At 58.8% G+C, this 85,944-nt stretch carries 71 protein-coding genes and 14 pseudogenes; 27 read left to right on the top strand and 58 right to left on the bottom strand.

What is annotated here, in order from left to right:
- From OHD62_RS34060 to OHD62_RS34045, 4 genes and pseudogenes are all read left to right on the top strand, one after another.
- Nucleotides 1-201: pseudogene (locus OHD62_RS34060) on the top strand (IS6 family transposase); the annotation flags it as partial.
- A gap of 234 nt (nt 202-435) precedes the next feature.
- Complete coding sequence (locus OHD62_RS34055) at nt 436-975, top strand: IS110 family transposase (protein WP_263791926.1); 540 nt, start codon at nt 436-438, stop codon at nt 973-975.
- A gap of 244 nt (nt 976-1,219) precedes the next feature.
- On the top strand, nt 1,220-1,642 hold the full coding sequence (locus OHD62_RS34050) for a helix-turn-helix domain-containing protein (RefSeq protein ID WP_263791924.1): 423 nt from the start codon (nt 1,220-1,222) through the stop codon (nt 1,640-1,642).
- Nucleotides 1,639-2,313 (top strand): IS3 family transposase, encoded by a 675-nt coding sequence (locus tag OHD62_RS34045; RefSeq protein WP_263791921.1) that lies wholly within the window; start codon nt 1,639-1,641, stop codon nt 2,311-2,313. The genes OHD62_RS34050 and OHD62_RS34045 overlap by 4 nt, the downstream gene beginning before the upstream one ends.
- A 37-nt stretch (nt 2,314-2,350) precedes the next feature.
- Here the strand turns inward: OHD62_RS34045 and OHD62_RS34040 are convergent.
- The 11 genes and pseudogenes from OHD62_RS34040 to OHD62_RS33990 form a co-directional block, all read right to left on the bottom strand.
- Nucleotides 2,351-2,767 (bottom strand): annotated as a pseudogene (locus OHD62_RS34040) (NAD(P)/FAD-dependent oxidoreductase); the annotation flags it as partial.
- A 52-nt stretch (nt 2,768-2,819) separates the two neighbouring features.
- A complete protein-coding gene (gene istB / locus OHD62_RS34035) occupies nt 2,820-3,701 on the bottom strand; it encodes an IS21-like element helper ATPase IstB (RefSeq protein ID WP_263791919.1) in 882 nt (293 codons plus the stop codon).
- Nucleotides 3,698-4,960 carry an IS21 family transposase gene (gene istA, locus OHD62_RS34030; RefSeq protein WP_263791939.1) on the bottom strand — a complete coding sequence of 421 codons (1,263 nt, stop codon included), beginning with the start codon at nt 4,958-4,960 and terminating at the stop codon, nt 3,698-3,700. The genes istB and istA overlap by 4 nt, the downstream gene beginning before the upstream one ends.
- A 146-nt stretch (nt 4,961-5,106) precedes the next feature.
- Nucleotides 5,107-5,953: pseudogene (locus tag OHD62_RS34025) on the bottom strand (NAD(P)/FAD-dependent oxidoreductase); the annotation flags it as partial.
- Between the two features lie 368 nt (nt 5,954-6,321).
- Entirely contained in the window at nt 6,322-6,552 is a 231-nt protein-coding gene (locus tag OHD62_RS34020) for a helix-turn-helix domain-containing protein (protein WP_318528681.1), read from the bottom strand.
- Between the two features lie 12 nt (nt 6,553-6,564).
- The gene (locus OHD62_RS34015; RefSeq protein WP_263791916.1) at nt 6,565-7,392 is read right to left on the bottom strand and encodes a GlxA family transcriptional regulator; all 828 of its coding nucleotides are present in this window, start codon (nt 7,390-7,392) and stop codon (nt 6,565-6,567) included.
- A 231-nt stretch (nt 7,393-7,623) separates the two neighbouring features.
- Nucleotides 7,624-9,030: an aspartate aminotransferase family protein gene (locus tag OHD62_RS34010; protein WP_263791914.1), complete on the bottom strand. Its 1,407-nt coding sequence runs from the start codon at nt 9,028-9,030 to the stop codon at nt 7,624-7,626.
- Nucleotides 9,031-9,042: 12 nt separating this feature from the next.
- Entirely contained in the window at nt 9,043-10,521 is a 1,479-nt protein-coding gene (locus OHD62_RS34005) for an NAD-dependent succinate-semialdehyde dehydrogenase (protein WP_263791935.1), read from the bottom strand.
- 685 nt (nt 10,522-11,206) lie between these two features.
- Complete coding sequence (locus tag OHD62_RS34000) at nt 11,207-13,681, bottom strand: GcvT family protein (protein WP_263791912.1); 2,475 nt, start codon at nt 13,679-13,681, stop codon at nt 11,207-11,209.
- 271 nt (nt 13,682-13,952) lie between these two features.
- A complete protein-coding gene (locus OHD62_RS33995) occupies nt 13,953-14,423 on the bottom strand; it encodes an Lrp/AsnC family transcriptional regulator (protein WP_263791910.1) in 471 nt (156 codons plus the stop codon).
- A 35-nt stretch (nt 14,424-14,458) separates the two neighbouring features.
- Nucleotides 14,459-15,670, bottom strand: coding sequence for a M20 family metallopeptidase (locus OHD62_RS33990; protein ID WP_263791908.1), 1,212 nt, complete (start codon nt 15,668-15,670; stop codon nt 14,459-14,461).
- 479 nt (nt 15,671-16,149) lie between these two features.
- Here OHD62_RS33990 and OHD62_RS33985 point away from each other — a divergent pair, with 479 nt between their 5' ends.
- The 4 genes from OHD62_RS33985 to OHD62_RS33970 all read left to right on the top strand — a co-directional run bounded on the left by OHD62_RS33985 (nt 16,150) and on the right by OHD62_RS33970 (nt 19,078).
- Nucleotides 16,150-16,497, top strand: coding sequence for a hypothetical protein (locus OHD62_RS33985; protein WP_263791907.1), 348 nt, complete (start codon nt 16,150-16,152; stop codon nt 16,495-16,497).
- 187 nt (nt 16,498-16,684) lie between these two features.
- Nucleotides 16,685-18,037: a CapA family protein gene (locus OHD62_RS33980; protein WP_263791905.1), complete on the top strand. Its 1,353-nt coding sequence runs from the start codon at nt 16,685-16,687 to the stop codon at nt 18,035-18,037.
- 584 nt (nt 18,038-18,621) lie between these two features.
- Nucleotides 18,622-18,918, top strand: a complete 297-nt coding sequence (locus OHD62_RS33975; RefSeq protein ID WP_263791904.1) for a DUF2604 domain-containing protein — start codon at nt 18,622-18,624, stop codon at nt 18,916-18,918.
- A complete protein-coding gene (locus tag OHD62_RS33970; RefSeq protein ID WP_318528733.1) occupies nt 18,911-19,078 on the top strand; it encodes a putative metal-binding protein in 168 nt (55 codons plus the stop codon). Before OHD62_RS33975 ends, OHD62_RS33970 begins: the two co-directional genes overlap by 8 nt.
- A 243-nt stretch (nt 19,079-19,321) precedes the next feature.
- On the opposite strand, the gene OHD62_RS33965 is transcribed toward OHD62_RS33970, so the two are convergent.
- Nucleotides 19,322-19,657, bottom strand: coding sequence for a hypothetical protein (locus OHD62_RS33965; protein ID WP_412177460.1), 336 nt, complete (start codon nt 19,655-19,657; stop codon nt 19,322-19,324).
- 931 nt (nt 19,658-20,588) lie between these two features.
- Here OHD62_RS33965 and OHD62_RS33955 point away from each other — a divergent pair.
- A pseudogene (locus OHD62_RS33955) lies at nt 20,589-20,808 on the top strand (ATP-binding protein); the annotation flags it as partial.
- Between the two features lie 563 nt (nt 20,809-21,371).
- On the opposite strand, the pseudogene OHD62_RS33950 reads toward OHD62_RS33955, so the two are convergent.
- Nucleotides 21,372-21,623 (bottom strand): annotated as a pseudogene (locus OHD62_RS33950) (transposase); the annotation flags it as partial.
- A gap of 489 nt (nt 21,624-22,112) precedes the next feature.
- Between OHD62_RS33950 and ectB the strand changes: the two are divergent.
- The 3 genes from ectB (at nt 22,113) to OHD62_RS33940 (ending at nt 25,589) form a co-directional block, all read left to right on the top strand.
- Nucleotides 22,113-23,420, top strand: a complete 1,308-nt coding sequence (gene ectB / locus OHD62_RS33945) for a diaminobutyrate--2-oxoglutarate transaminase (protein ID WP_263791902.1) — start codon at nt 22,113-22,115, stop codon at nt 23,418-23,420.
- A gap of 145 nt (nt 23,421-23,565) precedes the next feature.
- Nucleotides 23,566-23,658 carry an ectoine synthase gene (locus OHD62_RS35895; RefSeq protein WP_263807399.1) on the top strand — a complete coding sequence of 31 codons (93 nt, stop codon included), beginning with the start codon at nt 23,566-23,568 and terminating at the stop codon, nt 23,656-23,658.
- A gap of 455 nt (nt 23,659-24,113) precedes the next feature.
- Complete coding sequence (locus OHD62_RS33940; RefSeq protein ID WP_263791901.1) at nt 24,114-25,589, top strand: aspartate kinase; 1,476 nt, start codon at nt 24,114-24,116, stop codon at nt 25,587-25,589.
- On the opposite strand, the gene OHD62_RS35655 is transcribed toward OHD62_RS33940, so the two are convergent.
- Nucleotides 25,586-25,834 (bottom strand): hypothetical protein, encoded by a 249-nt coding sequence (locus tag OHD62_RS35655; RefSeq protein WP_318528680.1) that lies wholly within the window; start codon nt 25,832-25,834, stop codon nt 25,586-25,588. The genes OHD62_RS33940 and OHD62_RS35655 overlap by 4 nt on opposite strands.
- A gap of 469 nt (nt 25,835-26,303) precedes the next feature.
- Nucleotides 26,304-27,344, bottom strand: a pseudogene (locus OHD62_RS33930) (IS110 family transposase).
- Nucleotides 27,345-27,521: 177 nt separating this feature from the next.
- On the opposite strand from OHD62_RS33930, the pseudogene OHD62_RS33925 reads away from it, so the two are divergent.
- A pseudogene (locus OHD62_RS33925) lies at nt 27,522-27,782 on the top strand (transposase); the annotation flags it as partial.
- Nucleotides 27,783-28,013: 231 nt separating this feature from the next.
- Here OHD62_RS33925 and OHD62_RS33920 read toward each other — a convergent pair.
- The 5 genes and pseudogenes from OHD62_RS33920 to OHD62_RS35880 all read right to left on the bottom strand — a co-directional run.
- Nucleotides 28,014-28,446 (bottom strand): annotated as a pseudogene (locus tag OHD62_RS33920) (transposase); the annotation flags it as partial.
- A gap of 161 nt (nt 28,447-28,607) precedes the next feature.
- On the bottom strand, nt 28,608-29,492 hold the full coding sequence (locus OHD62_RS33915) for a DMT family transporter (RefSeq protein ID WP_263791899.1): 885 nt from the start codon (nt 29,490-29,492) through the stop codon (nt 28,608-28,610).
- 435 nt (nt 29,493-29,927) lie between these two features.
- Nucleotides 29,928-30,539, bottom strand: a complete 612-nt coding sequence (locus tag OHD62_RS35890; protein ID WP_412177459.1) for a hypothetical protein — start codon at nt 30,537-30,539, stop codon at nt 29,928-29,930.
- A 473-nt stretch (nt 30,540-31,012) separates the two neighbouring features.
- Complete coding sequence (locus tag OHD62_RS35885) at nt 31,013-31,225, bottom strand: tyrosine-type recombinase/integrase (protein WP_412177462.1); 213 nt, start codon at nt 31,223-31,225, stop codon at nt 31,013-31,015.
- Nucleotides 31,153-31,512: a tyrosine-type recombinase/integrase gene (locus OHD62_RS35880; RefSeq protein ID WP_412177458.1), complete on the bottom strand. Its 360-nt coding sequence runs from the start codon at nt 31,510-31,512 to the stop codon at nt 31,153-31,155. Before OHD62_RS35880 ends, OHD62_RS35885 begins: the two co-directional genes overlap by 73 nt.
- 759 nt (nt 31,513-32,271) lie before the next feature.
- Between OHD62_RS35880 and OHD62_RS33905 the strand changes: the two are divergent.
- Nucleotides 32,272-32,478: pseudogene (locus tag OHD62_RS33905) on the top strand (IS3 family transposase); the annotation flags it as partial.
- A gap of 66 nt (nt 32,479-32,544) precedes the next feature.
- On the opposite strand, the gene OHD62_RS33900 reads toward OHD62_RS33905, so the two are convergent.
- The 3 genes and pseudogenes from OHD62_RS33900 to OHD62_RS33885 form a co-directional block, all read right to left on the bottom strand.
- Nucleotides 32,545-33,243, bottom strand: a complete 699-nt coding sequence (locus OHD62_RS33900) for a hypothetical protein (protein WP_263791897.1) — start codon at nt 33,241-33,243, stop codon at nt 32,545-32,547.
- 50 nt (nt 33,244-33,293) lie between these two features.
- Nucleotides 33,294-33,713, bottom strand: coding sequence for an SET domain-containing protein-lysine N-methyltransferase (locus OHD62_RS33895; protein ID WP_263791894.1), 420 nt, complete (start codon nt 33,711-33,713; stop codon nt 33,294-33,296).
- Between the two features lie 989 nt (nt 33,714-34,702).
- Nucleotides 34,703-35,059 (bottom strand): annotated as a pseudogene (locus OHD62_RS33885) (integrase core domain-containing protein); the annotation flags it as partial.
- A gap of 148 nt (nt 35,060-35,207) precedes the next feature.
- On the opposite strand from OHD62_RS33885, the pseudogene OHD62_RS33880 reads away from it, so the two are divergent.
- Nucleotides 35,208-36,495: pseudogene (locus OHD62_RS33880) on the top strand (IS110 family transposase).
- A gap of 226 nt (nt 36,496-36,721) precedes the next feature.
- Here OHD62_RS33880 and OHD62_RS33875 read toward each other — a convergent pair.
- Nucleotides 36,722-37,282, bottom strand: a pseudogene (locus tag OHD62_RS33875) (IS481 family transposase); the annotation flags it as partial.
- Nucleotides 37,283-37,488: 206 nt separating this feature from the next.
- Nucleotides 37,489-38,514, bottom strand: coding sequence for an IS110 family transposase (locus tag OHD62_RS33870; protein WP_263791890.1), 1,026 nt, complete (start codon nt 38,512-38,514; stop codon nt 37,489-37,491).
- Nucleotides 38,515-38,727: 213 nt separating this feature from the next.
- On the opposite strand from OHD62_RS33870, the gene OHD62_RS33865 reads away from it, so the two are divergent.
- The 3 genes and pseudogenes from OHD62_RS33865 to OHD62_RS33850 all read left to right on the top strand — a co-directional run bounded on the left by OHD62_RS33865 (nt 38,728) and on the right by OHD62_RS33850 (nt 42,463).
- Complete coding sequence (locus OHD62_RS33865) at nt 38,728-39,768, top strand: IS110 family transposase (protein ID WP_263791888.1); 1,041 nt, start codon at nt 38,728-38,730, stop codon at nt 39,766-39,768.
- Nucleotides 39,769-40,485: 717 nt separating this feature from the next.
- Nucleotides 40,486-41,620: pseudogene (tnpC, locus tag OHD62_RS33855) on the top strand (IS66 family transposase); the annotation flags it as partial.
- 165 nt (nt 41,621-41,785) lie between these two features.
- Nucleotides 41,786-42,463, top strand: coding sequence for a hypothetical protein (locus tag OHD62_RS33850; RefSeq protein WP_263791887.1), 678 nt, complete (start codon nt 41,786-41,788; stop codon nt 42,461-42,463).
- Between the two features lie 126 nt (nt 42,464-42,589).
- On the opposite strand, the gene OHD62_RS33845 is transcribed toward OHD62_RS33850, so the two are convergent.
- The 6 genes from OHD62_RS33845 to OHD62_RS33820 all read right to left on the bottom strand — a co-directional run bounded on the left by OHD62_RS33845 (nt 42,590) and on the right by OHD62_RS33820 (nt 46,805).
- Nucleotides 42,590-43,603, bottom strand: a complete 1,014-nt coding sequence (locus OHD62_RS33845; protein ID WP_263791885.1) for a 1-aminocyclopropane-1-carboxylate deaminase — start codon at nt 43,601-43,603, stop codon at nt 42,590-42,592.
- A 340-nt stretch (nt 43,604-43,943) separates the two neighbouring features.
- Nucleotides 43,944-44,174, bottom strand: a complete 231-nt coding sequence (locus OHD62_RS33840) for an exopolysaccharide production repressor protein (RefSeq protein WP_412177461.1) — start codon at nt 44,172-44,174, stop codon at nt 43,944-43,946.
- Between the two features lie 120 nt (nt 44,175-44,294).
- Nucleotides 44,295-44,615, bottom strand: a complete 321-nt coding sequence (gene fdxB / locus OHD62_RS33835) for a ferredoxin III, nif-specific (protein WP_263791881.1) — start codon at nt 44,613-44,615, stop codon at nt 44,295-44,297.
- The gene (locus tag OHD62_RS33830) at nt 44,612-44,815 is read right to left on the bottom strand and encodes a CCE_0567 family metalloprotein (RefSeq protein WP_263791932.1); all 204 of its coding nucleotides are present in this window, start codon (nt 44,813-44,815) and stop codon (nt 44,612-44,614) included. Before OHD62_RS33830 ends, fdxB (OHD62_RS33835) begins: the two co-directional genes overlap by 4 nt.
- Before the next feature lie 54 nt (nt 44,816-44,869).
- Nucleotides 44,870-45,118, bottom strand: a complete 249-nt coding sequence (locus OHD62_RS33825) for a DUF269 domain-containing protein (RefSeq protein ID WP_263791879.1) — start codon at nt 45,116-45,118, stop codon at nt 44,870-44,872.
- Between the two features lie 526 nt (nt 45,119-45,644).
- Nucleotides 45,645-46,805 (bottom strand): TlpA disulfide reductase family protein, encoded by a 1,161-nt coding sequence (locus tag OHD62_RS33820; RefSeq protein ID WP_263791877.1) that lies wholly within the window; start codon nt 46,803-46,805, stop codon nt 45,645-45,647.
- Between the two features lie 883 nt (nt 46,806-47,688).
- Here OHD62_RS33820 and OHD62_RS33815 point away from each other — a divergent pair.
- On the top strand, nt 47,689-48,018 hold the full coding sequence (locus OHD62_RS33815; protein WP_263791874.1) for a hypothetical protein: 330 nt from the start codon (nt 47,689-47,691) through the stop codon (nt 48,016-48,018).
- A gap of 34 nt (nt 48,019-48,052) precedes the next feature.
- Here the strand turns inward: OHD62_RS33815 and OHD62_RS33810 are convergent, their stop codons facing one another.
- From OHD62_RS33810 to nifH, 9 genes are all read right to left on the bottom strand, one after another.
- Nucleotides 48,053-48,940 carry a universal stress protein gene (locus OHD62_RS33810; RefSeq protein WP_263791873.1) on the bottom strand — a complete coding sequence of 296 codons (888 nt, stop codon included), beginning with the start codon at nt 48,938-48,940 and terminating at the stop codon, nt 48,053-48,055.
- Nucleotides 48,941-49,046: 106 nt separating this feature from the next.
- A complete protein-coding gene (locus OHD62_RS33805) occupies nt 49,047-49,784 on the bottom strand; it encodes a response regulator transcription factor (RefSeq protein ID WP_412177457.1) in 738 nt (245 codons plus the stop codon).
- A gap of 75 nt (nt 49,785-49,859) precedes the next feature.
- Nucleotides 49,860-50,336, bottom strand: a complete 477-nt coding sequence (locus OHD62_RS33800) for a NifX-associated nitrogen fixation protein (RefSeq protein WP_263791869.1) — start codon at nt 50,334-50,336, stop codon at nt 49,860-49,862.
- A gap of 17 nt (nt 50,337-50,353) precedes the next feature.
- A complete protein-coding gene (nifX, locus tag OHD62_RS33795; RefSeq protein WP_263791868.1) occupies nt 50,354-50,851 on the bottom strand; it encodes a nitrogen fixation protein NifX in 498 nt (165 codons plus the stop codon).
- Nucleotides 50,817-52,199 (bottom strand): nitrogenase iron-molybdenum cofactor biosynthesis protein NifN, encoded by a 1,383-nt coding sequence (gene nifN, locus OHD62_RS33790; protein WP_263791866.1) that lies wholly within the window; start codon nt 52,197-52,199, stop codon nt 50,817-50,819. The genes nifX and nifN overlap by 35 nt, the downstream gene beginning before the upstream one ends.
- A gap of 9 nt (nt 52,200-52,208) precedes the next feature.
- On the bottom strand, nt 52,209-53,699 hold the full coding sequence (gene nifE / locus OHD62_RS33785) for a nitrogenase iron-molybdenum cofactor biosynthesis protein NifE (protein WP_263791865.1): 1,491 nt from the start codon (nt 53,697-53,699) through the stop codon (nt 52,209-52,211).
- Nucleotides 53,700-53,762: 63 nt separating this feature from the next.
- The gene (gene nifK, locus OHD62_RS33780; RefSeq protein WP_263791863.1) at nt 53,763-55,304 is read right to left on the bottom strand and encodes a nitrogenase molybdenum-iron protein subunit beta; all 1,542 of its coding nucleotides are present in this window, start codon (nt 55,302-55,304) and stop codon (nt 53,763-53,765) included.
- A gap of 126 nt (nt 55,305-55,430) precedes the next feature.
- A complete protein-coding gene (gene nifD / locus OHD62_RS33775; RefSeq protein ID WP_263791861.1) occupies nt 55,431-56,933 on the bottom strand; it encodes a nitrogenase molybdenum-iron protein alpha chain in 1,503 nt (500 codons plus the stop codon).
- A 101-nt stretch (nt 56,934-57,034) separates the two neighbouring features.
- On the bottom strand, nt 57,035-57,928 hold the full coding sequence (gene nifH, locus OHD62_RS33770) for a nitrogenase iron protein (RefSeq protein WP_263791859.1): 894 nt from the start codon (nt 57,926-57,928) through the stop codon (nt 57,035-57,037).
- 853 nt (nt 57,929-58,781) lie between these two features.
- Here nifH and OHD62_RS33765 point away from each other — a divergent pair.
- The 7 genes from OHD62_RS33765 to rpoN all read left to right on the top strand — a co-directional run bounded on the left by OHD62_RS33765 (nt 58,782) and on the right by rpoN (nt 66,592).
- Entirely contained in the window at nt 58,782-59,708 is a 927-nt protein-coding gene (locus tag OHD62_RS33765) for an AbiJ-NTD4 domain-containing protein (protein WP_263791857.1), read from the top strand.
- Nucleotides 59,709-59,718: 10 nt separating this feature from the next.
- Nucleotides 59,719-59,979: a hypothetical protein gene (locus OHD62_RS33760; protein WP_263791856.1), complete on the top strand. Its 261-nt coding sequence runs from the start codon at nt 59,719-59,721 to the stop codon at nt 59,977-59,979.
- Nucleotides 59,979-60,944: a DUF4238 domain-containing protein gene (locus OHD62_RS33755; RefSeq protein WP_006199562.1), complete on the top strand. Its 966-nt coding sequence runs from the start codon at nt 59,979-59,981 to the stop codon at nt 60,942-60,944. The genes OHD62_RS33760 and OHD62_RS33755 overlap by 1 nt, the downstream gene beginning before the upstream one ends.
- Nucleotides 60,945-61,490: 546 nt before the next feature.
- Nucleotides 61,491-62,606 carry a Fic family protein gene (locus tag OHD62_RS33750; RefSeq protein ID WP_263791853.1) on the top strand — a complete coding sequence of 372 codons (1,116 nt, stop codon included), beginning with the start codon at nt 61,491-61,493 and terminating at the stop codon, nt 62,604-62,606.
- Between the two features lie 1,283 nt (nt 62,607-63,889).
- Nucleotides 63,890-64,501, top strand: a complete 612-nt coding sequence (locus tag OHD62_RS33745) for a hypothetical protein (protein ID WP_263791851.1) — start codon at nt 63,890-63,892, stop codon at nt 64,499-64,501.
- Between the two features lie 2 nt (nt 64,502-64,503).
- Nucleotides 64,504-65,037, top strand: coding sequence for a peroxiredoxin (locus tag OHD62_RS33740; protein ID WP_006199568.1), 534 nt, complete (start codon nt 64,504-64,506; stop codon nt 65,035-65,037).
- A gap of 70 nt (nt 65,038-65,107) precedes the next feature.
- A complete protein-coding gene (rpoN, locus tag OHD62_RS33735) occupies nt 65,108-66,592 on the top strand; it encodes an RNA polymerase factor sigma-54 (RefSeq protein WP_263791848.1) in 1,485 nt (494 codons plus the stop codon).
- Here the strand turns inward: rpoN and OHD62_RS33730 are convergent.
- The 8 genes and pseudogenes from OHD62_RS33730 to OHD62_RS33695 all read right to left on the bottom strand — a co-directional run bounded on the left by OHD62_RS33730 (nt 66,589) and on the right by OHD62_RS33695 (nt 73,935).
- Nucleotides 66,589-67,209 (bottom strand): nitrogen fixation protein NifQ, encoded by a 621-nt coding sequence (locus OHD62_RS33730; RefSeq protein ID WP_263791847.1) that lies wholly within the window; start codon nt 67,207-67,209, stop codon nt 66,589-66,591. The genes rpoN and OHD62_RS33730 overlap by 4 nt on opposite strands.
- 33 nt (nt 67,210-67,242) lie before the next feature.
- Nucleotides 67,243-67,556 (bottom strand): annotated as a pseudogene (fdxB, locus tag OHD62_RS33725) (ferredoxin III, nif-specific).
- A gap of 293 nt (nt 67,557-67,849) precedes the next feature.
- Nucleotides 67,850-68,902 carry an LLM class flavin-dependent oxidoreductase gene (locus OHD62_RS33720; RefSeq protein WP_263791930.1) on the bottom strand — a complete coding sequence of 351 codons (1,053 nt, stop codon included), beginning with the start codon at nt 68,900-68,902 and terminating at the stop codon, nt 67,850-67,852.
- Between the two features lie 308 nt (nt 68,903-69,210).
- Nucleotides 69,211-70,812: an SDR family oxidoreductase gene (locus tag OHD62_RS33715; RefSeq protein ID WP_263791845.1), complete on the bottom strand. Its 1,602-nt coding sequence runs from the start codon at nt 70,810-70,812 to the stop codon at nt 69,211-69,213.
- A gap of 318 nt (nt 70,813-71,130) precedes the next feature.
- Nucleotides 71,131-71,766, bottom strand: a complete 636-nt coding sequence (locus tag OHD62_RS33710) for a nuclear transport factor 2 family protein (RefSeq protein ID WP_263791843.1) — start codon at nt 71,764-71,766, stop codon at nt 71,131-71,133.
- A gap of 180 nt (nt 71,767-71,946) precedes the next feature.
- Nucleotides 71,947-72,192: a ferredoxin gene (locus tag OHD62_RS33705; RefSeq protein ID WP_263791841.1), complete on the bottom strand. Its 246-nt coding sequence runs from the start codon at nt 72,190-72,192 to the stop codon at nt 71,947-71,949.
- A 46-nt stretch (nt 72,193-72,238) separates the two neighbouring features.
- Nucleotides 72,239-73,456 carry a cytochrome P450 gene (locus OHD62_RS33700; protein ID WP_263791839.1) on the bottom strand — a complete coding sequence of 406 codons (1,218 nt, stop codon included), beginning with the start codon at nt 73,454-73,456 and terminating at the stop codon, nt 72,239-72,241.
- 17 nt (nt 73,457-73,473) lie between these two features.
- Entirely contained in the window at nt 73,474-73,935 is a 462-nt protein-coding gene (locus tag OHD62_RS33695; RefSeq protein WP_263791837.1) for a hypothetical protein, read from the bottom strand.
- Nucleotides 73,936-74,615: 680 nt separating this feature from the next.
- Here OHD62_RS33695 and OHD62_RS33690 point away from each other — a divergent pair.
- The gene (locus tag OHD62_RS33690; protein WP_263791836.1) at nt 74,616-75,053 is read left to right on the top strand and encodes a DMT family transporter; all 438 of its coding nucleotides are present in this window, start codon (nt 74,616-74,618) and stop codon (nt 75,051-75,053) included.
- Nucleotides 75,054-75,145: 92 nt separating this feature from the next.
- On the opposite strand, the gene OHD62_RS33685 is transcribed toward OHD62_RS33690, so the two are convergent.
- The 10 genes from OHD62_RS33685 to OHD62_RS33640 all read right to left on the bottom strand — a co-directional run.
- Complete coding sequence (locus tag OHD62_RS33685; protein ID WP_263791834.1) at nt 75,146-76,054, bottom strand: MurR/RpiR family transcriptional regulator; 909 nt, start codon at nt 76,052-76,054, stop codon at nt 75,146-75,148.
- Between the two features lie 273 nt (nt 76,055-76,327).
- The gene (locus OHD62_RS33680) at nt 76,328-76,876 is read right to left on the bottom strand and encodes a tetratricopeptide repeat protein (protein WP_263791832.1); all 549 of its coding nucleotides are present in this window, start codon (nt 76,874-76,876) and stop codon (nt 76,328-76,330) included.
- A gap of 35 nt (nt 76,877-76,911) precedes the next feature.
- Complete coding sequence (gene sctV, locus OHD62_RS33675) at nt 76,912-79,008, bottom strand: type III secretion system export apparatus subunit SctV (protein ID WP_040581788.1); 2,097 nt, start codon at nt 79,006-79,008, stop codon at nt 76,912-76,914.
- Nucleotides 79,009-79,019: 11 nt separating this feature from the next.
- On the bottom strand, nt 79,020-79,430 hold the full coding sequence (locus OHD62_RS33670; RefSeq protein WP_263791831.1) for a tetratricopeptide repeat protein: 411 nt from the start codon (nt 79,428-79,430) through the stop codon (nt 79,020-79,022).
- Between the two features lie 2 nt (nt 79,431-79,432).
- Nucleotides 79,433-79,966, bottom strand: a complete 534-nt coding sequence (locus OHD62_RS33665) for a hypothetical protein (protein WP_263791829.1) — start codon at nt 79,964-79,966, stop codon at nt 79,433-79,435.
- A 50-nt stretch (nt 79,967-80,016) separates the two neighbouring features.
- Nucleotides 80,017-80,913, bottom strand: coding sequence for an FHA domain-containing protein (locus OHD62_RS33660; protein ID WP_263791828.1), 897 nt, complete (start codon nt 80,911-80,913; stop codon nt 80,017-80,019).
- A 111-nt stretch (nt 80,914-81,024) separates the two neighbouring features.
- Entirely contained in the window at nt 81,025-81,234 is a 210-nt protein-coding gene (locus tag OHD62_RS33655) for a hypothetical protein (protein ID WP_006199585.1), read from the bottom strand.
- Between the two features lie 71 nt (nt 81,235-81,305).
- Complete coding sequence (locus OHD62_RS33650; RefSeq protein ID WP_263791826.1) at nt 81,306-81,608, bottom strand: nodulation protein NopC; 303 nt, start codon at nt 81,606-81,608, stop codon at nt 81,306-81,308.
- Between the two features lie 1,367 nt (nt 81,609-82,975).
- Nucleotides 82,976-83,869, bottom strand: coding sequence for an Effector protein NopP (locus OHD62_RS33645; RefSeq protein ID WP_263791823.1), 894 nt, complete (start codon nt 83,867-83,869; stop codon nt 82,976-82,978).
- A 599-nt stretch (nt 83,870-84,468) separates the two neighbouring features.
- Nucleotides 84,469-85,944, bottom strand: a 1,476-nt coding sequence (locus OHD62_RS33640; RefSeq protein WP_263791822.1) for a shikimate kinase, incomplete at its 5' end; no start/stop codon positions are given.

Below are 85,944 nucleotides of genomic sequence, written 5' to 3'. Positions count from 1 at the left end.
TTATGGCCGACCGGATCGCGTCGTCATCGAAGGGAGCCAGACCAACCACGAGGCGATCGTTTCCTGCGGCACCACAAATCGTTTGCAGGATCGCGCCCGGCGGCCGGCTGAAGCTGATCAGCATCCGCCGAAGCCAGTATTTGACAGCGCAAGCGACAGGCGAGGTACGCCTTCAATCCGAATTCGTCCCTGGCCGAGTAGTTCGAAATTCTTGCCGCCTGATTTACCTCGCGTCAGGCCTCTCTGCGCCCCTATTCAGCCGTTGCAACAAAACCCGGCAGACTGGCAAATCAGCCACCTGATCATTGCCCCTTCAGGGACAGTCGATTATGGGATCAATTTTGCACATGATGACGTAATTGCTGCCATCGCTCCTTTGAACGAAGACTCGATGGACGGCAAAAGCCGCCGACCATTGAGATCAAGGAGGCCGCAGTGAAGCAATATGTCGGATTGGATGTGTCGCAGCGGGAGACGAGCGTTTGCGTCGTCGATGAGGGTGGAAGGTCTGTCTTCCAAGGGAAAGTGAAGTCCGATCCGGGAGCACTGACCGAGTTGCTCCGCAAACGCGCACCGCACGCCGAGCGCATCGGATTCGAAACTGCCGCCATGTCCAGCTGGCTCTGGCTTGAGCTTAAACGGGCCGGCTTGCCGGTCGTCTGTGTTGATGCTCGGCATGCGAAGGCGGCACTTTCAGTTCGAATGAACAAAAGTGATGAGAGCGATGCCCGCGGCCTGGCCGAGCTGGTTCGCGTTGGCTGGTATCGGGAGGTCAAGGTTAAAAGCACAGAGAGCCAGGCCACCCGATCCCTCCTGGTGGCGCGATCGACTTGTCGCCGTCCGCCGCGATCTCGAGAACCAAGTCCGGTCAATGCTGAAAGAGTACGGGTGCGCAGTTTCGGCGAAGGTCGTGGCGTTGGTTGTCGACGGGCATCAGCTACGATCCATGATCGAGCCGCTTCTGACCGTCCATGAACAGGCCTGCACGGAACAGGAAATGCTGGACCGGCAGGTACGACGCCTTGCTCGTGATGCGTATTCCGGTGATGCCGGATGGCTATTCCAATCTGAAGCCGGACAGGTGGAGTGCACCCCCTGCGGATTCCAGGGAATGACCGGACGGGATTCCGATCAAAATCCGGACGGCATTGGAGTGCACCCCTAGACTGAGGCACAGAAAATCGCGGACAGTTTCCCTGCAAGGAGAGGAAACTGGGGCATGGCCGGACGGCAAAGGGTCATTGATGAAGATCAAAAACTGGAGCTTCTCCAGCGCATGGAGGCGGGCGAAACTGTCAGCAAGTTGGCGGATGAGGTTGGAATCAGTCGCCAACGACTTTACGAGTGGCGTGATCATCTCAGACTCCGCGGTAATCTGAAGTCACGCCGGCGCGGCCGGCCGGCCAGATGGAAAGCAGGAGCTGACGGGATCGCGCAGTTGCAGAGCGCAGTTGATGTGCCGGCGGCTCAGGAAAAGGCACTGACCAAGGCAAGGCGCCGGATCAGGGAATTGGAGCAGAAAGTCGGGCAACAGCAACTCGATCTCGATTTTTTTCGAGAAGCCTTGCGGCCCTTCGAGGGAGATCATCGTCGGAGCAACGCTTCTGGCGAAACGGGATCTTCAAGGTCATCGAAAAGATGACGACCGCCCTGTCGCAAGGCGAATTCAACATCGATAGAATGTGCTGGCTCGCTGGCGTGAGCCGCGCGAGCTATTACCGTCACTGGCTGGATTCGGCCCCGCGTCGGGCGGAGACAGGTTTGCGCGATCTCATTCAGAAGCTGGCTCTCGGCAACGCGCACTACCGCCGGATCGCAGCCCTGCTGCGGCGGGAGGGGTGGCAGGTCAATCACAAATACGTTCTACGGATCATGCGTGAAGACAATCTGCTGTGCCTGCGCGCAAGCCCCTTTGTGCCTGTGACGACCAACTCCCAGCATGGTTGGCAAGTCGTGCCGAACCTCGCGAGGGTAATGATCCTCAATGGCGTAAACCAGCTATGGGTTGCCGATATCACCTTCCTGCATCTGGCCGAGGAGTTTGCCTTCCTTGCCGTTGTCCTTGACGCCTATAGCCGCAAGGTGGTCGGATGGGCGCTGGATACGCATCTTAGAGCAAGCCTTGCCATCGAGGCTCTCGAGATGGCGATCGCTGATCGTCAGCCCGTACCCGGGAGCATCATCCATCATTCCGACCGCGGGGTTCAATACGCGTGCGGAGCGTACTCCGAACTTCTGCACCGCCGCGGCATTCAGGCGAGCATGAGCCGTGTCGGCAATCCTTACGACAGGATCGGCCCGGAAGGTGGCTAAAGATTGCTACCGCGCGCAAGGCCACAACCGTGTCGTCTCAGAACCGCGCGTCGACGAAGTGTGCCAATTGGGCACCCACCTCATAGTAGTTTTCCTTGAGCGTGCGGAAAGCCGGGGTTTCCGGGGTAGTGACAGGAAGTGGCAGATCCGCGTCTCCGACATTCCCGAGAATATGGTCGGCCAGAACACGCCCAAAGACCGTCGCTGGCGAAATTCCACGGCCATTATAGCCGCAGATGCTGACTACATTTGGTGCGAAGCGGTGAAAACGAGGCAGGTGGTTGCTAGTTGTTCCAATCGCTCCATACCACTCGAACTCCAGTTCGAGGTCCAAAATTTGCGGGAAAAGCTTGTGAATGGCGCGCTTAGCCCATGATCGGTGAATCCTGGAACCCGTACCCCCGAGCGCGCCGATACTGCCGAAAATTAACCGTCCGTCGCGATCCAGCCGAAACTGTCAATACCGGGTGAACTTTCCTCAAAAGTGCCGAAGTAAAATTCCCCAATTATGCCGCCCCGGACGACACGGAGAATTGGGTATTTTTCGGCGGTCGCCCTCGGGGGCGTGAGGGTGGGGCGAAGGACGGTGGGCTGATCAATGCTTTCGAACGGACGTGTTCAGGCATCAATTCGGCATGTTGGCGCAACCTGTAACTTGATCCTTCGATCTGAACGACGACGGCATGATGCAGAAGCCTGTCGAGAAGCGCGGTGGCGACCACGGCGTCTCCAAAAACATCGCCCCACTCTGCAAAGCCGCGATTGGACGTCAGGATCATTGCCCCTTTCTCGTAGCGGGCGTTGACGAGCTGGAAGAACAGGTTGCCGCCGCCGGCGATGACCGGGAGATAACCGATCTCGTCGACGATCAGCAGACCTGGCCTGCAGAAGAAGCGGATGCGTTCTTGCAGCCGTCCCTCGCGCTCGGCCCTGGACAGCGCTGCAATGAGGTCGGCAAGCGTACAGAAGTAGACGCTCTTGCCTGCTTTGACAGCCTCGACGCCGAGCGCCACAGCGAGATGGCTTTTGCCGGTTCCCGGCGGCCCGAGGAAATGGACGGCCTCGTGCCTTTCGACGAAACCCAGTTGCGCGAGCGTGAAGATCCGATCGCGATCGAGGGAGGGCTGGAAAGTGAAATCGAAGCCGGCGAGCGTTTTGATGGTTGCCAGCCGACCCATCCGCAACGCCGTCTTTATGCGACTGTTCTCGCGCAGGGTCAGCTCTTCGGAAAGGAGAATATCGATCGCTTCGAGTGCCGACAGCTCGCCATGCTCGAGGCGGCGGACAATATGGTCGAGTGCTTCAAGGGCACGTGGCATCCTCAGGCCGACAAGGTCATGGCGAATGCGGTCGATCATCGACGGCACGGCATCGAGCGCGGCGTTCATGGGCGGTTCTCCTGTGCCATGGCTCTGGCGACGGCGTCGTAGAAGGCGAGCGGCCGCTGTGTGACCCGGTCTCCGGATCCATGAAGAATGATCTCGTCATTGTTGACGCGCGATCGCGATCGCTGCGGTGAGCGAAGGGTTCTGTGTCCTGGTTCGACGCGGCGCTGATGGCGACCTTCCAATACCGGATGCACAGCAATCAGCGCGCCGTCTTCGAAGATTCGAACCTCATTGGCCAAGGTGTGAACTTCGACGAGCCGCCTTCTGGTGGCGTCGGGCACGCTGTAGGCGTTTCCACCAACGCTCACCATGCCCTCTCGGGATATCCTGCGCTCAAGCCGCAGAACCGATCGGAACGGAGCCAGCGGCAAGGGACGCAGATGAAGGCGCTCTTCCGCGAAGGCCTCGACGACGACGCGCTGCGTTGTGGCGTGCACGCGCGGATTGGCAACGGCATCCAGCCATTGCCGCAGTTGGGTGTTAAGATCATCAAGGTTGCGAAACGAGCGCGCCAGGAAGAAGTCTTCACGAATATAGCGAAATGGTCGCTCGACCTTTCCCTTCGTCTTGGCGCGATATGGTTTGCAGGCCTTTGGATGAAAGCCGAAATGGCGGGCGAGATCGAGCAGAGCGCGGTTATAAACAATGCCGCCCGTTTCGCCTTCGCCGATGACCGCTGTCTTCATCCGGTCGTAAAGGATCTCGCGCGGGACGCCTCCGATCGCATCGAACGCCGCCGCGTGGCATCGCAGCACTGTCGGCAGATCCTGATGCATAGCAAAGCGCGCCCAGATGAGACGGCTATAGCCCAGCACCATAGAAAACAGCCAGACGATCCTGGGGGTTGCCGGCTCGTCGGTGAAGACGACATGGAATTGGGCGAAATCCACCTGTGCCTGTTCGCCGGGAGCTGTTTCGAACCGAACTTCAAAGCCGGCTTCTGAGGTCGGACGAACTTCTCTGAGGAAGTCCGTGACGGTAGTGTAGCCGCCGGCGTACCCACGATCCTTCAGTTCTCGCAAGAGCCGCCGACCGCTAAGGCCGGGATAGGCAGCAACCCGTTCACGCAGATAGGTGATGAATGGATCAATCACCGTCGCCCGCGGCTCCCTTGGTCCGTAGGCAGGGGCCTCAAGGCCACGCTCAATGTATTTGCGGATTGTCTTTCGATCGACGCCGGTCTGCCTGGCGATCGCTGACACCGACAGCCCCTGCCGGTGCATATCCAAGATCATGACTATCTCCCCGAGTTTGATCACCGCCATTCCCCTCTCGACCATCGAGAGCAGTATCGGTGATGACGTGCCGCCGGTCCTCCGGGGCGCGCCCCGGAGGACCGGCGGCAACACTAGACTGAGGAAGATTCAAACGGCACTTGTGGGGAGTATTGATCCGGTATCGACAGAAACGAACTTAAGATTTTCTTAGTGTCCCAGCAACCCTCGCGGTTGGGGAGAATGGACTTCTGTAGTTTGTCCGGAAGCGGCCGGGTTGCGACATTGAAATAAGGAATATGTATCTGCTCATGCCTGAGCTCTTGCCAGGGAGATTTCGATAAGCATCCGTTGCAACTACGACCCAGTCGGCCTCTACCGAGCCTCCTGCTGTGTGTACTGCCCACTTGCTGTTTGATCGCTCGATTCCGGCAACCCTCCTGCGGAGATAGCCGCGCGAGCAAGTCCTCGCGCATAACCGAGTGGTCGGATAGTTCCGGCGCGCAAATCAAGAAGCGATCCTGAATAGGCGCCCGTACCAATGCGTGTCGCGGTCTCCTGTACGTTGAGGAGATTCACGGGGGCGCCCCGTTCCTGCCACTGCCGCTCGCGTTCCCGGAGTTCATCTAGTCCTGTTTCGCCGACCGCGCAATGAAGCGTCCCGTTCCTCACAGGCTGGCAGTCGATGGCGTGCTTGTCGATCAGAGACCACACCTCGGCAGGCCCGTCGCTGAGAAGCTGCAAGACCTTTTCACCAAAACGTGCGCCTAAACTTGATTTCACATCCTCGGGCTTCATCCATAAGCCGGCATTAACCAAGCCAGCGTTGCGCCCCGAGGCTCCAAAGCCAATTTCCATCGCCTCAAGGACGCTGACCTTTACACCGGCTTGCGCCAAGTGCAGTGCCGTCGAGAGACCCGTGTATCCGCCGCCAACCACGGCCACATCTCGTTTATGGGCATATCTGAGGATGCTCGTCTGCGGGGCGTCTGGTGCACTCCGCTCCCAAAGCCCATGGGAAAGACTGTTGTTCAGCATTTTCGTCCTTTCAAGCCCTCGCCCATAAGGGTGGCCTTTAGCAGCAAAAGGAAATTGAGTTCGTCTTCGACGTAATTCATGGAGTTTCAGAGAGACGGGTTCCAGCGTTGTCGAACACCAGGTGAGCAGCATCAAGAAAACTGGGCAGGAACATAGGTCGGCAACCCCGATCGACAGCGCCTGCTCGTCGACCCGAAATCCTGGGTGAGAGCTCCGGCGCGGATTACGGACAGCTTGCTGCGGTATTCGCGGAGCACAAAGGGCTGTCGGATCATATCGAAATCATCCCATCCATCGCGTCCGAGGGGCTTCAGCTGTCGCCAGTGCTAGCAAGTGGGGCGGACTTCATAGAATGACGAGGCGCTCTGCTAGTGGCAGTTAGGAATTGCTGCGTTACCGGGCCTCCGGTCGATTTGCCGGGTTCTATTTCCCTCCGGCCGCGTCGACCGCATTTTCTTTCGGCTGTACACTGGCAATCGTGATTCATGCGGCGCGCATCTATAGACCTCCCGGTACGCTTTTGAGAAATGCGATGCGGAAACAAAGCCGCAAGCCATCGCGATCTCAACGACCGGAAGGCGTGAACTGATCAGCAGCAGGTGCGCACGTTCCTAACGAAGATCCAAATAATAGCGGCTCGGAGAACATCCAAGTTCCCGCCTAAACAGCTGCTCGATTTGTCGGCGGGAAAGGCCGGCCGATCCTACTAAGTCGTCCAGTAGCAACGGCTCCGTGAGATTTGCCTCCATCTGTTCAATTACCTTGATGACCGCCTGATGGTTGAGTTGCACTCGAGAATGAAGGGGCAGACGTTGGCGGTCACCCGCTGCACGGGTCCTGCACGCGATAGCCTTTTCGCAAATACGGTTGACGGCTGTCGTCCCATGATGCTGATCAACCATGCCGAGAAACATGTCGAAGGGGGCGTCGCCCCCGGCGCAAGTGTGTAATTGCCCGTCCCGCTCGAAAGCGGTTTGAGCGGCTAGCACACTCGGGTACCGTTCAGAGAACATAGGAAATTGCTCCCAGTGAACCGCGCAACGCCGCCCTTCTGCAAGTCCCGCCCGAGCAAGCACAATCGTACCGCTACCTATCCCTACGAGGCTGCCGCGACGGTTCCAACACTCTCGTAGCCAGGCATCAAGCTGTTTGTGCGGACTAGGAGCATTGCGGTCGCCGACAACAACAGCCGGTGGTGAGATCGATCGACGAGCTTTTTCACGTTCGAATAATAACGAAGAATCGGCGCAAACCATTAACCCACAACTCGAGGCCGCAGGTTGCCCGTCATCTGAAATGACCTGCCAGCTATACACGTCCCGCCCCAACACCTCATTGGCGAGCCTCAGCGCTTCTACTGCCGACGAGAAGGCCTGGAGCGAAAAGGCCGGCAGGAGGTAAAAGCAAAAATTTCGGCATGTGGACTGTATGTCTAGCATCCCGGCTGGTTCCTTTCCCGTATTCGACAGCATTCTAGTGAAAGAGTGCCAAGCCCGAGGCGATCGGCTCGGGTTCCGAGCTAGGCTCTGCTCTCATGTCTTGGGCGCTTTCGGCGCCGCCCCCTTGCGGAGGGGCCGATGTCACGGTGAAGCGCTACGTAGAGGGCCAAGCTGCGCCTATCGGGCAGACATTCAGGGCATCTCGCCACCACAAGTTCGGCTGCCGGCCGTCTAGATGTTCAGCCCGTCTCGTGTAAGCTCATCCATAACGAAGCGCACTGCGCTTTCGGCGATTGCAACGATCTCTTCCGCCTCAGCCTTGGTAGTAATGAGCGGTGGGGCAAAGCCGAGGATATCGCCGTGTGGCATGGCGCGGGCGATCAGACCGCGTTCACGCGCTGCCTTGGAAATTCGTGCACCAACCTTGAGAGAGGGATCAAAACGCGTTTTCTTGTCGCGATCGGTCACGAACTCGATTGCGCCCATGAGGCCTACGCCGCGCACTTCACCGACGATCGGCAGCTGCGCGAATTTCGCCCTCAGCTGCGCCTGAAAGAATGCACCGACCTCGCGAGCGTTCGCCGGAAGATCTTCTTTCTCGACAATGTCAAGCACCGCGTTGGCCGCGGCAGCTCCAATCGGATGACCCGAATAGGTGTAACCGTGCGAGAAGGCGCCGACCCTGTCAGCCCCGTCTTCCAGCACCTTGTAGACCTTTTCACCAACGATTGCCGCCGAAAGTGGGAAATAGGCCGAAGTCAGACCTTTGGCGATGGTAATGAGGTCTGGTTCGATCCCGTAGTGCTGCGAGCCGAACATTGAGCCGGTCCGACCAAAGCCAGTTATCACTTCATCTGCAATGAGGAGCACATCGTGCTTCTTGAGCACGGGCTGGATTGCTTGCCAGTAACCTTCCGGCGGAGGCGTGATGCCGCCGGTGCCGAGCACCGGCTCGCCGATGAAGCTGCCCACATTGTCCGGGCCTAGGCGTTCGATCAACTGGTCAAGTTCGTTGGCACGCCGCGCTGAAAACTCGCGTTCGGACTCGCCTGGGTTCGCGCCCCAGTAGTGATGTTGTGGAATACCTGTGTGAACGATCTGCGGAAGCGGCAGGTCCATGTGTTCGTGATAGAAGCTCATGCCCGTCATTGAGCCGGACACGGCACTGCAGCCGTGATAGCCGCGTTCACGCGAGATGATCTTCTTCTTGTTCGGCTTGCCACGCAGATTGTTATAGTACCAAACAAGCTTGGCCTTGGTCTCGTTGGCGTCCGAGCCGGACATACCGTAGAACACTTTGCTCATCTTGCCAGGTGCCATCTTCACGAGGCGATCGGAGAGAATCGCGAGCTCGTCCGTCGTGTGCGCCGCATACGAGTGGTAATAAGCGAGCCGATAGGCCTGACGCGAGATCGCTTCTGCTACTTCGGTGCGGCCATAGCCGACATTGACGCAGTAGAGACCGGCAAAACCATCAATAAACTTGTTTCCATGCGCGTCTTGAATGCGGATTCCCTTCCCGGTCTCGACGATCGTTGGCTCGCCTAGCTTGCCGGTGGCAACGTCCTTGAGTTGCGTGAAAGGGTGTAGGACAGCGTTTCTGTCCTTCTCGCTGATATCCTTGATGTTGATAGTCAAGGCGCTTTCCTTTCAGGCTGCGATGTTGCCAATGCACACATATTTGGGTTCGAGATATTCGACGAGTCCATGTCTCGATCCCTCGCGGCCGAGGCCGGATTGCTTCCATCCGCCGAAGGGTATGGGAGCCCCGGTGAATTTTGGGATGTTGACTGCGACCATACCATACTCAAGTTGATCGGTCAGCCGCAGGGCGCGGTTGAGGTCCCGCGTATAGACATATGCCGCAAGGCCCATTTCCGAGTTGTTGGCCCGGGCGAGCACCTCTGCCTCGTCATCAAAAACAAGGATTGCCGCCACCGGACCGAAAGTTTCTTCCTTGGCAACCAGCATGTCGTCTGTGACGTCCGCGAGCACAGTCGGGGTGACGAAATTGCCCGCGAGTGGGCTGTCCTGTCCGCCAACAACGACGCGGGCTCCAGCACAAAGAGCTTCGGAAACCTGTCGCCTGCACTTTTCGGCGACAGATGGTTTGGTCATTGGGCCAATGTCGACACCAGGCTCGAATCCGTGCCCGACTTTCAGTTTACTGGTGGCCTTCGCGAATTCTTCCACAAAGCGCAAATAGCTTCCCCGCTGGACATAGATCCGATTGGCTGCCAGGCAGTCCTGGCCGGATGTGGCGAATTTGGCTGCCATGCATCCAGCCACGGCAGTCTCCAACGGTGCGTCATCGAAAATGATAAAAGGAGCATTGCCGCCAAGTTCAAGTGAAGCCTTCTTGAGGGTTTTTGCCGATTGCTCGAGCAGCATACGACCGACTTCGGTCGAGCCCGTGAAGGAGAATGCCCGCACATCGCTATGATCCAACAGCTGCTTTGAAAGCGGGGGAGCCTCTCCCGTGATCACTTGAAACACGCCGGTTGGCACTCCTGCCTCCTCGGCAAGACGGGCCAGCGCCAGAGCTGACAAGGGCGTTTCCGGGGCGGGCTTGACGATCATGGTGCAGCCTGCAGCCAGCGCGGCCCCAGCTTTTCTGGTGATCATTGCCGACGGGAAATTCCATGGCGTGATTGCGACGGTCACTCCAATCGGCTGCATCCGCACGGCCAACTGACTTCCGGCAAGATGGCTCGGAATGGTCTCGCCGTATGCTCGCTCGCCCTCCGCTGCAAACCAGTCAAGAAAGCTAGCGGCATATGAAATTTCACCCCGGGCCTCGGCCAAGGGTTTGCCTTGCTCGGCGGTCATGATTGCGGCAAGGTCTTCAGCATTCTCACGCATCCCGGCGGCCCATTTCCGCAGGTGTGTGCCCCGTTCCGCAGGAAGTACATCGCGCCATCGCAGAAATGCGGTTTTCGCAAAGTTGACTGCGTTGTCCACGTCAGACGTGTCACAGGCAGCCACCTGAGCGAGTTCCTCGTCAGTAGCCGGGTCCAGCACCGAGAGTGTCTCAGCCCTGGAGAGCCAAGCGCCCCCCACATAGGCGCATTTTTGCAGCAGGTCCTGCCGTTTGAGCCCCCTTAGTGCGGCGATTGCTGAACCTTTCATGTGTAACTCCGTCAGTTTTCGATTTTCCATCAAACTAACCGCGCGAGCGGTTCGGTTGGCGGCGCAATTCCAGGCCATCTAGGCGTTTTCCTGCGAACACCGGGCATTTTCTGCGGATTTCTCCATCTTATCTTTGTCTGTCGTGCAATGACCGCCAAGGAAGGCTTCCAGCAACCCTGACGTGTCTCCGTCGATCTCATAAGCAGATTGAACCGCTGCGGACACTTGGAATGTTCCCAGTGCACTGCGCATCTTCGTCCAGTCGACAGACCTGTCTGCGCGATGCTGAAGACGCCACTCGCGATTCCGACCAGATACAGTTTTCTAGCCCGGCATTCCCGCAACCAGCCATGCACGGCTCGATTTACAGGAAGGGGGTAGCTACCCCCGCAAATTACAGCGACCGAGGGGGAAAAGCCCCTTTGCCAAGAAGTCCACGTTCCTCCTTGAGCGACGTATCGACGGAGATCGTAAGCCCGCAACGCGATCTCACAGGGTGTCCGTCGTCGGAGACAATTCGCCAAGCGTAACTTTCTGATTCAAGCACTTCGTTGGCGAGCCTTAAGGCCTCAACTGCGGAAGAGAAAGCCTGTAGGGAGAACCCAGGGCCGAGATAAAGACTGAACAGACGCCTGGTTACCTTCATCTTCAGCATCTCTACGACTGTCTGGGAGCCTCGAACCCGTCAGACCTTGGTTCTGAGGCCCTTAGGGTCGAAAAAGGCCTGAAGCGAAGCGTCCGCGTCGTACAGCTTGCCAGCAATTTCGATCTGCCAGCTTCCGGAGTCGATCCACCCCCGACTGACGCCATCAGCGTGGTTGACGTAGCCCAGCCCTATCGATGACCCCAAGGTAAAGCTCCGGACCCCAGAGGAGATGTAGCCGACAATGCCACCATTGTAGCGGATCAGCTCTTCGCGAAAGAGCAGGGGCTTTGGATCCCTCAGCTTGAATGAGAGGAGCCGTTTTCGCGGCGTGCCGGCCGCCTTCTGGGCCTCCGTGGCATCCTTGCCTTGAAAACCACAGGGCTTGGACCAGTCAATCGTAAAGCCGAGTCCGGCCTCAAGCAGTGTGTCAACCGGGGTGAGGTCAAGCTCATACTCTCGGTATGCTCGTTCGGAGCGGAGATGCTCCAGCGCGTGGTAGCCGGCCGGTCTTAGCCCATGCTCGCTTCCGGCCTCCCACAAGATGTCAAAAACGTGCTGTGCCATCTCTGTGGGGATATGGAGCTCCCAGCCCAGTTCTCCGACATAAGTGAGCCGGTTCGCGATAACTCGCGCGTAACCGACGTCGATCTCCTGACTGGTGGCGAATGGAAATGCTTCATTTGAAAGGTCAGTGTCGGTGACTTTGGAGAGGATCTCGCGGGATTTTGGTCCCTGCAGCGACAGCACCGCGTAGCCCGAGGTAACGTCCGTCAGCGTCACGTTCCAGTCGCTGGTGATATGCTTGCGAATCCAGGCGGTGTCTCGTGGGTGGACAGTGGCCGACGATATGATGAGGTATTCGGTTTCCGAAAGTCGATTGACGGTTACGTCGGTTTCGATGCCACCCTTCTTGTTGAGCATGTGCGTATAGACGAGCTTGCCGACTGGTACGTCGACATTGCCGGCGCAGAGCCATTGGAGAAAGCGGCAGGCGTCTTGGCCCTGGACAAGGTGCTTGCCGAAAGAACTCTGGTCCAATAGCACTGCATCGGTACGCGCGGCACGGCATTCTTCAGCGGTGTACTTGAACCAATTGGGTTCCTCATACGAATAGACATTCTCCGTGGGCTGGCCTTCTCCGGCAAACCACATTGGACGCTCCCAGCCCATGCCCTCCCCGAAACTTGCCCCAAGTTTCGCCCAACGATCATGGAGGGCGCTTTTGCGGACCCCGCGCGAGCTTTCCCGCTGATAATTTGGCCAATGCATCTTATAGTGAAGGCCGAGCACCTCGGCTGTGCGATCGTGCAGGTAGCGTTTGTTGATCTGGAACGGATGGAACCTGGCCACATCGACGAAGCTGATGTCCATCTGCGGTGACTTGGCAACGATCCATTCGGCCAGAGCCCTCCCGGCTCCCGCTCCAAACTCGATACCCTCGGAATTGTAGCCGGCCGACACGTAAAGGTTTTTCAGTCCCGGAACCTCGCCGATCATGAAGAGCAGGTCTGGCGTAAAGCTCTCAGGGCCATTGAAAAACTTCGCGATTCCGGCGTTGGCGAGCCCAGGCACGATTTCGATGGCCTTGGTCATAGGCAGCTCGAAATGATCCCAATCCTCCCAGAGTTCGATAAAGGCAGTATCCTTGGGCAGGCGTTCCATCGCGACAGGCTTGCCCCAAGGCTCGAAAGCGCCGATCAGGAGCTTGCCTGCGTCTTCCTTTAGGTACACGTGACCATCGGTATCGCGCAGCACTGGAAGCGTCGGCGGGATGAAGTCCATAGGTTCGGTGACCACGTAGAAATGCTCGGCCGCATACAGGGGCACGCGTGCGCCCAACCGCGCTGCCAGGTCCCGTGTCCAGAGCCCGCAGGCCAAAACCAAGGTTTCCGCCTCGATGACCCCATAGTCGGTCTGAAGCTGGTAGAGACCTTCCGGCGTCCGCCAAAGGTCCTTTACCTCTTGGTTCTCAAAGATGCGGGCCCCATTCTGCTTCGCTCCCGCTGCCAGCGCCATGCACGTGTCGATCGGGTTTGTCTGCCCGTCCCGGGGGATGAACACCGCGCCCTCGATGATTGAAGCGTCGATTGCCGGGTAAAGCGCCTTGGCCTCCGCCGGGGAGATCATATGGGCTTCAAGTCCAAAGCTCTTGGCGACCGACGCGTTGCGGGCGGTCTCGTGAAGACGATCCTTGGTCCGGGCGACGCCGAGTGTGCCGTTGCGCTTCAGCCCGGTAGCCTGGCCTGTTTCAGCTTCAAGGGCGTCATAAAGCTCAGCATTGTATTTCGCAATTTCGGTCAGCGAATGTGTGCCACGTGTCTGCATGATCAGACCAGCCGCATGCCAAGTGGAGCCTGAAGTCAGCGTGTTCCGCTCCAAGATCGCAACATCTTTCTTGCCCAGCTTCGCGAGATGATACGCAACGCTCGCGCCAACTATGCCGCCTCCCAGAATAACGATCTCATGGTGACGGGCTGCTGTAGCGCGGGGGCGCAAGAATGGGAAATGTGTCATGGAACCCTGTGATTGAATAAAGGGCCGTACGCGCCCTCCTGTATAAACCGTGACGAAATTTAGCCGGCCTTCCACGCGGATATTCCGCGTATTTCTCGCGGAGTTAAAGTGTTGGCCGCGACGAAAGGGCAGGTTTTGCGGCTATCAGGCGCCGTCCTCGCCGAAAGCTCGTGGACTTGGCCTACGGCTTGCGCCTGGCGGGCAGACGCCGTTTCTGGGGATGGTTTCGCGTCAACCTTGTCGCTGCAAAAAAGCGTGGGCGGCCTTCCGGTCAGTCTGTGGGGATTACACTTCCGCGTTTGTAGAGCTGCAGACAGACACTTGTGTTGATGCGTTTGATATTCGGGTTCATCTCAACCATCATCTGGGTGATGTGGTCGTACTCCTCGACATCTTTCGCTGTGATAACCACGGTCAAGTCGGATGCTCCTGTGGTGTAGAATGCCTGCTGGACATAGCTCTCCCCCAGCAGCCATTTCTTAAGCTGGCCGAGCAAGTCCTTGCGTTCTCGTTCAACCTCGATGGCAGCCAGAAACACTAGCGGACGGCCGACTTTCTTGCCGTCGACTACCGCAACCGTTGCGACTATTACCCCCAAGTCCTTCAAGCGCTTGATGCGACGCTGGACCGCCGAGGCGGACAGGTTCACCTCTTCGGCGATCGTCGACGCTGGAAGCTCGGCGTCCAGCTGGATGATCGCGAGGATTTTTCTGTCGTAATCGTCGATGTCTTCAGTACTCAAAAATGCCTCCGAGAGCGGGCAAGTACCTCGCGCTTCTAACCGATGGCCGGAACATCTGCCAGTAAATCCAGACAAAGACGCACCACCGCGTCTGTGGTCGGAGCAAGAAGATCGTCCGATGCGCCGAAGGTCGGTGTGTGCAGAAACGACTCGTTGCCGGGCTCGCGGCTGCCGAACCAGAAGTAAATCGAAGGCACCGTCTCCGAATAATAGCCGAAATCATCGCTGCCCTCTTCCTGCGGGTCAGTCGACAGTGCGGTCTGGCCCTCTGCTTTGACAACGATTTTTTGAAAACGCGCGACGAGCCCAGGATCGTTGACTACGGCAGGCTCTCCACGGATCTGGTCGACGCGGGCTCGGCCATGGTGAAGTGCAGCCAGCCCGTGTGCCAGCTCTGCCACTCTCTTGTTGATCATTTGCCTTCGATCGCGCGTCCGCGTCCGGATCGTGCCTTCTACAGTCACCTCGGGACAAATGATGTTCGCCGCTTCTCCGCCCTTTATCTTGCCGATCGTGATGACCGTTGCGTCCCGGGCTGGGAACTCGCGTGACACGACCTTCTGAACCTCACAGATAAACGCGGCGGCAATGGCGATGGCATCGACCCCCTTGTGCGGCATGGCCCCGTGCGCCATCTGGCCGATGAATGTGATTGAGAACTGGTCCGCTGATTTGCTCACAGCACCGGGCAGGGCGTTGAAGACGCCGACCGGGAGGTTAGGGTTTATATGGATCCCAATAGCGTGGTCGAAACCACCAAGCAGGTTTTCGCTCGTGACCGAGCGCCCTCCGACCGGCTCCGCTTCCTCGGCGGGGTGGAAGAAGACTCGGACCTTGCCGGAAAAACGGTTCCGCTGGCGGTGCAAAGCCAACGCTGTTCCTAGCGCCACCGAGGCGTGGATGTCATGGCCGCATGCGTGCATGACGCCTGGAACTTGTGAACGGAAAGGGACGTCGTCGCGCGTCTCGTGGATAGGTAAGGCGTCAATGTCGCCTCGAACGGCGATTGACCGCGACAAGCCGTTCGCCTGGCCTAGGATATCCACGTAAAGGCCGGTATTGTGGAAAGGGACGGAACCGCTCAGTCCGTGGCGGTCAAGGATCTCTCGGATTCGAGCTTGCGTTTTCCACTCACAGTTGGAGAGTTCCGGCTCCCGATGCATCGCCTGGCGAAGCTCGATGATGGCGTCCCGCTCGGCGCTGTCGAGCGCCGAGCCGAGCCGTTCTGTTGTCAGCTGAGAAACCATCCAAGTCTCATGTTTGGAGAAGGTGCCGCACCGCGGTGAATATGCACGACAGTGCGGCCATCGCCTCTAGTTTTGGGAGTAAAGGCGATGCTGAGCGTACCATCAGCGAATTTGCTATAGTCGACATTTGTTCCCTGAATGCTCGAATGGGTATCACCATATTGAGAGCACGTGCGTTTATTCCGCGTATTTCATCGTAGTAGCGCGGCGCCCCCGCGCCATTTCCAGGGTATTGGGCGAATTATGTCGCATTTTGCCACAGAGTGGCTTTGCCAAACGGTTTCGTGGACCCTTGGTAGAATTGGCAACCGACCGAAAGGTTCGGATGCTGTCTCGGCCATCTTTTTTGCCTGAGGCCGCGTTTGCCTCTGAAGTCGCGGCACCGCGTCTAGCAATGGGTAGGCATACTGTCGTATTGCCTTGAGGACGGCTTCGTCGCCGTTGTGGTATGCGAATGTGATCTTGATCGAGCCGTCGTCGTGCAATTCGGCGGAACCATCGCCGGTGACTTCATCCATCTCGTCGAAGCCGGCCGCCACGCAAACATCGAACTTTTTGGGGTCAGTTTACAAATATGGGACAATATCTATATGGCCAAGCCTTTGCGCGATCTCAGTTTCCGCTGCGCGCCGATTCGCGAAACTCGTCGCACTGACATCGATGATGGCTACCCGATCCTGCAAAACCGCTCCGCATCGCGCCGGTTCTCAGGAGCGATCCGGAACAGCTTCACGCTCTGTCCCCCAACACCCCGCGCGGGGGTGCGTGTGCGAAAATCTCTCACATCACGACGAACGATAGGTAATTTCCGCGCGATGGTCGCTTAGAATGCGGAATTGCGGCGATCGGTTGGGGTTTAATTGAGCGTGCCGACGTTTCAAGCATCTTTGGAAGAGGCTGAACAACCATCAGCCGGAAGCGGGTCGCTTGTACGGCAAAACGCCGTTTTCTCTATAAGCAAACGCGAGCGCAGGTTGCGTCCGTTCTGACACTCTTTCTCTCAAAGGATCTATCATGACGACACAGGCTGAAGAACATTTAGACAGTTATGACCTGGTCGGGTCTTTGGAAACGAGCGTGGATGACGGTTTCACGATGGTCGCCGTCGGCGACCTCATCGTTACAAGACCGCTGACGAAAGGCGGACACCCAGGATTTGATAAGGTCATTGAAATTCTGCGCAATGCAGACGCAACGTTGGGAAACATGGAGACGAATATCTTCGATATTCGATCCTTCAGGGGCAGTCCACAGGCGGAATTTGGTGGCGCTTATCACGCAAGCCTGCCAACGCTCGGTCCCGACCTAAAGGAGATGGGGTTCAACGTCGTCAGCTATGCGAACAATCATACCTTCGATTGGGGGGTCGAGGGCATGCGAGAAACCATAGAGACCCTCGAAAAGAACGGCATAGTCCACGCGGGCGCTGGCGAGAATCTGTCACAAGCGGCCGCCGCACGCTTCCTTGAAACACCCCGTGGTCGAGTCGGCCTTGTGTCATGCGCTGCAACATTTACGCCTCAGTCGAGGGCAGCCGATCCGGCAGCGGAGGCTCCGGGAAGGCCAGGCATAAACCCCCTGCGTCTCACCAGAAATGTGGTCGTACCTCAAACGATGTTGGAGGATTTGAGGCGGGTACGGGACGCTCTGCCAGGCTACAAGCTATCCCAGCAGCACCTCGACAAAGTCATTTTGGCCGAGACGACATATATTGCCGGCAGCACTCCGGGCTTTAGCTACGCGCCGAACCCGAAGGATGTCGAGACCATTCTGCGGAATGTTCGCCGTGGTAAGCAATACTCCGATTTCTGCATTCTCGCGAACCACGGGCATGAGCCAGGCAATTGGAGCCAGCAGCCTGCAGACTATGAACAGGCATTCGCACGCTCTGCGATTGATGCCGGCGCCGACGCCTATGTAGCTCATGGACCTCATCAACTTCGCGGCATTGAAGTCTATAACGGCCGGCCCATTTTCTACAGCCTCGCCAACTTCATGATCGATGACCTTCGAACTCCAATAGGTATCGACATGTTTGAGACTTATGGGAAGGATCCACGGCTTCATACTGACGCCGAGGTGACGGTCGCCGAGATGACAAGTGGATACGACACAGCTCCAGGTTTTACGGATCCGGTCTTCTACGAGAGCATTATCACGGTCACGAGGTTTGAACGCAACCAGCTCAAGGAACTCCGGCTGTACCCTGTGGAGCTGGGACATTCCAAACGATTGGCAAAACGCGGAATACCGAGCCTTGCAAGTTCTCAGCAATCGAAGTCCATTCTCGAACGGCTGCAAAGTCTTTCAAAGCCTTTCGGAACGAAAATCACAATCGTCGGTGATATCGGTCTCATCGCAGTTTGAGTCGATTACTCCGTGTTATCTTCAACGGTGCTTCAAGGATAAACTGGCCGATAAATCGAAACTTGTCTTCGCAGAGGGGATGGGTGGGGAGCGCGAGGCCGGTTCAGGGGGACCCTCGCCCGGAGTTGGCTATTGCCCTAAAAATGCAAGATTGAGGCAGAACCCCTTTAAATACAGTGCGACAAGGACCTCGTCGAACGATGGCGGTTTTTCATCGAACATCTTCGACGCCATGCTGCGTTCGCCCCACGCAGATCGCGCAGCCACTTCTCAGATGGAAGCTGGAGCGTCCCAGGCCTTGTCGTATCCAGCTAGAGCGGAAAAAGACCGCCTTCTGGCACATCAATATCGCCAATATTTTTGCATTGCTCTAGTCATTATTGTTGTGAAGAGATATTCTGGCCTATTTACTTGCTGCTCAAGTCACGCATAAAAAGAAATTAGCACCAATTCGGTAGCTTAACCCTGTCTTCCCGTACTCGCGGTCCGTGGCGCCGAGTAGACGATCAAAGACCGCCAGTCCGCTCACCAATAGGTCGGCACTAGCGTCTTAGGGCCTGTTGGGAAGCCACAGGAGTAGGACAATGTCCACGGGTTCGGGTAAGGGCGATAATCATGGCAGCGGCCCAGGAAATATCGAGATCACCGTTGTGGTGAACGGCCAACCCACGCGGGTCGAAGCCAATCCCCACCAGCCGCTTCACGTCGTTCGCACCAAAGCCCTTGAGAACACCCAGAACGTGGCCCAACCGGCCGAGAATTGGGAATTCAAGGATGAGGCCGGCAACTTGCTCGACGTCGACAAGAAGGTTGGCGAATTCGGTTTCCCCAACACTTTGACCCTGTTCCTCAGTCTAAAGGTGGGCATCGTAGGTGCCTGAACCTCAAACTGTGGATCCGAAGGTCTCCCGAGCGAAGTTTGACCGGGAGATCGGCCGGTTCAGGCCATATGCTGATGCCTATCGGGCTCAGGGCTGCTTCTTGATCGAGGCGAGCTTCCCGAGCGCTTTCTTCATTTTCGCAAGCCCGAAGCTCACATGAGGAGTGATGCGTCAAGGCAATTTGCCTTGGCCCGGCATTCCTCGGTGCAACGCGCCCGATACAGCCGTCGCGTTCGGTGGCTTCACCCCTGCCGACATAATGGCACTTCCCGTCAGCCGTGGGATGTCGCGGGCAATGACCACTCCATGCTCGGAAAGGAGGCCACGAATCTGATTGACGAGTCTGACCCGGTCGGCGACCAGACGCCGACGAATGCGATGAACGGCCTAGATTGCCAGCTGATCAGTCGACTTCGGCGGCACAAAGCGCATTGATGGCCGGCCGACCGCCTCGCAGATAGCTTCCGCATCGTTCCGGTCGTTCTTGTTCGACTTGATCTATGGTGTCACGAACTGAGGGCAGCCGAACCTCATGGCCGAGATCGGAAAGCACTCTTGCCCAATAATGCGCTCCGTTCGAGGCTTCCATCCCGACCAGACATCGTGGCAGGTTGGCGAAGAAGCTGGCTACCGCATGGCGGCGTAGCGTTTTGCGTACGACAACTTTCCCGTGGCAGTCGACACCGTGAACCTCGAAGACGTATTTCGCTAGATCCACACCTATTCGAACGATCTGCAAGACATCCTCCTTCGTTGCAGTTGGCGTTCGAGATTTCACCGCGCCTGGAAGGCGGGGTCCATACCATTGGCTCCTGCCGCGCAAGAGAGACTCTGGCTTTTCCACCTCCCGATCGGGTGCGGTCATGTGCCCGGCCTGTTGATGCGGCATTGATTACGGCTGGCCCTGATGGAAGTGCGCGGATCGGGTCTCAATCCCTATTACGCGGTATTGATAATCCGCATGGCTATCGGCGAGTTTTCCCGATCCCGGTTCGACCGGTTGGCATCACGTCTTATTCACCCTTACGATCTCTGGTAGGCCTGTAGCTCTCCCCTATCTCAACTAATCCGTGATCCTCCTGCTACACCGCTGTCGCGGGTACTCTGAAGGTTTCCTGCCTCGTTATGATCGCCCATGCGGATTCCGACGTGGAGGCGGCCGCCATTCCGATTTGAAGCCGGCCACCATTCCAATCAAAAGTCGCCAATTTTCGGCACTGAACATTACCCCCTGGGTCAGCAACTTTGGCATCAAATGCCCCGCGATGAACGGGGAGATTTTGATGCCGGCAAAGAGAAGGCTGACCATGAGACAGTTACGACAAATGCTGCGGCTTGCCGGAAGCGGGACGAGCTCCCGCGAGATTGCCGTCGTGTTGGGAATAGCGCGCAGTACGGTGTAGGATAATCTGCAGCGCGCAGCGGCGGTTGGATTGAGCTGGGCCTTGCCGGGCGAACTTAGCGACGATGCGCTCGAGAACAAACTCTTCACTCGCAACGGCGTCATCAGCCGCGCCAGTTTCTACGATTTCCAGATCAACCGCAGCTACGGCATGATGGCATCCCACTATGGTGTCGATGTCCTGCCGGCACGGCCGAGACGGCCGAAGGACAAATCCAAAGTCGAGAACGGCGTCCGCTTCGCCCAATCATGCATTCTGGGGCGGATGCGTGATGTGCTTGAGATCATTGAAGACCGCTACGAACGCCGATCGACAATCGTCACCAGTCAGCTGCCTCTGGATCGCTGGTACGAGATCATTGCAAACCCCAACTCTGGCCGATGCCATTCTGGACCGCCTCGTTCACAACGCCTATCGCATCGATCTCACCGGTGAAAGCATGCGAAAACAGCGCTCGCCAAGAGCGTCTGAAACAGCCCAAGCTTGACCTGAAACGAAACCCAATCCAAACATCAACGAGACCCAGGATCAGTCCGAAAAAATGGCCGGCTTCAAATCGGAATCGATGGCCGGCTTCGTCGGAATACGCACGCCCATGCGATCCGAGCCATCTTGTTGGCCATAGCGACCGTAACCAGACGCGGCGGGCGACGCTCAAGCAGACCATTGTGCGCCAGGCGCGCTTTTTGCTCGCGCGTAGCGAAGCATGCCAGTCGCGCCAATCACCAGCATGCGCCGGATGTAGCGGTGCTTTGATATCCGGCCCAGCGGGAACCGTCGCCGCAATAGCGGATGCGGTCAGCACACCTATCCCGGGGATCGTCGCCAGTCGCCGGCTCATTTCGATCTGCGTGTGCCAGGCCTTGATCGCTTTCCGTTTGTGCGCAATTGCGCGACGAGCGGTCTCAAGGCTGCCTTTGCCAAAGTCGGCAGGCTATCGTCGTCGTCAGCCTCGACTGCGGCGATGATGTCTTCAACCTTTCCGCGTCCCTGCGCGGCGACGAGGCCAAGTTCGGCGGCGTGCTGGATTTCGGTCTTGACCGGCAAACCGGGAAAATAGGAGCCCTTCCTGAGCTTGAGGATGCGCAGCTCGACGGTGCCGGCCTGCGGCTCCCAGTCTGTCGCGGTAGCCGTTGCGCTGAGCCATGCGCAGCGGGTTCTTCTCGCATAGCCGGCGCCGGTGGCGGCGCCCACCTCCGGCTCCATCAGCCGCTCGCCGGCAAAGCCGATCATCTCGCGCAAGATATCGGCGTCGGGGGTCTTCTCCACGAGCGTGAGCAGGTTCATCATGTCGTCGGTCATCGATGGTTCCTTCGAATCAGGTTGGTGTCAGCAACCCGACCCTATCGGGAACATCGATGACCGCCGCTACGCCGCTCGCTCGCTTCAGCGCTGTTGAGGGCGCGCTAGCGAGCGGCTTCGTCACCGCCGAGTTACACCACTCAGCGGGGCACGACCCGCCATGCCTGAGAAAACGCCGGGCAAACGACCCCTACTGTCGCGTTTGTCGAATCCGCGACACGTTTCGGCCTAGTTGCCTGATGGACTCCGGGCCAAGTCATTGAACAAAAATCAGAAAAATATTTCTAAGGCTCCGTCGGCGCAATTGGCATGACTTTTGAGAAGTCCTCTTCGTGAAACGCGAGGTCAGGCGGCACCGGTGTTCGTCCAAGTTGAGCTGTGGCTCGGACCTGGGTGCGCCAATCCGACAAGCTCCTTGGTTCGACCACGAACCCCATTGCAGGCATTCCCGCCGGTCTGCCTACCTAGTATCCAAATAGAGAGGCAACGATGACTGACCAAAGTGCACCGGATCGCGAGGAGGAATTCGCGATCTTCAACCATCTTGAGTCTGAAGTTCGCAGCTACGCCCGCAGCTTTCCCGTCGTTTTCGCGAGGGCTCGAGGGGCTCAGCTGTTTGCGCGAGATGGGACGGCCTATCTCGACTTTCTCATGGGCTGCTCAAGTTTAAACTATGGGCACAACCCCCCTGAGCTGAAGGCCGCGCTCGCAGACTACATTGCGGGCGACGGCATAACGCATGGCCTTGATTTATACAACGAAGCTAAGGAGTCTTTTCTGCGAGAATTCCACGAGACGATCCTTAGGCCGCGACAACTAGACTACGTCGTGCAGTTTCCCGGTCCGACCGGCGCCAACGCGGTCGAGGCTGCCCTCAAGTTAGCTCGCAAGATCACTGGTCGGCCCAACATCATAGCCTTCACCAACGGCTTTCATGGCGTGAGCCTTGGCGCTCTCTCCTGCACCGGCAACCGATATCACCGCGCAGCCGCTGGCCAGCTTCTTGGCGGCGTGACGCGGCTACCCTATGACGGCTATCTTGGGTCCAGTGTGGACACCGCTGACTACCTTGACCGCCTGCTCTCGGATCCCTCCAGTGGCGTGGACGCCCCAGCGGCGGTTATTGTCGAGACAGTTCAGGGCGAAGGCGGCCTCAATGTCGGCGGGACGGAGTGGCTGCGCAAGGTGGCGGCAATTGCGCGCAAACACGGAGCTCTGCTGATCGTAGACGACATTCAGGCGGGTGTTGGCCGGACCGATGCGTTCTTCAGCTTCGAGGCGGCCGGTCTCCGACCGGACATCGTCACAATGGCCAAATCGATATCGGGTTATGGCCTGCCTATGGCCCTCGTCCTAATTGATCGACAACTCGACAAGTGGGAACCGGGAGAGCACAACGGGACGTTCCGCGGCAATTGTCATGCTTTCGTCACCGCCCGGGCAGCCGTAGAGCACTTCTGGCGAACGGACAGCTTGGCAGCGTCCGTCAGGGGTAAAGGCAATTTGCTGAAAAGTCGCCTTGAGCAGATTGCGCAGAAGTATGATCCAGAGCGAGTGTCAGTTAAAGGTCGTGGCATGATGCGGGGCATCGATCTGAAGTCTGGCGAGGTTGCGGGGCAGGTCATCAGCAACGCCTTTCAGATGGGCCTCATTGTCGAGACCGCTGGTCCCAAAGATGAGGTCGTGAAATGCCTGCCGCCCCTCGTCATTGGGGAGGCTCAACTTAGCCGAGGTCTCGACATCCTCGAGGACGCTATCGATAGCGTGATGGGCAGCGCAGTGAACACGGCAGCTTGAGAGGTGATGATGATCGTCAGGGATCTCATGAGGAGAAACTGACAGCCCGGCGGGTCGAGACGACGAGTTGGGAAAGCGTGCGGTTGCTCCTCAAGAACGATGGGATGAGCATATCACTAGGATTAATTCGGACGCCCGGCTCAGGATGCATTATGGGAACCACCTTGAGGCGATCTACTGCATCTCGGGAACGGGCTCTATCGAGGGTTCCCAAGCGGATGAGGTCCATGTCGTGTGACCGAACATCATTTACGCGTTCGATAAGCACCTACCTCTTCGTCCCTCCGTTGGCCGGCAGCGAGGTGTACGATGAGACCGGCGCGTATCCTCTCGACTCTGAGGCGATCTGATGTCGCTACAGAAAAGGTTAATGAGCGTCGACATGGAGAGTATTCGGCTCCTCCGCCTCTCCGCAGTCGCTCGTCATGCCAGAGGTCGTGGCTTCCCCTGCGCTAGCACATCCGCAGACCAGGAAAGTACGACGACGCGTGGATTCGATCTACCGCCCATCGCTGGCGTTTCGGAGAACCTTCGCAGGGCATGGCAGCGCTGCGAGCGACGTCAGAAGGAAAAGAGTGTGTGGGCGTCAGCGCGCATGCATGACGTCTTGCCGCGAAATAGCGGCTATGGGCGCCTTGCTGGTGCTGCAGGTTGTCAACTGACCAACCCACCTCGCCGAAAAGGATTTTTGAGGTGAATCTCCTGCCTAACCGCGAGCCTAGCGCCCACTCTGTCGAGAAGATTGGAGGCACGTCGATCTCCAACACCGCTGCCGTATTCGAGAACGTCCTAGTCGGAGGACGAAAGGGGAGCGGACTCTACAACCGGATATTCGTCGTATCCGCTTATAGCGGAATGACCGATCTGCTCCTCGAGCACAAGAAAACTGGCAAGCCCGGCGCCTATGCGCGTTTTGCGGGCGACAGATCAAGATCGGCTTTGGTCGAAGCGATCGCAGAGGTCCATCGTGAGATGAGGAGGATCAATGCGGAAGTCTTCGGCCGCTCGCCGGAAAGGCGCGTCGCCGATGATTTTGTTCGCGACCGCATTGAAGGAGTGCGTAGCTGCCTGTTGGATCTGCAGCGGCTTTGTTCATATGGCCCCTTCAGGCTCGAAGAGCACTTGGATACGGTGCGCGAAGTTCTCGCCGCGCAGGGCGAAGCCCACAGTTCCCACAACACGGCACTGCTCCTCAGGACACTTGGCGTGGAGGCAATCTTCGTGGACATCACGGGCTGGCTTGACGAAACTGAAATGAGCCTTGACGCGCGAATCGAGACGGCGCTATCCGCGATCGACCTCGGCAAGCAGTTGCCGATCATCACGGGCTACAGCCGATGCCCAGGTGGCCTGGTGCAGATTTATGGCCGTGGCTACACCGAGCTTACATTCGCCCGGATCGCCGTACTCACAGGCGCCAGGGAGGCAATAATCCACAAGGAGTACCATCTTTCGACAGCTGACCCCAAGATTGTCGGCATTGAACGGGTCCGCACCATCGGCCACACCAACTATGATGTCGCCGATCACCTCTCTAACCTCGAAGTGGAGGCGATACATCCGGCTGCAGCCAAGGAGCTGCGCCATGCGAATATACCTCTTCGTTTCAAGAATACCTTCGAACCTGGGGACGAAGGAACCGTCATTACGCGCGACTACGTCTCTGACACACCGCAGGCAGAGATTATCACCGGCCTCAGAGGAGTGTACGCCCTAGAGTTTTTCGAGCAGGATATGGTGGGTGTGAACGAATATGAGGCGGAGATTCTGAAGAAGTTGAAAGGCTATGACGTCCGCGTCGTCACTAAGGCATCAAACGCAAATACCATCACGCATTATCTCTCCGCGGCACCCGAGGTAATCGCGCCCGCTGTCCAGGCTCTAGAGGAAAGCTTTCCGACGGCTGATATTGTCACAAAGAAGGTGAGCATTGTCTCGGCCATCGGAAGCGACCTAAATCTCCAAAGCCTAACGTTCATTGCTGTGCAAGCGCTAGCGGATGCTTGCATAGAGGTCCTGGGCATCCATCAGCTCATGCGCAGCGTAGATATAATCTTCATAGTTGATGAATCCCGCTTCGACGATGCTGTTAGGGCGCTTCACGGCGCTCTGATCGAAGATTCACGGCTGCCTCTTGCAGCGCAGCCGTCGTCCGGCGTGGAGCGCTAAGGCTGAGTTACGTGCATCTGGCCGATGATTGATTTGCACAGCGTCACCACCGGCATCGTGGAATCTCGAACACGTCGCAGACTTCGGTTGCGCGAAAATCGCCGTAACGGGTGGGAACATCGGCCCTTATCGATCGCGGGATCGTCGTTTGCTACAAGACCATCTGGAGCGGTCTTCATGCGGCTGTGCTCGCGCAGCGGCAGTTCTTCCGACAGCAGGATGTCGATCGCCTCCAGTGCCGACAATTCCCCATGCTCGATGCGTCGCTCGACATGGTCGAGTGCCTAGAGCGCGCAGACATCTTCGGTCCGAGAGATCGTGGCGGATCCGAATTTTTCAAATGGCCGATACGCCTCGTGCAGCGCCCCCGTTTTCGGAGGATTTCAAGAAATGGATCGAAAGAACCTGGCTTGGCCTGCGTGCCTTGAGCGACTGCTAGCAGGCTTCTCTGATTGGGGTCGTTGAGGTCAAGCTCCTCCCAATAATTTTCCGGACCATGTCGCCCCGCGGGTCACTCGCTTTTCTTCGCGGTCGACGTTAGGCCGCCGCATGATGGGGTCAGTAGAGCGAGGCGTCTCAATCTGTTGAACGACCTTAGGAGAGTTCGTCCTAGGATCGTGCCTGCTAACGAGATCGCCTTGCCCATCGTCCCCACGGGAACCGGCCCACGCCCTTTCGGGCGGAATCAACTCCTCCTTCGTTGGTCCGTTGTGCCTATTTCGTGGCCGATACGGAGCCGGGTGCCTTGCCAAAGCGGAATTCTGTCGCATCGCTCCACATGCGATGCAGGATGACAGCGAGCTTGCGGGCAACAGCAACTCGGGCTCGGGCCATACCGCCGCTTGGCGACGGTCATACCCCACGCTCTGAGGCTCGACCATTTCTTGCTGAGCAACAAGCAGCGAATGAGCCGCCTCATAGAGGGCCTCGCGGGCGAGCTCGTCACCGCATCGGCTTACCTTGCCCTGAATGTCCGTCTCGCCAGATTGATAGCGTGCCGGGGTCAGACCCAAATGCGCTCCGACATCCCTCGATCGGCGAAAGCGGTCCGGCTGATCGACCGTGGCACGAAAGGCGAGCGCGGTGGTGGGTCCCACACCGGGCACGGACATGAGGCGCCGGCAGACTTGCTCCTTGCGGGCGATATTGAGGACCTGTTTTGTCAGTCGCCCGCACTCGCGCAACATCGTTGCCACGATCGCCAGAAGCGGCTCGACAAGCGCCATGATGACCGTATCTGCGCCATTCAGTTCGCGCACGCGATGAGCGAAGGCTGCGCGGCCTGGAGTGCCAAGCTTGATGCCGGCCTCCCGCAGAATTGCCCTGACGACGTTCTCGATGGTCCGCATTTCCTTGAGGACCGTGCGTCGTGCGACGAGGAGGGATCGCCAGAGCCGACACTGCTGGCTCTTCATATGCACCTGCCGATACCAGCCGGTGCGCATGATCTGCGCCAAGGCGCGGGCGTCGTTGCGATCCGTTTTGTTCGGCATCGTTTTCATCGCCGCGTTCGCCTGCCGGGTCTCGATGCAGATCGCCGGCAATCCTTCGGCGCGAATACCGTCATAAAGCCAGGCTCAGCGAGCAAGCTTCGAGCCCGATGCGCTCCAGCGGCAGATCGATTTTCCGCAAGGCTTCATAAAGCGCCCTCGGCTCACTCGCCGCCCGCCCTTCCTTCGCGATCCGGCCACTCTCGTCGACGACACAGATCGCGGTCTCTTCCAAAGACACGCCAAGTCCGGCAAAATACTTCATGGCTGCTCCTCCTGATGTTTGTGGCCATCTACATCGACCACGTTCTCACATCTCGATAGGAGCAGCCGCCCTCAATTTGGCTCGGGCGAGACCCCAATCACCCCATCTGTTGAAAAAGGGCTCGCGACAGCCCCGGGTTCGTGATTCACTCTGACCACCAAGAGGTGGGAGTTTATCGTGCGCGGTGGAGGCGAGCGGTCAGGGGTTGTTCAGCTATGTGGACCTTGAAGCGCGGGTGCGACGCGATCATCCGCTGTGCCGCATTCGGGCGATCGTGAATGAGGCGCTGTCGGCGCTGGAGCGCGAGTTCGCTGCACTGTATTCGCCGATCGGTCGACCATCGATCCCACCGGAAAAGCTGCTCAAGGCGATGCTGCTGCAGGCCTTCTATTCCGCTCGGAACGGCTCTTGATGGAGCGTCTGGAATACGACCTCCTGTTAGCTTAGGATCCGCAATGATCGAAATGCGCCTGCTCGTTTCCTCTATCGGAACAGCCGGTTGAAAGTTCGTGCGTTCCCCTACAGCTACGAGATCATCGTCGACTATCGACTTCTTCTAATTAGCTGCGGGCGTGCGCTCCCCGCCGCCCAATGTCGTCTGGATCACTAATACAGCCCATACATGAGGTTGCTGCTCCCCTCGGCGGATGAGACCGAGCTCGATCGGCCGCTCAGGAAGGCCTTCACCTTGCCGTCGATCTCCTCGCAGAGCCGGCTCACCTGGCTTTTGGAGACGCCGCACGGGCCATCGCCTTGACCAGGTCGTCGACCGAGATGCCCTGCACGTAGGCCTCCTGGATGACCGCGGTGAGCGTCTTCTCGGCCATGCGTCGCGGCTCCAGGAAGCTGGGGAAGTAGGAGCCCTTCCTCAGCTTTGGGATGCGCAGCTCGACCGTGCCGGCCCGCGTCTCCCAGTCCCGGTCGCGATAGCCGTTGCGCTGGACAAGCCGCAGCGGGTTCTTCTCGCCATAGGCGGCGCCGGTGGCCGCGCCAACCTCCATTTCCATGAGCCACTCAGCGGCAAAGCCGATCATCTCCCGCAGCAGAGCGCATCCGGGGTCTTCTCCACGAGCGTGCGCCGGTTCATCATGTCGTCGGTCATCGGTGGTCCTTCCGAAATGTGTTGGCGTCAACAACCAACCCTACCGGAAAGCGCCGATGACCACCGACACGCCGCTCACTCGCTACGGCGCTACTAACGGCGCGCTCGCGGGCGGCTTCGTAACCGCCGAGCTACACCAATCGGCCGGGTACGACCGGCTTTTATCTCTCCCGGTGCAGGATATAAAGGCCACTGCCAATGACCACGAGCGACCCGACTAAGGCCCACAGATCTGGTATATCACCCCAGATAAAAAAACTTAGCGCAACACCCCATATCATGCCCGTATACTCGAACGGCACAACAATTGATGGTGTCGCCATGCGATAGGCTTGGGCCAACATAAGAGTGCCGACGCCACTAAGGAGCCCGACCAGGACAAGAAGACCGCCGCCCGACCACCCCGGCGTGATCCAGACGAAAGGCATTTGAACGCCAGTTGCGGCTATGACGACAATGTTGGCGTAAAAGATCATCGCTACGTTGCTCTCGGTGCGACTGTAAAGGCGGACCAGCACCATCGACAGGGCGTACGCAACGGTAGCAACAAACGCTATGCCCTCCCCGCCGAAAGCGCCATTCATGCCGGGTCGGATCATGATAAGGACGCCAGCAAAGCCCACAAGCACTGCCAGCCAGCGTCCTAAGCCCACACTTTCGTTCAGAATTGGGACCGACAAGGCAGTAATAAATATCGGCGCGGCAAAGCCGATAGCGTATGTGGCGCCCAACGGCATCACCGCCAGGGCCCAGCAAAAGCCGAACGTGCCCACTAGGCTGACAAGACCGCGCAGCAGATGCGCTCCAACCCTACGGGTTTTCAGCGACAAAAGTCCGGGCGGCCTCAATAGTATCGCCAACGTTGGAACAAGTCCTATCAGGGCGCGGAAAAACATGATCTGAGCGATCGAATAGTCGGTCGACAACCATTTGATCATAGCGTCCACGACGCAGAAGATGAACACACCGCCGGCATACAAAGCGATGCCTTGCGCTGGCGACTGCGTTGAGGGTACCAATCTGGGCACACCGTCCAGCGCCCTCATGGCTCAGGCAACCCGCTTGATTGCCGTCGGCCGATCCGACGGCTTCTAGGCCACCGAAACTCTCCTGGACCCCGGCGCCCGACATTTGCCGACAACGGTTTTACGTTGGCAGCCGGTCTTCTCGGATCGCGACAAGGATCGTAGCCTAGGGCGTCGTTTGTCGATGATAGATTGGCCTCAAAAGGGCATCTTTGAAACTGGCGGCGAGTCTGCGCACAGCGCGACCGCTGACGACTTTTGCATCCAAGGATGATCGGGGAGTTTCGTGCCAGCGAAGTATATTTCGTCACCATTGTATATCCTGGTTAAGATTCACAGAACGGTCCCGGGTGAGCTGACCTTCTCTGAACTCCTGTCGTCTTGGTACGCAATAAAATGCTTTCGACAGGCATTACCGACTGGCATCTTGGAGAGACGAACCAGCAACAAAAACGACTAGGAAGTGGAGAGACGGAGTTCGCTCTGCCGCTTACTCACAATCAGCCGGCGAGCCGAAAGCAATCGGACCAATCTCGTTGTAATATATGTCTCTCCAATATTTTCCAACATCAACAGCGATTCCGTTGCGAATTGCATCAATGCTCGGCGACGATCGCGCACTGGAGCGCCGGCCTCCGTGCGGAGCTGACGTTGGATGAATTTGTCGCAACAAATTGATGCAGGGTTTGGTAGATCGAAATACGGGCAGAGAGCCCCAACTGTCGCATAGACCGATTCCTTGGCGCACGTAATTCCGGCAATCTCAGGGGTTGTAGGCAGCCGGAAACATCTACCGATCAAAGTCATCGAGATTGGTTGTATCGAGTGGATTGCCTCAATAACGCTCTTCTTGCCATTGGCTGCCGATCCCGATTGCATGCCGTCCCTCAGTCCGAAGCGTAAATCGACGTTCAGCCTTTTGACTCGCCCTAATCTCCGATCTTGTCGTGAAGCTATCATCGTCGGCGATTTGCGGTTGTGAAGTTGCGTGAATTTACTGTAAACGGCGGTTAATGCGCTTGGTGGATCTTGGGTGAAAGCGGTGGCGATGAAGAAAGCGCCGCTCACTTGATTTCGGCAGGTCTATCCATTCTACGACCTGTCCGGACAAGGACGCCCCAGTTCCGAGCCAGGAGGGCGCCATCGTGAATAGAATATCAGGCTAACGCACGTATACATCTTGGCGATGACATCTCGGCGTTGTGGCCTCTGTCAGCGAGGAGAAGGTCTGCCGTCGCAGCCGCCCCAGGATGTCCGCCTAGGTCGTGGTCGAGTAGGTCAGCCATTCGGCTTTCGCCCTCACAGATCCGGGCGGGCGGATTTCCCGCACCAAATGTGCTCGAACACATTTGGTGCGTAATGTGGCTTCGGTAGAGATGTGGCGTCGGCCGCCGCGGGCCAGAGGTGGCAGGCCGGTGAGAACGCCGAGCGCCACACAACAAAGCGGGCACAGGGACCGAAGCAAGTCCATCAGCGCAGGTTGATCACGCCATCGTTTTGAGATCTTGCCGAGACTCGGCGCTTCGCATTTTTCGAGCGCCTTAGCCTTGGTCTCGAAGTCGACCTCTGCATAGACGTTCGTGGTCCAGCGAGACGTGCCCGAGCCATCCGCGGACTGTGTTGATGTCGACGCCTGCGCGCAGGAGATGGGTCGCCGTGGTTTGGCGGATGGAGTGAGGGCTTACGCGCTTTCTCGCCAACGACGGCATTTTGCCGACGACCTTGAGGCCATAACGCTCGACGGCGGTATGGATCCCGAAGCGAGTGATGGGTTGGCCGCAGCGATTGAGGAAGACGGATCGAGAAGGGGCTCCGTCAGGCGACGAGTGTCCGTAACTCGACGACGGTGGCGGTCCACAATGGGGCAGTATCGCCGCTTGCCGCCCTTGCCATGGATTTTGACGCTGGGGGCGTTCAGGTCCGGGTCCGCCACCTTGACGCCGAACGCCTCTGACGCTCTTGCACCAGTGTTGTAAAGGAACAGCAGCAGGGCGTAGTCGCGCCGACCCTGCTCCGTCCGCCGATCTGGAGCGGCGAGCAAGGCGTCGATCTCCGCCTTTTCGAGGTAAGGAACGACCGCCTGATCGGTCTTCTTGAACGGGATCGAACGGATCTGGCCCGACCATTCGATGTGGACGGGGCTAGCTCACCGACAAAGCCAGCGAACGCCCGAACGGCGGCAAGACGTTGATTGCGGGTGGCGATCGAACAGCGACGCGTCACTTCGATATCGGTTAAGAAGGCGCGGATTAGCTCGGCCGATAGATCGACGACATTCAGGCGATCAATAGACTTGCCGACCCGCTGCACAACGAACGGAGAAGCTGACATAATCCGTCGCGGTAACCCTGCTGGGTGTTGCGGGCGAGATTGCGTTCGGCAACCACGTGTTCGAGTAGGAACCTCCGGATCCAGGAGCCAAGGAGCGTCGCGTCGCGCATTGGGCATCTCCATGGCGTAATGCTCGAAGCGCGCGCTGGCCTCACACAGGTCCCGGGGCTAGGGTTAGGTATCGCTGCGTGCCCGAGATGTTGACCAAGTTAGGTGGAGAGCTTGGGCAGAAGCCGTTGGACGTCGGCGCCTTGGCGATAACCAGGAGAGGAGGCGGTGAACTGCAAAACTGTGCCTTCGCGGTCCACCGCCTCACGATGTGGGCAGAGGAAGGCGTCGATATACACGCCAAGTTGCCCATGCTGTCAGCCTATCTGGGCCATCAGAACCTCCTTGGCACCGAGGTCTACCTGAAGGCGACACCACAACTGCTGGAGTTGGCCAGTACCCGGTTCGAACAGCATCTGCGATGCGCGCGCCAACCCCGATGAGCTATTACCGTCACTGGCTGGATTTGGCCCCTCGTCGAGCCGAGACGGGTTTGCGCGATCTCATTCAGAAGCTGGCTCTCGGCAACACACACTACGGCTACCGCCGGATTGGAGCCCTGCTTCGGCGCGAGGGGTGGCAAGTCAATCACAAATGCGTTCTGCGGGTCATGCGTGAAGACAATCTGTTGTGCCTGCTAGATGTAGCGTGGCCGACAATGGCACTCGTGTTTCCGAAGGATCAGAGACGGTTCTCAGGGCGTCCGCAATGCGAAAGTACCGGAAAGTGTCTTCAACAGTTCGTCTCGAGTGAGCCAAACTAGCCAGTCATCATGGCTTATCCCTAGGGCAGGCAAGCGCAGGATGGACCCGTACTCTCGATGCTGATATCCGTAGCGATCCACTACACCTTTTTCGATGTTCCAGCCGGCAACTAGCGCGTAAATCAAATCTGGGGACCATCTAGCCCATGCGAGCCCCAATGCGAGGCGACCAACAAAGCTCGTGAGGTTGCGGCCTCGAAAGTCCTCCCGCAACCACACGTCGCCATGATATGCTATCAGCCCCTTTATGGCCTCAGCCGTCGGCGCGGTGCAACTGCACGAGGAACTGGGCCCGGCTTTGAGGTCAGGGTCGTCAAAACAGCCTTTGAGCGATCTAAGATGCTCAGCAAGGCTGGTGTCGGATATATCGTCTAAACGCATCGCTTGCACATGCGCTATACTTCCTTCCCGATCCCGACCGACGATCCAAAATGCCTTTCCAGGTGAGAGAGCAGAACAGTCCGGACGGAAGTGTGGAGTGGTCGGCGGCTTTCCGGGCAGTCCGTTGGTGATTCGAACATACTCGTCAAAATTGTCGCCGGTCGTAATTCGAAGGCCGGACTTGCGCGCCAAGTCGTCTAGTGCCCAGATGCAATTTGACAGTTCCAGTATCGTGATTTTATCGTTCATATCCGATACCCCCTCCGCTCAGAGGAGTTAAGTAACATAAAAAATCTGGCTTATTCGACGAAAGCAATGGTATCTGGATAATCGCTTATATTAGCATATCTGTGCGTTATCTCTTCACCAACTTCTATGTCCTTCAGTGCTATGATGATTGCCCATGTGCCCGTATCTTCGTCGATCCATACTATTTGTGAATTAGGGTTATATGAATGATTTACTAAAGAAATTAGCCCGAAAACAACATAACCGGAGAATCTATTCTTTATAGAATTAGGAGTTTGCCGAACGAAATAGTACTCGAATATCCCTGTGCGCTCCAATAGCTTTTCATCTGATCTGTTAAATACCCATGTCGGGGCTCTTTCAATTACATCGCCGACTTTGAAGGGGATATTGGCAAATACGCCGCGGCCCTTTTGAGGAACATTCCTTACGTATATGCGGTTTCGCCGGTCACCGATTGCTAAGGTCATCGCGGTCTTCCTTCTCTGTACTGCTCATTATGGGCCTAACAGGCACTAAGGTCCCGCGGTGCTTCCTCGCTAATGCGCTCGGCGAGTCCACATCGGCCAATCTAGGGTATCGGCAACACCGCTCTGCCTACCCGGTAACTGGACACCTCCCGCCGAGACCAATAGATAACCGGATGGGCAGTGCGCATTTCGGACCACTCCAGGCCTTCGTTTCAAGAAGTCATTTCTTTGCAGCGAAACTGGCTTCCCACGTGCGAGGCTTCAGCCGCTTGATTTCATAGCGACCCCGAGCCTGGTCCGCCTGCGGGAAGCGCATGGATCCCGATTAAAGAAAAGTCATTAAAGAATAACTTCTGATCTTTTAGAAAAGACTCGTTCATGTTTCATCATTAGCAATGTAGTTATCCGCCGCCGCCGCGAGTTTCCTTCAGGGTTTCCTTGTGCGGCCATCTTCGGGAGTCTCAGCGCCGCCAAAGCTATCACATCTCCTCGGTGCATCATGTTATGTTAAGTGAAGTTCAGGTTACGTCATTTCTCGAAAACGTAATGCTGTAAACATAATTTGGAGGTTCAGCAGATGGACTGAGCTTTGGTGAGTAAACTCCGCACGTCGGTGAGCGGGGACGGCAAACGTCGCGCTCGATCGCGAATTGTTGACCTCGCGCGCGGATTGCCGCGCTACAAGGCGCCCGTCATCCGTGCCTGTTAGCCGATGGCGACGACAAGGCTGGAATCCTTGGTCAGGTCGAGATGGCTGGAGGTCGTCAGCGGCGTGATGACGCGCAGCGCTCGCGGCAGCACGATGAGCACATGACCTGACCACTGTGCAGACCGAGCGCCTTCGACGCCCCCCATTGGCTGCGGTCTACCGACTAGATGCCGGCCCGCACGATCTCCGCAATGGCCGTCGAGAATTTCACCAGCAGACCGGTCAACAGGCGGCGAATTTCAGTGTCAGTAGATTGCAGCCGCCGCGGAGTTGAAACCAGCTAGTTCTTTAGTCCCGGCATTTGATGGACTGGATCGAAGGAACCGTTTGGGCTCTTTTGCCCATGTTCTGCAAATGAACTCATAGGGTGTGAGGCCTTTGAGGGTCTTGAGCCTGCACGCGAAATTGTAGGCTGAGATGAAGTCTGCGAGGTGTCGGCGCAGCTGATCGTGATGTCATAATGGAAGCGCTTGACGGTCGCGTCCTTGATGGTTCTGTTCATCCGTTCGACCTGGCCGCTGGTCCAGGGATGGTTGATCTTTGTCAGCCTGTGCTCGATGCGATGTTGGTCGCAGATGCCGTCGAAGATGTGCTGGGGCGCGTGCTGGTCGCAGGTCCGGTTGGTGAACTGGATGCCGTAGCACCTACGGAAGGAATGAGCGGAGGCAGCCGAGACAGCGGTGCGCGCAGCTTTTCGCTGCAAGCGCGCACCGCTGAAGGCGGCCATGGCCAGTCAAGGTTTCTCTAGAATGTGAGTGTTCACAACCCATTCGGAGAGACCGACCATGACCAGCGTACATATTATACCCGCCGATGCGGTGTTGGTAGCCATCGACATTGCCAAGGTTCGCAATGAAGTTCTGATCGAAGACCCAAGCCATAAACGTCGCCGCCGGCTGCAGGTCCTCAACAGCCGTGCAGAGCATGACCGTCTGATCGAGATCCTTCAGGCCTATGGCAGACCCGTGATCTGCGCCTTCGAGGCGACCGGGAACTATCACCGGCCCATTGCATGGCGCTTGGCTGAAGCCAGTTTCGAGGTGCGGCTGGTGTCGTCGCTGGCACTCGCCCGAACCCGTGAGGCTTTGCACAACAGCTGGGACAAGAACGATCCCAAGGATGCGCAGGTGATGCTGCACATGCTCAAGATCCAGGCGACCCAGCGCTACCATGATCCACTGCGCGCCGGCATCAACGATGTGCAGGAGCTGTCGAAGACCCATGAAGCGATCGCAAGGGCCAAGACCGAGATACAGCACCGCATCCTGACGCATTATCTGCCGCTATATTTCCCCGAGATCGATCGCTTCCGGGGAAACAGTCGCAGCGATTGGTTCTTCGCTTTCCTCGATGCCTTTCCGACACCGGCAGGTATCACGACGCTGACGAAGGAAGAGTTTGTGACAGCCGCGTGGGATGTCGTCGGCCGCAAGGTCAGCAAGACGCAGATTCTGATGGATATTTACGAGACGGCACGCACATCGATCGGATTGCCGTTGCCGCTTGATGCCCCTGCCATTTGTATGTTCCGGATGGTCATTGCCGAAGCACGCAGCCTGATCCGGCAACGCAATGAGATCGAAACGCAGGCCGACGAACTGCTGCGGCACAGCCAGGATTACCAGCTCCTGCGACAGATCCCGGGCATCGGGCCGATCAACGCGTTGACGATCATTGCCGAAGCCGGCGATTTGCGCCGCTTCCATCATCACCGCCAGTTTCTCAAATTCTGCGGGCTAGATCTCTCAACCCAGCAGTCAGGCCAATATCGCGGCCAGACCCGCCTTTCCAAATTCGGCAATGCTCGGCTGCGCCGAACCCTATGGATCGCCGGGCAAGTCGCCATCCGTCAGCGTGAGAATGGCTTTCGACACAAGTTCGAACGCTACATCGCGAGGGATCGCGACAATCCCGATCTGCGCCGCAAGGCGATGACCGCAATTACTGCCAAGATGGCCCGCGTCGTGCACGCTGTCGTCAAAGGCGGTTCAGACTACCGGCCCTTCGTCGAAGGGCGGGTGCCAGGTGGAAGGACCTCTGTCAGCTAGGGCCGTGAGGGCATCGCTTCGATGACCCTGTAGATAATGTTCGGGTCTTCCACCTGGATCAGAAGCTCGTGTTGAGGACGGTGAGGGCCGCCTTCGTGCGGACCCTGTGTTTGCTATGGACGAGACCTTTTCCCTCATAAGTGGAAGCCGCTTGGTTCGATCACCCAACTTGACGAGCGTCACGCGGCGAGAGCATGCTGGCGAACAGAGAGACTTTGACTGTCTGCCCCATTTCCTTCCGCGCTTAGGACGTTGTCGGTCAGAATGGTATGGATGGCATAGGGCACGGCCGCAATCAGGTTGCGAAGGAACTGGCCCATCAGCATCTTGCCCGCCGCCTCGTGCAGCTCCGCATAGGCGAACTTGGACGTCCGGTCGATAGCAACGAAGAGGTGCAGCTTGCCTTCGGCGGTCTGCACCTCGGCGATATCGATGTGGAAATAACCGATCGGATAGGCCTTGAACTTCTTCTTCGCCGGCTTGTCGCCCTCTACGTCCGGCAAGCGACCGATGCCGTGGCACTGCAGACAACGATGCAGTGACGAACGCGTCAGGTGCGGGATCGTGGGTTGTAAGGCATAGAGGCAGTCATCGAGTGGCAACAGAGTGTAGCGCCGGAAGGCGACGATGACGGCCTCCTCCTCAAGCGAGAGCACTGTCGATCTCGGCTCCCTCGGACCGGTCGGCAGATCGGCCACCGAGGTCCGCTCCCGCCATTTGGCGACGGTCTTCTGGTTGATCCCGTAGCGTTTGGCCAGCGCCCTCAGGCTCTCTTGATGGGGTTGTCTAATCGCAGCTTGGGCGTCAAGCATCTATCGCGTTGATACGGCGCTTGCCGGGTGCATGGTTGTCTTCGCGGTCGACATCGGCCGCCGCATGATGGAGCTTTCGCGGGACGAGCCTTCAATGTGGACGACGCACTTTGCTGAGACAGCGGTGCAACCCCATCAGCGGAATGGCTCGGCTCACGTCCCGGCAGGGACGCCTCAGGCGCTCAGATTCTGAACGCTATCTGGATTTACGCCGCGGCTCCTGCACTCGGATTGAAGAGCTCGCCAGTCTTGAGCATCGTGTGCATGATCACCGCCAATTTGCGCGCCACGGCCACGGCGGCTCGTTTGAGGCCGATCCTCTCCCGGAGCTTTAGACCCCATGTACGTAGGCTGCTTTCGGTCGAACAGCGTGTCAGGATGACCGCGGCGGCTTCGTAGAGAAGCCCTCGCAGATGTCGATCCCCGCGCCGGGATATATGGCCGTCATAATCGACTTCTCCCGATTGGTATCGGCGGGTTGTCAGGCCGATCCAAGCAGCGACAGAGCGGGACTTCTTGAAGTTGTTTGGATCCTCAATGGCGGTGACGAAAGAGGTCGCGGTGATCACGCCGATGCCGGGGATCGACATGAGGGTGCGGCAGGCTTGGCTTTGACGAGCATCCGTAACCAGTTGGCGCCCGAGCTCGGCGGCGCGAATGCGAATGCCGCGCCAGGCCTCCAACATTGGTATCACGATCGGAGCAAGTTCGCTCTGATCGATAAGAAGGCTCCGGACATTCTTTTCGAATGTAGTTCCCTTACCTGCTGGGACGAGCAGGCCGAACGTTTTCATGATCCCGCGGATCTGGTTGGAAAGCTCGACGGTGATCCGGACCAATCGGGTGCGTGCTGCCACGAGCGTGCGGGTCAACATACTGTCGAAGCCTTTCACGCGCACCTCGCGAAAGAACCCCGCTTCAGCAAGATGCGCCAAACCATCGGCGTCATTCGCATCCGTCTTGTTCGCCGCCATATCGAGAGCGGCTTTGGCATGGCGCGCATCGATGCAGATGGCTGGCAATCCTTCGGCGCGCAACGCATGATAGAACCACACCGACAGCGGGCCGGTTTCGAACACGACACGCTTTGCGGCCGGCGCCCGCTTGCGGACAAGCTCGGCAATGATGTTGGGATCAGATGCGCACTTTCCGCGCCAGATCCGTTCGCCTCCACGGCGGATCGACACCGCCGTCTCTTTCATCGACACGTCGAGACCGATATATTCTGTCATGGCTGTTCTCCGTTGCTGCTGGGCCCGGCATCCAGTCGTGAGCCCGTTTTCCATCTTATCGGGGAACAGCCACCCTCCAACGCTATGATCGGCTCCAGGGCACGTCGCTCCCGCGATTACCCCATGTGGACGGCGCCCGCAACGGCATCATCCTCGTGAGAGGCCGTGCCAAGATGGCTGCTGTCGAGCACTCATCTGAAAGGAGCACCGTCCATGGGCAATATTACCACCGATCTCAGCGCTGTTGCTACTATTGGCCTCGATCTAGCCAAGCATGTCTTCCAGGTTCACGCGATCGATGCTGCAGGCCGCGTCGTCACGACCCGAGCGCTGCGGCGGAAGGATGTTCTGGCATTCTTTGAATCTTTGCCATGCTGCCTCATTGGCTTGGAAGCGTGTGGCTCGGCCCATCACTGGGCTCGCGAACTCATGAAGTTCGGCCATGACGTGCGGCTGATGCCGCCAGCCTATGTGAAGGCTTACGTGCGTCGCCAGAAGAACGATGCCGCTGATGCAGCAGCCATCTGCGAGGCGGTGACGCGCCCGTCGATGCGTTTTGTGCCGGTGCGATCGGTCGGGAACCAGGCGGCGCTCATGCATCACAAGGTGCGCGACCTTCTGGTGGCCCAACGCACCCAACTGCTCAATGCCCTTCGCAGCCATCTGGCCGAAATCGGGATCATCGCCGCCCAGGGACCGAACAACGCACGCGCCTTGGCTACCCTCATCATCGAGGGTAACGACATGATCCCGGCAGCTGTGCGTTCCGCACTGTTGCCTTTGGTGCGCCAATTGGCCGAGCTCGATGATGAGATCAGGCAGAGCGATCAGGCAATTATCGCCTTCGCCAAAGCTGATGAAACGGCACGCCGTCTGATGACCGTTCCGGGCATCGGCCCCGTTACTGCCTCCGCGCTTGCGGTGAGCGTCCAGGATATCTCCGCCTTCTCAGGTCCACGCGAGTTAGCTGCCTTTTTAGGGCTCACGCCACGGCAGAACTCCTCCGGCGGAAAGGCACGGCTGGGACGCGTCTCCAAGATGGGGAATCGATATTTGCGCAAGCTGCTCGTGGTCGGCGCTCAAGCCGTTCTGTTCCATCGCAAGCGTTCCGGCGATGCGTTGAGAAACTGGGCGGATCGCCTGATGGAAACCAAGCCATTCAAGCTTGTCGCCGTGGCGACCGCAAACAAACTCGCCCGTATCGCCTTCGCAGTCATGCGCGACGCAACACATTATGCCGGCACGCCGGCGTAACAGCAGCATCGGCTGAGGCCGTGAGCCGGAATCGAGGGTGACAATGACGTGATGGGAACAGACGAGGACAAATCCTGAAAGCCTGCAGCATAGTCGGAGCTTCGAGCTCGCTCTCTTGATCAGGCCAAAGGATCAGCGGATACCATCAGGGCCAGCGGTCACAAGACCGCAGCAACAGGCCGGAGACATGACCGCACCCGCGACCATCCCATCGCTGAAAACAAATCCTTGATCAGCGGGCGCCGTCCAGAAATGACTATTCTGCATTGCTCGACGGATTGCCTCTGTCGTCGTGGCGCGGCCGTGTAGAACCTGTCGCATAGCGCATCCTTCCATTCGGAAGAAAACATCGCGCCATTAAAGTGCGGGATCAAACAGCTAGTCTCTCGTGTTCCCTGTCAAGGCTGAAGGCGAGAGGGAACAACTGGTTGGCGCGAGTGTGCAAAGCAGTCGGATTGCTGGAACTGCACGGGGTCGGCAATGGAGCTCAGAGACGACGGTTGATCAGACTCTCATCCGCGGGTTCGATACCGCCTTCCGTGTCTTCGTCTCGGGGCTTTTCTCGGGTCAAAAGGGCGGGCGTCGGGCGGATGCTTTTGCGGCTGGCCGACCGGCTTGCGGCTCCGATCCACGATCCGCGTCACCCCGCAGCGGGGGGGCACGCCATGGCCGACATCCTGCGCGCCCGCATCTTTGCGATCGCCTGCGGCTACGAGGCCCGAACATCTGCCGCGTGAGCGCGTGGTGATAGCCGCGCCGGCGAACTGCCCGTGTTGCGGTTCGGGCAGGCTGGCCAAGCTTGGCGAGGATGTTACCGAGACGCTGGAGGTGATCCCGCGCCAGTGGAAGGTGATCCAGACCGTGCGCGAGAAGTTCTCTTGCCGCGAATGCGAGAAGATCTCGCAGCCGCCGGCGCCCTTCCATGTGACGCCGCGCGGCTTTGCCGGGCCGAACCTTTTGGCGATGATCCTGTTCGAGAAGTTCGCCCAGCACCAGCCGCTGAACCGGCAGAGCGAGCTATGCCCGCGAAGGCATCGACCTCAGCCTTTCCACACTGGCCGACCAGGTTGGCCCTGTGCCGCGGCGCGGATTCTGGCGAAAGGCAAGACCTATACTGGGCGCATCTGGACCTACGTCAGGGATGACTGGTCGTTCGGCGGGACATCGCCGCCGGCGGCACTCTACTATGCCTCGGCGGCAGGAACATCCCGAGCGTCATTTGCGGAGCTTCACCGGCATTCTGCAGGCCGATGCCTATGCCGGTTACAATCCGCTGTTCAAGATGGACCGTGACCTCGGCCCGCTGACCCAGGCGCTGTGCTGGGCGCATGCGCGCCGCAAATTCTTCTTGCTTGCCGACATCGCCACGAATGCCAAGCGTGGAAAGAACGCCGCGCCGATCTCGCCGATCGCGCTTGAGGCGGTCAAACGCATCGACGCCTTGTTCGATATCGTGCGCGAGATCAACGGGCTTTCCGCAGGCGAACGTCTGGAACGCCGGCAGGAAAGCCGTCTTCTCGCCACCGAACTTGAGGCCTGGATGCGGGCAGAGCGGGCAAGACTGTCGCGCAGCTCTCCGGTCGCTGAGCCAATCGACTATATGCTGAAGCGCTGGGAAGGGTTCACGACCTTCCTCGGCGGTGGCCGGATTTGCCTGACCAACAACGCGGCCGAACGCGCGCTGCGTGGTTTTGCTCTCGGCAGAAAAGCTTGGTTGTTCGCGAGCTCCGATCGCGGTGACGAATCGCAAAAAACGGATCCTTCGAAGATATCTTCGCATTCGTCACGCAGAAGATTGCCCAATACGTGGCGCCGTTCAAAATCCATGCAGCAGAGCGCGCCGGCGCGCTGACATGCGTTGAGGAACAGCAGTATCGCAATGTGCTTCTCCCAAACGGTGACGTCACGCGACTGGCTGCCGTGGTTCGATGATGTTAGGATCGACGCTTCCACCCCTGCTACTCAGAGGTCGCACGCGAATGAGCGCTTCGGCGGGGATTAACTCGATGATATCGGGATGGACCTCGCCCAAGACTACGAACCGAATCGCGGCAATGTCTGCGTCGACCAGTTGACGAACCAAATCGAGATGCTTGTCTCCTACGAGGCGGCTATTCATGTGTGTGCCATCATCGAGAACATGGACCACGAATACCCTCGAGCGAAGCGCTTGCAAGCGTTGCAGATCTCGCCTCTTCATGCCTACAAGCGTCGTGAAAATCCGGATGCCATGGCCTCTGGCGTAAGCGTGCTCCACCATTTCGGTGCAATCCGGATTGATCCAAGGCTCGGAGTAGCCGGCAAAACTAATGTCGACGGAAGTCGGTACGCGGGCCAGACATCGCCTGAAATCTTCAAGACGAAGATGCTTCAGAGGAGAGACTGCTCTTTGCCGGCGGGGCGAACTTGTCCTGCGGACAATATGAACATCCGACGATGCAACCTGTCGTCCTCGTTATTTCCAAAACCGTGCCGCCGGGGATGGCAGAACCCAATTCCTTTAAAATCACAGGATATGACTCCACTTTTCTGGGGCTCTTTAATTGGCCACTCCAGAATAATCACCGAAACCCAGCCCAAAATTATAACTCTCCCGATATCCGTCTACGAAAGATTATACTATTTTCATAATAAAACTGACAGCGATTTTCTGACTTCCTTAGAGAATCTTGGTCGAATAGAACCTTCCGAATGAACTCTATCAACTTCGCGTTGGGCGGCAATCGACCGCCTCCTCCCTCGGTTTTCCGGTTGGCCGCCGAACGACCTTTGGGCGCATCGACGGCACGGGCAGGACTGCGCAATCGCAATCTGTCGAGCGTCAGCCGTTGCGGAAGGTATAGCTGTAGCCGTTGATCGCCGGCGCGCCGCCAAGATGTGCGTAAAGGATCCTCGACCCCCCTGGAAAGAAGCCTTTCTGGACGAGGTCGATCATCGCTTGCATCGATTTGCCCTCATAGACGGGATCAGTAATTATGCCCTCGAGCCGCGCGCACAGACGGATGGCATCCTTGGTTTCCTCGGACGGAACGCCATAACACGGGTACGCATACTCCTCGAATAGCACCACGTCGTCTTCGACAATTTCCGTTTCGAGATCGACGAGCTTCGCTGTTTGTTGGGCAATGTTTAGCACCTGCGCCTTGGTTTGGGCGGGGGTGGCAGAGGCATCGATGCCGATCACGTTGCTCTGTCGACCGTCCTCGGCGAACCCGACAAGCATGCCGGCATGCGTTGACCCTGTGACCGTGCAAACGATGATGTAGTCGAAGGCAAACCCAAGCTGTTTCTCCTGAGCGCGCACCTCCTGCGCAAACCCCACATAGCCGAGGCCGCCCTTTTCGTGAACAGACGCCCCGGCTGGTATCGCATAGGGTGTGCCGCCCCTTGCCTTGACCTCATAGAGCGCTTTTTCCCAACTGCGGCGGATGCCGATGTCAAAGCCCTCGTCGACCAGGCGCACCTCTGCCCCCATGATGCGGCTCAAGAGAATGTTGCCGACCCGGTCGTAGACGGCATCGTCATGTGGCACCCAGCTTTCCTGAACCAGGAGACATTTCATGCCGATCTTGGCGGCGACCGCGGCGACCATCCGCGTGTGGTTGGACTGCACGCCGCCGATGGAGACCAGCGTATCGGCGTTTGACGCGATGGCTTCGGGTATGATGTATTCGAGCTTGCGCAGCTTGTTTCCGCCAAATGCGAGACCGGAGTTGCAGTCCTCGCGTTTGGCGTAGATTTCCACCTTTCCCCCTAGATGCTTGCCAAGGCGGTCGAGCTTCTCGATGGGCGTTGGTCCAAAGGTGAGCGGATAGCGTTCGAATTTTTCCAGCATGTTCTCTCCGGCAACACGTGATTGAGCTGACATTAGCTTCCACGGGTCATTCTAAAAGGCATGATTGATTTGAGGTTTAGCTGCCATCCTCCGACGTTCCAGAAGAGGCCCATCATTAGAGTTCCAGCGCCCCATTTCGTCATCGAGACCAAGCACCCGCATGGCTGCGTGCTGCGACAAGCTACTATGCCTATGGCACCGAACGGCTGCATTTCCTGAATTAAATAGAATGACCGAATTGTGGCCGCCCTCGACGTATCAAGCCCCGTATTCCTTGCAAGATCCGCTCAGTATTCATGGGTCATCCAAAGTATCCTCAGTACAGACCTTGTCATGGCGCTCAAGGAATCAGCAGCGATATGGCTAGCATTTGATCGAGCTGGCGTAAGTCTGCAGATTCGTTCGTCACCTCATTATGGTTCGGCGGCTGGTATCCACCTTCCTTGCAACTGCCGACATGCTCAGCCATTTGGCCAGCCCTGCTAGCGCAGCCAGACCGCCAGATCAGAAAGAGCACGCTTGCGAAGTAGGCTATTTGGAGGAGCAGCCAACAAGCCAGCGTCGTGACCACGACTGCGCGGATGGAATGAGAAGCGAAGTAGACAGTCAGAGCGTTGCTGCACAGGACCAGCCACAGGACGCGATAAAAGATTCTAAGGGGCAACGCCGTTCTCCTGGTTTGTGCGCCACATCATGCAGCGACCTTGTCGGCCGCGACATGCGTCTGGCAGTTCTTGGGGCAGACGCGGGCGCAAGCTCCGCAGCCGACGCAGCGACCTGGATGGTCGACGACCATGATCATGCGATTGAGCTCGCCGTCGAAGTCGTCGTCGTCCTCGCCGTCACAGGCGCCGAGGACTTCACCCGCGTCGTCGACGCCGTAGAGGTGCATGGCCTCGCGCGAGCAGACCTTGAAGCAGCGGCCGCAGCCGATGCAGGTCGTGCCATCGATAGCGGTGAGATACTCCGGCATCCATTTGGAGCCATCGCGGGTGACGAAAGCGCTGCTCATCGCGCATTCTCCAGTGCAGCGAGGTCCTTCTTGGCTGCGTCCCACTCGGCAAACACGGCGAACGTTTTGTCAGCAACTGCCTTGATCTCAGTCCAGTTGACCGGGAGGTCCTCGGCAAGGTCGTGCAATTCCATCTTCGCGGTGCCCGCACGCGACTGCAGCTTGCGAACTTTCTTCTGCAACGCCTCAAGGTCTGACATTGATCTTTCCTCGAAAATCGGTTTCATCACACCCGCACCACGTCGGGATGGGATTCAATGCAGTCGCATCGTCGACTGGTTTTGTACCGGCCCCAGTTCTAGGAACGTCTCGAAGCCGAACCTGTGGACGTTTTGGCAGAACGACCAACCGCCCGCCCCTGAATAGCACGCGCCCGAAGCCCTCATGGTTTTCATCTCCACGATTAGCGATGTCACCGGGCGCAAACGCTCCGCGATCGCAAGCTCGACGGCGGTGTAAAAGGTATCGAGCCTCCACAGCACGTCCGGATCGGGATAGCCCATGCCATGGATCGCAGGGCGCTTTTTCTGGTGACGATGAAGTCGGCCAGCAGCGTGGCGTCCGATCTACCTTCCCATGAGCCGTAGGATCCCTTGGCACGGGTCAGGCGCACGAGGCATTTGACGAACGGAGTGGCAAGCACAGCCTCATCCTCGTCGACAGCGGGGCTACTCGCAGCATCAGACATTTCATATTCTCCTCAATTTCTGTCCTCTTCCGCGAAGAACTCTTTCTTTTTTCGAAGACGGCTGCCTCGGGCACACTTGCGCAGCCGACGCCCGGCTCGGGGCGGCCAGTTCCAGGCAATTGATGCCTCGGTGGCCGAGCTTGGTCGTGTCTTCGACTGCAAGGCCTTCCACGCGGATCCGCGTCGAGCATCCCTTCCACCGTGATGCGGCCACAGGTCACCGCAAGATTCAAGCCTTGACCCTGTTGCAAACAATCCATCCTGTGCTGCACGGGGCCTGCTTGCGGCCACGCCAGGGAAATGGAGGAATTGGCCACTAAACATTCCGACCATCCCCCTATTTAAGTATTCTTCTCGCCCGGCCGCGCTTTGGCATCTCCGGGAAACTTTTTTTGCGGAGCCGCACAGAGAGCGCCGTAACAAACCTTCCCACCCCTGTAGTCGGCCAGGGCCTGCAGCAAATCCGGCAAAAGATGCTCTTTCAGTTCGTCCGGGATAGGCTCCGGACCGTCCAGCGACGTCAGTGCCAGTTCGACCAACTCGATCGCGCAATCGTTGTTGCCGTTCTCGTGATAGTACCGGGCGACCGCCGGATAGGACCGGAACTTGGGGCTGTCGCCTTGCGGGGGATTCAGTGCCAGGATGTGTTCGGACAGCTCCTTGCCCATCGCGAAGCGTTCAGCAGGGGGAAGGCGCGAATGATCATTGGCCGGATGGAAAAGTTGGTCCAGCGCCGAAACCATCCAATCCTCGGAGTTTTTGTCGATCGCGTCGCGAACCAATTGGCGCATCACGGGCAAGCCGGTCCACATGTCTTGTATTTTGTGAAGCAACAGATGCGCGTGAGCCAGGCGGAAATTGATGTCGTCCGGCATCAGGGCGATGCCCTCTTCGATTGCCCAGAGCGCCGTCCTCCAATCTTCCAACTTCACCGCCGACCAGAATCTGTCATCGATAGGCTTTTTCAACGCTTGCTCGCGCGCCATGGGTTCGCTTGTGGCGATCCGCTCCATATCGGCGGCTTTCGCTTTATCGCTGGCGCGCCAACTGCCGTTCAGCACTTCCGGCAAAACCTCATCGAGTTGGCTTGGATGACCGATAAAGGCGACGCGGCCGTCACGGTCGACCACGAACGAGGTCGGAATCCCGACGGAAAAGCTGGGTTCCCTCCAAAGCTTGTTCATTTCGCCTGTGAAGTCGAACCCGATCCGATAGTTCAGATTCGAGCACTTTTCGGTCAACCACGCTTCCAACTTGGTTCGGGCCTCAACTTCCGTTGGAGCGTCTTCATCCGCCGCTATCCCGACGACCTCAAGTCCGCTATCCTTGTATATTTCCTGGAACAGCATCAGTTGGAGCATCTCCGTCGAACATAGTCCGCACCAAGTAGCCCAAAATTCGACGACATACACTTTGCCGGACTGGAAGTTCGCAAGGGGCTCACCACGCAGCCAGCTCTCCACTTTGATCGAAGGAGCCGGTGACTCCATCCGCAATACCATCTTGCTCTCCAGAACTATTGCCACAGGTTGCGCGACTTTATGCGCGGGCTTGTTTCCCTCTTAGAGAGGGGCACAAGGGTTCAAAGAAAGGAGAGCGATCGTCTCGCGCATATGCATGCAGTCAGCCTTCACTCAGTGTTGCCACATCACAATCAGCAACGGTCAATCAGCAAAGGCCGTGCCAGCGCGCACAGCGCGCGTTAAGCGCATGATTTCGCATTGAAAAACCTTCACAGCGTCCAAGATGGCCGGTTTGTAGCGAACCTGACATTTTGACTGTCGCTGTCCGGTTGTGGACAAGCACCCCCGCGTCGCGGTCAGAAAAGTGTGGCTGCGGACGACTAAACATATATTTGAGCTTAGGGACAAGCAGAGGCCATCATGACTGTCTTGGCAACCATCAGGATCGTCATCATCGTCCACTAACGCCACCTCGCTTGAGCTCCTTGCCGTTCCGGTCCGGAGGCGGTAGCGGACCTCGCCATTTGCAAGGGGCCGCTTCATCCGTGCCCCTCCTGCGCCCCCTCCCCGCTTGCGATTGAATTCCTGGCTGGAGGAGTTCTTTACGACGAAGCCGGTTCAGCTGCGGCTCGTGAATACCGAATACCGAATCGTCAGATCTGACGACGATGATCGGGGCGAAAAGGTCAGGATGAGCGCCGGCATGTGCCGGCCGGTGAACTCTGCGGGAATCCTGCTTTGTGTTTATCTTCTGTGTTCCCGGTCCTCAGGTGCAACGGGAACTCATGGTGGGAATGTAAGCGTTGGCGGAATTGACAACCCAAAGACCGCTCAGTCGCCAGGCGGGGTCGGGCCGGACCAACGGGAAACGCTGAAGATGCCGCCGTCCGCACTAACCCGGGCTACCATCCCAGGCGATGACATGGGTGATGAGGGAAATCGTGATAACGCCAATACGAGCGGCTACGGTCCGAACGCGGCCTGCCGCGCTGAAGCGTCTCTCTTTCTCGACCTGACGCCGACCCGCGAAGCGGTGGTTTTGAGCGCATTGAGGACGCCTGGACTTTTGCCCGGCCGTTGGTCTGCGCGTAACGAATTGTCTCGGGCGGGCAGAAACCCCAAGAGCACGCTGGAGACGTGCGGCGATGTTCTTAGCGACGCGCTTGCAAAATGGCGCGAGGAACTTCGCGAAACCCGCGTTCGCCGCGACCTTTCTGCGACTTGGCATCAGGATAGCGATGCAGAGGGGTAGAGCTTCGAACGACATGCTGCACCTTGGGAACCCGTCAGCGGGCCAAAAACAGCGGCAATGGCGGCTTGCGAACTATCCATCTCGTCACGCCACCGAAGAGTCGCTCGCGCAGCCGACGGCTGCCATAAGCGCCCATGACAATCATGTCGGCAGACGTCTCGATTGCGTGCTGCGCGAGCACCGTGGCCACCGGTTTGCCGGCACTCGCTAGCCGGTCAACCGACACCCGAGCACCGTGCCGAGTGAGATAGGCAGCAATGTCGGCTCCCGGCTCGTCGCCGCTACCTGTACAGGTCGCCTCCGGATCGACGAGGGCCACACGAACTTCCTCTGCACCGGATAGCAGATCCAGCGCTTCCCGAACCGCACGGGACGCCTCGGCTCGCGCATCCCATCCGACCAGCACGCGCCGTGGCGACAGAGTAGCCTCAGAGCCGTTCGGCACGACAAGCACCGGCCTTCCCGTGTCAAACAAGCTGCCGTCGATAACTAAAGGTCCGAGACTAATGTCGTTGAGAAGTGCGGGGCCAACGATTGTCAGGTCGGTACAGAGCGCGCGCTGTCGCACCGCCTCACCGACGCTGGCCCGATCGCAGTTGGCAATATCGACATCATAGCACCGCCACGTGGCTCTCAGCAGTTTATGAATTTCCCTGGATGTTTTTTCCAGACTGGCCATGTCCTGGGAAAATGTCTCGATTTGCCTGTAGCGTTTTTCCAGTCTGGCAATGGCCTTTGCGTGTTGTTCAGGCCATTCGGGGATGCCATCGCCTGGCGGCGGAGGCGACATAACGAGCCGAGGAGGCGACATAATCAGGACGGACAGATATGCGCCGACCTCGGCGCACAAGCCGGCAGCTGTTCTGACATCCCGATCGGAGTGGTCAGCTCCCATTACACTGAGTAGGCTTTTGAAGGCCATCTGACTGCCTCTCCCTGAGTTTGTCGTGCCCGCAGGCGCGTTTCGAAGCCGCAAGACTTACCCTGGCCAGGACGCAGACGGGGAGTGGCACCCACCCCTGCCCTGTTTAGTCGTCCGGCTTCTCGAGCGAGTAGCCGGCCGACCTGACGGTGCGAATGATGCTGCCTGGCGAAGCCGCCTTCAGCGCCTTTCTGATCCGGCTTATATGGACGTCGACGGTGCGCGCACCGATATGGATATTGTCCGGCCAGGCCGCGTCGATCAGCTCGTCTCGGCTGAAGACCTTGCCTGGAGTCTCAAGAAACTGCCGCAGCAGGTTGAACTCGAGAGGTCCGAGATGGATGTCGTGGCCATTGCCGCGAACCCGGTAGGCATCGAGCTTCATCTCGAGGCCGCCGCAGCGGAGCCAACTGCCGTTTTCAATTCCGTTTGAACCTGGCTTCGGCAGCGCCAGCTTCGTCCGCAGACAGTCAAGCAGCGTGGCCGGCGCGATCGGCCGCACAAAGCTCTCGTCAATGCCTGCCTTCAACAGATCAAGGTGCTGGTTCTCGGCACCTGGCGCGATCAGGGCAATAACGGGCAGATCGCCGGTCCGTGGCTCGCCCTTGAGCCGGGCACAAATTGTTGAGCCTGTCGCGCTTGTTGGCCCGCAGTCCAGCACGACCGCCTGGAGCTCCCGATCATCGGCCAATGCGAGAGCGTCGTCCACGCCGCCTGCCGGCTCACTTGTGAAGCCGTCCACCCCCAGGATGTGGCTGAGGAACAGATACAACTCCGCATCTTGCGAACAGATCAGGACCAGTGGCTTCATCAGCGCTACCCCAAGAACCAAATCGGCCTCCACCGCCTCGGTGGAGTGGGCTGGCCATTGCCTGTCCTCAGAACCTGACATGATCCCCTTGCTTGAAAATCGGTTCCATCACGCCCGTGCCACCTCGGGATAGGTTTCAATGGCTGCGGTCGCATCGCTGGCCAGCTTCGTACCGGCCGCGGCGAGTTTCCATAACGTCTCGAAGCCGAACCGGTGGACGTCGCGCAGGGTCTTCGACAGAACGACCAACCGCCCGGACGTCAAAACGACGCGCCCGAAGCCCTCATGGCTCATCTCCATCATCGGCGATGCCATCAAGCCGGAGCGCTCCTCGATGGTTAGCCCGACGGCGGCGTAAAACATGTTGAGCCGCCACAGCACGTCCGGATCGGGATCGCCGATGATCGGGATCGCACGGAGCTGTTGCTTGGTGACGATGAAGTCGCCCAGCAGCTCGGCATCCGGTTTGCCTTCCCATGACCCGTAGGAATCCTGAGCACGGATCAGCCGCACGAGGCATTTGACGAACGAGGTGGCAAGGGCCGCCTCGTCCTCGGCGACAGCAAGGCTAACCGCGGCATCCATTTCGCGTTCTCCTCATTTCAGTCCTCGTCCTCGAACGATGGTTTCTTGTCGGCGACACCGGCCTCTGCCAGCACCTTGCGCAGCCAAGGGGGAGGACACGTCCTCAGCATCATCTGCGTGCGCAACAGCACCTCCTGGATGGTCTGAGGCTGCGGCACTTTGATCGGATGGATTTTTGCCGAAACAACCCTGGCTGCCGACGGTCCGCCGATAGCCAGACAAAACAGGAGATGACAGCCCCTCAGCGCCTCGACTTTCGGGGTGATGCGATCATCGCCGTCAGTCCGATGCTCCCCGCTCTCATCGGAAACATCATCGAAGGCCACGGCTTCCACGAGACTCCACTCCTCGCGCGTGACGTCGTAGACAGCAAAGCGCCTGGCCGACCCGAAATGGGCGTTGAGGCTCTTCATGTCTTGCGTGGCGATCGCCACGCGCAAGGCGCCGGCTTGCCGTTCCGGCACCGGTACGTGGACCTCGTCAGTGACGAGTGAGAGGCGACGAACGGAGCTCATCTGGCATGTCTCGCATACGGAGTGGATCAAGCGCCTCAGGTGTCGGCGCGTGCCGGTTGGCCTGGAAGATGTTGGCAACCTCGAAGATCAGGTCCCGAGTCCCCTGATAGAGGATTGTGAGCTTGTGCTGGCTGCCGAGCCGGTCGAAGATCGGGAAGCCGACGTGCATGAGCGGGATGCCAAGGCGCTGCGCCGCCTGGCGGCCGTGGGAATGAGTAACGAGAAGATCAGCGTCGGCGCCAAGCGCTTCCAAATCGCCGAGATCGCCGACTTGAACCGACTCCGCCGGTATTTTCTGCAGAATTTTCGACATGTCGGTCGTGACGACCGCCGCCGCGATGTCGGAGCCCATGTCGGTGAAGAAGGTCGCGAGTTGGTAGAGGTGGTCTGGTTCAGCAGCGATCGCAATTTTCTTGCCTCCGAAATGGAAATGTCCGTCGAGCAACGCGTCCTGCAATTGCGCCCGGCGACGGCGCACCCCGGCCGGCACCGCCACGCCTGAAATCGCAGCCATCAGTGAGACGAACCGGTCGGCGCCCCGCAATCCCGTCAGCGACTGGAACAGCACGTAGGGCACGCCGGTCACCCTCTGCAGCACCTCCGCCGGGCGCCGCATATGCTCCCCGATGACGATGCATTGCGCGGCCGTGCCAAGCTCGCGGATATCCTCGACGCTGGTGCCGCCATAGGTGGTCGTGATCCACCGGTCGGGCACCGTGCCGTCGAGCGAGCCGGAGATGTCGGGCAGGATCACCGGCTTGAGCCCAAATCTTTCAACCATCTCGCGCAAATGCTCGATGTCAGCCACAGTGAGGTGCCAGCCGGGCAGGATTGCGATCTTCTTTGATTGCCGCGCCTGCTGGCCTGGCCGTGTAATCCCTTCGATCATCGCGGTGACGGCTTTGGCCCAGCCCTCTTCGATCGCGCCGTCGAAATCCGGCGTGTTGGCCAGCACCACCTCCGTACCCGCGATTTCTTCCGCGCGCTTCAGCTTGATGTTGGCGATTTCTCCAGCACAATCTTCGCCACGGGTTTCCACGAGCGCCGTCGTACAGACCCCGATCAGCGTTGGCTTTGTGCGGGCCTTGAGGTTGAGGATCGCTTCTTCCAGACGGTCCGCCCCGCCGAGGATGGTCGCCACCTCGTCCATCGCCGTTGTCTGCAAGGGGATGGCTTCCTTGAAATGCCGCACGAAAAGCACGAGCGCGAGGCTGGTGCAGCCCTGGCTGCCGTGGAACAACGGCATCGCACCATCGACCCCAAGAAAGGCCAAGGCGGCGCCGAGCGGCTGCGACGACTTCAGCGGATTGACCGCCGCTGCTTTGGTCTGGGGAAGGATGCGGACCATCGGCTTTCCTCAACACGCGCCGAAGTCGACGGCTGTCGCGCCGGCGAATTTCTTGAAAGCCTGGACAGTCGCGATCTCGCTCTTTGTGCTCGGGTACTCGTCCTTCACCGCAGGCTGGCGATCCCACGGTGCCGGCTCCCGCACCTGGCGCCAGATCGGGTTATGAATGGCGAGGTCGATCTGGCGCACGAGTTCCACCATGCCGTCATAGCCGGCATACGGGTGTTGGCGCTCCTGGTTGATGTCGAGCCAGGGTGTCTTGGCTTTCAGCGCGATGAATTGCGTGCGCCCGCCGGACAGCATGATATCGGCCTTGTTTTCCGAGAGCATGGCGTAAAGCGCGCGCGGTGCCATCTGCTCGAACATGTGGTTGTCGTCCTTGAGTATCTGTTTGATGCGCTCCTTGTCTTCGACCGTGGATTTCTTGACCGAGGTGCCGACGATCTCGATGCCGATCTCCATCAGCGCATGGACGAGCGACCAGGACTTCACACCGCCGGTGTTGAGCAGCACGCGCTTGCCTTGGAGCCTCGGCCGGTAGGCTGCGAGGTTCTTCCACGCAATCCCCTCCTCCTGTGCGATCAGCGTCTCTGTGCGGTCAAGGATCTCTGGATCGGCTCCCTTCTTCACGAGCAGCTGAGAGATCCGCCGGAGCGCTTCGGAGGTGTCGGTTATGCCGTAGAAGGAGCCCTCGAAGAATGGGATCTCCCAGCGCTCCTCCATCTTGCGGGCGAGATTGATGAGCGCGCTCGAGCACACCATCATCGCCGCCCGGGCGCGGTGCGCTGAGGCAACGTCGAGATAGCGCGCGTCGCCCGGAATGCAGGCGCGTACCCGGATGCCGAGCCGGTCAAGGAGCGGCTTCACCAGCCAGAACTCGCCCGCGAGATTGAATTCGCCAAGGATATTGATGTCGTAGGGTCCGGCATCGTCGGGCTCCACCGTGCCGATGACATGATCGAGCAACGCCTCGCCGGCAAGCTTGTTGCCAAGATTCTTGGAGCCGACGAAGCCCGGTGCATCGACCGGGACAACGGCCAAGCCGAATTTTTCCGCTGCGCGCTTGCAGACCGCCTCGATGTCCTCGCCGATCAGCGCAGTCACGCAGGTCGAATAGACGAAGATCGCCGGCGGCCCATACGCTTCCTTGATCTCGCGGATCGCTTTGAAAAGCTTTCGCTCGCCCTGCCCCATCACCACGTCGAGTTCGGTAAGGTCCGTCGTGAAGCTCGTGCGCCACAGCGTTGGCCCGGACGAAGCCGCACCGCGGTTGTCCCAGGAATTGCCCTCGCAGGCGAGCGGCGCATGGATCAGATGCGCGACGTCGGTGATCGGTTGCAGCACAATCTTGGCGCCGTCAAAGGCGCAGCCGCCAGCCGCCGCGCCGGGGGTCAGCGCCTTCGAACAGCCCTCTTTGCGCGCCTTGGCATCCTTGCCGCGGTTCCTCTCACAGGCGGGCTCGTTGAAGACATCCTGGATTTTGGCGCTGAGCGAGGACATTGCGTCTGTCTCCAAAGTCCATTGGGGGGACGGACGGCGGCGGCGGAAAGCCGGCCGCCAACCTTAGCGGGTGAGGTCATAAGAATAGTCCGTCACGCCCGTCTCGCTTGTCTCGCGATCAAGCTTGTCGAAGATCTTGTCGAGGATCGTCGTCAGTACGCGCAAGCCGCCTTGGTAGCCCATGAGCGCAAAGCGATGGTGATGGTGCCGATCGAAGATCGGAAACATCAGCCGGATCAGCGGTGTGCCGGTGTCGCGCTCCAGGTACTTGCCATGGGAATTGCCGATCAGCAGATCCACCGGCTCGGTGAAGAGCAGCGAGCGCATCGCCCAGAGGTCCTTGCCCGCCCAGACTTGAGCATCCTTGCCGAAGGGCGAGGATGCAAGCAGTTGCTTCAACTCGGCTTCCCATGCCGAGGTGCCGTTGGTGGCGAGGCAATGCGTCGGCTCGCCGCCGGTCTCCATAGCGAAGCGGGCCATGGCGTAGACAAAATCCGGATCGCCGTAGATCGCGTACTTCTTGCCGTGCAGCCAGGATTGGCTGTCCGCCATGGCGTCAACAAGTCGGCCGCGCTCCAGGCGGATGGTCTCGGGGATTTCCTTGCCGGAAATCGCCGAGACCTTCATCAGCAATTCGTCGGTCGCCTGGACGCCAAGCGGGTAATGGAACGAGGCCGTCGCCTGCCCGACCTCCTCGCAATACTCCAGCGTTTTTCGGGTGTTGTAGTGCTGAAGTGAAAGTGTCGCTTCGGCGTTGAGGGCCTTCTTCACGTCTTCGATCTTCGTGCCGCCGTCGTACATGCGGTATTCGCCGTCCGAGGGCGTGTCGAACTGGTCAGAGGCGTCCTGGATGAAGGTATAGGACACGCCCATCACATCGAGCAGGCGCTTGAGTTCCCGGTTGTTGCCAACGCAAAAGCCGTCGAAGCCCGGAATGATGTTGATGGTTCCACCGGCTTGCGTTCGCTCCTTGCCTTTCCAGAAGTGCTCCAGAATGCCCTTGACCGTGCCGTCATAGCCGTCGACATGGCTGCCGACGAAGGCCGGCGTGTGGGCGAAGGGCACATCGAAGTCGCGCGGGACCGAGCCTTCGTCCCTGGCGTTCTCGATGAAGCTGTGCAGGTCGTCGCCAATCACCTCGGCCATGCACGTGGTCGAGACGGCGATCATTTTCGGGTCGTAGAGTTTATACGTGTTGGCCAGCCCGTCGACCATGTTCTTCAGGCCGCCGAACACTGCCGCGTCCTCCGTCATCGAGGACGAAACCGCCGAAGCGGGCTCCTTGAAATGGCGCGACAGGTGCGAACGGTAATAGGCCACGCAGCCCTGGCTGCCGTGGACGAAGGACATGGTTCGCTCGAAGCCCGCGGCCGCGAACACCGCGCCGAGCGGCTGGCAGGCCTTGGCGGGGTTCACGACAAGCGCTTCGCGGGCGAGGTTCTTTTCGCGATACTCCCACGTCTTGGTGAATTCGCGTTGATCGGTAACGACCTGGTCGGGGTGCGGACACTCGAAATTCAGCTTCTTCTCGGCGAGCATCTGCCGGTATTCCGGCTCGCGGAACAGGGGAGCGTGGTCGAGAACTTTTTCAGCCGACTGCGGCATGGTCGTTACCTCTTTTCCATCTGGCCGCGCCATAGGGCGGCACAGGGACGTCAAGACATTTCAGGTCTCCCGCGGACACAGGGCCGCAGGCGTTCGTCGCCTCCCGGCCTCCGGAAGGCCTAGATTCTATTCGGCTGCGATCGCCGTCGACGGCTCGGTTTTTTTCTTCCAGGGGGCGTCGTAGAGGTCCCAGACCGGGTTGTTGATGGCCAGATCCATGTCGCGGGCGAAGATGGCGAAGCCGTCATAGCCGTGATACGGGCCGGAATAATCCCAGGAATGCATTTGACGGAACGGGATGCCCATCTTCTGCACCGGGTATTTTTCCTTGATGCCGGAGCCAACGAGATCAGGACGGATCCCCTCGATGAACTTCTCCAGCTCGTAACCGGTCACGTCGTCATAGATCAGCGTGCCCTTCTTCACGTAATGGCCGGTACGCTGGTAATCGTCGTTATGGCCAAATTCGTAGCCGGTGCCGACGATCACCATGCCCAGGTCCTCATAGGCCGTAACGACGTGACGGGGGCGCAGCCCGCCGACATAGAGCATCACCGTCCTGCCTTCGAGGCGCGGCCGGTACTTGGCAATGACCGCATCGACCAGGGGCCGGTATTTGGTGATGACGGCCTCGGCCTTGTCCTCGATTTCCGGCCCGAAATGCTTGGCTATGTTGCGCAGAGAGGCTTCCGTCTGGGAAGGGCCGAAGAAATTGTACTCCATCCAGTCGATGCCATACTTTTCCTCCATATGCCGGCAGATGTAGTTCATCGACCTGTAGCAATGGATGAGGTTGAGCTTGGCCTTCGGCGCGCGCTCTATCTCGGCGAGCGTGGCGTCGCCCGACCAGTTGCCGACCACGCGCAGGCCCATCTCCTCGAGCAGGATGCGCGAAGCCCAGGCGTCGCCGCCGATATTGTAGTCGCCGATGACGTTGACGTCGTATGGGCCGGCCTCGAACTCGACGTCCTTCTTCTCGAAGACCCAGTCGCGGATAGCATCGTTGGCGATGTGGTGGCCGAGTGATTGCGAAACGCCGCGGAAGCCCTCGCAGCGCACCGGCACGATCGTCTTTTCGTGCTCCTTGGCCTTGTTGCGGGACACCGCTTCGGTGTCGTCGCCAATCAGGCCAATCGGGCATTCGGATTGCACGCTCATGCCGTTGTTCAGCGGAAACAGTTCCTCAATCTCGTCGATGATCTGTTCCAGCTTCTTGTCGCCGCCGAAGACAATGTCCTTCTCCTGGAAGTCGGAGGTGAACTGCATTGTCCCGAACGTGTTGATGCCCGTCGTACCGACGTAGTAGTTGCGCCGCTGCGACCAGGAATATTGCCCGCAGCCGACCGGGCCGTGCGAGATATGGACCATATCCTTGACTGGCCCCCAGACCACGCCCTTTGAGCCGGCATAGGCGCAGCCGCGAATTGTCATCACGCCGGGAATCGACTTGATGTTCGATTTGACGTCGCATTCGGAAAGGACCTCGCCGTCCTCGCCAGCCTCGTCCCCGCTCTTTGCGACACTGAGGTGCTTTTTGCGGCGCTTGGCCGCCTTGTCGGGATATTGCGACAGCACCTCCTCGATAAGCTTCGCATGCAGGGCACCGTCATTTTCGTATTCCAGGCTCATGGGACCCCTTTCAAGGTTCGCATGACGCCTCACCGACGAGGCGCCGTTGTTCGAAAGGCGCCAGCTCAAGGCCACGCCTCATGTTGGCTTGACAGCCGTCGTTACTGCGCGGCCGCCTTCGGCGTTTCCTTGGCCTGAAGCTCGGCAAGCATCTGCTCCTCGGTCTTCATGATGCCGAAGTCGAGCAGCATGTCCTCGAGCTCCTCCATGGTGATCGGGGTGGGGATGGTGCCCTGGCCCGAATTGACATGGATCTTCTCGGCCAGTGCGCGGTATTCCCCCGCCTGCTTGCAGTCCGGCGCATACTGGATCACCGACATCTTCCTGAGTTCGGCGTGCTGGACGATGTTGTCGCGCGGCACGAAGTGGATGAGCTTGGAATTGAGCCTGGAAGCCAGCGCTTCGGCGAGGTCGAGCTCGCGGTCGGTCTGGCGCTCGTTGCAGATCAGGCCACCCAGCCGCACGCCGCCCGAATGGGCGTATTTCAGGATGCCCTTGGCGATGTTGTTGGCGGCATAGAGCGCCATCATCTCGCCCGACATGACGATGTAGATTTCCTGGGCCTTGTTCTCGCGGATCGGCATCGCGAAACCGCCGCACACCACATCCCCGAGCACGTCATAGGAGACATAGTCGACATCGTCATAGGCGCCGTTCTCCTCGAGGAAGTTGATCGAGGTGATGACGCCACGCCCAGCGCAGCCGACACCCGGCTCGGGACCGCCGGACTCCACGCACTTAATGCCCTTATAGCCAATCTTGAGCACGTCCTGGAGTTCAAGGTCTTCCACCGAACCTTCCTGTGCGGCCAGGTGCAGGACCGTATCCTGAGCCTTCGCATTCAGGATCAGGCGGGTGGAGTCGGCTTTAGGGTCGCAGCCGACGATGAGAATCTTCTGCCCGAGGTCGACAAGTGCGGCGAGCGTATTTTGGGAGGTGGTGGACTTGCCGATGCCCCCCTTGCCGTAGAATGCGATCTGACGCAGACCTGACATGTAGCTTTCCTTCCTTTGTTCCATCCATCGCGGCTGCCGCGACATGAATGCCGATCGGCAGCTCTCGCCGCCTCGCACCAAGGGGTTTCAAGACTCGTGCCAATTTGGCTGACCGAGCCGAAGAATAGATTTCGTGATTGCTTTTCAGCTGTTTAGCGTGAGGCGAAACAAGAGATGGGCCAAACAAGCCCCTGTGTAGCGGACCCGACAAAGGCGACAGGACGCGTCGGATGGTAACTTGCGACCACTGTTGACCTCGCCGGAGCCAGCCATCTTCCCCGCGGAACGCCTGTTTTAGCGCGAAACGGGACCCCGCAGCGAAAGGGATTCTAAGTCATATACGCATAATAGCATCACATTGAAATAATTACCATATTTGACTTGCACATGCGGCTATGTGTAGGATTCTGTGTAAATTTCGTGTCGAAAATACCACTGTTACCATAGCCGAAGGGCCAGATGGCCTGACAAAATAGGGGGCAAAGGACCCCGCCAGGAACCAAAGGGTTCCGCTTTTGGGGCAGAGGCTCCGACCGTTGTCCGGCTAGTGAGGCGGAAATTTGGGCGACAACTCCGCATGAGCAGTGGGAAGCGGACTCTCGCAGTTAGGATCGCATGTGCTTGACGGTCGCTTTTTTGTCCCACAGGCGGCTTCTAGTGATCAATCGTCCCTAGACGAAACGTGGTCGCAGCAGTCCCATGCTGTTGCTCATCGTCTGCCGCAAGGCGAAGCTGTATCCTCTTATGGGTGGCGGATACCGCTCGGTTGCTCATTGTTTGCGTTCTATCTTTGTTCTATATGGCTGGCTAGGATAGCGCAATCGTGCCTGGATATCTTTGGAGCTTGAAACCCATGCTGTTCAGTCAGCGTTACTTTCGTCCAATCGAACAAAACAAGCTGGTCGTGGAAATTCCGGAGGCGGCGCGTCGCAAATTGTGGGCGTGGCTTCAGGCAAACAATTCGTCACTGCATATCCAACGCGACCCAAACGATCGTTGGATTTCCCAATCATCCATTCTGGAGGAAGTGGAGTCCGAATTGCTCGTCGAACATGGTTGGGACCGACTCCCCGTATCACGTTCTCAGTCTGAACGGCCCGGCGAACTACGTTTGCTGGTTCAGCATGGCAACGCCACGTGGGTTTTTGACACAATCGAGCTGGCCGCCAGACAAATGGATGATTCCGAGAAGGAAGCACTACGCCAGAAGGTCAACCAGATATTTGAGCTGCATGATTGCCCCTGGCGGCTCTCTGACGGTGAATTTTTCAAGCTGGACGGCGATTTCATCGGGGCCAGGCTTGCCAAAACCGCACACGACGCTCTGACGGCCAATCGGTTTGCAGGCGCGGGCGACGAGTTCGCCAAGGCCCGGCAGTATCTCGGCGCCGGTGATGTTCGCGAAGCCATCTTCTATTCAGGGCATAGTTTCGAGAGCGTGATGAAGGTTCTTACGGGACTGGACCATGCCAACGGCGACAAGCTCATCAAGGAACTTGCTCAACAGGGCTTTTTCGATGATCTGCCCGAGGCGGTCAGGAATGGTTTTACCGACCAGGTCCTGAAGGCATTGCCTTTTCTGCGCAACAAACTAGGTGGACATGGACAGGGTGCAGCGGTGGTCAATATCCCGACTGTGTACGGAGATCTGGCTATTCAGATTGCCGCCGCCTTCCATAATTTTCTGATCTCCAAGCATTTGGAGCGCTCGCCGCCGCCCCCGCCAGAACCGTTGCGTGAGCCCGCAGCTCGTGAGTTGACCGACGAGATACCGTTTTAGGGGGGGAAATATGCGCAGCGCTGGGCAGGTTGTTTTTGTTTCGAGAAACGAGGGCATGATCGTCGTGCACCACGATGACGGTTACGCTGTCGTGGAATTGATCGGCGATGAAGGCTCTTTCAGTGTTGGTGACCGTGTGGAGGGAGATTGGGACGCACTGGGCGGTGAGCCTCTGTTTGCCGACGGCGAAACGCTTGACGCGTATTTTCAGGGCAGTTGGGGTTCGCGCGACGCGGCGGTGCAGATTGCCCGGAACACCGGCGGCGGCTGATGCCTCTCGACCACTTCGTTTCGCAAGTCCATTTGAAGAATTTTTACTCCAACGGCGGATGCGGACCGTTGGTCGGGATCAAAAAAGACGACCTGAAAAAATTCCGTCCTTGGTCAGACAATGTGTGCCGTCGGCCGGACGGCAGCACCAATGATTTTTTGGTCGAGCCTCGCGCGATCGAGGCCTTTCTAAAACGCGTGGAGCCAAACTACAACACGGCGCTCGAAGCGATACGGCGTCGGGATATTGATGAAACGGCCGTCTACGTCATCGCTGGCTTCGTCGCCTATGTCATGACATGTTCGCCGACCGCAATGCGTATCGGCACTCCCCATATTGCAGCGACCCTCCAATCGGCGGCAGAAATCATCGATGCCCAGGGCCTTTTCCCAGCTGCTCCGAAGGAGCTTGGCAACAAGAGCATGACCGAGTTGCTTGAAATGGGCGCCGTCCGGTTCAACGTCAACGAGAGATACCCACAGGCGATTGGCATAACCAGCATCGAAGCGCGGGTTGATGTTCTTGGCAACGCGGGGTGGGATGTAATGTTCGCCGATCCCGCTTACGGGACATTTTTCACGAGCGATTTCCCAGTAGGGCTTGGACCGTCCTTCGACAATCGCGTCGTGAGCAAGACGGTGCCATTGGCCCCCGACATTGCGGTTCGCATACATCCAAAAATACGCGAACGCGGCATGGAACTGGACTTTTCGTTCCCTCATTTTCGTGCGCGGTTTCGCAAGTTGAGACCTGAAGAAACGCGAGAGGTAAACCGCCAATTGGTGCGGGCTGCCGAGACGATGGTGTTCTACAACGACGACGCAGAATGGCTACTGCCGTTTGTACGCAAGAACCGCAATCATAGGGTAGAGTCGCTTGTCGATCGTATTCCAGCACCGGGCGGTGGCAAAATGGTGGTCGCTAAGCAGGGGGTGATGCCCTACCAACGCCCGTCTTTGCCGTAGAGAAAAGTCGCCGACGGTTTTAGGCTCTGGCCATCTAGTCGGCTACCCACTCATCGCAGAGCATGCACCGAGACCTGCCCCTCCCGATCATCGCGGCTAGGGCGGATGACGATTTCGACATCACGGTTTAGCAGCGTAAGAAAACCCATAAGCCGTTCGACGGAAAATCCATCGAGGCGACAATTTACCAGCGCCGCGCTTGGTGTTGCCAATTAATCGCAAGGCCGCGCAGCATCTCTCCCGCGAACTCGGCGTGCAGTATAAGACCGCTTGGGTCCTGTCGCTGAAGATCAAGTAAGCCTTGCGTCTGTGCCGTGTCGGCATGAAGCGTGAGGCGAGGTTCAGATAGGCAGCAAATATGCAGGTGGTCGCATCAAGCAGGAGAAACAAGGCCGAGGACCGGATCGCGCAAGCCGAAGGTGCGACCCTCCGGAGACCGCGCCCTTGTGTGTGCGGGGGGCGAAGCCCTAATTCTGAGGCAAAGCATAGATTGCTATAGCTCACTATTTGTGTAAAAATGAGTTATAGAGAGGTGCCTTATAACTCATGGCATGGAATTGGGAGCAGGCCGACTGGCCGCATTTCACCTACGATAAGAAGAAGCTGGAACCGCTGGAAAGCGAGTTTCTGCTGCGATCGGGCGAGTTCCTGGGCGTCTTTCGTCATGTAGGGTCCGACGATCGCGACCAAATCCGCATCGACCTTATCAGCGAAGAAGCCTTGAAGACATCCGCAATCGAGGGGGAGTACCTCAACCGCGAGAGTTTGCAATCATCCTTGCGCCAGCAACTTGGATTGGGCAGGGAGACTAGGCGCATTCCCCCTGCCGAGCGCGGCATCGCGGAAATGATGGCCGATGTATATTTGCATTTTGCCGACGCGCTCTCGCATCGCACCCTCTACGCTTGGCACAAGATGGTGATGTCGGGTGAACGACGTATGGAGACCATCGGGAATTATCGCCAGCACGCCGACGCTATGCAGATCGTTTCCAATCGGCTGGATAAGCCCAAAGTGCATTTCGAGGCGCCGCCCTCCGCGCGGGTGAAAACCGAAATGGACGCCTTCGCCGCTTGGTTCAACGATACCTCACCCAAAGGCAAGACACCGATCCCGGCGTTGACGCGTGCCGGTATCGCGCACCTTTATTTCGAGAGCATTCACCCGTTCGAGGATGGCAACGGTCGCATAGGGCGTGCCCTTTGCGAAAAGGCGTTGGCGCAAAACCTGGGCGAGCCCAGCCTCATCGCGTTGGCCTACACGATCGAGCGCCACCGCAAAGCCTATTACGATAGCCTGGAGGCCAACAACAAGAGCAACGCGATTACCAATTGGCTGCTATACTTCGCCAACACGATCCTTGAAGCCCAGCGCGTAACCCTCGCCCGTGTTGAATTCTCTGTCGCCAAGGCCAAGTTTTACGAACGCTACCGGGGTCAATTCACCGAGCGGCAGGAAAAGGTCATCGCCCGCATGTTCCGCGAAGGCATCGACGGCTTCAAAGGAGGGCTCAGCGCCGAGAATTATATCGCCATCACCCAGGCATCGCGCGCGACGGCGACAAGAGATTTGCAGGACCTCGTTGCCAAGGGTGCACTGATAAGAACCGGCGAACGGCGACACACCCGTTACGCGTTGAACATACTTGCTGGCCGCGCGTAAACCATAACAGAGAAAGAAGAAGCAGGCTGTCAAAGAGCCTGCTTGCCTGAGCATTGAGGGTGGCTGGCGGCAAGCCGGCAGGAAGTCGTCGATTGGCTGACACGGCACGTCTTCGCGTAGAAACCCTTTTCAGGAACAAAGTCCATCAGGCCTTCATGCGACACGCGAAACAGAGCTTCGCGCACCGGGACAGGGCTGACGCCGAGAATGGTCGAGATCTGGCGAGTGCTTATCGGAACGCTGTCCGATAAGACGTTGCGTTACATAGTTTTTCGCAAAGCGATACGCACGCCTCTGCGCATGTGACTGTCACGGCCCCCTCCGGAGTGGGCCGCGGGTGGCGGTAAGCCCCTTGCGATTTTTGCTGGCGCCGACCGTCAGGACGGCGATCGTCTCCGCAGATCCGCGCATCGCCGCCTGGAATCGCACGAACTCCCGCGCATCAGTATGTCTGCCCACCATGCTTGTCCTACCCTCCACTCCCTCTATCGGGGTGGACATATTTGTCACGGCTGCCGCACGAAGCGCTTCATCACCAACCGCTCTGCGGTCCCATCGGAGATGCCATTGCCGCCCGCCGTGACAGAATCATCAAGACGCGTGCCGAATTAGTGTACCGTCCGCGTTGAACTCCTTCTCCGTTCCGCGGCCCGCCCCTCACCCTTTGGTCGGGCTTCCGACATTTTTGTCCACCTTCGGACACAAAGGTTTCATGGGACCGCTGCCGCCGCAAGGTTGCGACAAAGCGGCGCCGGAAAAAGAACCCGGCGGTCGATGCAGGGGCTGTGGAAGCCGCAATCGCCGCGGCGGACATGGGTTTCGACGTGATGTCGTCCGCCAGCCTGATGAGATCGCCATCTTAGCCGGCAGGCTTTCCTTCGTGGCGGCTCCTCGTCCGCTGATCGTGGCCGCCGGCGCGGCTGCGCCGAGAACATGCCAGCCTATGCTCGAGGCGGTGCGCAGGTGCGACCAAAATACGGGCATCCGCGAACATTCAGCTGCGATTTGGAAATTGGCAGCATGTCGTCTCTTCACGACACGGTCGGCGGATATCCCTTCGATCTCCAAGGGAACACCTTAGAATCCGGTGATGCAATCGCAGGGCAGCACCTTTGCTCGGTGCGCGTGAGGCAAGCGACTATGGCGCGGGGTCTTGGCGAAGGCATGGTCCTTTCTCTGAAGGCAAAAAGATCGCTTTAACCCGCTGCTTTCAAGTCAGATGGCATGGAGTTTGCAGCACACACTAGAACCGACAAAGGCACAGAGAAAGCTACGAGCAACCCATGGCCAACAGGCGACGTTCCAGACTAGCGCCTGAGGAGACCGGGTCCATTCCGGTTAAACATCGGGATGTCATCCTCTCCAGACATCCGTGCTCGGTAGCTGTTCCGCGCACATCTGGCCCGACGCCGACATCCAAACGTGGGGCGCTCGCCCAATTGCTGCTTGTCGGTCCTCATCAGCATGTGAATGCCGAAGAACTGCATCAAAGGGCCACCCATGCCTACGCCGGCGTGTCACTGGCCAACACGCCGGAGCAGTTCCGTGAAGCGAGGCTCTTGCGCGACGTCACAGTTGAGGCGTCACACGCCTATTTCGACAACGACACTGCCGATCCCCTCTATTTTTCCTCAAGGACGAGCAGCGGGTCATTGATATCGCTTCCAGCGCGGTCGCCGTCGAAGGCCTGCTCGAGCCGCTTGAAGGCACCCGGATCACCCATATCGACACGGCCGTTCGGGTCACAAAGACAACGAGCCAAGGGCTTCCCAGGCAACTGGATGGAAAAGAATGAAAGCCGCAAAGGTCCGCATCTCATGTCCGCCATGCCGGCCGACGCTGCATCGGCCCAAACCATGAAACCATGCACCAGTTTTCTTCCAAAGGAGCAATAGTGATGACCGTTACAAAGAAGGTTCCCTTCGTCACCTTTCGCACGCGTGTTCGTGATGAGAACGTTGAGGGGCCAAATCCATACCGCTGGGAAGACAAGACATCCGACGACTATTTCGGGGGCAAGCGGGTCGTCCTGTTCTCGCTGCCTGGCGCCTTCACCCCGACCTGCTCGACCTACCAAGTGCCCAATTTCGAAAAGCTCTATGACGAGTTTGCGAAGGAGGGCATTGACGCGATCTACTGCGTCTCCGTCAACGATGCCTTCGTCATGAATGCGTGGGCGAAGAGCTTGGGCCTGCAGAAGGTCGAGCTCATTCCCGACGGCTCCGGCGAGTTCACGCGCAAAATGGGCATGCTGGTCGCCAAGGACAATCTCGGCTTCGGCATGCGCTCCTGGCGCTACGCCGCCCTGATCAACAATGGCGCGGTGGAGCAGTGGTTCGAGGAAGAAGGTTTCTCCGACAACTGCGAGGCCGATCCTTATGGTGTCTCATCCCCGCAAAACGTCCTTGAAACACTGAAGGCCCCCGCATGACGGGGGTAACGTCTCGCCGATCCCACTACGCACGGCCAAGAGCCTCCCCAATCGGTTTTGAGGGCTAACCATGCAATCCTCAGCAAGCCTGCTTCAACGCCAGAAGCAATCTATGGTCGCATCGCCTCAGCTGATTGCGTCGATTCGCTTGCTGCAACTGGCGCGTGCCGAACTGCATCAGTTCGTGGAGCAGGAACTCGAGAAGAACCCGCTTTTGGAGCCTGCTTCAAACGACGGCGAGTCTTTTGGCGATGTTTTGCCGATGTCGGGGGAGGATCAGATCGGCGCACGCGAAAACGACATTGATAGGCCGACGAGCGCCGGGGCCTCCGAACGGCTCGGGGATTGGAAATCGCTGCGCAACACGACGAACAACCCGCCGGGTAATCGCCCTACCTTGGACGAGTTTACCACCTCCACCGAAACATTGCACGACCATGTCGCTGGCCAGATCGCGCTCACGCCATTCACACCGCAGGAGCGGCTGATAGCTGGCCAGCTTGCCGCTCATCTGGAAGACACCGGCTATCTTCAGGCACGGCTTTCGGAGCTGGCCGAGCGCCTAAATGTCCGGGAGGCCAATCTGGAACGGGTTCTCGCAACCTTGCAGCAATTTGATCCACCGGGAATTTTTGCTCGAACTCTCAGCGAATGTCTCGAGATACAGTTACGCCAGCGAGACCGGTTCGACCCGGCGATGGCAGCCTTGGTTGCCAATCTCGAGCTGCTTGCACGACGCGATTTTCAGGCATTAAAGCAGCTTTGCGGCGTCGATCAAGAAGACCTTCTCGACATGTTGCATGAAATCCGTGCGCTCGATCCCAAGCCTGGAAACCGATTCCAATCCGGAGCGCCGGAATCCATCATACCCGACGTCTGGGTCACGCCCTCGCCGGGAGGCGGATGGCAGATCGAACTTGATCCCGACACGTTGCCCAAGCTGCTGATCAACCAAACCTACTTGGCCGAAGTCTCGCGTCACACCGACCAAAATCCGAAAGATCAAGCATTTCTCAACGAATGCCTGCAAAACGCGAACTGGCTGATCCGCAGCCTCGATCAGCGCGCCAAGACAATTCTTAAGGTTACGGCTGAAATCGTGCGACAGCAGGGTGCCTTCTTGGAACATGGCGTCGCCCATCTGCGGCCTCTCAATCTCAGGACTGTCGCCGAAGCGATCAACGTGCATGAGTCAACCGTGAGCCGGGTGACCTCGAACAAGTACATGCTTACCCCGCGCGGGGTGTTCGAACTGAAGTATTTCTTCACTGTCGCGCTTGTCTCCTGTCAAGGCGGCGAGGCGCACTCCGCCGAAGCTGTCCGCCATCGGATCAAAGCGATAATTGCCGCCGAATCGCCAGGTGACGTGCTTTCCGACGATGACATCGCTGTCCGGCTGAAGGAAACTGGCATCGATGTCGCGCGTCGTACCGTCACAAAATATCGCGAGGCGATGAACATCCCCTCTTCCGTACAACGGCGCCGGGAAAAGCGCTTATGGCTCAGTGCCAATCAGGGCCTGACGCCTGGTACCGCTGACCAAAGCGGCGCTTAATCCAAAGCGATCCTGTTCTTGATCCGTGCGAGGCGACTTTCGCCTTCCTCCGGGCCGAAGCAGCTTTCGAAATCATTGCATTTCCGGCAACTCGGCGCGGTGCATAGGGAAAAACCTTCAGCCTCGCAAAGCTTGCGGTAAAAGTACTTCTTCCATTTCATGTTTTTGGTATTGCCAGCCGCTAGCGTTGGGAAATGCGTGGCAAGCAAGCGGCTGACCTCGGCCCGATTGAAAAGTCCAAGGTCCTGCCACAGATGGTCATTGCGCATGGCACGCCGGGCGATGATCTTGGCGAACCGGACGCTCGCCAGGTCGCCCGGCCGGGCATGCGCCAAAAGCAGGCCGCGCAGGAGTTCTTCCTCCAGATCCGGCTCGGCCTCGTCCACCTCTTCTAAAGCGAACGCTCCGATAGGGATAGCAGGGAACCCGCGGGACAGGACATCGCGCAGCTCGGCGCGCGAAAGGCCGGTTGCTTCCGTTGCCGTCGCCTCGCCGGCCTCGAGTTCCTCGAGCGCACATGAAAGCACACAGCCAAGCACATGCTGGTCAAACTCGCTTTCCAGCTCGATCCGCGGCCGTTGGCGGTCGATGAACCAGCCATAGTGACGGGCGAACATAGGTGCCATTCTCCTCTGGTTTGTCCCATCAAGTCATGCCGCGACCCGGTCCGCCGCAACAGGGCGTCTGTCAGTTCTTCGGGCAGACGAGGGCGCAGACTGGGCAGCCAATGCAGCCGCGCGGCGGTCGAGAACCATGATCATGCGATTGAGCTCGCCGGCGACATCGCCCTCGCCGTCGCGGGCGCCGAGAATTTCACCCGCGTCATCGAAGCTGTAACGATGCAAGACCGCGCGCGAGCAGACGTTGAAACAGCGGCCGCAGTCATCCAGGTCGTGCCGTCGATCGCGGTCAGATATCGCGGCATTCGTCTGGAGCCGTCGCGGGTGACGAAAGCGCGACGCATCGGGAATTCTCCGACACACCGAACTCTCGTGCCCTTGCTGAGGGCCCGTCGTGCGAACGCTTTGCTGAAGCCGGCAGCCTCGCCGTGCGAGCGGCATGCTAAACGCTGCCTGCGGCTAGGGGCCAGGGAACAGTCGCCGGAGGCCGGGCAAGGCATTCGTTAAAAATCCCTTTCTGACTGCACCTTCGACCCCGAGTCAATCGCAAGCAGCGACCCCAAGACGCTCCGTGCGCCGGTGTTGACCGCGCTTTGAAACGATCAAGCGGCAGAGGTGAGAGTTCAAGCCGTTGCGGTCAACCGCCGGCATGCGCGAGCGACTTGTTGATCGCTGGAATGATCTTGTCGCCCCAAAGCTCGATCTGCCGCAGCATCGTCTTCTGGTCGAAATCCCCCAATTGGGTCTGAATAGCGATCTGGTCCGGTTTCAAGATATCGATTTCTTCCAGCAGGCGATCAATCACGCGATTCACGCTGCCGATCGGCAGGTTCTGGCGCATAGTTTCGAATGAGAGATCCTGCTGCGTAGGCGTTTCCTGCAGCAGATAACCGTCCAGGCTCTGCTGGCGGCGCTGATGCAGTGCCTCGGACAGCCGGCGCTGGAAGCGGGCGTTGTCGAGATAGCTGTTGATCTCGTCCTCGTCGTCGCTGGCATAGCAGCAACGCAGCAGAGATATCTTGGCGTCCGTGACATTCTTGCGTTCGCAAGCCGCCGTCTTCTCGATTGTTTCGCGCAGCGCGCTCAAGGTCTCCAAGCCGTTGTGGAATGCTGTGACAAAGAAATTGTGTCCTTCGCGATAGGCCCGGCCTATGCGTGCTGGCCCGCTGGCGATCCAGATCGGCGGGGTCGGCTTCTGGACGGTGCGCACCGAAATCGCCGTCGGGGGTATGTTCTGATACTGGCCGTTGTGCTCGAAGATGTCTTGGTTGAGGCCCTTCAGAAGGATGTCCAAGTGTTCCGAAAAGAGGGCCGGCGCCTCCTCAATATTCGCGCCGAAGCGCTCGAACTCGAATTGCTGGTATCCCGAGCCGACGCCGAGCTCGAGACGGCCGTTCGCGACGATGTCGGCGAAGCCGATCTCGGAAAGCAGGCGTTGCGGTTGATAGAGCGGTAGCACGCACACAGCAGTGCCCAGGCGAATGGTGCTCGTCACGCCGGCGCAGTGCGCCACCATCATCAAGGGCGAGGGAATCAGGCTGTAGTTGTTGAAGTGGTGCTCCGCGAACCACGCGGTACCGAAGCCTGCCTGCTCGGAAACGACGGTCTGTTCGATGGAGTTGCGGATGACGCTGTCGCACGATTGATGATAGCCGCGCTGGGCGGCCAGGATGAAGGTCGCGAATTCCATGGTGTGTCCTTGTCTTACAAAGGGAGTTTGCCGATCGGAGGATGCGCTGGGCATGCGCATCAGGCGTTGGCCGCGATGTCGATCCAGCCCTTCGCGTCGGCGTGGTCCTGCGGCAAACCGCGCGCCATTCGGCGGTTGCAGGCGCGCGCGGAGCGGTTGAGCTGCTTCGACCGGTGGGGACCTTTTCGTCATCGCCGAAGATGACATCTTCGATCGCAGGCAGTGCGGCGGCACGCTGCCGGGGCCTTTAGCCTGGACGTCCTTCGCTTCGATGAGCCGCAGCCCATGGCTTGGCGAAAAGTCGACAATCAACGCGCGGCCTCCGCTAAATACTCGCTATCGAGTTCGCTGGCGTTTCCCGCATCGCCGAACGAGGTCCAGCCGCCGTCGACGTAGAGGATGGAGCCGTTGACGTATGAGGCGTCAGACGAGGCCAGGAAGAACGCCGCCTCAGCGACGTCTTCCGGCTGTCCCATCCTCCCCATCGGGATGCGTCGTCTGATCGCTCTCGCGTCGATGCGGCCGACCTTCGCCAACTGAGCAACCCCGGCCGTGCGGATGTAGCCAGGAGCGACGGTTGCAGTCCGAATGCCGACCGGCCCGAGTTCGGCCGCCATGCATCGGGTCAGAATGTCCAACCCCGCCTTGGAGGCGCCGTAGGCATGGCGCGACGCCACTGGCAGAAAGCTGTTGATCGATCCAAGGTTGAGGATCACGCCGCCAGGGCACATCGCCTTGATTGCCTCGCGCATACAGGTGAAGGCGCCGATTAGATTGACGTCAAGGACGTGTTCGATCTGTTGCGGTATCTGTTGGGTTCCCGACAACGAGGTGTCGGTGACCGCAGCACCGTTGACGAGGACATCGATGCGCTCGAAGCGTCCTCGCACCTCCTCGAACAGCGCCACCACCTCGCTCTCGACGGTCACGTCCACGGATTTGGCCGGGTTCTCGCCGTCGAGCGCTGCAGCGAGCTCTGCCGCTGCAGCGCCATCTTTATCAGCAATCACGACGGTATCGCCGTTCGCGGCAAAGCGGCGAACGACCGCCGCCCCTATGCCGTTTGCGCCACCCGTGACGAGCACGATCCGCGCGTCGGTGCGTTCGGCCGGACGGCAGAGTTCGGCCAGGGGCGTCCCATCCACCGGCGGGTGCGCATCCCCCGGCTGGTTGAATTGCACCCAGCCGCCGTCGACCGCCAGCACGGATCCGGTGATGTAGCGCGCCTGCGGGCTGGTCAGAAAACGCACCGCGAGGGCAATCTCGTCCGGGCGCGCCAAGCGCCCCATCGGCACCCGGCGCCGCACTGCCGCCAGGTCCATCTTGCCCACGCGTTCCAGTTTTGCCAACATCGGCGTGCGCACGTAGCCCGGCGCTACCGCCGTCACGCGAATGTCGCGAGAAGCCCACTCGCATGCAAGCGACTTGGTCAACGAGATCAGCCCCGCTTTCGAGGCTGCGTAAGCGTTGCGCTTGGGATTGGCGACCAAGCCCGACATCGAAGCGACGTTGACGATGGCGCCGCCCGGCCTCATGCGCCTCGCCGCTTCGCGGGCCATGACGAACGGTCCAATCAAGTTTACTGCCAGGCCGAGCCGGAAGGCGTCAACACCAGTGTCGACCGTCGCAGCCATGGTGGGTCCCGTCGCTGCGTTGTTGATAAGGACGCCGATCCGCGCGAACTGTGCTTCGATCCGGCCGTAAAGCGCGAGGATATCCTCCTCTCGCGAGACATCGCATTCGATGCCGAAATGCGGGTGGCCGAGACGACGGGCCAGTTCAACGACGCCGCTGCCAGGAAGGTCCACCGCAACAACAGTGTCTCCATCCCTGGCATGAATATCGACCAGAGCACGGCCGATCCCGCCCGCGGCGCCCGTAATGACGACAATGCGTCCTGCCTGCTTCATGAGAATTTCTCCGCGACGAACCCCAGCGATCTCAGCCCATCAACGTTGGGCGGCAAATGATGCGTCGCGGGTAAGCAGCACGTCCTGATGACGGCCAGTTGCAGGCTCGGATAGACGACGTGCGTTCCGGCAGCGGTCCACTCCCGATTTGGCAGCCGAACCTGGTGAGGGACGAGGACAGGGCTGGCCTCGATGGGCGACGCTGCCGAGGTCCCGCACATCGATAACACAAGCGTCCGGGCCGGGCTCATGGTGTGGACAGAACGCTGTCACGATCACGCCGTCGCGGGGCAGAAAGGCATGCTGTCGGACGTATCGTCATCGGCCAGGCTTGCACAGGGATCGGTGTGGCCTTGCAAAATTGTCATAGTCTGTTGTTCCCCCCGACGGTGCGGCGTTCGAACCTTTGAAGGCATCATGGCGAGAAGGAATGCGACGCTTCCCGAGCTTGTAGACCGGATCATCCGGATGTGGTGCTCCAATCGGCTGTCGAGGGCCGAACCGTTCTGCCTCAAGGACCGCTGGTGGGATCTGCTCCTCGAGCCAATCGTAGACCACTGTCCGTTCGGCAATGCGCCACTCTCCTTCCCTCTTCTGAAACAGATCGCAGTAACGGCCGCATAGGAGCGTCTGGCGCACTTCTCCGCTTTCGTCCGGTGCGCGTTGCAGCCCGGTAAAATAGCTCTCGACGGCCGCCTCTGCCGAGCCAATAAATTCGATCAGGATGTTCGTGATCTGATGGATGTTGCGCGGTCCGGTCTTGAAGACACCGAGCGCAAACTGGATGAAGCCCTCTGCCGAGCCGCAATAGGCCCCGTGATTGTCATGTGCATCGGGCCAGTACGCGCTGCGCAGCGCCGCCTCATCCGCGCGGTCTATCCCGCGGCAATACCGATAGAGGCAGTCGCGGATCGCCTCACGGTGGAGTAGTTCGGTAATTTTCGTCTGGCCCATCGGCTCTGTCACTCATTCTGTGATTGGAAAACGTGTTTCGCGAACCTCGCCCGGCCGTTTGCGCATCGTGGGGCTCACCTCTCGATGCCGGAGCTGCCGCCTGCACAGTTGGATGAGGACAGTGATGGGACAGAGGCCGCATGCCACCCTTTCTTCGGTGTGCGGTCACATCGTCCCCCTTCAAGCGCGCCAGGCTCTCGGTTGAATGACGTCCGATTCAACCCGAGCAGCCAGGGCACGGCCGAGTTCCAGCGCACGTTCGGGGCAGGATCGCGCGCCTCGCGATGCAAGCAGTTCCTGGCCTTCCGCAACTTCAATGTCACCGGGCAGGATGTAACCATCTTCATCAAGCTTGAAGATATCCGGCGCTTGCGCCGCGCATCGCGCGTGACCCTGGCATTTGGAATTTTGGACGATGATACGCATGCCGCTGCCTCCATTGTCTGTGCCCCCGGCTCGGGGCGGGGCTTGGTCAGGACCAGTCCAGGATCAGATTTTCGATCCCGAACACATGGCCGCCGCAGGTGATGGGTGCCGTACCCTTCTTGATCCGGAAGGCCGGTATGCGCGCCAGCCACTCCTCCAGGCCGATGATAATCTCCCGCCGGGCCAGGTGTGAGCCAAGGCAACGGTGGGGACCATAGCCAAAGGCGGCGTGGCGGTTGTCCTCTCGCGCCAGATCGATCGTGTTTGGGCAACCAAATTCCGCCGGGTCACGATTGGCAATCATCGTGGCGCAGGAAACATAGTCCCCCTTACGGATCGGCGCGCCTTCGAAGTCGATATCTTTTGTTGCAACGCGGATCAACTGAATGGGCGGATAGGCGCGCAGCAACTCTTCGGCTGCGAGCGCGATCCGGTCCGGTTCGCTGCGCAGCAGTTCCTGATCCTTGAGGTTGCGTGCGAGATAAGCCAGGTCAAAGCCTATCGCTGCTGCGACCGTGTCAAGTCCCGCGACGAACACAAGCACGCCGATGCCACGGATCTCCTCGTCGGTCAGCCGGCGGCCCTCGACCTGTGCCTGCACGATGAAGGTCATGAGATCGTCTACCGGCTCCTTGCGGCGATTGGTTGCAAGTTCATCGATGAACGTCACAATCGTCCGGGCAGCCACAGGTCGTTTCACATCGTCGCCGTGGAGCAGGTCTTTCGCCCATCCAACAAATGTGTCGAGCCGGCGATCCGGCAACCCCAAAAAGCGAAGGAAGATGCTGACCGTGAAAGGAAAGGCAAACTCCTTCATGACATCGCAACTTGTGCCCGATGCGGCGATACTATCGATCAGCGTGACCGCTCGCTCGCGGACAGCCGGCTCCAACACCCTCACCCGCTTTGGCGAAAGCAGCGGACTGAGCAGTGAGCGAAAGACGCCATGGGCCGGCGGATCCAGTTCAAGCGGGATCGTCGGCCAGGTTTCGCCTAGCACGGAGGAGAAGATGCTGCGATGGCTGGAAAAGGTTTCAGTGTCCTGCAGCACCTTGCGCTGGTCTGCGGCGCGGGTGATGACCCAGGTCCCCCGGCCATCTTGCGTGTTGTAGGGGGAATAAAAGATCGGCGGCCCGTCATGGGCGCAAGCGACAGCTGCATGCGGATCCCCGTTGGGCGTCGGTGACATGCCTGGTGACGTAAACAGGCTGAAGTCCCTCACCATTTCGGGCGGGACATGATCTGGAACCAGGTTTGTCGTCATTCGGTTTCTCCTGAACGTCAGGTGTACCTGCGCTCGATTGAGACTGCACGGCCGGTCATGAAGTCGATTGCCGACGGGTGGTAAAATTCCCGCTCAGGCGCGATGAGGTTCTGTTGCGAGGTGCAGCCGATCTGCGCACCGGCGCGGATGAGACCGGTCGCGAATTCAAGTGGCAAGGGCAACCACGTCGTCTTCAGGTCCTTGAGGGACCGCGCCGTCTTATACGCACTGATTTTGAGAGGCTGTTGTATCACCGCTGAACTCCGTGAGGCCTTCTGACGTGCCGTGTGACAAAACCATCGAGGCAAGTTGCGTGCCGGATTGGCGCACTGACGGCGCTGCACGACTTCTGCGTACGAGCGGCCCGGCCCCGTGCCACCCTTTGGGGTCTGGCTTTCGACATTCTCGTCCAGTTTCAGACACGGCATGGGTTGCGGGTAGACGCCGCACGGAGGAGCAATGAAAGGAACCTCAACCATGCAAACCCCGCGAACCGACTAGAGGAGCGGTGGGTGTGTAGCTGAAATATCATGCCTGCTGCGAGACTTCCTTGTTCGAGATATGGAAGGCTCTCCTATTCGGTTGACGAATGGAGGGGCTAGGCTGTGCCAAACGATCAAATTCCTAAACGGGATCGCCGAAAAACGGCGTCTCCACTTTCAAGTGCGCAGCAGCCTATGGGCCATGTTAGGTGACGCGGTTAGACACCACCAAAACGCTGATGGCCGCTCCCCTCTACCGCCACTCTAGCACAGCGTTTCTATCCCCCATGGCGGGACAGCGCCCCGCGAGTGATTGGGTAGCAACCGCCACCGAGCCTCATGAGTGAGTCGATCTATCCTGTCTGCACGGTCATGCGTGCCCCGATCCCGTCCGGACGCTTGAAAATACGCGGCTCAGTCGCCGTCCGGATTGAGCGGTGCGAAGTCCAGACGACAACCCAAAGGCCGGGTGCCTCCATGGCTCAATGCGCTCCCCCTCGATGGGGGAGCAGTGTTTTCCAGTCCCGGCACAGGCAACAACGGCGCGACACCGTGGCGGTCAACGGAAGGCCACGCTCGGATTCAGGTAACGTTGCGGACAGCGAAACGGCCGACGGCCTCGCCGAGGCGTTGCGTTTTAGGTCAGTGCTGTCATATGAGTCTCTGCATGGCCACGCTTGTGCCCGGAGACGCCATGGGGGTCGGGCGGGATCTTGGCGCACCGAAAGCGATGTCTTTTCAGTGGCCTGTCCCGGCTTTGGTACTTTTTACTACCAAGCCGCTTGATGCTCGCTGTTTCCTATGCCTGGAGCGGCGCGCCAATGCCGTCAGCGAACACCTTTGCAACTTTGCTAGCGCTCGGGATTCTCCCCTCGATCTGCGGATTCTACGGCACAATTCGCGCTGTTCAGCATATCGAGGCTTACAAGACGCAAGTCATCGAATCGAGCGAGCTGTTCTTTTCCGCCCTCTTCGCAGCCGTTTTCTTCGGCGAATGGCTCACAGGTACAGGAATGCTTGCGGCATTGGCCATCATTGTCGGTGCGTTGATCACATCCATGCCTGAGCGCCGTGTCATCTCCATGCAAGTTCGCCCAATTGCCGAAAGGGAGTAGGGAACCGTCCTTGTGGCAGGCTCCACGCAAAGCGAATAATGATCTACGCCATCGAATTGCGAACCTCCTTGATAGGGCCTCCGGAAACGCGCTCATCCTGATTCCAACCGTTTGGCTGGCGATTCCCCCGCCCCTGCCCGCTGTCGGGTCGGTTTCCAAAATACATCTAGCTCCGCAAGCTGGCGCTCAGTGTCTTTCACGACCTCATCGACATTCATCCCGGATTTGACAGCGATCAACGCTGCCAGGATCTCGCTTGCGGCCACAGCCGGTGCGATACTTTTGAAGAAGGATTGAGAGCTGCTGGTTACAATAACGCTTTCCTTGGCCGTACTGGCGAGCGGGGATACCCTGCTGTCGGTGATGGCAACGACAGCTATGCCTTGGCGCGCTGCATGCCTCACCGTTTCGATGGTTGCACGACAGTAGGGCTCAATCCCTACCGCCAGCACTGCGTCGCCTTTGCCAGCCCCTCGCAAGGCATCAATACCGAGACCCCCGGCCGCATCGAGAACGACCGCCTGCCGGCCGAGCTGTGACAGCGTGTAGGCAAAATGCAGCGCCACCGGATGCTCTGCGCGCAGCCCAAGGCTGAACAGGTTTCGGCTCGCGGCAAGGACACTCGCAGCAGCCATCAGCTGCATCGCGTTCCCGCCTTCCCCGAGCCTTGCGATTTGCGCTGTCAGCGTGGCCGCGACCTCTCCGACCGTCGAGCAACCGCCATCGCCTTCTTCCCGACGCCCCGGCAGCGCCGGTTCGGCAGACGTGCGGATCGCCTTTGCATAAAGGCTGCGCATGTCCTCGTAGCCGTCCAGGCCGACCCATCGCGCCAGCCTCATCATGGTCGTGTGGGACACACCCGCCAAATGCGCCTGCTCGCGCATCGACATCAACGCAACGTCCTGCGGATGATCCAACACAAATCGGGCAGCCAGCTGGAGCTGCCGCGGCATCCTTTCGAACCGGTCGACCAAAACGCCGGCCAAAGGGCCCTTTTCCATACCGCTCCACCGCGTTCGCCCGGCCGAAAGATCCTTCGATGTTGTGGAAGGAACACTCGATGTTAGTCTCAAATGAACTTTCATCCTGAACGCACTACCCTGATGCCGAGCTACCCAACCCCATTTGGGAGAGCAATTTGCGTTCCTTTCGACGAAGCTTGTTCGCACTGAGTTCGGTGTCGTGAGGCACTGCGGGGCGACAAGGGCCAGGCTGATGACAAGCTGCTGCGAAGTTGTTAGTCGTGTGCGGTACGGTTCCGAGCCAATGCCAAGCTATAGCGTTCGGGCTGACGCACTCGGTTCGGCCGTCCCGTCAAGCGCGAGCGACAGGTTGAGATTGTTACGCAACATCTGATTTCCTGGTTCTGTTTTGAGGGCTTGCCGGTATAGTGCTTGTGCCGCGTCGTGCCGGCCCTCAAGATCGAAGACAACTCCCTTCGCGTTCAATGCGCGCAAATTATTTGGTGCCGCAAGCAGGACGTTGTCGAGTATCTGAAGCGCCTCACTCTCGCGTTTCTGCGCCACCAGGGCCTTCGTAAGACGGATCGCCGCATCGACATTGCCCGGTTGCTGCTTCAGCTCATCCTGCAAAGCTCGCTCGTCAGTATCTGGACCAACAGCGCGCGCAATGCGTTCGCGCATAGCCGGATCGATATCCTTGGCGCCGAGCAAATCCGGCGGCGCCGCCTCCTTCACTGACAGACCTGACTTATTCCAGCTTGAGCAAGCGCTGAGAGGCACTATGGTGAGTATAGCGAAGACAATCGAGGCCAGACGAAATGACCGCAGCCGTACTACGTGCAAATTTTGATGTGACTTCATGCTGTTCCCACCTGTGATCGCGTCCTGTGTTCTTGTCAGCTGGCCGAAGCGCGCGGGTTACGACGTTCGTCCGACATTACTTTATTCGGTTCAGCCATGAGCTTGACGGATCCAATGGGCTGAATCGTAAAGTCGGAAGCGAGGTCCTGATAAGACAACACAGCGAGATCGATGCCGTTGCGGGTGAGAAAACCACGGACGAAGCGTCGGACATCCATTGAAGCCAATATGACGGCGCTGGTCTGCCCTGGCGCTATGCTCGACTGGATCTGACGCATTTGCGACACCAGCATCTCGCTTTGCCAATCCTCGAGTACCAGGTACGGCCCGACGGCCGAATCGCGTATCGCACCGCGCACCACATCCTCAGTTTCACGTTCGATGATAAAGGCAGGCACGATACGCTGGGCATTCGCATAGCGGTGGCAGATCTGCCGCTTCAGACCGGAGCGAACATATTCCGTGAGAAGCGCAACGTTTTGCTCACGTTCGCTCCATTCGGACAAAGCCTCCAGGACCAGCCGGGTGTTACGGATCGGGATGCCCTCATCCAGCAGGCGGCGCAGCACATCGGCAATCCGGGGGATCGGCGTCGTGCGTAGCACCTCCTTCACCAGCTCGGAATATTCCTTCTCCATTCGACCAAGCAATTCGCGCGTCTCCTGGATACCCACCAAGCGTTGTGCATAGCGCATTAACGTCGCATGGACGCGCAAGGCGAGGAGTTCACTGGGACGGTGATGCCCGATACCGGCGGCATTGAGAGCCGGTGCATGGCTTTGTTCGATCCAAATCCTGTCCGTCTCTGGGTCATGCCGAAACGGGATGTCACTCAATTCAATGTTCGCCAGATCGTCGGTAAGCGCGAGCTGCGTCGGATCAATCAAACCCTGTTCAACCGGCACGCCCTCAACATCTATCCGGAATTCCGACTCGGGCAACTGCTGGTCGGCCGTGAAACGGATGGGGGGGACGATTATGCCGAGATCAGCAGAGACCAGTCCCGAAACGCGTGCGATGTGCTGTTGCAATTCGTCCTTGTCGAGAGCCTGTGTCAGGCTAGGCGCAAGGAATAACGCGATCGGACGTGCCTCCGCAGGTGCGGCTTCGGTGTCAGGCTGCGCTGGACCTGTCGTTGTGGAAATGACCTTGTCGGCGCCTTGGACATCACCGCTGACAAAGCTTGCCGCCGCGAAGACCGCGGCCAGGACGAGAAAGACGAGCAGCGGAAAGCCAGGAACAAAACCCATCACAACCAGGACGCAGGCCGCCAGCCGCAACGCTCGCTTACTGGCGGTCAGCTGGTTGACTATGTCGGCACCAAGATTGAGCCCCGCCCCCCCACTGACACGAGTGACCATGGTCGCCGCTGTAATTGAGAGCAGCAGCGCCGGAATCTGCGAGATCAACGCATCACCGATCGTCAGTAGAGTATATTGATGCAGTACATCGCTAAAGGACATGCCCTTCGAGAGAAGGCCGATGGAGATACCACCCAGCATGTTGATGCAGATGACCACCAGCCCGGCGATGGCATCGCCCTTCACGAATTTCATGGCCCCGTCCATGGCGCCATAAAGTTGGCTTTCTCTCTCCAATGCGGCGCGCCGCCGGCGAGATTCGTTCTGATCGATATGGCCGTTCCGTAGCTCCGCATCGATCGCCATTTGCTTGCCCGGCAGAGCGTCGAGCGTGAAGCGCGCCGCCACTTCTGCCACGCGTTCGGCGCCCTTGGCGAGGACCATGAACTGCACCATGGTCACGACCAGGAATATGACAACGCCTACGGCGATATTGCCAGATATGACGAAATCGCCGAACGTGTAGATGATGCTGCCGGCCTCCCCCTCAGCCAGAATTAATCGCGTCGTTGCGATGGTGAGCGCCAGACGGAATACCGTGGAAATCAAAATGACGCCCGGCAAGGAGGAAAAATCAATTGGCGTGGCCACGTACAGCGCAACCATCAGCAGCAGTATGGCGAATCCCAGATTGAATCCGATCAGCGTGTCGATCGCTACAATCGGGATCGGAATGATCATCATTCCGATCGCCAGAAGCAGTATCAACGCGACCATCAAGTCCGGGTTGGCCGGCGCTCGCGAGATGAAGTTACGCAGGACGTTGGTTATGGGGACCATTCTTATGACTGTTCGACAAGAACTGTGCTGCCACGCAGTGAGACGTAGCTTTGGAAAACCGCGCGCGCCTCTTCCATCCGGCCGGCCCGCCGCAGGGCATGGCTACGCATGAGAGTCAAAGGGAGGCGCGAAGACGGCTGCTCATCAAGTATGTCCAGTCTATCCAGGATCGTTAGTGCTTCATCGCCAAGACCCTCCGAGATGAGGGCGTACGCGAGAATGCGCAGCAGATCGACCTCTTGAGAATTGGCGTGAGCGGCAAGCCGCAACAGAGCCAAGCTATGTGCGCTCTGCCCACATGCAAGGTGAACATAGGAAAGTGCACAGAGCAAATCGCGCGCCTGCTCGGAGATCAAGACATCACCGGTTTTGGAAACGTCTATTGGCGGGAGTGTGCTTCGTTCGACTGACATCGCTAGCCCTCGATCAAGCTGTTCCGGTTCTGCCGGAGCAGGATCAGCCGCTGCAACTCGTCTTTCAGGACGGCAACGCCGTCACGCGACACCAAATCCTCAGGAGCGGCCGCCAGCGTGTCAACCAAGCCTTGCAGAAGAACACAATGCTTCTCCGCGCGCAGCACGTCCGGATAACGCAGCCGTGGCGTGACGAAGGAGAGTTGCTCTTGTGCGAGATTGTGGCCATCAAGGGGGACCAATTCCGCGCGTGGGTTGACCACGTTGATCCGGGCGCGCAATTCGTTAGGACTGACGCGCGTGATTGCGTCGACACCACCAACCTCCAGCACACCGTTGATCGCCAGCGGAAGATCCCGCGTGTGCGTTTCCCGCCCAATCGACGCGTGCTTCTTGTCGCCATTTGAATGAGCACCATTGATCTGCTTGTCAATCGCTTGACGGATGGCAGGCTCTATTGTTGATTCACGGTCATCGATGTTGAACCTTTGTGGAGAGGTGCCGGGCCCGACAGGGTGGCTAGGCAGCTTGACCATGACATCTTCCTTAATAGGCCTGCGAAAATAAGGTCTCCGAATTGGAGACTTTAATAGGGGAGAGCAGCAAACTGGCCATTTCGGCTCAGCAGCACACGACTCTCCTCGATTCGATCGATAATCCATCCATCATCTAGGAGGGCACCGACGAAATACTTTTGGCCACCGATCAGGACGTACGGCAGGACTCCACGCCAAACAGCTTCAACGGCGATTGAAGATGGCGCCTTCTCCTCTTTGATAGCCACTCCGCTCACCAGTGTCAGCGCACCATTCGTACGATGATCGAACCACTGCTGGACCTTCTGCCATCTGGCGACCAAGGCAGGAATAACTGTTCCGTTGGCGGTCACAACACCGTTTGCGGAGGCGATTTTTATATTGAGCAGGCCCGCTCTTTCAACTTCCTGCTGCAGCGCCTGTGCCGCCGCCTGGGCGGCTTGACCATCAGGGTGGTTGATGGTTGGCTCGGGTGCAGGCTCGGCGTCGGGTGAATTGGTGCTCAATGCATCGGCGCTGCCGTAGTTGAAGAAAATGGTTGAGAGAATGCCGACCCCGAGCAAGCCGACTATCAGGATGGCGAGCAGCGGAATTGAAAGGCGCGGTATGCCAATCGAACCGGGTTGTGCTGCATCCGGTGCCGACCAGAGAATGGACATCGTGCCCGCATGAATGACCACAGGAAGAGGAACGACAACGCGCTCGCCTGCGGCAATATCGTCGCGCCCCTCGATGCTGATTCCGGCCGCAACGGCCTCGACCTCAGCCTCGATAGAATTGCGAAGAAAACTGATGCGAAAATGATGCGGCTCGAGTCGTTGCTCGACGAAGACCATATCGGCATCGAGGCCACTGCCGATCAGGTTCGCTCCAGAAGCGGAATTGCCGGTCAGTCCGGAATAAAGTCCGGATAGCACTTCGAAATGAAGGGAAGCGGCATCATTCACCGATAATCTCCTGAACAGGAGAGAGCCGCACGGCAGCTGCCATGCGGCTCATTTGACTTCATACAGCGCACCGCCGCCAGGACGGCATATGCGGGGCGCCCACTTCCAACATCACTGAACCCGCTCGTCGGCCACCTTCTTGATTGACCCGAGTTCGGTCGTGACAGTGCGCATCGTCACGCTCCTCTGCGTCGCCTCCAAGCTGACAGCCGTCAGCTGCGCGATTTGCGCCTGGAAAGCGAGTTCACCAGCGCCCTTTGCAGCTATATCCGTTCCAACTGCAGCGGCCGCGCCGGCTACGGCACCAACTTTACCAACCATGTTGCTTCACCTTTCTGTTTCAGATTGCCGCCATTGACGGCTTGCGTCTCCTGACGTCGGACCATCCGGCGTCAGGCACCTTCTTCTGTTTCCTCCAGAGCATCGTCGAGATCACCCATGGAGTCGTTCACAATTTGAATTGCCACCGACCTGAGAGCCGCATCGAAGGCTTCCTTTTGAGCTGCACCTTGCCAGTCATTCCCGGAAACGGCCGCACCATCTTCATGGCCGCTTGCGCCATGACCGCGCGTGTCACCCGGTTTACTCTGGCTAGAATGCTCGGCGGGCGCGTCCTGCCGTGGTCCATGAGCACCTCCGTGACCCGTTCGGGCCAAGGAAACACCAATGCCACCAACCCCTCCAATTCCAATCATCGGGCGCTCCTCTGATCTTCGTTTGCATGGCCATCAACAGACGGCGAAGCCATTTGACGTTTTGATGATACGAGCGCCAGCTTTCGAGAAGCTGACGAGTTTCAGAAAAGTCGGCGCTGCGACAAAATGGTGGTTGTGCGCAAGCTGGGGCCTCCACACATGAGGCTTCTTCAATGACCCCTCTAACGGGCCTCATTTGACCTACAAGGAGCGAAAATCACCTATCTTCGACGAAACAATCAACGCGATAACGCGTACCAAATTCGAAGACCTCGTGGCGGGGAAAAATATTCCCGCGCATCACCAGTTTCGCGGACAAGCGACACGTCGATGCCCAAGCCGCGTTCAGACATGCTGTCTTGAGATCGCGAAGGCCGAGGCCAGGGACCAGCGCACGCAAAGCAGCACACACGGTCAAGCTGGCCTCCCTTATGCGGGTGGCGACTGGCAATGCGCGAGGTCGCCGATCGTCAGCAGTGCTGACGGGTGTCTCACTATGAGCTTCTCCGTTACTGTGGGGTGCCAGATTGACAGCCATGCGCTGTGGCGAGCATGCCGGAACACTCTCATCCTTCGCCTCGTCGACGGAGTCGATGGAAAACCAGCAAACCGATCCAGTTGTCTTCCTCCAGGTTTCGAACCTTCGAATATCTTCGGTGCCAAGAGCATAGGAGCTGCAGAGTAACCTGCAATCGGTATGATTGCGCCCAATGGAGTGGGGGACATCACGAGCAGGGAGGATCCCTTCGGCGACCATAGCTCGCTGACACGTACGACCTTATGATCGGCGGAATGAACGCATATCGCTCGCGCCAAACCGCACGGCAGCGGCTTTGGCGGTTTTTGTTCGGAGTGTCACACCGGCGTTGCACTTGGACATTATTCGGAAGACGCGCTGTTGGTGAACGCAGGTTGACGCGCGTCCTCCCAAGACTTGCCCCTCCGGTCCCTGTCGGAGGGGTTTGTCCTGTTTCGCTTTGAGAGTTGCAATATCTCGATTGCATCCGTGGCGTGCCGCCGAGGCACCCAGTTCCCGCCATACGCAACCTCTTCATTCCACCTCGCGCAAGACGCTCAGCGACTCAGGATCCATCTTCATCTTCTGAACGCAATGGCGGAGTGGAAGGCCGCGAGTGCGGTCAGCTGACAGAGCACACCGCTTCAGCGCGTTTATACGCAAACAACGTGAGAGCGCCCGGCTATCCTCAGCGCTCTCGCGCAGCCGCCACCAACACGGTGTCCGCACTGCCGCAGATCCATATCAGCTAAAAATCTGCCAAAGCAGTGCTAGCGCCCGGAACGCTCGTACCCCGAACTTTCACGTCTCGTCTATTTGACGTAATTCCTAGAAGATCCCATTCGGCGGTCTACATAAAGTCATCGTCGCAGGAATCCGCCGCCGTGGTTACGACACTCTCGGTATCGCTGCCTTCACTATCGTCCGCCTTGGAGAGGTACATGGCAGGTTTGCCCGCACGCTGCCATTCACCGTCACTGTTCTTCGTCCACTTATCGGGATGCTGGGTGGGGTCTAGTACCATGTTAAAGTCATCCACCGCGACAAAACCCATCGCCATTGCGCGCTCTTTCGCTTGTGGGTTTGCGGGGCAAGAATTGAGCAATGGTCTGTCGCCGTCGAGTCGAAGTTGATGCTCCAGCAGAATGTCTCCTGCGTTCTCGACAAGCGGGTGCGTAACCCGCAAATCTACGATGGATGTCACCTCAGTTCGCCCAGGAAAAAGTTCTCGCCACTTTTCCCCCTCGAACAGATTACCCATGCTATCTCCGCCTTCGGTTCTAAGAAGCCCGACACTTTGGCTGCCCAATTGATAGCTGAAATACCGTGCCTGCTCTGTATCAAACCTGGTGGTGCCGTATTGGTCAGCAATTTCCACCGTTCGCCTGGCTTTGGAGGAAAGGGAAGTCGAGTACTCTTGTGGCTTCGACGCGATATGCACCATTTCATCGCCATAAAAGACCTTCGCTTTTTTCTCGAATGAAGAGCGAGATATCTCGACCACAGGAGGTCGGGAAACGAGGGCATACGATGGCGTTGCCGCTGATGAAGAAGACAGGGGCGTCGCTGAAGAAGAACTAGCGCGGGACTTCAGTGCTTCCAAGTGCATAACTGCAAGTATTTCGGCAAAGCCGTGGCCGCCGCTACCGGCTTGCGCAGCGCTGGTCGCCGACCATCTCGCGTTGTCAACGTCGCCTGCACGCGCGGATTGGGTATTGGATGAACAACTGATCCGGCTATGCATGCTTCGCGTTCCTATCGGCAGAGTTTTCCACTGAGTGGGGGGTGACTCCAGCGGAAGGATAGTCAGCCTTGCTGACCGCAAGCTGACCACAAGCTGACGATACGCGTTGAGCGTCTGCATCACGCTTCTGCGCGATGGTCAGGTTATGGCGATCCCGCCAACGCACTCCGCTCACGTGACAGGGGTTGCAGATTGCTTTCGCGGGTGTAGGCCTTCGTCGAGCGCGAGCGACAGGTTGAGATTTTTGCGCAACATGTGATTGTCTGGGCCTATTCAAACAGGCGGTGTCACAGGCTGAAGCCAGGCCGGGCGCGCAGTGGTCAGAGTCCGCAGCGCCCCGGCCTGGCGTTCTGATGGGCCCCGACATGACCACGATCAGAAGCAAGCTCTCCGCGGTAACAACCGGCCGATTACCCTGCCATTCCTGGTCCAGGAGCCAGTAATCCGCGTTAATATGGGCGTCGGTCAGCCAATGGGGCCGAGCGCGAGCCCGCTGCGACCGTGGAGCGAGGCGATCGGGACCCAAAGCCCCGACCTGAGCGTCAGACGGTGCGGGAACCCGGGCGCATGATTGGCAGCTTCATGCCGCTCCCTTGATGTTAGCGGGTGCCTGCGCGGCCCGCGCCCGCCTCGGGGCACAGGTGGGCGTGCAGGGCGCTCACGCATGGATCGACGTTCTTTCTATCTTGCTGGTGGGGTGGGACGACGGTGATATCGGCTTGTGCATAAAACGGCCTGCGCTCGCTCAACAGTCTGGCGATCTTCTGCTCCGGGTTGGGGCCTTGCAGCAGCGGGCGGCTGGTATCGTTCCTGGTGCGTTTTTCGATCACGTCGAGCCTGGTGTCGAGCCAGATCGAGACCGCCTTCTCGCCGATCAGGTGACGGCTCTGCTCACGCATGAACGCGCCGCCACCGGTCGCGATCACGGCAGGGCCTTTCTGGAGCAGATCTGCGATCACACGTGCCTCCATGTCCCTGAAGAACGCCTCGCCATGGACTTCGAAGATCTGCGATATCGATATGCGGGTGTCCTTCTGGATTATCTTGTCGGTATCGACGAAGGGCAGCCGCAGCCGCCTGGCGAGAGCCGGGCCGATGCTGGATTTTCCGGCACTCGGCATGCCAACGAGCACGACCGGCCGTCCATTGAGGGCGGCAAAGATCTCCTTGGCGACCGGTGACCTGGCGGTCTGGGGTGGTCCTGGCTGTTCGGCCGCGCGCACCCCAAAGCTGGCGAGACTGGTTCTGCCCGTTGTCCCCTCTTCGGCTCCCCAGTGGGGGACGTCCATGGCGCCGTCCGGGATCGCAACCTGGCTGCAGACCGCGCGCACGCGCTGCGCCAGTTCCACGGCCTTGGCTTGCTCCAAAGCATCCGCGCCGGCTTGCTGGCGCAGCCTGAGAAGCGCCTTGTAGGTATCGTGATTGTCAACCTTGGCCCGGTAGCTGCCTGGCGTGTGGAACTCCAGCTGGAAGCGGTAACCGTCCGGCGTGGTGAGCACGCTCTGGATGCCGACAAAAGTCCGCTTTGCCATCTTGAACCAGTTGGTCGTGCTGACCTCGGAGTAGCCCTGCTCATCGAAGGCCAGCATGGCTGCCTTGAAGGCGCGCGTAAAATCCTTGTCAGGGACTTCGAAGACATGGCGTAGGGCGTTGCTGACCAGCTGTACATGGCTGCCGGTCGGGGCGCTCATGCCGGTGAGTTGATCTGTCATGGAGGTTGTCGATCTCAAGCGGCGCTCCAGGTGAGGCATGTTCACCTGGATGTCCGCTGTCCTGAGGCTTGTGGCAACGCTGAGGGCCGCTGCGGTGATTGTCTCTTCTGCCTCTTTGGCGCGGGACGCTTCCATCCTGGCGCGCTCCGAGGCCTCCTCGCGGGTCAGCGTGATCGTCATGGCGCAATCCTCGGCCGCAGGCTGCCGGGCAGAGAGGTTGCGCAAGATGCCCTGCTCCGTTGCGAGCTTGATCGAGGTCTCCATGATTGAAGCCGTCAGCGTGGGATTGTCCTTCAGGTCCTCCAGGGTCGCATCGACATCGAGCCTGCCCTGGTTGAGGGTCGCAGCCAGACCCTTGACGTA

The sequence above is a fragment of the Mesorhizobium sp. YC-39 genome, assembly GCF_025753795.1.
In the GTDB taxonomy this organism is placed as follows: domain Bacteria; phylum Pseudomonadota; class Alphaproteobacteria; order Rhizobiales; family Rhizobiaceae; genus Mesorhizobium.
Note: the sequence above shows the minus strand (reverse complement) of the source record. Positions and strands in the feature narration are given on the sequence as shown.

Excerpts from the sequence above, each read along its gene's own strand:
- OHD62_RS34050 (WP_263791924.1), top strand. The coding sequence starts at position 1,220 with ATGGCCGGACGGCAAAGGGTCATTGATGAAGATCAAAAACTGGAGCTT.
- OHD62_RS34045 (WP_263791921.1), top strand. The coding sequence starts at position 1,639 with ATGACGACCGCCCTGTCGCAAGGCGAATTCAACATCGATAGAATGTGC.
- istB (WP_263791919.1), bottom strand. The coding sequence starts at position 3,701 with ATGAACGCCGCGCTCGATGCCGTGCCGTCGATGATCGACCGCATTCGC.
- OHD62_RS34015 (WP_263791916.1), bottom strand. The coding sequence starts at position 7,392 with ATGCTAGACATACAGTCCACATGCCGAAATTTTTGCTTTTACCTCCTG.
- OHD62_RS34005 (WP_263791935.1), bottom strand. The coding sequence starts at position 10,521 with ATGAAAGGTTCAGCAATCGCCGCACTAAGGGGGCTCAAACGGCAGGAC.
- OHD62_RS34000 (WP_263791912.1), bottom strand. The coding sequence starts at position 13,681 with ATGACACATTTCCCATTCTTGCGCCCCCGCGCTACAGCAGCCCGTCAC.
- OHD62_RS33990 (WP_263791908.1), bottom strand. The coding sequence starts at position 15,670 with ATGGTTTCTCAGCTGACAACAGAACGGCTCGGCTCGGCGCTCGACAGC.
- OHD62_RS33980 (WP_263791905.1), top strand. The coding sequence starts at position 16,685 with ATGACGACACAGGCTGAAGAACATTTAGACAGTTATGACCTGGTCGGG.
- OHD62_RS33975 (WP_263791904.1), top strand. The coding sequence starts at position 18,622 with ATGTCCACGGGTTCGGGTAAGGGCGATAATCATGGCAGCGGCCCAGGA.
- ectB (WP_263791902.1), top strand. The coding sequence starts at position 22,113 with ATGACTGACCAAAGTGCACCGGATCGCGAGGAGGAATTCGCGATCTTC.
- OHD62_RS35895 (WP_263807399.1), top strand. The coding sequence starts at position 23,566 with ATGCATTATGGGAACCACCTTGAGGCGATCTACTGCATCTCGGGAACG.
- OHD62_RS33915 (WP_263791899.1), bottom strand. The coding sequence starts at position 29,492 with ATGAGGGCGCTGGACGGTGTGCCCAGATTGGTACCCTCAACGCAGTCG.
- OHD62_RS33900 (WP_263791897.1), bottom strand. The coding sequence starts at position 33,243 with ATGAACGATAAAATCACGATACTGGAACTGTCAAATTGCATCTGGGCA.
- OHD62_RS33895 (WP_263791894.1), bottom strand. The coding sequence starts at position 33,713 with ATGACCTTAGCAATCGGTGACCGGCGAAACCGCATATACGTAAGGAAT.
- OHD62_RS33870 (WP_263791890.1), bottom strand. The coding sequence starts at position 38,514 with ATGACAGAATATATCGGTCTCGACGTGTCGATGAAAGAGACGGCGGTG.
- OHD62_RS33865 (WP_263791888.1), top strand. The coding sequence starts at position 38,728 with ATGGGCAATATTACCACCGATCTCAGCGCTGTTGCTACTATTGGCCTC.
- OHD62_RS33850 (WP_263791887.1), top strand. The coding sequence starts at position 41,786 with ATGGACCTCGCCCAAGACTACGAACCGAATCGCGGCAATGTCTGCGTC.
- OHD62_RS33845 (WP_263791885.1), bottom strand. The coding sequence starts at position 43,603 with ATGCTGGAAAAATTCGAACGCTATCCGCTCACCTTTGGACCAACGCCC.
- fdxB (WP_263791881.1), bottom strand. The coding sequence starts at position 44,615 with ATGAGCAGCGCTTTCGTCACCCGCGATGGCTCCAAATGGATGCCGGAG.
- OHD62_RS33830 (WP_263791932.1), bottom strand. The coding sequence starts at position 44,815 with ATGTCAGACCTTGAGGCGTTGCAGAAGAAAGTTCGCAAGCTGCAGTCG.
- OHD62_RS33825 (WP_263791879.1), bottom strand. The coding sequence starts at position 45,118 with ATGGGCTATCCCGATCCGGACGTGCTGTGGAGGCTCGATACCTTTTAC.
- OHD62_RS33820 (WP_263791877.1), bottom strand. The coding sequence starts at position 46,805 with ATGGTATTGCGGATGGAGTCACCGGCTCCTTCGATCAAAGTGGAGAGC.
- OHD62_RS33815 (WP_263791874.1), top strand. The coding sequence starts at position 47,689 with ATGGGTGATGAGGGAAATCGTGATAACGCCAATACGAGCGGCTACGGT.
- OHD62_RS33810 (WP_263791873.1), bottom strand. The coding sequence starts at position 48,940 with ATGGCCTTCAAAAGCCTACTCAGTGTAATGGGAGCTGACCACTCCGAT.
- OHD62_RS33800 (WP_263791869.1), bottom strand. The coding sequence starts at position 50,336 with ATGGATGCCGCGGTTAGCCTTGCTGTCGCCGAGGACGAGGCGGCCCTT.
- nifX (WP_263791868.1), bottom strand. The coding sequence starts at position 50,851 with ATGAGCTCCGTTCGTCGCCTCTCACTCGTCACTGACGAGGTCCACGTA.
- nifN (WP_263791866.1), bottom strand. The coding sequence starts at position 52,199 with ATGGTCCGCATCCTTCCCCAGACCAAAGCAGCGGCGGTCAATCCGCTG.
- nifE (WP_263791865.1), bottom strand. The coding sequence starts at position 53,699 with ATGTCCTCGCTCAGCGCCAAAATCCAGGATGTCTTCAACGAGCCCGCC.
- nifK (WP_263791863.1), bottom strand. The coding sequence starts at position 55,304 with ATGCCGCAGTCGGCTGAAAAAGTTCTCGACCACGCTCCCCTGTTCCGC.
- nifD (WP_263791861.1), bottom strand. The coding sequence starts at position 56,933 with ATGAGCCTGGAATACGAAAATGACGGTGCCCTGCATGCGAAGCTTATC.
- nifH (WP_263791859.1), bottom strand. The coding sequence starts at position 57,928 with ATGTCAGGTCTGCGTCAGATCGCATTCTACGGCAAGGGGGGCATCGGC.
- OHD62_RS33765 (WP_263791857.1), top strand. The coding sequence starts at position 58,782 with ATGCTGTTCAGTCAGCGTTACTTTCGTCCAATCGAACAAAACAAGCTG.
- OHD62_RS33760 (WP_263791856.1), top strand. The coding sequence starts at position 59,719 with ATGCGCAGCGCTGGGCAGGTTGTTTTTGTTTCGAGAAACGAGGGCATG.
- OHD62_RS33755 (WP_006199562.1), top strand. The coding sequence starts at position 59,979 with ATGCCTCTCGACCACTTCGTTTCGCAAGTCCATTTGAAGAATTTTTAC.
- OHD62_RS33750 (WP_263791853.1), top strand. The coding sequence starts at position 61,491 with ATGGCATGGAATTGGGAGCAGGCCGACTGGCCGCATTTCACCTACGAT.
- OHD62_RS33745 (WP_263791851.1), top strand. The coding sequence starts at position 63,890 with ATGGCCAACAGGCGACGTTCCAGACTAGCGCCTGAGGAGACCGGGTCC.
- OHD62_RS33740 (WP_006199568.1), top strand. The coding sequence starts at position 64,504 with ATGACCGTTACAAAGAAGGTTCCCTTCGTCACCTTTCGCACGCGTGTT.
- rpoN (WP_263791848.1), top strand. The coding sequence starts at position 65,108 with ATGCAATCCTCAGCAAGCCTGCTTCAACGCCAGAAGCAATCTATGGTC.
- OHD62_RS33730 (WP_263791847.1), bottom strand. The coding sequence starts at position 67,209 with ATGTTCGCCCGTCACTATGGCTGGTTCATCGACCGCCAACGGCCGCGG.
- OHD62_RS33720 (WP_263791930.1), bottom strand. The coding sequence starts at position 68,902 with ATGGAATTCGCGACCTTCATCCTGGCCGCCCAGCGCGGCTATCATCAA.
- OHD62_RS33715 (WP_263791845.1), bottom strand. The coding sequence starts at position 70,812 with ATGAAGCAGGCAGGACGCATTGTCGTCATTACGGGCGCCGCGGGCGGG.
- OHD62_RS33710 (WP_263791843.1), bottom strand. The coding sequence starts at position 71,766 with ATGGGCCAGACGAAAATTACCGAACTACTCCACCGTGAGGCGATCCGC.
- OHD62_RS33705 (WP_263791841.1), bottom strand. The coding sequence starts at position 72,192 with ATGCGTATCATCGTCCAAAATTCCAAATGCCAGGGTCACGCGCGATGC.
- OHD62_RS33700 (WP_263791839.1), bottom strand. The coding sequence starts at position 73,456 with ATGACGACAAACCTGGTTCCAGATCATGTCCCGCCCGAAATGGTGAGG.
- OHD62_RS33695 (WP_263791837.1), bottom strand. The coding sequence starts at position 73,935 with ATGGTTGAGGTTCCTTTCATTGCTCCTCCGTGCGGCGTCTACCCGCAA.
- OHD62_RS33685 (WP_263791834.1), bottom strand. The coding sequence starts at position 76,054 with ATGGAAAAGGGCCCTTTGGCCGGCGTTTTGGTCGACCGGTTCGAAAGG.
- OHD62_RS33680 (WP_263791832.1), bottom strand. The coding sequence starts at position 76,876 with ATGAAGTCACATCAAAATTTGCACGTAGTACGGCTGCGGTCATTTCGT.
- OHD62_RS33670 (WP_263791831.1), bottom strand. The coding sequence starts at position 79,430 with ATGTCAGTCGAACGAAGCACACTCCCGCCAATAGACGTTTCCAAAACC.
- OHD62_RS33665 (WP_263791829.1), bottom strand. The coding sequence starts at position 79,966 with ATGGTCAAGCTGCCTAGCCACCCTGTCGGGCCCGGCACCTCTCCACAA.
- OHD62_RS33655 (WP_006199585.1), bottom strand. The coding sequence starts at position 81,234 with ATGGTTGGTAAAGTTGGTGCCGTAGCCGGCGCGGCCGCTGCAGTTGGA.
- OHD62_RS33650 (WP_263791826.1), bottom strand. The coding sequence starts at position 81,608 with ATGATTGGAATTGGAGGGGTTGGTGGCATTGGTGTTTCCTTGGCCCGA.
- OHD62_RS33645 (WP_263791823.1), bottom strand. The coding sequence starts at position 83,869 with ATGCATAGCCGGATCAGTTGTTCATCCAATACCCAATCCGCGCGTGCA.